The sequence below is a fragment of the Flammeovirga sp. OC4 genome (assembly GCF_000812565.1).
Taxonomy (GTDB): domain Bacteria; phylum Bacteroidota; class Bacteroidia; order Cytophagales; family Flammeovirgaceae; genus Flammeovirga.
This window is the reverse complement of sequence record NZ_JTAM01000016.1, coordinates 1-84,240: the sequence shown is the minus strand read 5'-3', so window position 1 is coordinate 84,240 and position 84,240 is coordinate 1. Positions and strand designations below refer to the sequence as shown.

At 35.1% G+C, this 84,240-nt stretch carries 58 protein-coding genes; 33 read left to right on the top strand and 25 right to left on the bottom strand.

The window, feature by feature from the left end; all coding sequences use genetic code 11:
• Positions 1 to 568: 568 nt before the first annotated feature.
• The gene (locus PL77_RS12610; RefSeq protein ID WP_253273985.1) at positions 569 to 1,018 is read right to left on the bottom strand and encodes a VOC family protein; all 450 of its coding nucleotides are present in this window, start codon (positions 1,016 to 1,018) and stop codon (positions 569 to 571) included.
• Between the two features lie 96 nt (positions 1,019 to 1,114).
• Entirely contained in the window at positions 1,115 to 1,927 is an 813-nt protein-coding gene (locus PL77_RS12605; RefSeq protein WP_044205630.1) for a helix-turn-helix domain-containing protein, read from the bottom strand.
• Positions 1,928 to 2,263: 336 nt separating this feature from the next.
• Between PL77_RS12605 and PL77_RS30520 the strand changes: the two genes are divergently transcribed.
• The 15 genes from PL77_RS30520 to PL77_RS31760 all read left to right on the top strand — a co-directional run bounded on the left by PL77_RS30520 (position 2,264) and on the right by PL77_RS31760 (position 17,303).
• Positions 2,264 to 3,265: a hypothetical protein gene (locus tag PL77_RS30520; RefSeq protein ID WP_156152348.1), complete on the top strand. Its 1,002-nt coding sequence runs from the start codon at positions 2,264 to 2,266 to the stop codon at positions 3,263 to 3,265.
• A 286-nt stretch (positions 3,266 to 3,551) separates the two neighbouring features.
• A complete protein-coding gene (locus PL77_RS12595; protein WP_044205627.1) occupies positions 3,552 to 3,977 on the top strand; it encodes a hypothetical protein in 426 nt (141 codons plus the stop codon).
• Between the two features lie 277 nt (positions 3,978 to 4,254).
• Positions 4,255 to 4,764, top strand: a complete 510-nt coding sequence (locus tag PL77_RS12590; RefSeq protein ID WP_044205625.1) for a hypothetical protein — start codon at positions 4,255 to 4,257, stop codon at positions 4,762 to 4,764.
• Positions 4,765 to 4,786: 22 nt separating this feature from the next.
• Entirely contained in the window at positions 4,787 to 5,383 is a 597-nt protein-coding gene (locus PL77_RS12585) for a hypothetical protein (protein WP_156152347.1), read from the top strand.
• Between the two features lie 125 nt (positions 5,384 to 5,508).
• Complete coding sequence (locus PL77_RS12580) at positions 5,509 to 6,024, top strand: hypothetical protein (protein WP_044205620.1); 516 nt, start codon at positions 5,509 to 5,511, stop codon at positions 6,022 to 6,024.
• Between the two features lie 13 nt (positions 6,025 to 6,037).
• Positions 6,038 to 6,763 (top strand): phytanoyl-CoA dioxygenase family protein, encoded by a 726-nt coding sequence (locus tag PL77_RS12575; protein ID WP_044205617.1) that lies wholly within the window; start codon positions 6,038 to 6,040, stop codon positions 6,761 to 6,763.
• Between the two features lie 95 nt (positions 6,764 to 6,858).
• Positions 6,859 to 7,641 (top strand): DUF2262 domain-containing protein, encoded by a 783-nt coding sequence (locus tag PL77_RS12570; RefSeq protein ID WP_044205615.1) that lies wholly within the window; start codon positions 6,859 to 6,861, stop codon positions 7,639 to 7,641.
• 51 nt (positions 7,642 to 7,692) lie between these two features.
• Positions 7,693 to 8,094, top strand: coding sequence for a hypothetical protein (locus PL77_RS12565; RefSeq protein WP_044205612.1), 402 nt, complete (start codon positions 7,693 to 7,695; stop codon positions 8,092 to 8,094).
• Between the two features lie 105 nt (positions 8,095 to 8,199).
• Positions 8,200 to 8,739, top strand: a complete 540-nt coding sequence (locus tag PL77_RS12560) for a DUF4240 domain-containing protein (protein ID WP_044205610.1) — start codon at positions 8,200 to 8,202, stop codon at positions 8,737 to 8,739.
• A 107-nt stretch (positions 8,740 to 8,846) separates the two neighbouring features.
• Positions 8,847 to 9,656, top strand: a complete 810-nt coding sequence (locus tag PL77_RS12555; RefSeq protein ID WP_044205608.1) for a hypothetical protein — start codon at positions 8,847 to 8,849, stop codon at positions 9,654 to 9,656.
• 847 nt (positions 9,657 to 10,503) lie between these two features.
• Complete coding sequence (locus PL77_RS12550) at positions 10,504 to 11,067, top strand: hypothetical protein (protein ID WP_044205606.1); 564 nt, start codon at positions 10,504 to 10,506, stop codon at positions 11,065 to 11,067.
• 115 nt (positions 11,068 to 11,182) lie between these two features.
• Complete coding sequence (locus PL77_RS12545) at positions 11,183 to 12,142, top strand: ADP-ribosylglycohydrolase family protein (RefSeq protein ID WP_044205603.1); 960 nt, start codon at positions 11,183 to 11,185, stop codon at positions 12,140 to 12,142.
• 372 nt (positions 12,143 to 12,514) lie between these two features.
• Entirely contained in the window at positions 12,515 to 15,877 is a 3,363-nt protein-coding gene (locus PL77_RS12540; RefSeq protein WP_082026517.1) for a two-component regulator propeller domain-containing protein, read from the top strand.
• A 236-nt stretch (positions 15,878 to 16,113) separates the two neighbouring features.
• Entirely contained in the window at positions 16,114 to 16,788 is a 675-nt protein-coding gene (locus PL77_RS12535) for a hypothetical protein (RefSeq protein WP_044205597.1), read from the top strand.
• A gap of 350 nt (positions 16,789 to 17,138) precedes the next feature.
• Positions 17,139 to 17,303 (top strand): hypothetical protein, encoded by a 165-nt coding sequence (locus tag PL77_RS31760; RefSeq protein ID WP_156152346.1) that lies wholly within the window; start codon positions 17,139 to 17,141, stop codon positions 17,301 to 17,303.
• A 163-nt stretch (positions 17,304 to 17,466) separates the two neighbouring features.
• On the opposite strand, the gene PL77_RS12530 is transcribed toward PL77_RS31760, so the two are convergent.
• On the bottom strand, positions 17,467 to 18,027 hold the full coding sequence (locus tag PL77_RS12530) for an exonuclease domain-containing protein (protein ID WP_044205595.1): 561 nt from the start codon (positions 18,025 to 18,027) through the stop codon (positions 17,467 to 17,469).
• 755 nt (positions 18,028 to 18,782) lie between these two features.
• Between PL77_RS12530 and PL77_RS12525 the strand changes: the two genes are divergently transcribed.
• The 3 genes from PL77_RS12525 (at position 18,783) to PL77_RS12515 (ending at position 21,230) form a co-directional block, all read left to right on the top strand.
• Complete coding sequence (locus tag PL77_RS12525; RefSeq protein WP_044205592.1) at positions 18,783 to 19,889, top strand: CHASE2 domain-containing protein; 1,107 nt, start codon at positions 18,783 to 18,785, stop codon at positions 19,887 to 19,889.
• Between the two features lie 16 nt (positions 19,890 to 19,905).
• Complete coding sequence (locus PL77_RS12520) at positions 19,906 to 20,631, top strand: carboxypeptidase-like regulatory domain-containing protein (protein WP_044205589.1); 726 nt, start codon at positions 19,906 to 19,908, stop codon at positions 20,629 to 20,631.
• A 179-nt stretch (positions 20,632 to 20,810) separates the two neighbouring features.
• Positions 20,811 to 21,230, top strand: a complete 420-nt coding sequence (locus PL77_RS12515) for a hypothetical protein (RefSeq protein WP_044205587.1) — start codon at positions 20,811 to 20,813, stop codon at positions 21,228 to 21,230.
• A gap of 248 nt (positions 21,231 to 21,478) precedes the next feature.
• Here the strand turns inward: PL77_RS12515 and PL77_RS12510 are convergent, their stop codons facing one another.
• From PL77_RS12510 to PL77_RS12465, 10 genes are all read right to left on the bottom strand, one after another.
• Positions 21,479 to 23,029, bottom strand: a complete 1,551-nt coding sequence (locus PL77_RS12510) for a sulfatase (RefSeq protein ID WP_052444363.1) — start codon at positions 23,027 to 23,029, stop codon at positions 21,479 to 21,481.
• A gap of 182 nt (positions 23,030 to 23,211) precedes the next feature.
• A complete protein-coding gene (locus PL77_RS30515) occupies positions 23,212 to 25,209 on the bottom strand; it encodes a sulfatase (protein ID WP_082026516.1) in 1,998 nt (665 codons plus the stop codon).
• The gene (locus tag PL77_RS12500) at positions 25,209 to 27,134 is read right to left on the bottom strand and encodes a 7TM diverse intracellular signaling domain-containing protein (protein WP_172665846.1); all 1,926 of its coding nucleotides are present in this window, start codon (positions 27,132 to 27,134) and stop codon (positions 25,209 to 25,211) included. The genes PL77_RS30515 and PL77_RS12500 overlap by 1 nt, the downstream gene beginning before the upstream one ends.
• Before the next feature lie 491 nt (positions 27,135 to 27,625).
• Positions 27,626 to 28,969 carry a hypothetical protein gene (locus PL77_RS12495; RefSeq protein WP_156152345.1) on the bottom strand — a complete coding sequence of 448 codons (1,344 nt, stop codon included), beginning with the start codon at positions 28,967 to 28,969 and terminating at the stop codon, positions 27,626 to 27,628.
• An 11-nt stretch (positions 28,970 to 28,980) separates the two neighbouring features.
• A complete protein-coding gene (locus tag PL77_RS12490; RefSeq protein WP_044205579.1) occupies positions 28,981 to 30,603 on the bottom strand; it encodes a RagB/SusD family nutrient uptake outer membrane protein in 1,623 nt (540 codons plus the stop codon).
• 11 nt (positions 30,604 to 30,614) lie between these two features.
• On the bottom strand, positions 30,615 to 33,737 hold the full coding sequence (locus tag PL77_RS12485) for a TonB-dependent receptor (RefSeq protein WP_172665845.1): 3,123 nt from the start codon (positions 33,735 to 33,737) through the stop codon (positions 30,615 to 30,617).
• 11 nt (positions 33,738 to 33,748) lie between these two features.
• A complete protein-coding gene (locus PL77_RS12480) occupies positions 33,749 to 35,107 on the bottom strand; it encodes a hypothetical protein (protein ID WP_044205575.1) in 1,359 nt (452 codons plus the stop codon).
• 294 nt (positions 35,108 to 35,401) lie between these two features.
• On the bottom strand, positions 35,402 to 37,648 hold the full coding sequence (bglX, locus tag PL77_RS12475) for a beta-glucosidase BglX (RefSeq protein ID WP_052444361.1): 2,247 nt from the start codon (positions 37,646 to 37,648) through the stop codon (positions 35,402 to 35,404).
• A gap of 10 nt (positions 37,649 to 37,658) precedes the next feature.
• The gene (locus PL77_RS12470; RefSeq protein ID WP_044205572.1) at positions 37,659 to 39,275 is read right to left on the bottom strand and encodes a glucoamylase family protein; all 1,617 of its coding nucleotides are present in this window, start codon (positions 39,273 to 39,275) and stop codon (positions 37,659 to 37,661) included.
• Between the two features lie 27 nt (positions 39,276 to 39,302).
• Entirely contained in the window at positions 39,303 to 40,922 is a 1,620-nt protein-coding gene (locus PL77_RS12465) for a sulfatase (protein ID WP_044205569.1), read from the bottom strand.
• A gap of 1,236 nt (positions 40,923 to 42,158) precedes the next feature.
• Here PL77_RS12465 and PL77_RS12460 point away from each other — a divergent pair.
• Positions 42,159 to 42,548 (top strand): LexA family transcriptional regulator, encoded by a 390-nt coding sequence (locus tag PL77_RS12460; protein WP_044205567.1) that lies wholly within the window; start codon positions 42,159 to 42,161, stop codon positions 42,546 to 42,548.
• Between the two features lie 244 nt (positions 42,549 to 42,792).
• On the opposite strand, the gene PL77_RS12455 is transcribed toward PL77_RS12460, so the two are convergent.
• On the bottom strand, positions 42,793 to 43,896 hold the full coding sequence (locus tag PL77_RS12455; RefSeq protein ID WP_044205640.1) for an acyltransferase: 1,104 nt from the start codon (positions 43,894 to 43,896) through the stop codon (positions 42,793 to 42,795).
• Between the two features lie 129 nt (positions 43,897 to 44,025).
• Positions 44,026 to 45,138 carry a GIY-YIG nuclease family protein gene (locus PL77_RS12450; RefSeq protein ID WP_044205565.1) on the bottom strand — a complete coding sequence of 371 codons (1,113 nt, stop codon included), beginning with the start codon at positions 45,136 to 45,138 and terminating at the stop codon, positions 44,026 to 44,028.
• 239 nt (positions 45,139 to 45,377) lie between these two features.
• On the opposite strand from PL77_RS12450, the gene lepB reads away from it, so the two are divergent.
• Positions 45,378 to 46,364, top strand: a complete 987-nt coding sequence (gene lepB / locus PL77_RS12445; protein WP_044205563.1) for a signal peptidase I — start codon at positions 45,378 to 45,380, stop codon at positions 46,362 to 46,364.
• Between the two features lie 219 nt (positions 46,365 to 46,583).
• Here lepB and PL77_RS12440 read toward each other — a convergent pair whose 3' ends face one another.
• The 5 genes from PL77_RS12440 to PL77_RS12425 form a co-directional block, all read right to left on the bottom strand.
• Positions 46,584 to 46,985 (bottom strand): YchJ family protein, encoded by a 402-nt coding sequence (locus PL77_RS12440; RefSeq protein WP_044205561.1) that lies wholly within the window; start codon positions 46,983 to 46,985, stop codon positions 46,584 to 46,586.
• Between the two features lie 597 nt (positions 46,986 to 47,582).
• On the bottom strand, positions 47,583 to 47,714 hold the full coding sequence (locus PL77_RS32470; RefSeq protein ID WP_256380337.1) for a hypothetical protein: 132 nt from the start codon (positions 47,712 to 47,714) through the stop codon (positions 47,583 to 47,585).
• A gap of 90 nt (positions 47,715 to 47,804) precedes the next feature.
• Positions 47,805 to 49,157, bottom strand: a complete 1,353-nt coding sequence (locus PL77_RS12435; protein WP_044205559.1) for a ParB N-terminal domain-containing protein — start codon at positions 49,155 to 49,157, stop codon at positions 47,805 to 47,807.
• Positions 49,158 to 49,202: 45 nt separating this feature from the next.
• Entirely contained in the window at positions 49,203 to 50,033 is an 831-nt protein-coding gene (locus PL77_RS30510) for a helix-turn-helix domain-containing protein (RefSeq protein WP_052444359.1), read from the bottom strand.
• 130 nt (positions 50,034 to 50,163) lie between these two features.
• On the bottom strand, positions 50,164 to 51,717 hold the full coding sequence (locus PL77_RS12425; RefSeq protein ID WP_044205557.1) for a replication initiation protein: 1,554 nt from the start codon (positions 51,715 to 51,717) through the stop codon (positions 50,164 to 50,166).
• Between the two features lie 1,791 nt (positions 51,718 to 53,508).
• Here PL77_RS12425 and PL77_RS12420 point away from each other — a divergent pair.
• The 3 genes from PL77_RS12420 to PL77_RS12410 all read left to right on the top strand — a co-directional run bounded on the left by PL77_RS12420 (position 53,509) and on the right by PL77_RS12410 (position 56,348).
• The gene (locus tag PL77_RS12420) at positions 53,509 to 54,501 is read left to right on the top strand and encodes a ParA family protein (RefSeq protein WP_044205555.1); all 993 of its coding nucleotides are present in this window, start codon (positions 53,509 to 53,511) and stop codon (positions 54,499 to 54,501) included.
• Positions 54,494 to 55,387 (top strand): ParB N-terminal domain-containing protein, encoded by an 894-nt coding sequence (locus PL77_RS12415; RefSeq protein ID WP_044205553.1) that lies wholly within the window; start codon positions 54,494 to 54,496, stop codon positions 55,385 to 55,387. The genes PL77_RS12420 and PL77_RS12415 overlap by 8 nt, the downstream gene beginning before the upstream one ends.
• 214 nt (positions 55,388 to 55,601) lie before the next feature.
• The gene (locus tag PL77_RS12410) at positions 55,602 to 56,348 is read left to right on the top strand and encodes a hypothetical protein (protein ID WP_044205551.1); all 747 of its coding nucleotides are present in this window, start codon (positions 55,602 to 55,604) and stop codon (positions 56,346 to 56,348) included.
• 539 nt (positions 56,349 to 56,887) lie between these two features.
• On the opposite strand, the gene PL77_RS12405 is transcribed toward PL77_RS12410, so the two are convergent.
• Entirely contained in the window at positions 56,888 to 57,289 is a 402-nt protein-coding gene (locus tag PL77_RS12405) for a DUF4493 domain-containing protein (RefSeq protein ID WP_044205549.1), read from the bottom strand.
• A gap of 324 nt (positions 57,290 to 57,613) precedes the next feature.
• Here PL77_RS12405 and PL77_RS12400 point away from each other — a divergent pair, with 324 nt between their 5' ends.
• The 5 genes from PL77_RS12400 (at position 57,614) to PL77_RS12380 (ending at position 67,563) form a co-directional block, all read left to right on the top strand.
• A complete protein-coding gene (locus PL77_RS12400) occupies positions 57,614 to 58,207 on the top strand; it encodes a YtfJ family protein (RefSeq protein WP_044205548.1) in 594 nt (197 codons plus the stop codon).
• Between the two features lie 148 nt (positions 58,208 to 58,355).
• Complete coding sequence (locus PL77_RS12395; RefSeq protein WP_044205546.1) at positions 58,356 to 59,648, top strand: serine dehydratase subunit alpha family protein; 1,293 nt, start codon at positions 58,356 to 58,358, stop codon at positions 59,646 to 59,648.
• An 870-nt stretch (positions 59,649 to 60,518) separates the two neighbouring features.
• Entirely contained in the window at positions 60,519 to 61,094 is a 576-nt protein-coding gene (locus PL77_RS12390; RefSeq protein WP_156152344.1) for a hypothetical protein, read from the top strand.
• 399 nt (positions 61,095 to 61,493) lie between these two features.
• A complete protein-coding gene (locus PL77_RS12385; RefSeq protein ID WP_044205544.1) occupies positions 61,494 to 63,008 on the top strand; it encodes a caspase family protein in 1,515 nt (504 codons plus the stop codon).
• Between the two features lie 484 nt (positions 63,009 to 63,492).
• On the top strand, positions 63,493 to 67,563 hold the full coding sequence (locus PL77_RS12380) for a two-component regulator propeller domain-containing protein (protein ID WP_044205542.1): 4,071 nt from the start codon (positions 63,493 to 63,495) through the stop codon (positions 67,561 to 67,563).
• A 495-nt stretch (positions 67,564 to 68,058) separates the two neighbouring features.
• On the opposite strand, the gene ahpF is transcribed toward PL77_RS12380, so the two are convergent.
• The 4 genes from ahpF to PL77_RS12360 form a co-directional block, all read right to left on the bottom strand.
• On the bottom strand, positions 68,059 to 69,633 hold the full coding sequence (gene ahpF, locus PL77_RS12375) for an alkyl hydroperoxide reductase subunit F (RefSeq protein WP_044205541.1): 1,575 nt from the start codon (positions 69,631 to 69,633) through the stop codon (positions 68,059 to 68,061).
• Between the two features lie 119 nt (positions 69,634 to 69,752).
• Complete coding sequence (locus PL77_RS12370) at positions 69,753 to 73,157, bottom strand: caspase family protein (RefSeq protein WP_082026515.1); 3,405 nt, start codon at positions 73,155 to 73,157, stop codon at positions 69,753 to 69,755.
• A 130-nt stretch (positions 73,158 to 73,287) separates the two neighbouring features.
• A complete protein-coding gene (locus tag PL77_RS12365) occupies positions 73,288 to 74,547 on the bottom strand; it encodes an isoprenylcysteine carboxylmethyltransferase family protein (RefSeq protein ID WP_044205537.1) in 1,260 nt (419 codons plus the stop codon).
• The gene (locus PL77_RS12360; RefSeq protein WP_044205534.1) at positions 74,528 to 75,415 is read right to left on the bottom strand and encodes a hypothetical protein; all 888 of its coding nucleotides are present in this window, start codon (positions 75,413 to 75,415) and stop codon (positions 74,528 to 74,530) included. Before PL77_RS12360 ends, PL77_RS12365 begins: the two co-directional genes overlap by 20 nt.
• A gap of 385 nt (positions 75,416 to 75,800) precedes the next feature.
• Here PL77_RS12360 and PL77_RS12355 point away from each other — a divergent pair, with 385 nt between their 5' ends.
• The 5 genes from PL77_RS12355 to PL77_RS12335 all read left to right on the top strand — a co-directional run bounded on the left by PL77_RS12355 (position 75,801) and on the right by PL77_RS12335 (position 84,057).
• Positions 75,801 to 78,761 carry a TonB-dependent receptor gene (locus tag PL77_RS12355; RefSeq protein WP_052444365.1) on the top strand — a complete coding sequence of 987 codons (2,961 nt, stop codon included), beginning with the start codon at positions 75,801 to 75,803 and terminating at the stop codon, positions 78,759 to 78,761.
• 18 nt (positions 78,762 to 78,779) lie between these two features.
• On the top strand, positions 78,780 to 80,264 hold the full coding sequence (locus tag PL77_RS12350; protein ID WP_044205531.1) for a RagB/SusD family nutrient uptake outer membrane protein: 1,485 nt from the start codon (positions 78,780 to 78,782) through the stop codon (positions 80,262 to 80,264).
• Positions 80,265 to 80,283: 19 nt separating this feature from the next.
• On the top strand, positions 80,284 to 82,059 hold the full coding sequence (locus PL77_RS12345; protein ID WP_044205529.1) for a hypothetical protein: 1,776 nt from the start codon (positions 80,284 to 80,286) through the stop codon (positions 82,057 to 82,059).
• 88 nt (positions 82,060 to 82,147) lie between these two features.
• The gene (locus PL77_RS12340; protein WP_044205632.1) at positions 82,148 to 83,608 is read left to right on the top strand and encodes a glycoside hydrolase family 30 beta sandwich domain-containing protein; all 1,461 of its coding nucleotides are present in this window, start codon (positions 82,148 to 82,150) and stop codon (positions 83,606 to 83,608) included.
• A gap of 233 nt (positions 83,609 to 83,841) precedes the next feature.
• Complete coding sequence (locus PL77_RS12335) at positions 83,842 to 84,057, top strand: hypothetical protein (RefSeq protein WP_044205522.1); 216 nt, start codon at positions 83,842 to 83,844, stop codon at positions 84,055 to 84,057.
• The last annotated feature ends 183 nt before the right edge of the window (positions 84,058 to 84,240 follow it).

The window sequence follows — 84,240 nt, the reverse complement described above, 5'->3', positions numbered from 1 at the left end:
ACTACCAAACTAAAATGGTAGAAAACTCAATGGTGCGAATGTTAAGCGTCAGCGTCATTCGTGTCCTTCAGATCATCAGAAATCTCCTGATTTCTAAATAATATAAACAACGTAAACTTAGTTTACAATGTGCTAATACACTGTAAACTAAATTTTCGTTAACTTTTAATCTATACTTCTACTAGATTTTATAGGGTCTACTTTCAAACTTATTTCTTCTTCGTTTTTGTCTTAACACAAAAAGAAGCAAAAAATCTAGGCTTAGAAGTCAAAAGCTAAATTCCATTCCTCTCGCCTAAATGATTTTAAACTCGCTAAAGCTCAAACAGCAAAATCATTTTTAACGGCTCGCTCCATGAAATTCTTAACGCTTTTCCCTTCAAGGCCGGGGGTGTTACTACTAAATGATTGCCTGATTACATGTCAAACAACTAAGGTTTTATACTCATCTTCTAAAAGCAGTTCTGTAGGGTCGTTGCTTTACAATGTCTTCGCGAACCACAATACACTACCATTTCTCCTTCACAAAAGGAATTACATAATTAACGAAAACTTAGTTTACAATATTCTAGTCTTCAGGTGGAGTATACGTTACAATATCAATCCCTACCCCATTAGGGTCCACAATGGCAAAATGTCGGTCTCCCCACACCTCTTCTCGAAGTTCAATAGCTATAGGCGTCCCTGTTTTTTTTATTTGCTGATAAACTTGGTCTACATCTTCCACCTCAATGGTGAAGTAAACTCCTTTTCCATGGAAAGAGGGTTGGAAAATTGGTTTTTGGCTAGGATGATTGGGTAATAAAAAGCTGACCTCAGACGATTCGTCAGGAGTGTGAAGTAATAAATAGAAGTCATTTTCAAAACGGACTCCAAAACCTAAAACCTCAGTGTAAAACTGTTTGGTTTCTGCTAACTTTTCCGTGATAATTCCCGCATTAAGTTTCATTTTTTCAGGTGTTTGTGCATTTGCTATTCCATAGAATAATACAAATACGGTGATGAATAGTGTTTTCATAAAGGATGCTATTAAGCACTAAAACAAAAGTGCAACTGCTTATGAATACAAATCTAGGTCAGCAGAACTACAGAGTATTGTAAAAATCGGACAATATTAACGAAAAGCTTCAGAAGGCGTTACGCCATAAAAAGTTTTGAAATTTTTGATAAAATGAGCCTGGTCAAAAAAGCCCACATCAAGATAAAGTTTATTTTCCTTCAGACTTTGTGAAGTAGGTTGGGCATTTAAGATATACTGAAAACGCACCACATTACTAAATGACTTAGCAGTCGTCCCGATATAATAGTTAAAGATTCTACGAAGCTGTCGAGGGCTTAAACCTGTATTCAGCTCTTTTTCCGTATCAAGGTGTCCTTTCTTTTTAAGAATTAATTGTAGAGCATTCAAAAAGCGAGAATCATAGTAAAATTCTTGCTTCTCAAGGTAAATACTGATTTTTTCATTCAACATTTCAGTGACCACTTCAAAAGGGTAAGAACTTGAAATACTTGCTTGAATCCAATCTGCAAAATCAGGTAAAATATTCTTTAGTTCTTGGGCTTGGTTAGCTAATATCTTAGCATCAATTTTAAACAACAACGGAAATGCAGCGGGCAAAAATCGAATACCAATATAATTGAACTCCTTTCCGATAGGGAATTCAGTATACTTCCGACAAAAACCCATCACAAAGCTTTCTGCAAGCTGCCTATGATCAAAAAAGATATCAATACAGCCATCAGAGACCACACGGTAGTGGTAATCATATTTTAAAGGTTGAGATGTTTTAAGTTGCCAGAAACAATAAACAAAGTGTTCTATTTCCCTTGTCGGTTGTACCTCAAGGTAAACTATCCCCGTATCTTCCGCTTTTACAGTAGGCTGAATGGGTCTATAATACCTTTTTAAACTTTCAAACTCTTTCATCACATTTTGACCTTACAACAAAGTTTTCATTACTCCCCTACTCTCACTCAAAAAATAGGCAGACAACTTATTAACAAAAAGGAAGTTATAAAATTGAAGACAAATTCCCTCCATACTTACCCTTATTTTCCCCTTTTCATTCCACTGCAACAATAGTTTATTTTATGTTGTTCATAATTTATTTAACTTCGTGCTTAACGCTTACAGCAAACTAAAACAGCAAGTGAACTATTGGTATTGGCTACCAACTTTGGTGTGTTACTGTAAGGTGTTTTTATTAATGGGTAAATGCTGTGGTGTTTATTGGATGTTATGATCAAAGTAAATTATATATATATGAGAAAGGTAATTTTATTGAGTATTTTTATAGCTACATTCATTCAGTCTTTTGCCCAAATCGATGCTAATAGTTTATTGTATTTTAATATTGATAGCGATCTAAGTAAGTCGTTATATATAAGTACAAGTGGTAGTTTTGCAAATGAACCAAGAATGTTTTTTCATCTTCCTTATGTTGGGACAAGTGGGAATGCAATGTTTGAATGGGATGCTGATGATTCTGGAAGTCGGAAAACCATTTATAGATTTAATGCCAGTAGTGATCCAATATTTGTAATAAATGGTTGGAATGATGGCAGTATGAGTGACCTATGGTTTGGGGATGATAATAATGATAAATTTTATATTTCAGACAATGGTAATATTGGTCTTGGTACTAAGCAACCTTCTGCAAAATTAGACATTAAAGGAGGTGACTTATACTTAGGAGAGAAAGTGTATACTAATGGGCAAAGAAGGCAAATGAGGATTTATGGATTCGATAACAGTAGTAAATTCTATGGAGCCTTACATTCAAACTATGATGATTATCGAAGAACATTTGATATTAGCACAAATAATTCGACAAATCAAATTAAAATAGATGCATCCGCTAATGAAAATGGAAGAATAACTATTTTACCTGGAGACAATGTTGGTGTTGGAATAGGAACTTTAGTAACAGGTTCTCATAAATTAGCAGTTGAAGGCTCTATCGGAGCAAGGGAAATTAAAGTTGAAGCTAGTGGGTGGTCTGATTTTGTATTTGAGAATGGCTATGAACTTCGTACTCTTGAAGAAGTAGAACAATATATTTCAGAGAAAGGACACCTCCCAGAGATCCCAAGTAAAGAAGAGGTAACCGTGAATGGGATCAATCTCGGAGAGATGAATGCTAAACTACTTCAGAAGATTGAGGAATTGACGCTTTATCTTATCGAACAAAATAAAGAGAATCAAGAGCAACGTAAACTAATTAAAGAACTACAAAAAGAGGTATCTGCCTTGAAAGGCCAATAAAAGATCATAACAAAATGTATAGTGAATGAGCTTTCGAGCTATTTTCAACAATCTCTGTTATTTTATAGTATCGAGCTATTGGAAAGAGTAGGCGTACTCAATATACATCGACGTTACAAAACATTGATAGAGAAAATTACATAGTATACCTTTCAACATTACAAAGAAATTATTTTTAATATTTTCTCTCAATTGAAAGATCAAAAATGTTAATTATAATGAATGAAATCATTTTAGGACTATCGGATAATATTATAAAATAAGTAGTGTAGATAAACACATTTCAATGTTAAAAAATATATTACATATAGATAGAGTACGCCCTAAGAGAAAAATGTTTATCGTATTTTTTATTCTCTTCTGTCTAATCTATATAAAAGACTACTTTAGGTTCGAAAATTTCAGAAAATATAATGTATTATCATTTGAAAAAGCTTTAAGTTTTAAGATAAAGGAGCTGAATAATGATAAAGGGTATTATACAGTTGTAACATATGAGGAAGATAGTTTTTATATAACTTTCAATTCTTATGGTAGTGTTCCAATTAGCCTAAATGATTCAGTAATAAAAATAAAGAATAGCTATGAAATTATATTAAAAGATAGTTTATATAGTAGAGCTATTGATTTAAGATATGTATCTAGAAATTCTAAAATACATTACATAATTGGGGATGTAGAAGATTTATCAGTAGAAGATATGATAAAATAGTAAATTCAGTAAATCAATATTACATTTTTCTCAATCCTTTTAAAAATGTAGTAACATAATGAATATGAAATTAAGTGGTTATGTAATCTAAAACTAATTAAGTGGATAACAATTATAAAAAGAACTTTTAGTAATAATAACTAACCTCCATCCACGAGGTGAAGCACCCGCTGATCGTAGTTTAGCCATTGTGTTATATTTTACAGTTTTGTCCACATATATCAGATGTATTTGACTGTTAAGGTTGTATTGGAATTATATAGATTTGAAATGCTCTATGGAAGTTCATTTGGAAAAGAAATCTCATTGGAGATGGAGACGAGATAAGTATAATAACTTTGTAAAGTTGAAAGCATTGGAGAATGTGATTGAATTAAAAGATAAGAAGGGTAAAACAACACGATTGTACCTTGATTCAATAATATTTTCAGCTTTGATAGAAAGAGATTATAAACCTATTCATTCTATTGAATTGATGGATAAAAATAGGCGAACTTTATTCACTAGACAGCCTAAAAGTATTGCTATATTTAAATTATCTGATTGGAAAGGGCTAGAAGTGCTATTAAAGTATTTAGTTTGGAATGATGTGAATTTTATAGATTGGAAGTATAAGACAGGTTTGAGTGATATTTTTGAATTAGTTTTTATTTCGTCACTTATTGGAGACTTGATTGGAGTAAAAACAAGCTATAAAAAAAGTAAGTTAAATGACCTTCATAAATTCACTTATAACAAGCTAGAACAATTAAAAAATCAACAGAAGGAGAATGGTTTTATCAATTAGAAGACCTTTAAAAAACTTAGTAATGACTAAGAAAAAAGTGATAATATTTAATGTACTCTTAATTGGATTATTCCATATCCTTCGTGTAACTATTATGAACTGGATTTTTCTTTTTGAGTTGCTACTTCTTGTAGAGGTATTTGTTGTATTCATTTTACTATTAAGGTTAATATCAAAAAAATATAGAGTATACAAAAACATGAAAATGACCGTAGTTCACGTCTTATTGATTGTTTCAATGTTTTTAATAATTGGTGATTATCTTTCAGTTGGATATCTGAATATATACCATAGAAAGACAATTCAAATATTTGAAAAATACAATACAATAATTCCAGTTGCCGAAAGAGTAAGTGGTTCATGGATAATCGAAGATAAATCTTTTAAAGAAGTTTTATCAGAGGATGAATACTTAAATCTTCAAAATAATTTTAAAAAATCCAGCCCTTGTCAATATGAAAATGGATATTGTTATATTGAGTTTGGAGGGTTTCTTAAAAATATTGGTGGCTATTATTTTGATATAGCAAAAAGAGATGTCGAACCTTCAGGGTTTGGCTTCACAAGGATAAAAAAGACAAAAACATTAACAGAAAATTGGGGAATTTACAACAGATAATTGAATACGGGAAACAATAATTAGCAAGCCTTCTATAAAATTTTAAAAGACATGGAGTTATTGAGTAGACTGAACATTGTTTTTTGAAATACTTTTTAGACGGAACGTAAGCAATAATTTCACAAATGGATATTATATTTTTTTACTTAAATAATGAAGTTCACAATTCAACTTTAATAGAGGTAATATCTGACTTATTAGAATTACCTTCTAATAATATTCGAGTCACAAATGACTATAAAATTGCAGATAACTTTTTCTATACAACGCAAGGGCAAAACTTAGAACTCTTAATTGAAAAAATGGAGATGGATGAAGGGGAGTTCAGGTTTTATGTTTGTATATATGGAAATATAAATAAGAACTCTAAGCTTTGGAAATCATTTGACAAAATGACGAATTCTTTAAAGCAAGATTTTGGAATTCGCTTTTTGAAAAAACTATCTGTTAGACTAAATGTAGATGTTTTAACTGAAGGTTTTTCTAACTCCTACTATTATGAATCAAATTCACCTTATGATTGGATACTTATTAAAAATGGAAACGATTTTGAGGTGAAAGTGTATGCGAATCTCATTATTGATTGGGGTGAAAGAACTATCGCACCCAAAATAGAAAGAAAGGAGAAATCTAGAAAGTAAGCATAACTATAAAATGAATTACAGAAAAAATAAAATAGAGCTAGAGAACAATGGTTATTCGATTTTAACTGATTTATACTCCCAAGGTGAAGTAGATCAAATAGTAGATTGTATTGCAAAATCTGATACATCAGGTAGTTCATTTTTGAAAACCAAAGATGTTTTTGCAATTAGACAATTGATGAAAAATATTCCGGAACTAGGTGGGTTACTATTTAATGACAAGTTAATTGACTTGATCTCAACTTTATCTTATTCGGAATACTTTCTTACAAAAGCTATTTATTTTGATAAACCCAGTGAATCGAATTGGTTTGTGGCATATCATCAAGATTTGAGTATATCTGTTGACCAGAAAGTCGATTTGGATAATTACACCAACTGGACTTTTAAGAAAGAGCAATTCGGTGTTCAACCACCAACCAAGGTTCTACAAGATACTATTACTATTCGAATTCATTTAGATGATACAGATGAAGGAAATGGAGCGTTAAAAGTAATACCAAAATCCCACCTAAAAGGAATCATTCGACTAGATTCAAATGATTGGAAAGTAGAAGATGAATATATTTGCTCGGTCAAAAAAGGTGGAGCAATGTTGATGAAACCTTTAACATTACACGCTTCGAATAGAACAGTAAATGGGAAAAGAAGAAGGGTAATACATTTAGAATTCAATAAACATAGATTACCGGAAGCATTGAATTGGTTAGAATATTACGAAATAAAAAAACAATAAATAGTGATAAACTGAGTAAGATACTTGGTTAGAGTACTTTTAGCATAGTCATTGTGATCTACACTATAACAGATTTACACACCAAGAATTAACATATGAGTAATTTTTTTTCAAAACTCAAGTCAATATTTTTTAAGTCGGACAACGATACCTTTATTGGTTTAATAGACGAGAATGGAGTTTCAAACATTCGATTCGGAGACAAATGTATGATGACTTTTAAATTTGTTGCGTATATCAAGAATGATGAAGAACTCATGGAAGAAGAAGTTATAATTCTCAAAGAAATCCCTTCCATTGATCATACAATTAAGGGGCTTGAACCACTTACAATTGTAAAAATTAGTGGTCATCAGGAGTTATTGCATCATCAAATCAACCTCCAATCTGTTCTAAACACTAACCTTAAGCACGAAGAATTAACCGACATTCTCTCCAACCGATTAAACCCTGTAACATATGATAGTTCAGAACTTGGAACTTTCACTTTGAACAGAAATGTTGATTGGTTTGAAAAAAAATTTCGATGGAATGAAAATGAAATTGATCTGTGCTTATCTTGTAAGGTGGACGAGATTCAGGAATTGGAAATCACGGCTATTCAAATATGTAATAATGCTATAGACTGGGAACGAAAATTGAAATCTAAGATATCGGAAGAACTTCTACCGTTAAAAAACGAAAGTTGGATTGACGAAAATGAATTGCCAATTACAGAAAGTGATTTTCTCTCACGAATATCCTTAGAAAATATAACAATAAATAAGGATGGTGAATTTGAAGCTTGGTTCAATGATGGAGACGCTTTTTGGGGACACTCAATTAATGTTAGAGCGAACATCAACGGAACAATTGATTATTGTGAAATTCAAGGCTAAAATATACCATAATGAAATGGCAGTTAAGAACGAACCAAAACTACCGCTTTTATGAATGAAAATCAGAAAAAACAATGGAGAGAAAGATGGTTAGCGTGTATCAACGAACTAACTTCATTCGAGCTTCAGCAGAGGTCTTGGCTTGATAAAACAAATACAAACCCTCATTGGTCATTCGTTGAGTTCATGTGTAGTTATTTTGATGATTTAGCCATTGATAATCGATATGAGCATCAATTACAGCATAAATGGATAACGAAAACAGAGTTTTCAATAATTGAAAAATGGCATGATCAGTTAGACAAATATGATACTCCTAATAATGATGATTACAATGCAGCTGAAATACTTAAAGACACAAAATGGCAAAGTATCGTAGAAAAAGGCTATCATATGAAAATTGAATTGAGTAAAATTATAAGTACTTCTGAAAAGCAAATATTAATGGAATAAGTAAACTATTCTTAATTCTTATCATCTTAAAAATCAATTGATAACACTGTGGCTGTAAAGTACAATTCACTTTAACAAAAAACTTTTATAACATAATCAAACTACATGGATACTATCACAAATGATAAATTTTGGATGTTAATTGAAAATGCCATCCAAGTTTCTAATAATGACGAAATTTTAAAAGAAAGATATATAGTCGAAGAACTAGAAAAACTTTCATTAGAAGAAATCAAAAAATTTGAATTCGATTTTAGAAGATATATCATCCAAGCTGATGACTTTAAAATTATAGCAGCTCAGAAAATTATTGAAGGCTTTGTATCAGATGATAGTTACTTATACTTTAGAAGTTGGCTAATTGGTCTTGGGAAAAATGCATTTTTTAAGATATTAAAGGACCCCGACTATTTAGTTCAATTTGTAGAAGAAAAAGGAATTTATCATTGGGAAGGATTAATGTATGTTTCAACAGAAGCTTACTCTAATAAAACAGGAAAAGAAGAAGATGAAACTTTCCCAAGAGATACTGCGATTGATTTAGGATTGGATTACGATTTTGGTGCACCCCCAACGAAAGGGAAAGATTGGACTATGGATGAGTTACCTTCTATGCTTCCTAAATTATGGGTAAAGTTAAACTAAAAGGTAAACATGATTGAAGTAACTTTCTATATCGCAAAAACTGATAGGTAGATATAACTTATACTGAAGTAAAACAAGTAGCATTCATTAAAGTAATTCAATATTCTATGGATTTTCGAAAACTTACGCCTGCTCAAACATATATGATTTTAAAACCAATAAAATCAAAAAATACTGATCTGATGAAGTATGCTTTATTAGATCTGCTTTACAAAGAAATCCTTGAGTTAGAACAGGAATGGAAATATCCTCATCCAAGAAGAAGAAGAGAAAGTTTGTTCATTTATATCACAAGAGGAAAGAATTTTGATCAATATATTGAAAAGCCTCATCAAGATATTTTTATTCAATCCTTTACATCAAAGAATAGAAGAATTCAGCTCAGAAAATTGATTAAAGAAGCACTACCCTTATGTAGTAATGGGCAAGGTTATAAAGCGTTGCAATTAATTAAAGAATTCAAATCATATGGTATTTTTAATCACGCTATATGTGTTAAAGACTTTAACCTCTTTTTTTTAAATTCAAAAGGCAGAAGTTTAAGAAATACGATCAAAAATACGTTATACCAACATAATGAGGTTTTAGCATCTGAAGATTTGTGCAACACAAAACTATCCAAAATAATAAAGGAACTTGGATCAAATATTTTCTTACTTGAGAACTTCAATAATGAATTAGTAAAAAAAGTTGATGTTAATATGAGATTCGAAGTAAAAAATGTAGTCGATATAGAGCCTGACCTAGAACTCGATACACTGTTTGAAGTATTGTCAACGCCTTTGTTTATGAACATTGACCTCATTGATTCCTTTTCTAGTATTTTTGATGCTAGTTACACTACTGATTTCAATAATTTTGACTCATCATCAGATTTTTCTAGTGATGATTTTTTTGATGCTAATGGGGATTACTAAGCCGTAAAACAATCATTGAGTACACTGTAAACTAAGTTTTCGAATATTTATGATTTTTAGAAATCAGGAGATTTCTGTTGATCTGTAGGACACGAATGCCGCTAACGCTTAACATTCGCGCCAGTGGCATTCTACCCAATTCGTTTGGCAGTACTTTCCTCGGCCTTGAAGGGAAAAGCGTGAAGAATTTCATGGAATGAGCCGTTAAAAATGATTTTCTTGTTTGAGCTTTAGCGAGTTTAAAATCATTTAGGCGAGAGAAATGGAATTTAGCTTTTGACTTCAAAGCCTTGAATTTTTTGCTTCGTTTTTGTTTTAAGACAAAAATGAAGAAGAAGGAAGTTTGAAAGTTGATCCTATAATTACATGTAGAAAGGTCAATCAAAAGTTGACGATAATTTAATTTACAATGTATTGAGTATATTGTAAACTAAATTATCGTTAATAATAGTATTTAGAAATCAGGAGATTTCTGATGATCTGAAGGACACGAATGCCGCTAACGCTTAACATTCGCGCCAGTGGCATTCTACCCAATTCGTTTGGCAGTACTTTCCTCGGCCTTGAAGGGAAAAGCGTGAAGAATTTCATGGAATGAGCCGTTAAAAATGATTTTCTTGTTTGAGCTTTAGCGAGTTTAAAATCATTTAGGCGAGAGAAATGGAATTTAGCTTTTGACTTCAAAGCCTTGAATTTTTTGCTTCGTTTTTGTTTTAAGACAAAAATGAAGAAGAAGAAAGTTTGAAAGTAGATCCTATAATTACATGTAGAAAGGTCAATCAAAAGTTGATGATAATTTAGTTTACAATGTATTGAGTGCAGACTATAAAAATTAACCATTAATCGAATGAAAAATCTTGTCATTTTACTTTTTTCAATATCAATAGTATCCTGTACTAAGGAAAAAAAGGGATTTTCTGATTATCTAGAAAGCCTTGATCAACTAGAGCTACCTCTGACTTTTAACCTTAACTCAAAAATGGATGCTTCCAAAAACTATGACACTGCCCTATTTGAAAAATACAAACATTCTTGGGCTTATGCTCCTTATGGTATTGCTTTTAAAAATGATAGTATAGTTGGCTTAATCGAATATTCAATCGGTGATAATGGATTAGTTCCACTCTTAACAACACTAGATAATAAGGGAAATAAAATTGACTCACTTAACCTTTTAGGGAATGTATGGTTTGGAGAAGAAGGTCAAACACTAGTAAGTACAGTCGTTAAGAACGATTTAAAGATAGTTCTTACTGATTCTTCTAAATCATGGCAGGTTGACGAAGATTATAATATAATTCCTAATACAACAGAGTTAAAAGTATTAATCTTTACATATCAAGTGATCGAAAATGGAAAAATTAAACGTATCAATATTAGCAAACCTATAATTTCAAAAATTCAATCATAATTGATTATGAAACTATTGGATAGTTATAAGTCAATGTTAAGAACAAACTATTTCTGATTATTCTCATAATTATATCACTCATGGCAAAAATTACATTATTTAAGATAAAATAAATATGAAAACAATAGGTCTAAATCTACTATTAGGGGTGGCAGTTGGAGATGCATTGGGTGTGCCGTATGAATTCTCAACGAGAGATAAAATGAAAAAAAGCCCTGCCAAAGATATGATCGGGTACCAAACACATCAACAGCCTCCTGGAACTTGGTCGGATGATAGTTCATTGACATTTTGCTTAGCGGAAACTTTAGTAGAAGGTTATGACCTAAAATCTCTGGCTCTAAAATTTATAAAATGGAAAAATGAATCGTATTGGACTGCCAGAAACAATGTTTTTGATATTGGAATGACGACCTCCATTGCTATTTCACGACTTGAAAAAATACTGGGAAAAGGAAACGATCAAGCACTTTTCGAACAAAAATTTAATGCTGAAGAAAAAGACAATGGTAATGGTTCATTGATGAGGATTTTACCTTTGATTTTGGTATTAAAAGGCAAAAATGATCATGAGAAATTTGAGCTTATTTGGGATAATTCGGCACTTACTCATAGACATATTCGAGCTGCTATGAGCTGCTTTATCTACTTAAAATTTGCAGAAAAAATTGTTGAAGGTTTAGAAAAACAAGAAGCCTATCAAGAGACAAGGCAAGAGGTGCAAAGCTTTTGGAAACAAGTCGACTTTCAAGAAGCTGAGAGAGTACATTTTAGTCGAATTATTCAAAATGATATCAATAATGTAGCGGAAGAAACCATAATGACAGGTGGATACGTGATTGAATCTTTAGAATCAAGTTTTTGGTGTATCCTAAAAACCGATTCATTTGAAAGAGCGGTTTTAAAGGCGGTCAACTTTGGACACGATACTGATACCACTGCTGCTATTACAGGTGGATTAGCAGGACTACTTTATGGAAGCGAAACCATCCCTAATTATTGGATCGCTTCTTTGGCAAGGATGGAAGATATCTATGACCTTGGCGATAAATTGGACTGTAAATTCAATTCCTAAAAACAACCATCATACAAATCTTTCACATTGTAAACTCAGTTTTCAGCGACTTATATATAAATCAGGAGGTTTCTGCTGATCTGTAGAACACAAATAACGCTTTTACTTAATATTTGTGCCATTGGAATCAAATAATGAATACTTATTCATAAAGTATTATTATAAGGCAAATCGGAGATGAAAAAAATAAAACATTGACAGATAACAACTTACAATACATGTCAATTCAGGTGATGTTAACCTTATAATAAGAAATACCAAACACATGTTAATTCTGTACAATAAAAATAAGAATTACGAAAATCGACATCATTATTGTATAGATGAAAATACTTTTAAACTTTCATTTTTTGACCTTCTGTTAGCTACCTTATGAAAAATAGGATCGTAAGTATTTTTCTACTTTTATTCGTTTTATCCACTTCTTTAAAAGCACAACTAAGGAATACATCCCAATTGTCACTTTCTCAATACACCATGAAAGTGTATACGGACAAAGATGGGTTTCCGAACAACGGTGCTTTATTTGTTCAACAGACTAATGATAAATACATCTGGATTGGAACGTACAATGGGCTAATACAATTCGATGGGGTGCAGAAGACATTTTTCACACCTTCCAATACCAAAGAGATACAGGGTAGAGTTTTTCAAGCCATGCTTGAAGATAAAGATACTTTATGGGTCGGTACTCAAGGAGGTTTGAGCAAGGAAACCGATGGAAATTGGAGTTCTTTCCAAACACAAGATGGGCTGCCAAGTAACATCATTGGAGCGATCAGTAAAGATCAAGAGGGTAAAATTTGGGTAGGAACATCTAATGGATTAGCCTTTTATGCTCCTCACGAAAATAAATTTATCACTGAAGGTATAACTCCAGAATTACAGAATACGCATATTTCAACCATTTATTCAAGCAAGGATAATGTACTTTGGGTGGGTACGAATACAAAAGGCTTGTATGGAATAGCGGATAATAAATTAATCCACTTCAATAAGAGCAATTCAAAATTCACCTCAAATCAGATCAATACGGTTTTTAAATCTCCTACAGGTCAGCTTTGGGTGGGTACAAAAGAAGGATTGTTTTTTATAGATAGAAATGAAAAAGTACAGCCTTTCTCGCTTCAAGACCAACTACCAAACAAACATGTTACAGCACTTTACGAAGATCAGTTTGGAGCCTTATGGATTGGTACAGAATCGGGGCTATCTAAGTTTTTTGATGGCAACATGAGTCATATCGTCAAAAATGATAAGATCGATAAGCATATTGTGCTTGATATAACGGAAGATCATGAGGGAAGTATTTGGGTATCCACTTATCATTCGGGTATTTACCTATTAAATCGCGGAAAGTTTATCACTTACCAAGAGGAACAAGGAGTAATTGATGATGTGATCTATTCTATCAGAAAAGGACATCATGAAGGCGAGTTCATTGTGGGTACTGATGAGGGAATTAGTATTTATAAAGATGGAGACTTCTTCACGCACCGTATCACCAAGCACTTGATTACTCCAGTAGTAAAAGATGCATTTGTAGATAGTAAAGGTGTGATGTGGGTTTGTTCTAAAAAGGGATTAATCAAAAGTACTGATGAAGGGCATACTACCAGAGTGCTTACTACGGCAAGTGGTTTATCGAATGATTATGCTCGTCAAGTGTTGGAAGACCATCAAAATAATATTTGGGTTGGTACAGCCAATGGCTTAAATGTGATTCACCCAGATGGTTCCATTGAAAAATTCTTTATGAAAGATGGTCTGATTGACAATTTTATTTTGTCGATGTACGAAGACAGTCAACACCAATTGTGGATATGTACTCGTGAAGGGATAACAACCTATAAAGAAGGGAAGTTTGAAAACTTTATGCAAAAGAATAATTTGAAAAATCAGATTGTATTTAAAGTTTACGAGGATAAAGAAGGAACGATTTGGTACGGAACAAACAATGGTATTTACTGCTATAAAGACGGTAGCGTTTTTGAATTTGGCAACAAAGTAATTGGTAATACCACTACAGTTTTTGATTTAGTAGAAGACAAAAACCAAACGTTTTGGGTGACCTGTAATAATGGTATTTATACCGTTTCAAAGCGTGATTTATTGGCTATTCGTTCTGGAGAAAAAGAAAATACAGCAATTAAATTATACAACCACAATGATGGTTTAGCGTCAAATGATGCCACTGCCAATGGTGTTTCATTAAAAAGAGAAAATGGCGAAATCTGGTTTCCAACGTTAGGAGGTATTGTGGTGGTAAACCCAGAAAACTTATACGTGAACCCCTTCCCTCCAAATGTATTGATCAATGAGGTCTACATTAATAATGAAGAACAAGATTTCAAGAAATCAAATGAGGTGACTATTCCTGCAGGAAATGAACGTCTTGAAATTAAATTTACAGGTTTAAGTTTTATCGCTCCTGATATAGTAGCCTTCAAATACAAGTTGACAGGTTATGATGAGGAGTGGATTGATAACCGTTCGTCTAGAAAAGCATTTTATACCAATATTCCTCCTGGTGAATATCAGTTCGAAGTGATCTCTTGTAACAATGATCAAGTGTGGAGCACAAACTCTGCAAAAGTGACCATTATCAAACTGCCTTTCTGGTATGAGCGTCCAATTGTTCAACTTCTTATTTTACTTGGTTTAATTGCATTGGTGGCATTGGGGTATAGAGTGAGAGTAAAACAACTTCAAGCACAGCAAGTAGAGTTAGAACAGAAAGTAGAAGAAAGAACGCTTGAGATTAAAACACAAGCAGACGAAATTCAACAACAGGCAGAAGAGTTACAGCAACAAGCAGAGGAACTGGAAATTCAAAGAGATCACTTGTCTGAAACAAACTTGATTATCTCTGAAAGAAATCAAGCACTTTACGATAAAAATGAAGAGGTTTCGAAACTGATAGAACAGGTTCAGGCAGCCAACTTAGATATCACCAGAAAGAATAAAAAGGTAACGGATAGTATTCGTTATGCGGAAACAATGCAACAAGCCATCTTACCGGAAAAAGACCTTATTTATTCTAATTTCAGTGACTTCTTCGCAATTTACCAACCCAAAGATATCGTATCAGGCGATTTCTATTGGATCAGTAAAAAAGCAGGAGACACATTATTTGTAGCTTGTGTGGATTGTACAGGACACGGCGTACCAGGGGCATTAATGTCGATGATCGGTACCAATTTGCTTTCAAAAATTGTCAACGAAAACAATATTCACGAACCGGATTTGATTTTAAAAGAGTTGGATTTAGGTATTAAGTCGGCCTTAAAACAAGAAAAATCAAACAACAAAGACGGTATGGATTTATCTGTAATGCGTATTGATCCATTCGTTGATGGAAAGAGCAAATTGCATTTCTCAGGAGCAAAAAGCTTTATTTTCTATTTTAATAGAGAAAAAGGTCAGCTAGAGAAAATCAATGGTAACCGCATTGCGATTGGAGGTATCCGTAAAAAGAAAGTAGAAAAGAGCTTTGATGTTCATACAAGATCCATCGAAAAAGGCGATAGAGTCTTCTTGATGACAGACGGCTACATTGATCAATGTAACAACGAGAGAAAGAAATTTGGTTCTATCCAATTAACTGCTCTTCTTGAACAAACCGTAGGACAGTCATTGACTTATCAGCATAATGCTCTAATCGATAGCATGAAAGAGTATCAAGGTCAAACTGAACAAAGAGATGACATTACCATTTTAGGTATTGAATTCTAAGCAATTCATTTCGTCATAAAAAATGGATATCCTTTTCACTACAGGGTATCCATTTTTTTTACCTGAATCACTTTCATCATTTTCAAAAGTATTTAATTATCTTCATTCATCACTTACAGCAGACTAAAAACAACAAGCAAAATTATTGAAATAGGCGAGTGACTTTGGTGTACCTGTTAGGATTTCTGGACTATTGTGAAACGATTTAATGTAGTGTAATTTAATAAAATAAAAATATGGGCCTATCAACACGAGCGACGAAGTATCTTCAATCTTTAGATAGAAACTTAGAGTGGACCTCAAATGAGGATCAAACAAAAGTATATTTGGAAAAACAGAATATCCGTCATTTTGAAGAGTTTCTAAAATATCAAACGCTTTATTCAGGATATAAACTAACGATTCAAGATCAACCATTAAGCTCGTTTTCTGTATCTCTATTTTCTAGAGATCAAATCATAAATAATGAGTCTCTAGATTTAGAAAAAATTGGGGATAAGTTTATAGAAATTTGCGGCGAACATATGACGGCTCAATTCACCTTTTTTATTACCGAAAGAGGTGAAATCTGTACATTAGATAATAATGGTTTACCAAATATTCTGCATAATTCATTCGAAAAAATGCTTGAAGAATATGCTTTAAAAAATGAAATTTATAATTGGCCTTCAAATCCCTACTATTTTACCATCAAGAATATAGAAGGTTTGATGAAAATAATGAATGATAAATTTCAAACAATACCAGAGTGCTCTGACGAATATTCTACATGGTGGAAAAATGACGAACTAATTGCCGTCAAAGGTAGAACATTAGATGGGCCTGACTCGTTTTTTCACGTCTATGGATTGACGAGAAACCAATGCGATGGTTTAATAGAAAAGTTAAAAGACCAAGGAATATTAAAGTAAAGTTACTTACCATGTTTCAAGTGTTAAGCGTTAGCGTCACTTGGAACTATTTATTGTCTCCCTACTTCGAATATATATATATATCACATTCTCATTCATTTCGAAGTCGGGAGACTTCGCCAATGTATCATCACAAGTGACGCCTACCGGCTTAACACTTGCGATATAAAAATGAGCAGATTACTTGCTCACCTTTTTCAAAAAACCAAAAAGGATGTAACTTCATTTGTGGCAAACAGATCTTTCACAAAACAGAAGTAAACAAATAAAAATGAAGTTTTATTCTTTACCTTTTCCTCTTTTTTTAGTCTCTCAGTGGTCATATGCTCAAAATGATATAAGAGTTGAAAATGTATCTTGACTTGATTGAACCGGAAAGGATTGTTCTACAAAAATCTTATCAGGCTCAGATTGGGGGTATCATGAAAGATCTTATGACCGAAGAAGAGTTAGAACAGGATTATCAAAAATCAATGGAAAGAGAGGCTAAAAAATTAAAAAACGTATTTGAATAAAAAGAACATAAGTCCCCTCATAATTCAAGGTTAGGTTATGAGGGGAACAATGACCTCAATATTGAGTTCAATTCTAGAAACTAAACTTCGGAAAGTATAAAATCATAATACACTACGAGATACTATAATTTCGCCCACTTCCAAACTTCCAGTATCAAGGTATTTATACTTTCAAAACCCCTCTCCTATACAGCTCCATCACAATATCGGCCTCATGAAAAGCATCGTCGGCTCCGCGGTGGATTTCGGTATAATCATTATCAGGAAAGAAAAAATCATAGGCTTCTTCTACTTTGGGCCACTTCCATTTTTTGTAATATTTGTTCCATGAAACCTTACAGATATCAGTAGATAACTGCATAGGGCAATCTAATTTTTTGGGAAAAGAAAAGTTTCTACTCTCTAAGAAATCAAAGTCGAAAGAACGGTTAAATGCCGTTGCTCCCAAAGTATAGGTACTAATGATTGATTGTACTTCTTCTCTTAAGTGTTCCAGGTTTTTACTGTATCGAATTTCATCAACAGTCATATAGCCATTACTCACAATCCAGCTATTTTCAACGCTTTCCAGTGTCATACCTTTCTCATGACACACTTTATCAAAAACGATTTGTTTGTCTCCGTTTCTCAAATCCAGCTCCACCATTCCAATCTCTGCAATATGCCCACCTTGATTGAGGAAACCTGTTGTTTCTATATCTATAATTAGTATTTTGTTATCCATCTTTTCTTTTATTTCAATATCACCCTCTCTTATTATTCTACCCCAATTTTAAAACATCAAGTTAAGGTAAATTTGTGTTTTTTGAAACGACTGTTCTTACCACATACCCCCTTGATTTCACATTAGCAACTAATAATCAGCTTATTCCATTTCTTTAAATAATACAATAAATTGTTTCACGTGAAACGTTTTCAACAACTTTAGACTTCTATTTATACTATTACATCTTAAAGTTTACCTTAAATTTTGGGTATTTTCTAACACAAATCACTCATTTTGAAGGGAAAAAATTATCTTTTCGTATAATTTTCATAAAAACCAATAAATCAGCGATTTAGGGTGATTCTTGGGAATATGATAAGGTGCAGTCCAAAAACTGACTTTGTATTTAACTACAACATCATTTTAATTTAACTCCTCCGTTCCAAAGTAGAAACGTAATTACTTTACGTCTCAAAAACAGTCTTGAAACCAATATTCATTTCCTCATCCCTACCGAAATCAATCCTTGTTTCGTAATACATTAGAATGTAAATTGAAACTGTCTCTCAACGATCTAAAAGCAAACTAAAGAGTGGTTGGGAGTATTTTTTTAGATAAAAAACTCTTTTAAAATATGCAATACCATCTGATTATAAATTTAGTCAAGCAAATTGTGTAACCTCTAATTGTTATTTAATGACGTTAAGCTCTGATAAAGGAGTAATTATTGAATTAAATTGATTTCAATACCAACTAAAATGAACTAAATATTGATGGCAAAAATTATAAAGCGTACTCTTATTCTAATCATTGCAATTTCTTGTTTTACTACAAACATACTTTCTTTCATCACAAAAATTTTCAATCCGGATTTTAAAGTTACTGATATCTATTACCAAATTAGAAATGATAAAGTTATAGATAAGGATATTGTCTTAGTCAATATCGGAAAGGCCTCAAGAGGAGAAATTGGAAAGCTACTTACAAAACTAGATCAGTATCAACCCGCAGTAATAGGTATCAACGCCACTTTTATGGGCAATTCGAGTTACTCAAACTCACATGAAGACAAAATTCTTTATCATGCTCTGAATAATATGCATACTAAAGTTATTCTTCCAAGTAGCGTAGTTAATGATGAAAAAAACAATCTACAACTTGAATTATCTGATAAGCCATTTACCCAAAATACGGATCATGGTTTTACACACTTCCATTATGATAATGATCAAAATGAAGTTGTTCGAAAAATGGTGAAGTATATAGATTTGGATACCAATAGGAAAGAACTTCATTTTGCCATAAAATTGGCAGAATTATATAATCATGATTTAGCATCCCAATTTTTATCTCGTAAAGACAGTATTGAAACTATTTTTTTCAAAGGAAATATTGAAATTTACCCGAAAGTAGAGTATTCTGAAATTTTGAAGGACGAAGACTTCTTATTTAATTTTTTAGAAGGAAAAGTTGTTCTCCTTGGATTTATAGGAGCACCTCATTCCGAAGATCTTGAAGATAAATTTAGGTCGCCATTAAATTATAATTCTCAAATTCCAGATATGTATGGAGTTGTTATTCTTGCAAATATTGTTTCCATGATCTTGGATCAAAACTATATTGATCACTTAGATTGGAGAGCAACCTATCTGATAGGAGGAATATTGTTAATTATTAATATTTTAATCTGCCTTTTACTACTAAATAAAAATTTTAAAAATTGGTATTATGTGATCACTTTTATTATGATTTCAAGTGAGCTTATAGTGATTTTTTATAGCATAATCTACTTATTCAGTATCTATCATATTATTGTAGATTTTCAACCCTTTGTATTTGGTTTAGTATTATCAGCTTATTTGACGAAAAACTATATCTAGAAAGCATAATAGAAATATGAAAACTCTTCTTACACTCATATTGACCTGCGTAAGTCTATGTACCTATGGCCAAAAACATCATTTTGGAACCTATTTTACAACAAAAAAAGATATCAGTTTTGAATCAGGTATTTTTGAATTTCAAGAAGACAATACTTTTAATTATGTATTTTTTAATTGTACTGGTATTGGGTTCGGGAAGGGAAAGTATAAAATTACAGAGGATGATTCACTACAACTTCAGTTTATGAATTGTACATACAATACTCTAAATGATGTTGAAATGATAGAAGGATCAGGAGATAGTTTACAAATTAATTTGATGATCAAAGAATTCGAAAGTGACCACCGATTACCAGGTACTAATGTCTCTTGCAAAAACGAAAAAATTGGTGTTGTTACTAATGAAAGTGGAGAAGCAAAATTTACGATCGGCAACACTAAAAATGATAAAGTTTTACTGATCCAATCGATCGGCTATGAACCTATTCAAATAAAAATTTCTAAAGATATAAGAGAGGTAAACGGTACTATTCATTTATCAAACTTTTGGTTTTATGATAGCACAGATATTAAGACTTATAAAATTACTAAATGGTCTAAATCAAAGTTGAAGCTAGAAAGGTACCCTAATGAAGTGATAACTTACGATAGAGTTCATTATAAAAAAATCGAGAATCTAATTACAAACAGAATAGGTGAAAAAGGAATAAAACTCTACACAAATATGAAAAATAAATAACAAGTTAAAAGCATGTATACGTCACACTTGGTTCAGTACTGGTGGTACGTAAGCCACAAGGCATTGTGGATTTACATTCAATTCGTTGAAATGAAAGAATACCTCTCTGTAGAGACGCAATGCTTTGCATCTCACGAACCACATCACGAAACATTATCATCACCATTTTTAAAAATATCATGACAGAAAACGAAATTATAAACAAAGCAATCCAAGAATTGAAATTAGCACAAAAGCCATACTTAATGTTTAAAGAATTTTCATTTTTAAGTGGACTGGAGTGGGGAGAAGACAAATTTCAAAAAATTAGATACCTCTTAATAAAATCTTCACCATTTGAAAAACATACTGATCACGCAATTAAATTATCTGAAGTAGGATTAGAAATAGCAAATAATCATAAAGATTGGTTCGCCTATAGGAAATCACTAGAACCTAAAACTGACTACGTAAAATGGATAGGGGTTAGTATTGCAGGCTTATCATTAGTTTGGAATGTTTATCAAGGAATCAGTAATAGTAAGTTAAGAGACGATAATCAAACTCTTAGAGAAGAAAACACCAACTTAATAAAAAAGCTTGAAAATTTAAACAAATAAAAGCCCCTCTTCTATTTAATGTAATTAACTAACTTAACTATTTATTTTAACTAAATAGAACAAAAAAATAAAGGTGATGCAGAACATCACCTCTATCACTACACTACGATTGATTTACTAAGATAAATTACTTTACTTAACTACCTTTTCATCTACAGAAGTGTATTTCACTATTGAAACCCCTATCGAATTATTGAAAATTTTTTATTTTTTTGCTCAACCTTGGAAATTGATGCTATTAGAGGCGATTAATGTGCTTGTTTTTTCTTTTTCTTCTTACCTGTTTCACCAGCTTCTGCTCTTGCTTTTCTTTTTTCCGCTCTGCGAATACGGTTCAATTCATTGACGTACTCTTGGTGCTTTTGAGTGGCAGAGATCAAGTATTGCTCATCCTCTTTGTGATTGTACATGTCCAACATAGGATCCTCTGTTTTTTGCATGTATTCCAACATGGCTTTTTCAAACTCTGCTTGTTGCTTTGCGTATTTTGGAGAGTTGATCACATTATTTAAACCGTTCGGATCATTTTTTAAATCATAGAATTCTGAAACAGTTCTGAAAAGGCAGAAATCTACACGCTCTTTCATTTCAGGGTTGGTTTCCGCTTCCGTTTTCATGGCTGTAAACGTTTTTCCGTTGATCGATGACGTTTTGTATTGTCTACCTCCTACGGCCCATGGTGAGAAGATGTACAAGTAATCGTGTGTTTGTACGGCACGCATTGGAAAGGCTTTGCTACCTGATGTTTCGTTGTAATGCGTGTAGATCATATCTCTGTCTTTTTGTTTCTTTCCTTTTAAGATGGGTAAGAAACTTCTTCCATCTAATGTTGCCGGTATCTCAAGGCCTGTCGCTTCTAAAAGTGTGGGCATTAAGTCGACCATAGAAACCATGTCTTTTTCATTCACTTGCCCTGCCGGAATATGGTTCGGCCACTTGACCATAAATGGCGTTCTTGTAGATTGTAAATACACGTTGGACTTGGCAAATGGGAAGGCCATACCGTTATCCGATAAGAAAATAATGATAGTGTTATCCGCTAAACCTGCTTCTGAAAGTGCTTCTAATAATGCCCCTACCGTATCGTCACATCTTTTTACTGAACTGAAATAGTTCGCTAATTCTTGTCTTATTTCTGGCATATCTGTTAAGAAACCTGGCACTTCCACTTCATCAGGAGTGTAGATTCTTGATGGTCTTTGTCTGCCATTTCTTTCATAGTTGGGGCTATCCACGAAAAACGGACGGTGAGGGTCATGAGAGTTGGCCATCATAAAGAAGGGTCTGTTTTCTGATTTTGCCTGTTCTAAGAATGTTTTGAAACGTGATTTATAAAGTTTCGGTGATCTTCCTGACCCTAATTCTTTGGAATCATAGGCATATTCCCACACGTATTTATCTACTTTTTTCGGTGTAGAGTGTTTTACTTTTCCGAGGATACCCGTTTTATAGTTCTTCTGTTTTTTCAATTCCTCTGCTAATGTAGGTACTTCCGGTTTTGAAGGGAAAAAGCCTGTCATACCACTGTTATTCGGGTAACAGCCCGTTCCAATTACTCCTCTTGATGGCATACAAACGGCTACTGTAACGTGGGCATTTGTAAATCGAATGCCTTGTGAGGCGAGTTTGTCAATGTTTGGTGTGATGTCTTCTACTTTACTTCCATTGGCACCGATGGAATTGAAGTCCATGTCATCGGCTGTGATTAATAGGATGTTCGGTGTGGAACTTTGTGCGAATAATGCACTGGAAAAAATGCTTACTAATAGGTAAAAACTAAAATTGATGATGCTTTTCATGATATTATTATTGAATGTCTCTTTATTCTATTTTAATGTCGCAAGTGTTAAGCCGTTACTTGTGATTCTATATTGTCTCCTGACTTCGAAATGTATTGGTTTGTGGTTCGAAGTCGGGAGACTTCGCCAATATTCAGTTCCAAGTGACGCTGTCGCTTAAACACTTGAAACAGAAGAACTTTTCAAAGCTTATGATCAGATCGTGCTGTCACTTTAATCTCTCGTAATGGAATACCTTTATCAATCTTGACATAATTATTAATTGTTGTTAGAATGAGCGTCCCTTTATGTCGTACCAAATAAGCGTCTACATTCGGGATAGGTTTCCATGTCAGTACTTTTTTGTTTTTGTCTTTGATACTGGTGAAAAGTTGGATTTGCTCTACTTTTGAAGCATCATTGACGGTGATAGGTTCGGGGTTTTTATTCCACCAAATATCGTCTACATAGATTTTTGAATTCTTTCCTTTGAAGACAATTTCCAATCCTTTCACTTTTCCTTTGAATTTGGAATAGTCAAAGACTAAATCCTGCCACTCTCCTGTTGTCGTATACGTTTGGACTTGCTGATTGAATTCCATTTCATCCCCTAGTTTCAAATGCACTTCCACTTCCGTTGCTTTTTTAGCATAGATTTTCAGATGGCAGTATCCTAATTCTCTAGGAGACATTGGAGCATGTGAAACACGGATTTTTGATGAAGGTTCCCCATCTTCCAGTACTAACACATGTTCGCTTTGGTTCAACCCCTGTTTTTTGGAGTTTTGAATGACTTCTACTTGCTGGAAGTGCTTACTTTCAAAACGCTCAGGGATGATTTCTTCAAAAGTAAACTGATTATGCACTTTGTATTTGCCCACTGCTGAAGGATTCCAACCCCAAGCAATTTTCGAATTGTTTTGATCCCATTGTGCATAAATTTCTTTAAGGTCTTTTACCTTATCGGGGTATTTTTCATACAAATCTTCCTTTTCATAAGGATCTACACTGATATGATACAGCCTTTCCTTTTTGGCTTTTTTATCATAAAATAGTTTCCAATCTCCATGACGAATGCACCATTTGTTGGCATTCTTCCAAAACAATTGTTGATGGGGTTGTTTTTTATCCGTGGTGACAAATGGAATTAAATTGACACCATCAATATGTTTCGGAAGAGGAATGCCCGCAAATGATAATAATGTGGGGTAGATGTCCATGCTTGATACCATAGGATCATAGGTTTTCCCGCTCGGTAATTGAGCTGGAAAGTGCATCAAGCAAGGGGTTTTGATTCCACCTTCATACAATGTTCCCTTTTCACCATTCAATGGTAAATTCAAAGAATAATTGTCTCCCGGTTTCCCTCCATTATCAGAGATAAAAACAATTACTGTATTGTCATAAATCCCTTTTTCTTTTAGTTTTTTGATGATTTTACCGATGTTCTGATCCATGACATACTGCATGGCCACGAGCTTTTTTCGGTTAGGATCTTTGATGTGATCAAACTTTGTCAATACTTCTGTTGGTGCTTCCAATGGCGTATGAACAGCATTAGGAGCCCAGTACATCAAGAAAGGTTGTTTTTGATCGTGAGCATCAATATAATCTATGGCCTTTTGACCGAATAAATCCGTCAGATAGGTCTTTGGGGTTTTGATAGGCTGATCATCTTCCATAAAAAACTGAGAACATTCGTCCTCAAAATAATAGGAAGAAGCACCACCTAAAAAGCCGTAATAATGATCAAATCCTTTTTGAAACGGTAAGTAGTTTCTATCCTCTTGACCTCCCAAATGCCACTTTCCGATGGCTACAGTCGCATATCCATTCTCCTGTAATTTTTCAGCGATGGTAGGGAATTGATCCGAAATACCCGGCACAACCTCTGGAGAAGGACGGAAAGGACCTGGATTGTCTTTGAAACCAAATCTCTGCTGATAACTTCCCGTCATTAGCGCAGCGCGTGAAGGGCCACAAACGGGAGCGGTGACGTAGCTATTTTTGAACACAACGCCCTTTTCCGCTAGTTTATCAATGTTTTCTGTAGGAATATCCTTGCTTAAATGATGATACCCCACATCTGCATACCCCAAATCATCGGCAACAATGATTAAAAAATTGGGGCGATTTTGTGCTAAGGAAGTACTTCCTGTTAGCATCAAAAACCATAGTATTTTTATAAGTACCTCTTTCATTAGGCTTGCTTTTTATCTTCTATTTCAATCGTGTTATTTTCTTCTATTGTAAAATTCGGAATGAGTAATTTGTTCTCTTTCGCTTCCTTCACTTTGGTTTTGAATTTTGAGATCGTATTTCTCGACATATTCAACATCTCACTCAACTCAATATTGCGGTAGGCGTCAGGTTGATAAAGTGTGATGTAGGAAAGGTAAAAGGCTTTGGTCAGATCAAACTTAACGCCATGAAAAACGGTATTGCTTGTGACTGAATCCACGTAACCGCATTTTGTACAACGCATCGTAAACGTCTGTCCTGTTTTAGAACCTGAACAATTGCCACACTGCTTACATTTAAAACCATTACTCCACTTTTGCTTGGCCAAATAACGCTTACATGCTGTAGCATCGGGGAAAAGATCTTGGAACTCTGTAATCGTTACTACTGAATTGATAAAACGCTTTTCTATGACTTTCTTGATTTCATCTTTCAGGTTGTAATTCGTGACATCGAGCTTATAATTGGTTTTGCCCAGCTTCTCTGCTCTTTGTGAAAGCTGTTGATTCAACTCCTCCAACTGAATTTCTCTTTTCTGCAGTTCCTCCGTTCTTTCCTTCACTTTTTGCTCCAATTCTTCATTGACTTTATTACTCAACTCAATGTTCTTTTTCTGTTCTTCAATCACCTGTTCGTGCATCAACTCCGTTATTCTTTGCTGATTCAATAGCTTACGTTGTGCTTGGTGTTCGCTTTCTTTCAAAAGACGTAACGTGTCATAAAGGGCGAAAGAGAAGGCGAGCATTTCAGCAATAACTGACATTCTGAAGCCATAAAAGGTGAAGAAGTTATGAGGGATGATACCGTACCATTTCAAATACCAAACAATACATCCTATCAAAAGGAAACTGATGCCTATGATATAATAAGGTGACATAGTGGATTTGCGGTAGATACTGGTCAACCCGAAAAGTAAAACGGGCAAGGTAATCACCAACGAGAGTCTTCCTTCTGAGGGAACCTCGCCCATTATAGTCAAAACCAATACCAGAAACTGAATGCCGAAAAGTACATTGATGGCAATATGATAAGACCTTGTCAAGTACTTTTTATCGACGACTTCTCTGATAAAATTGGTCACTGTCAGAGATACTGCAAAACTCAGAAAGGCATTGATAAAGGTATTGATGGCTGGCGTTTTGGGCCATAAAAACTGGAAAGCCACACCGTCATTGGTCATACTATACAAACACACCACCACGATATGACCGATATACGCAATGTATTTGAAATCTCTGATACTCGTCCAAAGCAAAAGAGAATAGATGGCCATGATGATAAACGCTCCATACTGCAAACCGAACCATAAATATTCTTTGGTAGAATACTGCACAAATCTATTGATGCTTCTGAAATTCATATGAAGGTCCACTTTCTTGTTACTATTGACTTTGACGTAAATCGGTTTTGAAAAATCAATATCATGCGTCAAGGGAATCACAAAGTTTTTATGGTCATACATTCTTTTGGCATAAGGATGAGAGGCTCCCATAATTTCCTTTTTCAGTGTACCGTCCAGTAATGGCAAGAAAACGAAGATCTCTTGAATTTTCTGATCGTAGATTTCAATGAGCCAATGCTTTGCGCTGTTGTGATCAATATTGACTTTAAACTTCAACCAATAGTTGGCTTCATTGTCATAATCGGCTTTTGAATAATGATCCGTTACATCGAATTTCGGATTCCTGACCAGTAGTTCCTCATAGGAGATCAAGCGTGTGCTGTCTTTCCAATAGGGAATACTTTCCAAGTTCAACAGTTGTTGTTGAATGGTGTCGTCGAGTCCAATCACTACTTCATTGGGACGTACTTCCGCTGAAAGCATCAGCGGGGTCGCCAAAATAAAAGCGATGATTGTAATGATATTTCGATGTAACTTTTTCATTATTCTTTCATTTCTTCTGTCAATGTTTGAGAATATGGTTCGTGTGAAGCCACTTCTAAAATATCGACAGCTATCCATTAATCTTTTTACAAGCTTTCTACATCCTACTTTCAAACTTCCTTCTTCTTCATTTTTGTCTTGAAACAAAAACGAAGCAAAAAATTCAAGGCTTAGAAGGCAAAAGCTAAATTCCATTCCTCTCGCCTAAATGATTTTAAACTCGCTAAAGCTCAAACAACAAAATCATTTTTAACGGCTCAATACATGAAATTCTTAACGCTTTTTCCTTCAAGGCCGGGGGAGCACTACCAAACAAATTGAGTAGAAAGTCCCCTGGCGCGAATGTTTAGCGAAAGCGTCATTCGTGTCCTACAGATCATCAGAAGTCTCCTGACTTCTAACCAAAAGGCCAAAATTGTCTTTCGAAGTCGGGAGACTTCGCCAATGTACAGTTCCAAGTGACGCTATCGCTTAACACTTGAAACATACCCCTAATCAAAGAGTAAATACCTGCCGGAAACTTTCAATTGATCCAATCCCATATAGCCACTGTTGCTATCACCCATGTGTCTATAAAGGACTACTACTTTCAGTTTTGTGTCATTGATTTGTACGCCTTCATCTGCATTATGATGGACGAAGAACCAGCCTTTTTCTGTTCTTTCATGCTGAGCTGTCGTGTAAACCAATGGCCAATTATCTATTCTTGAAGCCACATCATTATTAATGATGGCTTCATTGTATTCTGTTTCACCTACTACTCTGATTTCAATTCTTTGCTCACCTGTAATATCAACGCCCGCATTAAAGATGACACCTGTTTCGGTCATGATAGCTTGTAGGTTTTCTGCATCAAAAGAAGCCAGAGGTACCATGATGTGTTCTGCTTGAGAGTTGGATTCAACCGTTCTTGCATAGCACCTTGTGATAAAGTTTTCATTTCTACTTTGATCCGGATGGTTTTTCTTTTCTCGGTTGATATTCCACCAAGTGGTAGGAGCTGTAATTTCTGGTCCTGAAATCTGTTTGAAGAACATGTTTTCAAACTCAAACTCACTTAATCCTTCTGGCTTATAATTGGAAGTAATTGCCATTTCAAACAATGGTCGCTCTACCGATGAAACTACTTTAGTATGTAAATACAATATAGGGTTTTCTTGAGAAGCTCCATATTCATTTTCTGCCGATAGCACCACTTTATAGCTTGTATTTTCAACTACTCCTGTAAAATACAAATACCCCGAAGCATGTAATAATAGTTGCGTTCCCTCTGGAAGGGCTGGCGTAATATCGATCTTCACCTCTGACATTTCTGTTTTTTCCACCTCAACAGTTGCTCCCAAAACAACAGAAGAAAGTGGTTGACCTGTATTATCAATTAGTAATTCGATATTGCTGTCTTCTGTATCAATACTCACAACGGGCCTCCAGTCTTCTAAAAGCGTTCTGTAAGCTTGCGTAAATTCTGTAGCCCCCACTTCATTATTAAGGATCACATCGATCAAATAAGCCCCCAACTTTGTGGAGTCATGAGGAGTGTATTGGATCACACCCGTTTCTGTATTGATGGTAAAAGGGTTGATACTGTCTTCCACCACCGTAGTATCTGATGCTTGAATCCATGCCACTTTGGAGATATCATAGTTCAATGCTCCTTCCGCCATAGTTTCTGGTACTACACCTTCAAAAGAGACAGTGAACGGTTTTACCACATCATTTTCATGATATAATAAAGTTTGAGGAGCTTCTGCCGGTAACGTGAAGTCTACATTATGCTCTGTCAAACATGCCGTACAACTCAACATTGCCATTATATTTAATAGTAATTTTTTCATGTCAGTTCCGTTTACCAAAGGTTGTGTTGTTTAATATTCACATTGATCTGCAATTCATCCGAAGGAATCGGAAACACCACATGCTTCTCTTCCACTCTTTCTCCTGGTGCTACCAATTGGATTTCATGTGCTTCTCTGAAACTTGGATTCGCTCTGATGTTTTCACTCAAATCTTTCATGGTTTCCAATAGGATTCCCCAACGTACCAAGTCAAATCTTCGGTGACCTTCGTAGCAAAGTTCTCTTCGGCGTTCTTCTTGGATCAGCTTCATATAGTTGCCGTCCACTTGCATTAGCCCTTCTTCCAAGGTTCCTGCATTCGCTCTATTTCTTACCAATTCAATGTCCTGATTGGACTGTTCGTTTTCTCCTTGTAAAAGATACAATGCTTCTGCTCTCATCAATAAAACATCGCTGTAACGCAACAATGGGAAATTAATTGAAGTTCTATCTTTGTTGATGACGCCCATTTCTAAGCTTTCGGCAGTGTCATCTAATTCTCCGTTGGAATCTCTTCCCAAATCCAATCTTCTCCATTTCCCAGGGTACCATCTTAATTCATTTTTAGTGAAAACAGGAAAGTAAAAATCTCCGTCATTGTTGAAGCTAAAATTGGCACAATTCCATGCTTTTCTAGTATCTGTATTGCTATACAAAGCATTGTGCATGGTTGGGGCAATGTAACTGTTGGCCGTTGCGAAAGGTTGATTACCTGAAGTGAAGCTGATTTGTACTCCATTGAAATTACCGATTCTTCCGCCTAAATTTCTACTGTCAGAAACTGTAAAATCTACTTCCCACATCACTTCCACATCATTTCTGATGCCTTTGATTTCATTCAAGAAAACCTCTTCATATTCTGGTAAGAGCGTATGATAACCATAGTTTACCACGGCATTGGTGTGCTCTACTACTTTATTCAAACAGTAATTCTTTCCAAAATCACCTCCTTGCACTCTCGCCCCTGCCATGTTTAAGAATACTCTTGCCAAAATACCGTGAGCAATTTGCTTTGAAACTCTTCCGTATTGCTTTGGACGCTCATTCATCAATTCCAATGAGGCTTCCAAGTCTGCTACAATCTGATTATAAATTTTATTGGCTGGTACATTGGGCATATTCAAACCGTCTAAGTTGCCGTTGAGGTCGGTGAAATGATCCAAACGTAATGGAATATGCTCCCACATTCTTACCATATTGAAATAGAACATGGCTCTTAGCGTCAAAGCCTCTCCCAACATTAAGTCGTGGTCTGTTCTCTTTAAATTGGGGATGGTATCCAATGCAGACAACGACCCAATAAAGTCATTGGCAATATTGATAGCCGTGTAGCTATTTTTCCAGATTCTCGCCAAATCTATATCAGATTCATTGTATGACATTCGGCTTAATTCTTTTCCAAATGTGGCTCTTCTGTAAAGCATCTCGTCCGTTCCCACATTTAACCAAACCGAAAAATCTTCAGCATATAGGGTACGCAACTGTGCATAGACTCCCGACAAAGCTAAGGTTACTTCTCTGTCGTTTTTGTAAAAATTATCTCTAGTCAGTTCATCTTTGGGTTCTAAATCCAAAAACGAACATGCACTTAGTGTAGCGATAATGATGAATAATATGTAATTAAATCTTTTCATTTCTCTGTCAGTTAGAAGGATACTTGAAGACCAAGGACGGCTGATTGGGAAGCTGGATAAGAAGAATAATCAATGCCTCTATACATGGCTTGACTTCTTACAGAAACCTCTGGATCATAACCTGAGTAGTTTGTAAATACCCAAAGGTTGTCCACTGATCCATATACTCTGAAGGATTTGATTTTCAGTTTCTTCAAAAACTGCTTATTGACTTTATAGCCTAGCGTAATATTTTTAATTCTTAAGAAAGAGGCGTCTTCTATGAAGTAATCGCTCATTTGATGTCCTCCGTAAACTTGGTGGTAAGAGTATTCCAATCCAGGACCTGGTACTGCCCAAACGCCCTCTGAAGTTGGGTTGTCATACGACCACCTATTGGACACTTGCTCCAAGTAATTACGACCTCTTTGGCTTCCTACTACACCAAAATCAGCATTGTTGCCATTGAAAACGTCTTGACCTACTGACCATGTCAATAAGATGCTTAAATCCCAATTTTTGAAAGTGAAAGTGTTGGTAAAACCACCGTAATACTCTGGGTTCGGGTCACCGATGATTTCTTTGTCGTTTTCATCTATGCGTCCGTCTCCATTCAAATCACGGTATTTTGGATGCCCAGGTCTTACTTCTCCCGTTTGAGAAATGAATTCCGGTACACCTTCTTTCAGGGTCAAACTTCCGTCAGCACTTTTTATAAAATCATCTACCTGATACATTCCATCGTATCTGTAACCGTACATCTGCGTCATTGGCTGACCTACAAAAAGACCGTAATACAACTCTCCAGAGAACATTCCTCCTACATTGGGATCATACAATCTGAAATCTTCTCCATAGGATAACTTTTTGACTTCACTTCTATTAAATGAAATGTTGAAGTTGGTAGACCATTGGAAATGTTTTGTTCTTACATTGACGGTATTTAAGGAGAATTCTAATCCTTGATTGGCCACCGCACCGATGTTTTGCTTCACATTATTATAACCTGTGGAAGGAGCAATTCTACCGTTGAATAATAGGTTGTCGGTGAGGTTGTAGTAATATTCTACATCCAATAAAACTCTATTGTTGAAAAAGCCCATATCAGTACCCACATTAAACTGTTGGGTTGTTTCCCATTTGAGATCCGTATTGGCCAATTGTTTTTGATAGAAAGCAGAAGAATACGCACCGTTGAAATAGTAGCCTGAAGAGACGCCTACGGTGGGTAAGAAATCGAAATCGCTTACTCTGTTATTTCCTGTTGTACCAAAACCTACTTTGAATTTTAATTCATCAAAAACACCCCAATTCTTTACAAACTCTTCCTCTCCTGCTCTCCAAGCGGCTGAAGCTGATGGGAAAATTCCGAAACGGTTACCTTCTTTAAATCTTGATGAACCATCTGCTCTAAGTGAGGCCGTTACAATGTATTTGTTTTTGTAAGTATAAGAGACCCTGCCAAAACCTGACATTAAATTTTGTTGAGTGGCCGATGAACTAGGCATTTGAGCTACATTGGCAATCCCCATATTGTTCCACCCTAAATCATCCAATGGAAATTGATTGGCGGAAGAGGACTGATTGAAGCGTTCTGTGATTTGGAAGGATAAACCAGTGATGGCCTCCAAATGATGCCCGTTCTTCTTTAAGCTGTACGACAATACATTTTCATTCAAGAAGTTCTCTGTCTTCGATGCACTTAATGTACCGTTGATTCCTGCACCACTTCTGTCGGCTTGATTGGTGCCTGTATTGAAAAATGTTCTACCGTTATTGACATTGATCTGATACCCTACTTGTGTTCTAAACTTTAGTCCTTCTGCCAATTTCACTGTAAAGTTGACGTTGGTTTGCAAGGCGTCCACTTCGCTTTCACGGTCTGTATTATTGAGCGTTTTTGTGGGTGGATAGAAGCCTGCACTCAGTTCATCTTCGTCTTCCAAATCGCCATTTTTAGGGGTCATGGGCTTGAACATAATGGCTGATTTGATCGCTGAAACTTGTGCTGTAGATGTTTTCATTCCTACATGCTTAGAGTTGGCATAATTCAAATTCACACTCATATCTACCCATTTTCCTATGCTTTGATCCAACTTCAAACGTCCATTTAAACGCTCAAAACTTGAGTTCAACAATGTTCCCTGCTGATTGACATATCCTAGTGATGTAAATACTTTGGTTTGTTCTGAACCTCCTTTCAATGACAAGGTGTAATTCTGGAAAGGAGCCTGACGGAAAATTTCTTTCTGCCAGTTTGTATAATCTTCCTCTGTATAGTTAGATGATTCACCCCATGGGTCTCCTCCACCTATGGCGTGCTGTACCTCCACATAATCTTGAGGGCTTAATGTCTTAATTATTCTTTCCTCTGGAATTTGTGACATGCCCACTTTTGTATTAAAAGTGATGGTGGGTTTTCCTGCTGTCCCTTGTTTGGTGGTGATCAGAATTACCCCATTAGAAGCTCTCGACCCATAAATTGCTGTTGCGGAAGCATCTTTCAATACATCTACACGCTCTATATCTGATGGGTCCAAGCTAAACAATGTTGGGTCTTCTAATGGAAATCCATCAATCACATACAATGGGCTTGATGTTCCCGTGATGGTATTTGTACCTCTGATTTCAAAGTTCATCGCTTGTCCCGGTCCGCCTTCGCCAGAGTAAACCTGCACACCTGCCATACGTCCTTGTAGTAGCTGATCAAAAGAAGCGGCCGGCATGGAAGCGATTTCATCATCAATCACCACTGATTTGATGGAACCTGATACCTCCTTGGCGTCTTGTTTACCATAACCAATCACTACCAATTCATCCAACACCTCTACATCAGACTCCAAATGAATCACGATTTGTTTTTTTCCTTCTACGGCTACACTCTTCGTTTGATAACCGATAAAAGAAACTGATAGTGTGGCATTTTCTCTTACTCTGATAGAATATTTTCCATTAAAGTCAGAAGCTGTACCATGCTTTGTACCTTCCACCAAAATACTGGCTCCAGGAATAGGCAGATCGTCTTCTTGATCCAATACCATACCTGTCACTCTCACAAACTTTGGTTTTTCTTCCGTTTCATCTTGTGCCTGAACAGAGAGAGAACATGCAAAAGCCAATAAGATGAATATATATTTGTAAGTAATTTGTTTCATAATCCTCATTATTATTTTGCTCTTACTTGAAGTTCGTGTACATAAAGTCTTCTTGTTAATGCTCCGATTTCTGGATTTAAGAAATCAGCAATGAGTGCCACTTGAATCTGTTTACCCAAGTATTTTTCTGGAATTTGTATCTCCAAAGCGCCTTCTAGTTTTAGATCCATTTCCTTGATTAATCCATCCGAAGGGTATTCAATAAAACGGTCGGATATATCGTTTTCTAAAATTTCCCATTCTGATTCTGCTGGAAACGCTTCATCTAGTTCTGTTGCATCAATAATAGCTACACTTAAATGTTGATTAGCATTTTCAGCTCCGCCAGTGTATCTCCAAAGTCCTGATGTTTCTATATAAGCATCTGTAGTATAATTGGTTAAATCCACCGTTTCTGTGGCTAAAAAACTTCTCGACTCTTCGCCATCTGACCAATATGCTACTAACACACGGTCGGTAATGACTCCATCTTCCTGCTGATAAGGGAAAGTCTGTCCTGTCCAAGCTCTTCTCCATGTTGTTCCTGCAAACCTTGGATTGTTCGTTGAGTCGTTCAATACTGTAGTATATTCTTCTCCTAAGAGTTCTTTAGTAACTGTCCCATAATAATTATTGGAAGTCAGGTTTTGTAATCCATAACTTTCGCTGTTGCCTTCAATGGCAATTCCATGAAATATCAGTTGACCAATGTTCGCTCCCAATACTTCAATGTCCATAATGCTTTCCTGCACTTGCTCTCCTTGTGCATTTTCTACGGCTACATCTAGTTTAAATTCCTTGAATTCATCATCACCAATAGTGTATTCTTTGGCTAGATGAATGCTTCCTGTAGCGGCATCAATTGTGAAAACATCCGTGTGATTATTCAATTTGTAAGTATATGGACCTCCACCTTTTACATTGGGCAATGCCGTTGAAAATTCCATATTAGTACCGTAAGTGGAGTATAAATTCGGAAGGTAATACAATCCGCTAGGCGCCACTTGATGTGCTTCAAATGATAATACATTTTGAAAATTCACTTCCGCAATAGCATTGGAGACCGCAATATCAAATGTGTATTCGTCAGGCAGTAAGCTATTGTATTCCAAAAATGAGATTACACCATTTTCTGGATCAATAGAGAAGTTATTGATCACTTCTACTTCTTCTCCTGAAGCATTGATCACGTTGGCAATTTTAAATTCAGCTTCACCTCCTCCTATAAATACCGAAGGCTGATAGGTGGTGAAAAAGTCTCCACATTTGTAGTCCGCCACCCCTGCGTACCTTAGGTCTTTTGGTTGACCTACGTACTTTTCTACTTTCTCTTGGGTACAAGAGGAAAGGATACAGAAGGATAGAAAAGTTAAAAAGTAGTTTTTCTTCATTTCAGTAAATAGATTGTATGATGTTTTGATTAGAAGTTTTTGCTTGATGTTTTTGGTTGTATCAAACAGGTTTTATGTAGTTGTGTAATTTTGTGTTGTAAATGTGTTTTGTGAGCTTTCGTAGCCCCATATAATACAGTCTGTGTTTTGTGCACCATAGTTAAAACTATGGGCAGGTGATACCTCAACCTAATCAAGACTGAAGTCTTGAAGGTTAGAAATGGAAACAACACTTCAGTGTTGTTGGAATTAATATCACCTGCCCATAACTTCAGTTATGGTGCCCGCAATACTTTATTTTGATTTGACCGGATTATCTTTTCTTACTTCAAATCCTTCTGTCAAAGTAAATGAAGCCCTTTTCACATTATCAGAACTTGTGCCGATATAGACATTGAAATCTCCAGCTTCCACTCCTTCGCTCATATCCCAACGGAAGTAGGTCAAGTCTTCTTTTTTGATGTTGAAAGTGACTGTTTTTGTCTCTCCTTGCTTCAAGAAAATCTTCTCAAAACCCTTCAGTTCTTTTAATGGTCTTGTCGATCTTCCTACCACATCTTGCACATATAACTGTACCACTTCCTCTCCGTCATAGTCTCCAACATTTTTCACTTCAACAGAAGCAGTGATTTCATTATCTGTTGATTTTGAAGACATTTTAATTTCAGAATACTCGAATTTTGTGTAACTCAAACCGTATCCAAAAGCATAAAGTGGAGTGTTAGGTACGTCCAAGTAAGTAGATTTATAACCTGAAGGTTTTTCTGGATTGAAAGGTCTACCAGTGTTTTTTACATTATAGAAAATTGGAATTTGCCCTACATTTCTTGGGAAAGTCATTGGCAGTTTTCCAGAAGGATTGTAAGCACCGAAAATCACATCTGCAATAGCCGGTCCTGCCATTGTACCCAAGTGCCACGTTTCTAGTAATGCATCCGCTAGTTCGTCTTCTCTTTCTAAAGTCAGCGGTCTACCGTTCATCAAGACTACTACGATAGGTTTTCCGGCTTGCTTTAAATGTGCTAACAAGTCCGTCTGTACACCTGGCACTGAAATATCAGATCTGCTTTTCGCTTCACCAGAAATCACTCTAGACTCCCCAATTGCCAATACAATTACATCCGCTTTTTTTGCGACTTCCAATGCTTCTTCAAACCCTGATTTATCTTCACCGCTTAACTTACAACCTTTCGCATAAAGCAACTCTGCCTTACCGGCTGTAGCGTGTTTCATTCCTTCAAAAAGCGATTTTGCATTCTTTGGAGAACCTTTTGCTTTCCATCCTCCCAAAACATCTTTTCTACTTTTGGCCAATGGACCAATCAAAGCGATTTTTTTCGTATTACTTAATGTTATCGGAAGGGTCTGATTTTCATTCTTCAATAAAACGATAGAACGTTGTGCTGCTAACCTTGCTTTACGCTTGAAATCTGCTGACAGCGTGACCTTCTCCTCTCTTTCTGCATTACAGTATTTGTAAGGATCATCAAATAAGCCCAATTTGAACTTCACTGTTAAGATTCTTCTTACCGCTTCATCAATCGTTTCTTCTGATACTTTATTCTCCTTGACTGCTTTCACCAAAGTATTTAAGAAAACAGCACCTTCCATATCCATATCAATACCTGCATTGACTGCCAATTCTCCTGCCGATTGTAAATTATCAGCGATGCCATGAGGAATTAATTCATTGATTGCCGTGTAGTCGGTCACTACCATTCCTTTAAAGTCCCATTGATTTCTCAATATTTCTTTGAATAAATAAGGATTGGCTGTACTTGGTATTCCATTGATTTCATTGAATGACGTCATAAATGTTTCTACGCCTGCATCTACACACGCTTTGAAAGGCGGTAAGTAAACGTCATGTAACGTCTGCATCGACATATCAACCGTATGATAATCTCGACCACCTTGTGCCGCTCCGTAAGCTAAAAAGTGCTTTGCACAAGCCAAAACCGTATTGGTAGCCGATAAATCATCTCCTTGAAAACCTTCTACTCTTGCTTTAGCCACCACACTGTTGTAATACGTGTCTTCGCCGGCACCTTCCATCACTCTACCCCAACGTGGATCTCTACTCACGTCCACCATAGGAGCGAATGTCCAATGAATACCTGCCGCTGATGCTTCTTCTGCCGCTACTCTCGCCGCTCCTTTGATCATCTCCAAGTCAAACGAACTTGCTTCTGCCAACGGAATCGGGAAGATCGTTTTAAAGCCATGAATCACATCATAACCAAACAATAATGGAATCCCCAAACGTGTTTCTTCCACGGCCATCTGCTGTAATTCCCTTGTATACTCCGCAGAAACGGCATTAAACAAAGAACCTACATGTCCGGCCTTTACATCTTTCTCCACATTGTCTCTCAATGTCGGACCCGTTACATCGCTGGAAGAAGTAAACTGCGTCATTTGCCCCACTTTCTCTTCGAGGGTCATTTTCTTCAGCAATTTCTCCACTTGTTTCGAATAGTCTTGTGCACACATCACCTGACTAATCAATAAGCCTACTACTGTAATTAATAATTTTCTCATGCTGTTACCATTAATAAAGTTGTACTGCTAGTTCGTTTGTTGGTTTACCGTCAATTTTCATAATAATTTTTCCCTTAGTGCCTGAAAGGAATTGTCCTTTATTGAAGACCAATTGATGCATTCCTTTTGATTTAGATTTAGAGGGAAATAAAGTAGTCACTACACCATTTATAGTTTCAAATTCAAAGCTCACTTTTCCTTTATTTTCTAAGAAATAATCCAGATGATAAGCTTTCAATTCAGGATGTCGAATTAATTGTACTCTTTGTGATATATTCTCTTTTACTGCTAGTGGAAATCCTGTTTTGTGGTCTGGAGAATGAATCTCCATCTTTTCTTTTGCGACTTGTAATTCAGGAATCTTCTTTGATAATTCCCAAAACAAACCACTACGGTAGTTTTCCATCATAATGACCGTTCTACCTTGATCCAAACCTAAGTAACGATCTGAATACCAATTATCTTTGATAGAATACGCATCTTTGAACCCATACTTGTCCCAAAGTCCTTCTTTATGATTTTCATAGAAGTTTCTCAATGCCATCATGGACTGATACGGCACGTATGGAAATACCCCTAAAGCACCCGATGGAGCAATCACACCTTTGTCTTTGGAAGGCCCCGCTCTGTTATTATAGCCTCCTGGAATTTGCGAAGCTGTCAATCCCCAATCTTCTTGAGAGTAACCGTATTCCTCTGGAGCAAACTTGAAGCAATACGTCCAATTGATCAATGAATGAGCGATGCTTCTTGTCCAATAAAATGTGTATTGGTCTTGCATATCTCTTGGATCCATGGTCACAAAAGGCGTCTGTGCCAAGTACAACGGTCCACCTTTTGGTTTTCCTAAATCCAATGTATAACCGAAGTATTTTCTACCATTGACAAAGTTCTTTCCATTGACATACGCTTGGTACGAAGACTTTTTGATGGCATGTTTAGGGTGACCTAAAGCAAGTACATAACTCGTCATTGCCTCATTGTAGCCTTTCATCAAGAGCTTCAAACCGTTATTTTCTTCCTGATTATCAGAATGATTCCACCATAAACCGTCTTGGTATTCATGTACGGTATAGTCTACCGCTTCCCAAAGCTTCGTAATATTTTCTCTTAACTGCTTCTCCTTTGGTGTATTTTTATCAAAATAAGCTCTTGCTACCAAAAGGCCCATCATCATGTTGGAAGTCTCCTGAATATCAGCACCATCCTGACCAGCAAATTTGATCAGCTGTCCTGTTTCCCCATGAATCAAATGAGGAAATACTCCATGATACCTAACGGCTTTATTTTCTAAGAAATCCGTCACTTTCAAAAGGTGATCCACCACTTCTTCTCTTGTCACCCAACCTCTGTGAGCACCCACAATAATCGCTTGAATACCAAAGCCCGAAGCTCCAATACCAATATCGTAACGTTTGTTTTTCAATGACCTTCTCGGTGTCAAGCCTGATACAGGGTGCGCCCATTCCCAAAAATAGCGGAAGGTCGCTTCATGTGTTTCATTGAAGATTCTTACGTCTTCTTCAAAACGTGTTTCTTCATCTGCCAGCTTCTTTTTCTTATCAGTGACAGGCTCACCAAAAGAAGTAAACAGTGTTATTAGTATAGTAAAATAGGATAAAAACATATAGATAGTGAATGTGATGTTATTGAATTATTTTGTTTTTGATTGTGCCTTCATCTTCTTCTCTTTCAACCTTCTCATACGGGCCTCCTTGCGATAGTTAGTGTTTTTCCACGACTCATAAGGCGGTTCCTCAGCTTCTTCCATCAAGCGTGCTAATTCTACTCTTAGTGAAGCTATTTCGTCTTGATACTCAGGAGCATCAATCAGGTTATTCATTTCAGAAGGATCTTTCTTTAGATCATAAAATTCGTAAGTGTCAATATTGTTATAGAAGTGGATCAATTTATATCTTTCTGTTCTTACACCATACTGTCTTTTCACCATATGGAAACCAGGGTATTCGTAATAGTGATAGTACACTGATTTTCTCCAATCCTTCGGTGTTTTTCCCTTCTCAGCCACTGCTTTCAACGATTTTCCTTGCATATCTTCAGGAATAGCAACCCCTGCATAGTCAAGGAAGGTTGGTCCGTAATCAATGTTCTGTACCATTGCCTGAGCCGTATTTCCCGCCTTAATTGCTTTTGGATAACGCATCACTAATGGCGTTTTAAACGACTCCTCATACATAAATCGCTTATCGAACCAACCGTGTTCACCTAAGTAAAACCCTTGATCTGAAGTATACACTACGATGGTATTCTCCGTCAAACCTTGTTCATCTAAGTAGTCTAACACACGACCGACATTCTCGTCGACCGCCTTTACAGTCGCACAATAATCTTGTAAATATCTTTGGTATTTCCACAATGCCATCTCTTTTTCCGTCATTTGAGAAGCATTCATTTTATCATTTTTAGCACGATACGCCTTAAACCAAGCCTCTTTCTGAACATCGGTTAACCTATCGAATAGATGAGGCCAGATGTCTTTTCTCCACTCATCTGATCCCACTGCCACTGACATTTTCAAGTCATGTCCTTCCTGAGCGTCTTTATAAATCACCATTTCCTGTTCTGCTGCTGCCTGACGCCCTTCATAATCATCAAAATAATTGTCCGGCACTGGAAACTCCACATTATCAAACTCATTCGCATAACGAATCGGTGGCATCCAGTTTCTGTGCGGTGCTTTATGGTGAATCAATAAAGCAAACGGCTTATCTGAATCTTTCTGTTCCTTGATCCAATCTAAAGAATAATCTGTCACCAAATCCGTTGTATACCCTTCTACGCGTGTTGTATCACCATTTGAAATAAAATCAGGATTGTAATACTCTCCTTGATCATTTAAGATATTCCAATAATCAAATCCTTTTGGTGTACTTTTCAAATGCCATTTACCAACTACACCTGTAGTGTATCCTGCCTCATGTAATAAGCTGATCCATGTCTGCTGAGAAGAATCAAACTTATCAGTATTGGCTCTGAAACCATTCTTATGACTGTACTTTCCTGTCAACATTGTTGCTCTTGAAGGACCACATAAAGAATTGGTCACAAAGCTTTGATCAAATTGAATACCTTCATTGGCAATGCGATCAATGTTAGGAGTAGGTGCAATTTTAGAAACCTCATGTCCGTATGCACTCACCGCTTGTAATGCGTGGTCATCAGACATGATAAAAATAATATTAGGTCTGTCAGCATTCTGTGCGAATAAACTCACAGATAGGCTTGTTAATAGTAGGTATAATATGTACTTCATTTCAATTACGTCAGGTTAAAAAAGTGCTCTAAAAAACTAAATTAAATTAGCTTTCTTTTAAAGCGTCTCTGTGACAATTCAAATGTATAGGGTTAAAAAATAAATTTTAAAAAAAATTATGAAAAATGTGTAAATAACATGCATTTAAGGACACTGAAAAACACACTTTTGCATAGATTGATAACATTAATAACAACTGTTTTACAACCTTTTAACCGAATGTAATATAATTCACGACAACTTCAATAACAATGAAGTGTGAAAAGCAAAATTTCATTAAAAAGCACCCACTTTTTAACATATGCAACCTTGTAACATTATTTACATTTAACTACATCTTTCTCTTTTTTATAATTTTAATTAATAGAGTTTTACAGCATGATGTAGCTTTCCTATCAAAGAAATGAATTAGAATCTGGAATGTAAAATGTTTTATAGTGTAATTCTGGTTCGTGTTATGGTGCGTAAGGTGTAAAACATTGCTTCTCTACAGTAGGTCACTTTCAATTGCAATGAGTTGATATAGGAGCTGTAGCAAAACCTATTTATTGAGATGTGAAATCAGGAGATTTCTGATGCTCTGTAGGACACAAATGAAGCTATCGCTTAACATTAGCTCCAGTGGTCTTTCTTACCTTATTCGTTTGGTAGTGCTTTCCTTGGCCTTGAAGGGAAAAGCGTTAGTAATTTCATGGATTGAGCCGTAAAAATGATTTTGCTGTCTGAGCATCTCAAAACGGTGAAGTTTTGATCGAGTTATCCTTTCAATAGGCGAGAGAAGTGGAATTTAGCTTTTGACTTCTAAGCCTTGAATTTTTTGCTTCTTTTTGTTCCAAGACAAAACCGAAGAAGAAAGAAGCTTGAAAGTTGACGATAATTTAGTGTACTTAAGGTGATAGAATAAATAAATATAATTCACTATCATTCTACCTAAACCATAGATACAAAACACCTTTTTAAAGCCTCTGTAAAGTACACTAATCACTTTAATCTCATTAAACTATACATTTATCATCTAATGCATAAAAACCGCTTATATCGCATTCTATAAGGTCAATTATTGACCTATTTCAAAAAATACCTAACAAATCAATAAGTTTATTTTTTAAACATTAATTTGTTTATTTTTTTATCATTACTTATCTTTGAGATGTAAACACGTATCTCCCTTATTGACTTACTTAAAAAATACTTACCCACAGTCATTGCACTGTCAAATTGAAAATTGTTAAAGAGATGGGAGAAATTGAAGAATTGCAATTCGATAGAGAAGGAGAAAAATTTAAAGAAGAATATTTGGAAGCTACAGGCTTCCCTAGTCCAGCGAAAGATTTTGCTGAAAGCGATATTTCAGCAGATGACATTATAGAGAGAGGATACAATACTTTCTTCTGTAAAATGAGTAGAGACATTCCCGAGTGGAGATTAGCCACCGGAGATTATCTAGTTGTTGCCAAAGGAGAAGACTTAAAATCAGGAGATTTATTTATTGCTTACATCAATAATGATTTTAGAATTTTCAGGATGGCAAGTGAAGGTTATTGGTCTACGCCTTATTCTATTTCTAAAAAAGAAATTAAAGTGTGGGGTAAAGTGACACACAGTATTGTAAAATTGAAAAGATAAAATTTTGAGTTAAGAATTAAGAGGGAAGAAGTTAAGATTTCTTGTGGTTCGTTGTAAGGATATTGCACTTCAACGTCCACACGGAATACTAAACAATAATAGCTATTAAAATAAAGTTGGAGAAGTTTCTCGGTTTCGAAATTAAAACGGCGCTAATATCACATTTCGAATTCCGGGAGACTTCTCCAATTATTTTGAATAAGGTAAAAATAACTCTTCATTCTTACCTCTTACCTCATGATCTCTATCCTACAAAGTATTTGCTCTTTGGAAGGTAAGACAATAACTTCACTAATATATAACTTGCTATCCAAGTCAAAGCCGTTACTAATAAGATAGAAACAGGTGTAGATAAATTCATCGGCTGTACTACATAAGTCCATGAAAGCCCAATAAAGAATAAATGGGATAGATAAACTCCGTAACTTAATCTTGAAAGTTCTTTCACCACCTTGTATACTTTTTCATTTTGATAATCGATGGTACGGATCATTAAGAATAAACCGATCGTCATTAAAATCACATTTGGTGTGCAAAAACGGAAAGGTAATTCTACAAAGTAGATTTCATTGGTATATGCCAACATCTCTCTGAATACTGTAAAAGTAATCGCATAGCCTACAAGGAAAATAACCAATCCTAAAATTCTACTTTTCGTTTTATCCAAGTTCACAAACTTTCTGAAATAAAAGGCTAGAACAATAAAACCTAAGTGACCTGAAAAGTAAAAGAGTGAATGAAACTCATTCCAGAATACTTCTCCAAATACTCCTGTAGGAAAAGCTAACTTTGCGAAATGATGGAAACTTGTGATAAACCACAACACAAGGTAAAACTCTATAAACCGTTTAGAGGCTGTTTTTAACCAAGGAGATATAATAGGTAAGAATAAGTAAACACCCACCAACATATACACGAACCAAAGGTGTCCTGATTCTAAGTTAAAGTTGTGGAGTAAAGTGGTCATTTTTCTTTGCATCACTTCGAAGTTATCGGCTCCAAAAAGATAAGGAACGATAGCGTAAAGCACAGACCAAACTATAAAGGGATAGAGGATTCTTGTAAACCTTCTCTTATAAAAAACACTTGGGGTATCTTTTACGGGAACCAGTAAATAGCCAGAGGCCATTACAAAAAGGGGAACGCAAGCCCTAATAGGACTACTCATCAGAGCGACCCAAAAATCATCTCCGGGTTTCATGGACACATGATCTACGGCAAGGTAAAAGAGTTCTATGGCATGTACCATTAAGACCATCGTAATAGAAATCACACGCAGATAATCCAGGAAAACAATTCGACCCGATGACGGGTTGTTTGTCTTCGTAGTTGTAGTAGTTACATCCATTTTCATTTAAGTATAAGTAATTATTTATCTAAGATTACTTATACCTACGGATTAAAAAATAAAGAGTATAACAACGTGTAGCCTAAAAGGAAATATTAACGACTCAAACAGTAAATATAGATGCTAAAACTACCCTTCAGTATTTTGCTGTTGTCGTTTCACTTGAAGTAGATACTCCAGGTCTTCTACTGAAGTCTCCATTGACTGAAAATATTCTAAAGCCTCAGGTTCTTTTTCATAAGCAAACTTTCCTTCAAACTCCTCTCCTACTTCTACTATTTTTGAAAGAGGAACCGCAAAGAAATCTTTTTCTAAGTTTACTTTATTGACCGAATACTTTTGTAGTCTTTCTTTTAACGTTTGATATAATTGCTCTGCATTAGTAGCATTGATCAATGCATGTACATCAAACGGAAAAGGTAAAGTTTCGCTTAAAGCATTGATTTCTGCTTGTGGATTGTCTGACTGAGTATAACCAATTTTGAAGACTTCTTCTCCAAAAGATCCATAGTTTGAAAGAATATAAACAAAGCCTGAAGTGGTCGAAGTTGACGATTGATCTGCTGCTCTTTGAATGTGCTCTTCCACTCTATCTAATTTGAATTGCAATTGCTGTACTTGCTTTTCGTTTGCCGCATGAAGTGCATTATGTAATTCTCTCTCTAAGGATAATTTTTCTTGTTCCAAACGCTCCAACTCTCCTTTTACTTTTTCTTGGAAAGTGCGCTCTTCTCTCATTTTATCCTTCAGTTCATTTTGTGATTGCTGTTCTAGATCCTTTCTTACTAGATCTTCAAACTTACGTTGCAAAGATTTCTGAGCTTGCTTTAAAGCTTCTTTATTTTCATAATCATGAGCTAAACAGAAATCAAAAACCTCTTCTAGTTTATTTTTGGTCTCCACATAATTACTAGCCGTCACTTGAGTGGCTAAGAAATCTGTATGATCTTTTAGTAACCTTTCCGCTGTCTGTACCAAGTTTTGGTGCTTTAGGTCACGATCACTTTCTACTTTCTTATATTGCTCCTCAAGAGTAAAATATTTTTCCTGAGCTTCTTTCTTTACTTGCTCTAATGTTTTTTCAAGTGCTTGATAACGCTCTTCTGAATCATCTCTTTTATTCAATAAAATGGTTTGAGCCTTTATCTTTTTTCCTCTATTAATACTTAAGAATAATAGTATTAGGGTGAGACAAAAAAGTGTAAAAAATGCTGACGCGATATAAATAAATTCGTTCTCCATTACAAGTAAAGACAAGGTTGAAAAAGTATTATTACCTCTACAAAAATAGAAAAAGTAAATAGTATTTCAAGTAAACTTTCTGAGTTGAGTTAAGGAAAATTATCCTCTCCTTCCAACTTAGTTTTTGAGTAATCGTATAAATAATTGGTAAGAATAATTTCTAAATCTATATTCGTAACTGATAGTTTCACTAGACTTAAAACAAACGTTCTATAAAGTGTCAAATCAAAATCAACAAAATGAAAATTAACGCAGAGAAAATTCAAAAAGAAGGAAAGAGTACCATAAAAGATTTCTTTCAAGTACTGATTATGGTCTCCCTTTTTTCGTGGCTGATTGGCTGGCGAAGTGTAGTTCCAACAAGTTCACTAGAACCTACTATACAAGCCGGTGATCACATTATTATTTCAAAATTAAATTACGGAGCTATTACTCCTGCTACTCCATTACAATTACCATTGATTCATGGTTATGGTTTAGATTGGATTTCACTTCCTACATATCGTTTACCTGGTTTTTCAGAAGTAGAAAAAGGAGACATTGTAGGTTTCTTTTACCCTCCTGAGGATAAGCCTGTCGATTTAAAAACAATCTATTTAAAACGTTGTGTTGCTACACCCGGCGATACCATCCGAATAAAAAATGCTGATATTTATATCAATGGTCAATTGATGTTTGATGATGTAGAAACACAACATCAGTTTGAAGTCATTACAGAAAATGGTTTATCGAAAAAGAAATTAGAAAAATTAGATCTGTATCATTATGATCATAACAACGATAAAGTCTATCCTTCAGGACAAAGAAAATTCATAGTACATATCTCTGAACAGAAAGCGGAAGCCATTAGAAAAGATCCACACATCAAAGCAGTGAAAAGCATAGTAAGCAGAGAAGCTGATTTTTATCCTACTACAAGAGTTCCTAAAAAAGGTGATATTGTTAAGCTGACATCAAAGAATCGTCAGCTGTATTTACCTATCATTTTGAAGTATGAAAACAATAATGCAAAATTTGTAGAAGGAAAAGTTTTCATTGATGGAAAGGAAGTAAAAGAATACGAGGTACAACAAGATTACTATTTTATGATGGGTGATAACCGACACAATTCTTTAGATTCTAGATTTTGGGGGTTCGTACCAGAAGATCATATTTATGGAAAAGGGACCATTGTACTGTTCAACTTGAAAGAGTTTGATAATAGCAGAATGTTTAAATCACTTTAAAACATTTTTCCTTTTCATGAAAAAAGCACTGAAGTTTATTATAACTTCAGTGCTTTTTTAAAGCTTTTGAAAATTTAAAATTGAGACAAGTGGGATAATTATTTTTTAGTCTAATCAAGGCCAGCATTGAAGAGCATAGCTTAACTACGTAATGAATATTCAAACGTAGAGCAGCTAAAAAAGAAAATCCAAAACTTCCAATTTTAATTGAACAAATGCTTACAGTGCATCTTTATAAACCCAATGCCCATTTTCCTTTTCAAAAGTAGACTTTTCATGAATCACCGAAGGTCTTCCGCTCTCCACAAAGTAAGCTTTAAACTCTACTACACCGAAATCTTCTCCTTCTAACCCTTGCTGTTTATTGATAATTTCAAGTCCTTTCCATTCTACAGACTTCGTCCATTTTACAGTTTCTCTTCTCTCCCCTCTTGACTTTGGTCTTGTTTTAGAGTGATGGCTTTTATGCAAATATTCCCCATCCGCAAGTACATAAGCAGAGTAACGAGATCGCATTAATTGCTCTGCTGTCATTACATTATTGATATCATCATGTGCTATTTTACAGCAGTCTTTATATTGTTTTCCTGATCCACAAGGGCAGTTCTTTTCTTTTTCCATAAAGGGTAAATTAGAATAATTTCGTTTTTGGCAAATTTACCAAAATCGTTTTCTATTAGCTTTATTATTATCCTTAAACTTACACAATAATAACAATTACTCTCTTACTTAATACGCTGTAAACTAAATTTCCGAATATTTATGGCATTTAGAAATCAGGAGATTTCTGATGATCTGAAAGATACGAATGACGCTATCGCTTAACATTCGCGCCAGTGGTCTTTCTACTCAATTCGTTAGGTAGTACTTTCCTCGGCCTTGAAGGGAAAAGCGTTAAGAATTTCATGAATTGAGCCGTTAAGAATGATTTTCTTGTTTGAGCACAGCGAGTTTAAAATCATTTAGGCGAGAGGAATGGAATTTAGCTTTTGACTTCTAAGCCTAGATTTTTTGCTTCGTTTTTCATCAATGGAAAAATGAAGGAGAAAGAAGCTTGAAAGTAGAGCCTATAAATGTTTGTAGAAATGTTGATTAAAAGTTAACGAAAACTTAGTTTACAATGTGCTTGATCTCCAATTGGCATTGATGGAAAAAGTAATTTACCGTTTTTGGCAAAATTGCCAAAAACGAAAAAAGTGGTCTTTCAACCACTTCTTATTAATATATTTTTTTAAAGCCTAACCGCTTTTTGATCTCTTCTTGAGTAACTCCCATGCGAATTAAATCTCCTAAAGTTACTCCTTTTTTGAATTTTGTATTTACATTTTTATTCTGTGATGTCGATAACATAATGATGTAATTTTAAATTCAACATACTTTTTATACGCGATGTATAGTATTGTTGTTTTAAAACCTCACCTAATAAAATATAATACAACGTTATAATGATCTAAAAAACGACTCTCTTAGAATCTGTAATTCTTGGTGTTCATTGAGTTCAATATAATGACTTTCCAAGGCTACATTTACTTTTGGAGATGGATTAGTGGTGATAATACCTACTTTCAGGTTCTGCTTTTCTACTTGAATTTTTGCTTCTTCTAATAAAGATTCATCTACAACAATATAAAATTTATGACAAGAAGAAGATAAATCTACCAAGCTGTTTAAGTTCTGAAGATCATCAAAAGTAGAAAAAATTTGATAACCGATAACCAAAGGAGACAATTCTGAATCATTTAGTTTGACAACTTGAACTACATCTACAAACTTACTTTGTTTTATTTCTGTGTTGTTCTCCACAAAACGGATTGTAAAATCATTGTAATGCTGATGAGAAGGATTGACATTTTGAGCATCAAAAGAAGTATCGGGATACCTAAAAGCTAAAGCTACTCTACTTACTTTTTCTATTAAAGAAGCATCATTGATTAATGCTTGTACTTGCTTTGGTGTAAGGTCTTTCTCAACTTTTTTAGTTTTTCTAGCTCTCTTTTTCTTTTCTTCAAGTTCTACTGCTCTTAGTTCAGTCCAAGCTTTATGAATTGAAAGGTAACCATCCATCACGGCATTCAACATATCAGCAGGGCCTTTTTCAATAACCTTTTTCATTTTGGTTACATTCTTTGTAGACACACCTGCAATCTTAGCCGCTTCCTCTGCTCTATTGATTCTTCCTTTTGGATCAATGTTCAATGACTTTTTCAAATCATCCAACTCATTTTGCTCTTCAGAAACTTCTACTGGAGTAACATCCACCTTTTTATCAGCAGCAGCATTGAAACCTTGAACTTGACGTTTTTTTCTTTCTTTTGCCTCAATTCCTAAAAATTCGGTCAACTGAAGTGCAATACGAATTTTTTCAGCATCACCAATATTACGTCTCCCTAATTGGTTTCTCAACATCCAGATACGGACATCATTGTGCGTACTGAATTTTAATTCCTTACAAGGGATGTATTCTAAACCTAACTTTATGGCTGCTTCACAACGGTGGTGACCATCCACAACCGTATGAACTATTCTTGCACCTGTATTATCTCTTAGCGTATGGGTCCAGTATAAAATAGGTTCACGAACACCTTCAGCTTTAATGGATTCCTCAAAGTTGCGAGCTTCATCCTCAGTTTGTTTACGAATCAGTTCTCTGTATTCAGGTTCAATATGAAATGCACCTGGAGATTTATAATCTACATTTGTCAACTTTTCCTGAGACTCTTTCTCTCTAAGAGAAGTTTTACCTTCTTTTAATTTTTCTTCTTCTTTCTTCTTAAATTTATCTAGGTTCAGCATAGTTCATATTTGTTCTAATACAGTGTGCGTAAAACAGGGATTTTTTTAATCTAAAACAGGCAGTAATTCATGTATTAATGAACGTACCTCTTTTGTAATATTAGTATTACTGAAATTAGTATCTCTTTGGTATTGGATCGAATCAGGGATAAAAGTATCCAACAATTTTAATCCCATATAGCCATCCAACTCAAAAGGCATTCTTGATTCTTTCACTGTTCTGTTGACTCTATTTCTGATACCAATAATTTTGGTTGGTAAATCTAAAGAGTCTCTTACATCAGCAATATTACTGATACTTGAGATTGTTGGCCCTAATGCTGTTTCATTTAAAGTAATAGGAACAATCACATCAGAATTAGCGATTATACTTGTCAATAGATCTGTTACTGCTACGTAACCTGCCGTATCCACTAAGATATAATCATAAGTATATTGACTGTCTTCAATCAGTTTTCTATACTTTTCAGATACGGCAATTGAATTGGAATCAAAGCTAATGACATCGATATTCTCATGTCTGCCATTTTCAGCATACATTGCAAGAGTCTGTTGTGGATCGGTATCAATACACAATACTTTCAAATCAGGGCATTCAATAACAATCCCCATGGAAATTTGTCTTAATAAAGAAGACTTTGTATTACCGCCTTTAGAATTGATCAAAGAAACTACTTTTGCAGGAGGTCCTTTTACAATATAGTCTAAAGGTACTTTAAAGATGTCGGCAATCTTAGATAGGCCAGAGTAAGGAATTTCCACTTTTCCTTTCTCCCATTTAATTAAGCCTTGAACAGAAATATCAATCAGCTGTGCCAATTCTTTCTGTTGCATATTATTTTTTTTTCGAAGTTTAACTATATTTTCTCCGATCATGTCTATGAAGTTATATTATTGTATAATTACAAACCTAATATAATTCTGATAAAGGTCAAAATAACACCATAAATTACACCTTAGATTAACTTAAAAGCATTGATTCTCTAAATAAATCAGTGTGATGCTCTTACCAGTCGTTGATCATCTTCGCGAAAGTGCCTTTGTTAGGGAAAATTTCATTTCTCTGTACAGCATTTCTTAAATCTCTGATCTCTTTCTTTAAGGGTTTCATTACCTGATATTCCTCTAAATCATTGACAAACACCTCAATAGCTTTTCGAATGATTGAATTACCAAGCCCTAACGACTTCATATCCTTATAAAATACAAAAAGTTGGTTATTGAGTTCATCCAAATACAACTGATGCCATTCTCCAAACTTCTTTGTTGAGAAGTCATACGTTCCAAAATGATTAAGTTTCTTTGCCAATTTGGTAGAAAGCTCCTTGAATAAAGCCTGATCAGTACCGTACTCAGGACAAGGAATATTTACAGGTTCGAACTTATAAGCTGTTGAAGGTTTTGCAGGCTGTTTTACTTCTTCCTCATTGATAATAATCTCGATATTACCAAAAGCACCCTCAGCTGGAGTTTCTTTCATTGAAGAAGCTGTAGAAGCAGGGGTTGCATCAATATTTAAAGATGTTTTTCCATTCATGATGTAAGACAACATATTGTTCTGTACACCAATAATAAATTTCTCTCTTGATCCACCTGCATGTTCAGTGATGATTTCACTCAACCATTTACCTAATATTTTTTCATTCATTACCGGATCAACAATCCTAGCTTCAACATCATTATAACAATTGTTATTTAAGCGGTAAAGGTGAATGAAATTATCAAAAGTATTTTTTAATGTTGTATCCTGACTGAACTCTGTATTCAATAGTTCCATCGAAGAAGCAAAATCATTTTCTCTTTGCTGATGATCAACTTTCCCAGAGAAAAAGAATTCCAAAACTTTAATTGTTCTGCCCTGCTTGTATTCTTTTAGTGAAACCTCTATGTCGGCGTTCTTATTGATGTCTTTGATAGAAGGTGTGATCACCGACTGCTTCAATCGACCATAAGATTGATACGTTTTATGCTTTTCTAAACCAAAAACAGACCTAAAGTCATCCACTGTAATTTTTCTACTTTCGTAAAAACCAATTCCCCTCGACAGTAAATCATAAAGTTTTGGCCCATACTTCGAGCGCATCTGACGAATATTGCCATATATGTATGTCGTGTAGTTACTCTTTGCATTGAGGTAAGGAAGCAAGTTATCAGAGTATTCAAAAGTCACTTTTGTCTTATCCAGTACGATTCTATCAAAAATAGAAACATACTCCTTTCGATAACCCTTGCTCAGAAGGCTCACATCACCATCTTTTCCAATAATGACCGGTAGACCAGAATCCTTATCGATAGGCGTGTAGAACATGATCATAGACGATTTTAGAAGCTGACAAGCTTTATCTACATCTTTCAAGTTCTGCCCTCCTACATAACGTCCATAAAAACTCGAAAGCTTGAAAGTAATTGGCTTCGAGTAGTCTTCGTTATGAAAGGTATTGGTATAAATAAATAACTTTTGTGCTAAACCAGGAATAGGAAGCTGTGTATTTGCTTCTATAATCTGATTGGGTCGCTTTACCAATTCAGCACGGGTAGTGATGTTATTTATTAAATCCATGATAGATAAAATTATTCCAAAAAATGAAGTCCACCTTAAAAATTGCGGTGCACTTAGTATATTTAAAAGTCTAATTTATAGCAAAAATTGTAAAAACAAACATTTTTTACGGTGTAAATAGTATTTTTAACTTTCGATTGCGGTTAAGATAGTATTTAAAGATGAAAAGTGCGGTTAAGATGATATTTTTAAAAATCGAATTTCAAAAAATTATCCACATTTTGAGCGGAAGAAGATTTGTAGAAAATATACATTAATCGTAAGCCTCTCATTCTATATATACTAAATAAGACGTAAAATGAGTAATCGTTTCCCTAAAAACACGAAAAAAACGTAAACCATAACCAAAATTACGGTTAAGATGGTATTTATAAGAAAACAGTTACGGTTAAAACAGTATATATAAGTAGAATTACGGTTGAAATGGTATAGATAATAGAGGAAAATACTGGTTTTAGAGCATTATTATGGTTGAATTGATATTTTAAACTAAAAATTACGGTTAAGATGGTATAATTCAAAAGTAACTATGGTGGTAAATACTATAAAGTACGGTTGAAATGGTATTTATAATATGGTGCAATATCAATCAAATTACGGTTAAGATGGTATTTAATTAAGTATAAATCACTAATTTTCAATTAATTACACGCACTATAAAGAATAAGAAAAGATAAATAATAGAATAATACGTATTTTCCAGTATTCTAATAATTAAGGTTAAATGGTGGTTATACATCAAATTTTAATGATGAAACAGTATGATATACGAATACTCCGCAATGATTTATGGTTAAGTGAATATTTAAGTAGTCAAAATTGTGGTTCTAGGAGTGTTTTTAGGCCATTTTTACGGTTAAATGAGGGTATTCAAATTTGTCATACGGTTAAGTAGATATATTACTATGGTTAAGGAAATATCCAAACTGCGGTTGATTTGGTATCTAATTACGGTTAGTTTAGTATTTATAGGTACTCCTACTTTCTGATAATCAATTAGTTATGCTACACTATAAATAATAAGTATATAAAATAATTAAATAAATAGATCTTATTATATCCTTTTAAAGATGGAATTTATATTAAAAGTTAACATTAAAAAATGCAATTAGAGTTCATCGTAACTCTAATTGAAAATTTACTGATTAACGGTTAAAACAGTATTTATAATAAAAAATAAGGATTAAACAGTTTTTTTCGTAAAAATTGCGGTTAAGATGGTATATACATCTATTTTTTTACGGTTAAAACAGTATATGTAATATAAAATTGCGGTTAAGTTAGTATAGATGATGATTCAACCGCTTTCATGAATAGTTTCCTTTTTAAGGTTCAATCCTATAAAATCCAAGATTAATATACTAAAACTCCACTCTAGCGTATTTATCTTAATATTATTGCGGTTAAGATGGTATTTAAAGCCTAGAATTATGGTTGAGGAATGATATATAAACAGAAAAAAGGAAATATTTACGGTTAAGGTAGTATATAAGAAGGAGTATTATGGTTTAAATGGTATTTAATCAAGAGAAATGACTCTAAATATACTGAAAGAACCGTAATCTAAAGTCAATTCAGTATTTCTCCTTTAGAATCAGGGTTATACGTACTTTAAACACCTTTATAGTTAGATATATTTTGTACTAAATCTTCTACATATTTTTAATGTTAGTGAAAAAAATACCTTTATCAATGATATTTTATATACCAAAGTGAAAAAAATATCTTTTTTTGTTTTTTACCTCATTTTTTTTGTGTTGATTTGTTGAGAAATTATGAAAATATCACATCATGACGCAAAAAGACATACTAGATTTTATCAAAGACAATGATATGCTTAAGGTTTCAGTGGTCGAAAAGAAAGCTGGAATCCCTACAAGGTCTCTTCACAAAGCATTGAATGGAGAGCAGAACTTAAAAGCAGAGTATATCGAAAAACTAACACAAGTTTTAACTCCTCTTGGTTTAAAATTGAAAGACAAGTTTAAAGTCATCTCAATTATAAATAACAAAGGAGGAGTTGCAAAGACAACAACTGCTTGTAACCTTGGTGCAGCACTATCAAGATTGGGTAAAAAAGTATTGTTGATTGATGCTGATCCGCAAGGAAACTTAACTCAACATTTGGGTTATAAAGATCCTCAGTTTTATGAAGGAAAGGAATTGTCTGATATTATTGAAGGAAAGTGTGATGTCAATAAAGCCATCATTCAGTATCAAGAAAACCTTCATATTATCCCTTCTACTACAAACCTGGATTTTACAAATAAAACACTAAACAGAAACTCTGGCCCTTCTTCATACAAACTTGTAAAGCGACATGTCATTGAGAAAATTGAAGGAGAATATGATTATATTTTCTTCGATTTATCTCCTTCATTTGCTTTAATAACAAATGATTCTTGCTTGATTGCCTCAAATAGAGCATTGATTCCAGTGGATGCTTCTGAGTTTGCATTTAGAGGAATCAACAACGTATTAAGTCACATTAATGACTATAAGGAGGAAAATCCTAACTTAGAAGTATTGGGTTTCTTGTTTACTAAGACGGGTAGAACTAAAGATATGCACAAGTACAAAGAGGCATTGAGGTCTACACATTACAGAGTTTTTGAAACAGAAATTGCCGTAAGAGATATGGCTTATAACAAAGGTCCATTGATCGGAAAAGATATTTTCTCATTGTTTGAAGATGAATCCTTGAAGAAACAAGAGAAAGAAGGGATCAAAAAAGCAATGGATGAACACACTTATTTAGCACAAGAAATTATTACGCATGCCTAACGAAATTAATATTGGAGATTTTTTACCAGGGAACGATCAGAAGTCATCAAAACTGATTGATTCGAAAAAGGAAGAAATGTCGTCTGGTAAAATTCATATCATAGATGAACTGAAAAAGTGGATCAGACCACTGACAGATTCAGAAAGAAATACTCTTGAAGAGAGTATTAAGAATGAGGGTGTAAGAGATCCTTTGACATTTTTCTATTTAGATAATGGCCAGAAAGTACTGTTGGACGGTCACAACAGATATGAAATTTGTCAGTCTTTGGGTGGAGAAGAGAATGGTTATGAGTTTGAAGAAGTCATTGTAGACATTAATAATATTGATGATGCAAAGCTTTGGATGATAAAAAACCAGGTCGGTAAACGTAACTTATCGAAGCGAGAAATGTCGTATTACAGAGGGCATCACTACCTCACTCACAAAGGTAAACAAGGAGAAAAAACGGGAGATGGTAAATTGTATAACCTTTTGGCAGAGGAATACAACGTAGGGAAGAACACTATTTTGCGAGATGCAAAAACAGCAGAAGTATTAGATCAAGTTTCAGATACATTTAAGCATTCTTATTTTGATGGTGAAGTTAATGTCTCTCAAGCGAAGTTTGAAGAGGCCTTAAAAGCGATCAAAGAAGGTTTGATTGAAACAGAAGAACTAGAAGATTTTCTTCAAAATAAGCTGGCAAAACCTGTAGAAGCTCCACAGAATATGACTTCTAGAGCTGCGGCCAATACTCCAAAACCTTTTACTTTTAATAAAATCAATAAAACGATTCGAACGCTTATTGATGCTCCAGTAGATAAGGAATTAGGGAAAGTAGAAAAGTTAGCCATGGAAGAGTCGGTAAAAGAATTGATTCAAAAGTTTGGCTTAGATCTATAAGACATTGATAATTTTTGAGAGTTAGTAGATGTTTTATCTTGTACTTCTACGCTCTGAGATCATCACTAAAAGTATTGGTAGACTCTCAATCTATCAAAAAAAAAATCAGGGTATGTATTGGCGTACATACCCTGGGAAAACATTTTTAATATCGTAGTTGGAGTATCTCACCTCTGCCAACTATGAAATGTTCAATCCAAAGATAATTAAAATAATGAAACCGTTAAAACTGATAGATTACTCTTTAGTAGTAGTATCTATGATGTACAGTTCGTACGTAACCTTTTGGTTCGTGAAGGAATACTTCCAAAACACTCCTATTGCTTTATCCATTTCGATTTTTATCGTCTTTTTATCGCATCATTATACTCTTCAGACCATCTCTTTTTATCAGCATTTTAAGTCCATCAATCAATATGCAATCCTAGCCACATTATTGACTTCAATGATTTTTTATGCAGAATGGAACGGACAATTGTTACATGCAAAAGATCAAATTGTTTCTACAAATACCTCTAGTATTGATGATCAAATCAATCAAGTACAGCATATGATTTTAGAGAATGCTAAGCATACGGTTAATGGAAAAACAAATTGGGCCAAGTATCAAACCTTTTTGGACGCACAAAAAAATCTAAAACTTTTAGAAGATCGAAGACTACTTTTATTGGAAGAAATTGCTGATCAAAAAATCGAAGCGGAGACAACAGCCAATTCGTTTAGAGCGTTTTCAGTTTTACTTTTCGTCTTAGCATTCCTGGCTTCTTCAGTTCAAATGAAAGGAAATGATGTACCAAAAATCCAAAAGGTGATTGATCAGAAGACGCAAAAGATCATCGGTTTGATCAAAAATGGAGAAATAAAAAGTACTGAAGTTTTGGTCAATTATTTTTATCTGACAAAAGAAGAAGCATCTTTTTTATTGAGGAAACATAGCCCATCGCAACAGATAGGGTTTTGATAGATCATTTATATTCATATTACATTAAGGTCCCACTTTGGGACCTTTTTTTATAAAGCGATAGCACATTATTAATATAAATATGATACTTATATTCAAAGTTTAATTCAACAGATTATAAGCTATTACCCTAATATCTATTGTGTTTAGAAATCAGAAAATTTCTGATGATATGTAGGATACGAATGATATTACCACTTAACAAGTACATTAGTGGAATTACTACTCTTTTCGTTTAGTAGTTCTAACACCGGCCTTGAAGGTAAAATCATTGAGGCGATAGGAATGGAATTTAGCTTTTGACTTCTAAGCCTTGACTTTTTGCTTCGTTTTTGTGTTAAGACAAAAATGAAGAAGAAGGATGTTTGAAAGTAGATCTTATGAATGCTTGCGGTAAGGTCGATTGAAAGTAAAAGAAAAGTATTAAATGTAAAGTTTATAGAATAGAGAATAAAAAAACAAAGGTCCCAATTTAGGACCTTTGTAGCTTAAAGAATGGAATGTAAATATATGGAATGAGTTTTTGACATATGTAGTGCTTACTTTCTAAGACGATTTTGAGAGTATTGAATGTTTAATCGAGTAGCATTACCTTCAATTACCGTAAATCGTTGTTTTCCTTTTAGGGTTAAATCACTGTTTTTCTCAGGTCCAGTAGAATAGGCGTAAATATCATATTGTCCTTGTTTCAACTTTAAAGTTGAGGGAATGTCACGGAGATGAGAGAAAGTAACCACTTCTCTCCTATCATTTGCATTTTCAATTCTTATTGCAAACAGATCAGTATTTGAGATACTTAAATCTGTAGAAGAAATGTGAGATGGTGAAACTTCAACACTAAAAGAGACATCTCCAAAATGTTGTGAACGTCGATAGTTATTTTCACACCCAATAAGTAATAGTAGTAATGAAACTAGTAGAGTTTTTAAGCCAAAATTCATCTTCCTGAGATAATTGATTCTAGGGCAATTTACAAAATCACATCAACTATCGTGAACCATCAAATAATACAATATGTAACCAATACAGAAAGTTTTACCTAATAAGTTGAAAAAGAATTGTAACAAGAGAAACCTTACATTTACTTTGGGAGTTGGAAGAAGGGTAAACAATCATTCTTGAAAAATTAGAGATTTAGAATGATGATTTTAAAGAACAAATATTACATAATCTAACAAATAGAGAAATGTAATTCTTTCTGAAAACTAGAACTAGGTGCAATTCACTTTTGTCCTAATAGTTATAATTACATAGACCATAATTTTATGTTGAATATTGTAATCGTATTCATTTTATCTTTTATCACGCTGACAGGTTTTGCTCAAAATAATATAGAGAGTGATTCCATTTTAAAACGAGGAGATTTTCTTGAGCCGATAATGGTGAGGGATTTAAAAAATAATGACCATGTTACCCCATTGATTGGAGAGAAAGTAGTCATGATTTTTTATGCTGATCCAGACACACCGGACGCAAATGAAAACTTTGTTAAGCAAGTAAAGCAATGGAAGTTCAATTTAGACGAGTTTAAGGCGTATGGAATTGTTAACCTAAAAGATTCAAAATATCCTAATGGAATTGTTAGATTTATGATAAGAATGATCAGGAAAAGATCTAAAAGAGAAGCCAATGCTTTGATACTAACAGATCCAAAAGGAACTGTAACAAAAAAATGGAATACTGGTGATTGTAATAATAGCATAGGTATTTTATTAGTAGATAAGACCGGTGAAGTTCTCTTCTGGAAAGCGGGAGAATTGACAGAAGAGGAAACGGCTTTTGTCATTCAGCAAATATGTGATCATACAACCAATTACAAGAAACTGACATCGGAGGAATTAAAAGAGTTTGATCTTTAATTCGTTATTAACGATAAAAAATAAAGAAGAGGATAACTATTTCGGAATGTAAATGAATTTGACTAAAAACATTCAGAATAGGGATCCTCTTTTTATTTTACCCTTTTGATGAAAAACTCCTTAAAACGCTCCATATATAAACAAGATAATGAACATATCAGAGAAAGAACAACAACAGATTTATACTATTCTTCAAGAAGAAATTGTACCCGCAGAGGGTTGTACTGAACCAATTGCAATTGCATTTGCGGCAGCGAAAGCCGTAGAGATATTAAAGCATAAGCCTGAAACAATTAGAGTTTATGTTTCTGGAAACATATTGAAAAACGCGAAAAGTGTGATCGTACCGAATAGTGGCGGTATGGCAGGTATAGAAGTAGCGGCTGCCATGGGAGCATTGGCTGGAGATGCTTCAAAGGATTTGTTAGTGATCAGTAATGTGTCAGCCCAAGATATGTTGGGAGTTCGTGAACTGATAGCAACAGGTAATGTGACATTGGAGGTAGTTCCAAATAATATCACCTTGTATGTGATGATTGAAGTACAAGCAGGAAATGAAACGGCAAGTGTAGAAATCAAACATACGCATACTAACATTACCAAAGTAACAAAGAACAAGGAAGTTCTGATTGATCAGCCTTGTAACGATACAGATTTTAATTCTTCTTTGACAGATCGAAGTGTTTTGACCATTCAGAAAATTGTTGAAATGGCAAATCAAATTGACATAGAATTAGTCGCTCCCCTATTCGAAAAAGTATATCAGTTTAATTCGAGAATTGCAGAAGAAGGATTGACTCAAAAATACGGTGTCAATATAGGAGCATGTATACAAGAAAATATCAAAAATGGTATTTACGGAGATGACCAAAGAAATAGATCTGCAAGTTATGCAGCAGCAGGAAGTGATGCCAGAATGGGAGGATGTGCTCTGCCAGTCATGACAACTAGTGGTAGTGGAAATCAAGGAATGACAGCTTCTCTTCCAATTATCCGTTATTGTATTGATCAGAATAAAACCAAAGAAGAAATGTACAGGGCGTTGATGGTCTCACATCTTTCAACAGTACATATTAAAACCAATGTGGGTAGATTATCGGCTTATTGTGGAGTGATGACCGCTTCGGCTGCCGTAAGCGGAGCTTTGGTATATTTAGATGGAGGAAGTGTAGAACAGATTCAAAATGGGATAATAAATACACTTGGAAATGTTTCGGGCGTAATTTGTGATGGGGCCAATGCTTCATGTGCTTCTAAAATAGCTTCAGGAATTTATGCCGCTTTCGATGGAGCAATGCTTTCCCAAATTGGAAATGTATTTACGAGCAATGATGGTATTGTGGATACGTGTTGTGAAGAGACAATCCAAAATGTAGGAACATTAGCCCAACAAGGAATGAAAGGAACGGATAAAACGATTTTGGATATCATGACCAAATAAGAAAATGTTGTGTATTGTAAACGTAGTATTCCTCAACTTCCTACTAGCATTTATAGGATCGACTTTCAAGCAGCTTTCTTCTTCATTTTTGTCTTAACACAAAAACGAAGCAAAAAAGTCAAGGCTTTGAAGTTAAAAGCTAAATTCCATTCCTTGAGCCTAAATGATTTTAAACTCGCTGCGCTCAAACAGCAAAATCATTTTTAACGACTCAATCCATGAAATTCTTAACGCTTTTCCCTTCAAGGCCGAAGGAGTTACTACTAAATGATTGTCTGATTATAGACTAATAGCATAGTGTTTTGTAATCATCTTCTAAGATGTAATGCTGTTTTACTAAAACGTTCTCACGAACAATAATACAAAAACATGTACACTCTACACATCATTGCAAAATGAGATATGAATAGAATGAAATGGCAGTACGGTAGAAATTATCTGTACTGCTTTTTTCTTGAAAAAGAGTAGAACTGATGTGAAATTTATAAAATACGGTTAAGTTGGTATATTTCATTTTGCTGTAATTCTTGATACATCTTCTGCTAAAATAAAAACAACGATTTACTCTTTTACGGTTAAGTAGGTATTTAAAAAAAATGATATAAAGTTAAACTCTATTCCTATCCTTTATTGACGATCTCTAAGTGCAAGAAATACATTCAAGAGTTTTTTTAAGTGAAATCAATTGTATTGGAGCTGTTGGTTTACACTGTATTACTTTAAATACCAACTTAACCGCAAATTATGAAATATACCAAAACTCCGTAAATGGAAAATATATTGCCTATTTCGTTAACAAACTAGAATAGACTGAGACAAGAATAGAGTTACAACGTTAACAAAACTGACATTACCTTTAGTCCTGAGAAAATGAAAATGATATTTAGCCTACTCTTCCTACTATTCATTTATCAAGCTATGGTTTCAACTCCATTTGATACATCGACTGAGATCACAAGTTTTATCTTGGAGAAAGAGATCATACAATGGACCACTTCTAGGGAAGTTGATAACAAAGCGTTCATGATTGAGTCATCTATTGATGGAAAGAATTGGATCATGGTAAATTATCAGGAAGGTGAACGCTATTCAGATATAGAAAGACAATACAGTTTTGCGTTAGAACAACCTAAAGTCACTACTTATTTCAGACTAAAACGGGAAGATATGGAAGGTACTAAGCAGACGTATGAAAAAGTATTAATTTATAAAGTCAAGAAAGTTCCTCCGTTTTTGAAGTATACGGTGGATGGAACAAAGGTATCTTTCAAGACGAATGATGGAAAAATCAATGTAAGTATACTCGATGCTTTAGGAAATGAAGAACATCAAGTATATACAAAAGATGGAGATACAATTGAGTTGAATGAAGGTGTACATTTTATAAAAATGACCTCAGCTCATCAAAATCTATTTGAACAAGTGAAGATTGAACAAATAGATTAGAAAAAGCATTAAACCGCTATTATCAATCAGCTACAACGATTCTACTATGATAATACCACACTTTGGTTAGTGTGGTATTTTTTTTGTCGGGATAAAAAAGAACTGGTGCGAGTACTATAGACAAAAGCAAGGTGATAAGGTAAATGCTGTTTTCATACTACTTAGAGGTCATGATGTGATTATGATCCCTTTATTTACTGATTTAAAAATTATCCACTTACTTTTTTCTAGTACTTAATATATTTTTATTTTTGCATCAGCGACTGTTACGTTTCTAGTAAATTGAAAATTACCTCAATGTTCGTTGACAACGAATTGTAACTATTAACTTGACACTTTTAGACCAAACTTTTTTATCGGTTCTTCACTTAATAATTAAATCTGTAAAACTCAGTTTTTATGAATACTTTAAAACGGACTTTATTCATCGGTTTCATTAGCTTGCTTTCTATAACAACAACAACCTTTGCACAAGGACAATACAGAGGTGGATTGAAAACAAGTGCGAGTACACAAAAAAAACTTCCTGTACAGTCAGAAGCTTACGCATTGATTGTGGCTACGGATGAATACGATAACTTCGAGGATCTTAATAACCCTATTTTTGACGGTAAAGGGGTAGCAGAGGTGCTTAAAAACGATTATGACTTTCATGTAGAACTATTACTCTCTCCTACGAAAGAAGAGCTACTAGACGCAGTGAGAGGCTATCATAGTAAACTACGTAAGAATGACCGCTTCTTGTTATACTTGGCAGGTCATGGTGATTACGAAGACAAATATTATGAAGAGGGTTTCTTGATTCTAAAGAATACGAAATCAAGAGGAATGGACCCAAGTCTTATTTCATACCTTCCATTTCATAGATTAAAGTCGTTGACAGAAAACTTACCTTCACAACAAGCATTAGTAGTAGTCGATGTTTGTTTTGGTGGTTCTTTTAATGATAAAATCAACAAAGGAAGAGGAGCTTACAATAATCAATACAGCATTACAGCAGAGGACTTTTTACGTTTTCAATTAGAAGAAAAAAATAGATATGTATTGAGTTCTGGACGATTGACAGCGGTAGCAGATGGTAGAAAAGGAGAACACTCTCCATTTGCCGGGGCTTTGATTCATTCTTTAAAAGAACATAAAGCAGACAGTATTGTCACTGCAGAGACGTTGAAGTATGATTTGAAAACACTTCCTTCTCATCCTATTTTAGGTTCATTTTCTGAATCTGTAGGTAATACCGAATTTGTATTTAAATCAAAGTCAGAAGGTACTTCAACTTCAACTCTGATGGAAAGAGCTATTGACCAATACATGACTTATCAAATGAACTTGTCGAAGTACAAGTTAGAAGAGCCATTTGTTAGAAAGTCGAAAGAGTTAGCAACAATTGCAGGAATTTTTGATGACGCGGCAGTAATCGATGAAAATATAGAGGGGATGTTTTGGAAGCTGTTAATGGAAAATCAGCACGACCAAATTGAAATGACAGACTCAGAGAGAGATTACTATGCTAAACAAGTGGTTACAGCCTTCCAAAAAGAACAACAAGAAGGTATTAATACTCACTTATGGCAACTTGCTACAATTCAAGCTTTGGGTATTAGAAATTTTGCAGACGACGAAGAAATTTATACTTTATTCCGCAGAGCAATGGGACAACATAGCTTAAAAAGCTTCTATTTTGGAGGTAAATATGCTTTGAGAAAAGGTGATAAAAACAAAGCTTACACTTTCTTTAAACAAGGGGCCAAAGAAAATGACCCATTCTGCTTGTATGAGTTAGGGAAATTGAAATATGAAAACTTGGATACATACGAGTTAGATAGATCTTTAGAAGGCTATAGAACTGATTTAGAAAAGGCTAGTGATTCAGGTCTTCAAAGAGCAACAGATTTGTTATTAACTATTGATTAATCAGTAAGGTTTTAAATACCAAATCTCCATATATACCAAAACTCCTTAATTTGACACTTAAGTCTAAATTAAGGAGTTTTGGTATTTAAAGGGTAATATAGGAATGAAAACGAAAGAATAACGGTTAAGTGAGGTACTTTGATTTAGAGATTGCCTTTATGATTCATTGCTGTTATACCAAAACTCCATCATTTGGACCTTTATATTACAACTATACCAAAACTCCGTAATATGTAAGGAGTTTTAGTATAGTTAAGAGTTGAAGATTGAAATACCAACTTAACCGTAATTATCGATAAAATAGAAAAGGTTCCACGTGGAATCATTAGGATAGTGAGTAACTTCTAGTAATAAATTGATGTTTATCATTGTCGAATCTTAATCTTTCATACTCGACAATTAATAAATTCCATTCGCCTTTTTTTTGTATTTTGCATTTTTAGATTGAAGAAATCTACGACCTGCTGAAATGAATTAAATCTTTATGACCTATTTTTTTAATAAAATATCTGTTGTCCTCTTATTATTATTCTTTTGTATTACTACCCTTGTAGGTGCTAACCCTATTAAGTTGCCTAATTTTTCAGGTGCAGTAACGGGTATTATACAAGATAAAGAAGGATATATATGGTTTGCCTCTTGGGATGGATTATATAAATACGACGGGTATGAAATCACAGTATTTGGAGAAAGGGATTATCAACCGTTATTAGATAAAAAGATATCGGCGATCATGGAACATTCCAATGGTCAGATCTGGATTGGTACAGACAATAATGGCATTTTTATTTTTGATAAAAAGACAGACTCTTTTGAGCATCTTACTCAAAAATCTGAATCAGCAAGAACCTTGAATATTCAAAGAATTACTTCTTTTTCTGAAGATGAAAACGGTAATGTATGGATAGGTACGCAGGGCAATGGACTTGCTTTTTATAATTGGAATGAAAAAATATTTAAGTCTTATACACAAAGAGAACTAGGAGACCTTTTTGACCGTCAATTGTTTCAAGATTTAGTGATCTCAGTACACTTTGATCCGAATGGATATGTTTGGTTTGGGACCATGCAAGGGTTAGGCTGTTTTAATGTGAAGACAGAAGAGGTTGCTCTATTGACCGGAGATGCCTTTCATGGGGTGTATAGTATCTATCAGACTGATCAAAATGAAATTTGGTGTTCCAATACACAAGGGGTTTTTACAGTAGCATTTGAGCAGAAGCAATTAAAAGGAAAAGTGGTCAAAGCGTTGATCAATAATAATAAGTCTTACCTCCAACCCTCTCCTTCCAAAGATGGAAAACTTTGGTTTATGACGGCCAATAATGTGTATGCTATTGACCTGAAAACAAAGGAAATTGAATTAAATCAGGAGTATACAGGAAAGAGTGGTTTCTCTGCCATTTTTGAAGATCGAGCGGGTGTACTTTGGGTAGGAACTCACTTTGGGGCTTACACATTGGACCTTTATAAGAAACCAATTCGTCACCTTTTACCGAAGGCAATTGATCCAGTTGTGGCGGTTGAAGAGTATAAAGGTAAAGTATGGTTAGGTACAATCAACGGTAAATTATATTACGAAGGTTCCCATAATAGTGATGGTTCTGGAAATTATGTACAACACGAATATCGTTTTGAACAAATTACAGGAATAGTCAGTGAAGCCAATAATACGTGGGTTAGTACAGCAGGAAAAGGTGTTTATCGATTAAATGCTGCAACGGCGGCTATTGAAGAAATATATAAAGTCAGAGACAAAATTACGAACCCTTATGTGATGTCGGTGACTAAAAGTGAATATGATGGTAGCCTTTGGGCAGGCTTTTGGGATGCAGGTTTGGCGTATTATAATCCATCCTCAGACCGGTTTGTGTCTATGACCAAGGGGAAAGGTCGTGTGTTGTTAAATGTGCCAATTATTAAAATCTATCCAGTCAGTAAAACTGAAATCTGGTTAGGAAGTAGAGGACAAGGTTTGTGGAAAGTGGTTTATGACAAGAATTTTACGATCACTAAGATTGAACAATTCAATGTCCAAACCCCAACGATGAATACTTCATTGGTCTCAGATATTGTGGAAAAGGACAATCAGACATTATTGGTGGCGACTGAAAATGGTCTTTTTGAATTTATAAAAGATAGAAAACATTTTTCTCAGAAGGGAATTCCCCATAAGTTATTGAAAGCGACAATCAGTAGTATTTTAAAGACTCCTGATAATAAAATATGGGGTACAACCATCAATAATACTTTTGAGTGGAAAGCTGATAAATATTTTACCTATACTACAGAAGATGGTTTATTAAATGAACGATTTTATAATAAATCGAGGAAACTGACTTCTAAAGGAAATGTGTTGTTTGGTGGAGAAAAAGGGGTTGATCTGCTTCAAATACCTGCTTTCAAAGATAACCCATATCAAGTGAAACCTGTCATTGCAAAGTTTTATCTGAATGGAAAAGAAGTGCATCCCAATGAAAAGGTAGATTCTAAAGTTGTATTGAAAGATGTGATTCAAAATATCGATGAGATCAATTTGAACCACGATCAGAATACATTTTCCTTTTATCTATCCACTTTGAATTATACTAAGGGAGATAAAAAAGTATTCCGTTATAAGATGGAAAACTTGGATAAGGATTGGATTGAGACTACTGGAGATAAGCATATCATCTCTTACAACGGTATAATGCCTGGAAGTTATACATTGAAGGTAAAAGCAGCCAACGTTGATGGAGAGTGGGGAGAAGAAGTGAAAACATTAGAGATCAATATTATTCCGATATGGTACAGGTCATTAGCCGCCTATATCATCTATGCTTTGGCACTTGTAGGAATTATGGCTTATGTAATGGTTTGGTGGAGAAGAAAAGTACATTTGGCCAATGAGGAGAAATATGAGCACCTCAAAATGCGTGATGAAAAAATTGAGTACGAGAGAAAAGTGAATTTCTTTACCAATCTATCGCACGAATTAAGAACTCCTTTAACTTTGGTATTAGGCCCCATTGAGCAAATTGCAAAAAACAGTACCGTATCCACTGAAATGCAAGAACCTTTGGGCATTGCTTATCGAAATGCGCAGAGACTTTTGAGGCTTACAGATCAATTAATGTTCTTGACTAAAAGCCAACACGGTCAGATGCGTTTAAATGTCAAAAAGGAAACCACAGATGCTATCATCAAAGATGCAACGGATGCATTTAAACATGTGGCAAAGAAGAAAAAAGTCAACTATACAATCAATTTCCTTCCTGAACTCCAAGAAGCTGTTTACATAGATAAAGTGATGTTGGAAGCGGTGTTGTACAATATTCTATCGAATGCATTCAAATACAACGTTGCCAATGGAGGTGTTTGGGTTACTGTTTCTACCGTTGAGTTTGGAGAAATACAACCAAAGTTTGTGAATTATAAAGGGAATTTACCTCAAAAGTATTCACGAAATTATTTATCCATTGAAGTAAAAGATTCTGGTATAGGGATCAACAAGGAGGATTTGGAGATTATTTTTGACCGATTCTATCAGGTGAAAACCAATAATGATGTAGGGTCAGGCATTGGTTTGGCGTTTGCAAAGTCGATCATTGAGGCGATGAAGGGGATGATTTATGTAGAAAGTGAGCCTTCATTAGGTTCAAAATTTACTTTAATTATACCTTCAGATGATGATTTCTTTTCGATGGAAGATAAAGAAAATGAGTCTTCAGAACTTGTTCCAAAATTGTTGTATTCGAATACAGAAAAGCTTCAGTTTGATAGTAAACCTTCTGTAGAGGATACGAAAGCAAAGGTAGAGAAAGAGGAGCTGATTTTGATCGTTGAGAAGTCAGAAGAGGTCAGAGAGTACATAGCGAGCATCTTAGAAAAAGACTACAAGATTATGTATGCTGAAAATGGTTTGGATGCTTATGAGAAAGTATTGAAATACTACCCTTCATTGGTGATTGCTGAGATTTATTTGGAAGGGATGAGTGGTCTTCATTTAGCCGAAAAGATTAAATCTGGAGAAAAAACGAAACATACACCACTGATTCTTCTTTCTTCCAATCCTGATACCCAAGAACGTATTAAGGCGTTGGAAGCAGGGTCAGATTCCTTTATTGCGAAACCTTTCTCTCCAAAACACATGGAAGTAAGGGTAAATCAGCTGTTAAAAATGAGATCCAATATTTTGGATATTGACAAAGGAGAGCAAAAAACGAAGAAAAAGAAAAAACAGGTTACAGAAGTTTCCTTTGAGGATCAAGCAAGAAAAATCATAGAGCGTAATATTTCCGAGGCGGAATTTTCAGTGCCCGAATTAGCGAAAGAAATGGATATGAGTAATATTCAATTCTATAGAAAAATGAAAGCAGAAACGGGAATGCCACCTGTTGAATTTGTCCGAAATATTCGTCTTCAAAAGGCATTGGAGCTACTCAAAACAAGTGAGCTTAATATTTCTGAAATTGCGTACGAGGTAGGATTTAACGACCCTCAGTATTTTAGAAAATCATTTAAGAAACAATTCGGTCAGACACCAACACAGTATAGAAAACCCATAAAGAGTTAAGGACTTGATGATATTTAGAAATCAGAAGGTTTCTGTTGATCTATAGGATGCGAATGTCGCTATCATTTAATATTCGAGCCAGTGTACTTTCTACCCAATTCATTTGGTTCTTCTTTCCTCGGCCTTGAAGGGAAAAGCGTTAAGAATTTCATGTATTGAGCCGTTAAAAATGATTTTGCTGTTTGAGCTTTAGCGAGTTTAAAATCATTTAGGCTCAAGGAATGGAATTTAGCTTTTGACTTCAAAGCCTAGATTTTTTGCTTCGTTTTTCATCAATGGAAAAATGAAGAAGAAGGAAGGTTGAAAGTATATCCTATAAATGCTTGTAGAGAAGTTCTATTGAAAGTTGACGATGATTTAGTTTGCAATGTATTTTTAGTTTTTTAATGACAAAAGGCCAGCCTGAATTCACAGACTAGCCTTGTTAAGTTTGTCAAAACACTGTATGTGTTTACAGCATTTTGGAAAGTAGAGAGAGTTAGCGACTATATATTTTTAAACTTCAGCAGGAGCCTCCGTTAATTTATTCTTGATTTTGTCTTCGAATGCAGAAAGTGCAGCTTTTGAACCTTCGCCCATTGCAATGACAATTTGCTTGTAAGGAACGATAGAAACATCACCCGCAGCGTAAATACCTGCAACAGAAGTACGGTTATGAGCATCAATCTCGATTTCACCCATACGGTTCGTTTTTACAATATCCTTGAATGCATCACTGTTGGCTTTTAGACCAATTTGTACGAATACACCATCAGTAGTGATCGATTGTACATTGCCCGTTTCTCTATCGCTGTATTGGATAGCTGTTACTTTGCTTCCGTCACCATCTACGCTTAGTGTTTCTGCATTAGTTACAACTGATACATTAGGAAGATTGTTTACTTTATCCTGTAATACTTGATCTCCTTTTAGTGTGTCCGTGTATTCTAAGACAGTCACTTCAGAAGCGATTGCAGACAAGTCAACAGCAGCCTCCAAGCCAGAGTTACCACCACCAACAACAACTACTTTTTTACCTTTGAAGTAAGGAGCATCACAGTGTGTACAGAAAGCCACACCAGAACCGATGTATTCTGTTTCACCAGGAACACCTAATTTTCTCCAGCTTGCACCTGTTGCCACGATTAAAGCAGGAGCTACGAATTTCTCACCCATAGAAGTAGTGATTTTCTTGTAACCGTCTACTACTTCCACCTCTTCTACCATACGGTTTTCCAAGATATCGATAGGGTAATCTTTCAAATGACTGTACAAGTTGGCTGTCAACTCAGCACCTGTTGTTTTTGTAATAGAGATCATGTTCTCAATCCCTACAGTTTCTTTCACCTGACCACCGATCACACCAGCAATCACTGCTACTTTAAACCCTTTACGAGCAGAGTAAACCGCTGAAGAAACACCTGCAGGACCACCACCGACTACAATAACATCATATTCTTTTTCTACTGCAGCAGAAGCATCAAAGCTAGTGCCCGCAATACCTTCGATTTTACCTAATAGCTCACCCAATGAAGCTCTACCTACATGTAATTGCTCACCGTTGGCCAATACCGTTGGAACCGCTTGAATACCTAGGCTTTCCACTTCTTCTTTATTGATACCACCATCAACAATATGGTGCTCAATATTAGGATTGTAAATGGCCATTACGTTTAAGGCTTGCACTACCTCAGGGCAGTTGGTACAAGTCAATGAAATGTAGCTTTTCACTACTACTTTTTCGTTGATGCCTTTGATTTTTGCAGTAATTGCTTCGTCCGGTAAGTTTTTACCAATACCTTCCATATTCAAAACAGCCATTAATAATGTAGTGAACTCATGCCCTGTAGGTACAGCTCTAAAAATGATATTATTTGCTGTTTCACCATTTTTACTGATTGTAAAAGAAAGTCCTTCACCTTCTTTTACGTCTAAGGAAACTTTATCTGAACAAGAAGCTACATCTTCCAATAAATCTAAAAGTGATTGTTTGCTAGAGTGATCTGCTGCCACTTCTACATTGAAAGTATATTTGTTGTTTAGATTATTGAAAAGTCCTACTACTTGGTTTTTTAATGCTTGTTCTAACATGGATTATTCGGTTTTTATATTTTTATGTCCTTTTTATCATTGTTGATGGAACAAATTTAAGACGACTTTTAGGATAAGTAAAATTGATTGTTCCTATGATGGTATAAATAAATCTTATCTTACCAAACCTTCCAGTTATTCTCTAGTGTTTCATTGCGACTCGTAGGCTGTTGTAAGCCATTCGTAATGTCTTTGACTTGCTGACTGACCGCTTCTCTTAATTCAGAAACGGTGATGCTTTCCTTTTCCATCATTTGCTGAAGAATACAATAGGTAAACACACCATTTCTAAGGTCTCCCCTCTCTTGAGCAAACTGAGTACCCGCTGCCGCTGAAATGACTGTGGTTCCTGTCGAACGGTCGATACTATTGAAAAGTTCTTTCATCAATTCGAAGCTGTTTTTGAGTCCGATTTTCGTTGTTTTATTTTCCACAAGGATCAACCCTTTGAGCCCTTCTTTCTCATTTTGGATACGACTGATCGATGCCACTTCCTCTTTGTCCACTTCACCACTATGACAGGCATCAATTAATAAAAGTTTTTTGCGGGAAGGAATACCATCCAACAAGTACTCCAAGTCTTCGTAGGGTAAACCATTTTCTTGGGGCTGATCAAAATTCACATTATAAGTGGCCAAATAATAATCCAGATCTTCAGAGAGTAAACCATGCCCTGAAAAGCTGATGACTACTTTATCATCTACAGATGTGTTTTGTAAACGGGCTTTGAGCTGACGTATATTTTTGGTAGTTACATTTTCATCAAATAGAGTATCAATGACAATACGATCTCCATATTTCACTTTCAATTGATGGGTGAGATCTCTGATATCTTTCACCGAATATTGGAGATCATGCCCTTCTTGAAGATATTGATCAACGCCAATTCCCACAAAAAACAATTTCTCTTCTTTGAGCTTGGAAGGCGTATAGTTGACTTTTAGCGGAAAACGGTAACTTTCGATTCCATTATTATTAAAAACAGAGACTTCTATTTTATTAATGCCTTTTGAAAGGGAAATATTGATTTTTTTCTCTAAAGTATTCGTTTGTTTCTTTTTGATGGAAATACCTTTTTCACCAAAAACAGGCACTTCATTGACCCAAATATTATAACGATCCAAGAGGTAGAGGCTATCTAAAGCCTTAATATGTAATTTTAATTTACCTTGCGTTTGTTCGTAAGCAATAGCATTTCGGTTTTCAATAGCACACTCAGGAATGGAAAAACCAGTATCAAAACTGCTGGTATCAATCTCTAGTTTTTTGATCCGTTTTTCCCATGCTTTTTGATAAGCCTTAATCATAGTGGTGTCTACACTACCCGAAATCTGATTTAGCACTGCCAATACTTTATCCGGTCGGTTGTACTTCACATCCAACTGTTCAAAACCCACTGTCTGTAACCCTTTCTTATAATAGAGTTTTTGGGCAGAGGCTTTTGTGGCTAAATAATAGCCATTGGGAAGCAGCCATATCGGGTACTTTTGGTTGAAAGTAAATTGTTTGATCAAAGGTAGGCCAGTTTTGAGATCCCAAAAAATAGTACTTCCATCAAAAGAAGAAGAAACCATATAATGGGTGTCTGGAATAAACTGAATAGAAGAAATATAGTCTTTATGTTCAGTTAGCTGATAAAGTAATTGATTGGTAGATACGTCATAAACGTTCAATATATCCTTATCGAGATCATTGACTACTTTGTAATGAGCATTGATGATTTCTCCCTTTTTTTCTGGTAATGCGGGCCATTTCAGCGAGAGCACTTCCTTCTGTTTCGAAATATCCCATAACAGCTGTTGTTCATTGTCAAACACAAAAAGGAGTTGGGTATTTTCTTTCAAAAACTGAGCATGTTTTACTTCAGAAACAACGTCTGAAATACTCCCCATTGTTGCTCCCGTTTTTGCATCCCATACTCTTATGGTTTGATCCTTTGAGGCCGTAAGTACCACTTTTTGATCTTCACTTAATGCCTTAAAATAGACTGTATCAGTATGCCCAATAAGGTCCATATAAGAAGTCATCCAACCATTTTCATCTTCTTGATTGAGGTGGACTATTTTTCGGTCTTTATAGTCTACTTCTACCAAATCAAATGCCGTTTGATGATAATTGCGCTTATACTGCCTTTCTTGAATGTACATCAATTTTCCTGTTTCAGTATCCCATATCCATTGAGAATCTTGATTCAATATTTCGGAGCCTAAATCACTTCCTGTATCAATGGCTCTTTGGTCGGAATACGTAGACAGGTATTTCCCATCCGAAGAAAACTGAGAACCGAAAGCATATTCTGTCCCTAAGACCTGCTTTAGTAGTCCATTACTTAAGTCAAAAAGGGTAGAGGAGTAGGAGTGTGTAATATTGGAGAGGTATTTTTTATTGGGGCTGACAGAACAAGACATCAATCTATCTACACTCGAAAAAAAGGCATTGATATACTGACCGTTTTGAGCATTAAATAAGAGAAAACCATTGTTAGAGCCAATTTCAGCCACATAATCATTAGTGGAGGCACAATCTACAATGCACAAAAAGCGATAATCAGGACTGATTTGGTAGCCACATACACCATGATAAAACCCACCTACCTGATACAATTCTTTTTGATCACTTAAGCGGAACGCAACTACAGTATCATTATTTAAATGTAGGGAGGTGGTTTCCCCTTTTTCATCTTGACTAAAGCTGAGGATGTCAGACTGGAAAAAAGAGATGGGCTCACTTATTTTCTTTTTCTGATTAAAAATTTTAGAACTATCATTTTCAAAGTTTACACCCCAATAGGTGTCGTTTTCATCAAAGACTAGGTCTTCAATTTCAGCAGAAAAGGAATAGTGCTGTAGCAGTGCCCCATCCGATTTCTGATGGAAAGCGACATTAAACTTTCCTGTTTTTACAACAAAATAATCCGAACCTTCTAAGAGTAGAAAAGATTGACGTTCTGTAGCAGCTTCAATCTGATATTTTACTTCTAAAGAATTGATATCGTTGACTTGGTATTGAGAGGTTTGAATCATGATCGATTCGTTATCTACAAAACCTACAAAATACCCTTTCAATTCACCTTTTTTAGATAAGGTGGCAGTGTCCCAGATTTGAGTAACCCCATAGTAATAGGAATAAGTGACAATCCATTTTCCATTAGGAGAAAACTGTGCTTTCTTTCCTTTTAACTCTTTCAGTAATTTCCCTTTTTCAAGATCCCATAAATGTATCTTGTAATTTTTTTGATTGATGGTCATTACAAAAGTACCCAAAGAAGAAGAGTGGTAATCTTGAAAACGATATTGTTGCTCATCAATTTTTTTGACAAAACGCCCTGTATACGTTTCCCAAAGTAGCGTACCATCATAGGCCGTAGAGATAATGTATTGACTATCGTCCGTAAAGGTCGTGTAGGTAATCGGCGATTTATGCCCCATTGGCAGACCCAATTCTAATTGTTGAGCAAACAATGGGAGTATAGTGATGTAGCAAAAAGTGAAAGTAAAAAAATGAAAGAGTCGTTGTTTTATCATTGGATAGTAAAATGTAATAAGAGGATCTATTGATATTCTTTCATAAATCCGATAAGGGACTTATGTGTAACTTTTCTAAGGAAGAGAACAAAGATCTAAATTATTTAGTTTAATCGAGTTGAAGAATACTTTAATCCTTCTTTTTTATTTCGCATTCTTCATCTCTATCAAAAACCATGGTATCAATAATGGCTTGTAAAAGATAACTCACCGGGAAAAAACGCATAAACCACCCTAGAGAGGCATATCCCAAATGAATATGTTCTAGTGCTTGCCCTATTGCATTTACGCCATTTTCAATATTACCATTGCTGTCAGCATAGGTCACTTTTGTAAGCGGTTGTCCGGGATAAGTACTAGCAGACTTTATCTCTAAGTTAATACAGTTTTTATTTTGAAACCATAATTCTACCTGAGAACATTGGTGACAATTTCTGTCAAAATAAATCACTCCTTTTGGAATAGATTTAGGAATCCAAAGAAAATACCATTTGGGGACTTCTTTTAAATAGTTGGACCAAGTGGAGCCAAATCGCTGTTCCATGTCATCGTATTCTTGAAATTCTGAAACACCCACTACGTAAGCGATAGAGACGACACATCCTATCAGAAAAATGGGACTTTGATGATAATACGCTAATGATAAAAATATCAATGTCATTGACCACTGAATGGGATTTCTGCAATAAGCATAGACGCCATTTCTAACGAGTTGCTTCGTGGGATCATACGGAAATGGAGTACCATGACCTTTGGTGACTAAATCTTGTACCGCCATAAAGGCTGGAAAAGCAATAATGAATAGAATTTGAAATTGTATAGATGACCAATGATAAGAGGGATAAGGCAAGAGTTGGTATAGGTAAAGTAAGAAAGGGAGAATAATAAAGATCTTGAGGATGATGATCAAAACTTGAAATACTGCTCTTATTCCGTTCCATTTTTGATGGTAATAGATGTACGACCAAAAATAGGCAGGGAAGAAAACCAAAACCATCATTATGATTTCTCCCCAAATCCAATGCTTTTGTAGTTTTAATATTCCATACTTTTCTAACTCTGGCATAAGCAATAAATCCATCCAAAGAATAATGAGGGCGATGAATTTAAAATCATTTTTCTTTAGAAACAATGGAGGAATAATACCCCACAATACTGTCCAGATAAAGTAGAGGTCATAAGGCATCTTGATTTCATTTTCTTCAACAAAATTCCAGAAGCCATGTTCTACTAAAAGATAATTTACCAATGGCAGGGTCGTCCCCACATAGATCAAGCTATTAAAAATAGCCCAATTACGTTTCACTTCCTGTTTCTTTTTCAATGCGAGCCAACCCAAGAAAAGAAACGTGATGACAATTGAGATGGATCTAATGATTGCTATTTCCATTAAAATAAGAATGGATTAAATGTTCATTCATCACATTGACCACTAATTCCTCCATAGGTCCAAAATACCATTGAGGCCCTAAATCACAAGTATAACTAGAAGTCCATGTTACAATGCTTTGATCATCTTGATGTTCAATTTCTACTTTTACTTTTTGCCAAGTCAACCAATGATTGATATGCGTATCATCCGCAATGATGTCGAATACAACTGAATGTTGAGAGATACTATCAATAGCCAAACTTAAAGTTCCTACCCCTTTTGTTTTTGAGAGAAATTGAATATGCCTTTGATCACCAACACCTAAACCGTAACCTGTAATTTTTTGTGGTGTGGGAAAACCCAATTTAAAAATGGAAGGGTAATCTCTTAAAAAATCAGGTTGCTGTTGAAGTTGTGAAAGTGAGACTTGATGAGGAATTACTTCTGACGTACTCACTGAATACACTTTGGATGTAGATAGGTACTGATTCGGTTGAAAAAGAATAATTATGACAGGAATTACCGCTAAGGTATATACCTTATTTTTTTTGCGTTTATTGATTTGAGCAATGATAAAAATGACTAGAAATGATACCCCATAAAAAATAGGAGCCGACATAATAATACAAACAGTTCCTTCGCCAAATAATATAGAAGCCATCAAAAGAAATAAAGTGATGACTTGAAAGGCAACCCCATAGGCAGTCTTGGGAGTTTTGGAATATTGAATAACCATCAAAGTGATCAGTGTTGGTATACCAATAAATAAAAGCGAAGTCTGCTCAATATGATTGTGATTGATAAATTTGAGTACAACGCTTGCTATCACTAAAATTCCAGTGATAATGAAGAGTCTTTTTTTTGCTTTTTGAGAGGTATCGTTCATAAGTAATGTAGTCGAGAAGTTGATTCTAATCTAAAGTAAATACAAATAAAAGCAAGAACAAGAATTAGAGGAATTAATGCCATTGAAGATCTTTTTCCATTAGGCCTAAAACACTAGAATGACCTCAAAATTGTAAATAAACACAAAAAAGTAGTGATATATTTTTATAAATGATCTACTCATTTTACTTTCTGTATTTATGTTAAGTTTCATAAAATCAGGTTTTTAGTGTTAAATAGAATCTACTATTTTACTACTAGGTGTATGAGGTACGTTTTAAAAATATCAACTTTGTATTGTTCGATAAGCATCAGCTGACTATGTAATATATTACTGCTTATCTGATCATGAAATGAAATTTTTATCTGTTTATTTTGACTTAGAAATGACAAAATTTTTAACTGCTTATTTTTTTGAGAAAAGTAGTATGCTCTTACTGCTATTATCTCTACTACTCTTCGGGATGCCCGAGGCGTCAGCACAAAATACGATTAGTGGAACAGTCACCGATCAAAATGGTGATGGAATACCGGGAGTAACGATCCTCATCAAGAATACATCTACCGGAACAACAACAGATTTTGGAGGTGAATTTAGAATTTCAAAAGCGAAGCCTGAAGACATTTTAGTCTTTAGCTATATTGGTATGATCACCGAAGAAGTGATAGTAGGGAGCCAAAGTGTAATCAATATCTCACTAAAAGAAGATATGGTCCGTTTAGATGAGTTAGTAGTCATCGGTTACGGTACACAAAACAAGAAAGATGTTACAGGTTCTGTAAGTGTGGTGGGAAGTGAAGAAATGGAATCACGCCCAAACACACAAGTAGGTTCTCTGATTCAGGGTAAAGTAGCAGGTGTGCAAGTACAAGCTTCCTCTGGAAAGCCTTCACAAGGTATTTCAATGCGTATTCGTGGTACAAACTCTATCAATGCAGGTTCTGAACCCTTATATGTAGTGGATGGAGTACCGACCACTGATACAAGATCTTTAAGCCCGTCAGATATTGAAAGTGTTTCTGTATTGAAGGATGCGTCTGCTGCGGCTATTTACGGTGCACAAGGTGCCAATGGTGTTGTTTTGATCACGACCAAAAAAGGTACTTCCACTAAGCCAACCGTATCACTAGATGTTTATGGTGGTATCAATGAAGTTTGGAGAACGCAAGAAGTATTGAATGGGGAGCAATACCGTGATCTGATGACCGAAATGGGATACAATACAGATTGGGAGTTGTATCAAGAAAATACAGACTGGCAAAATGAGGTGTTTCAAACAGGTTATACTCAAAACTATCAACTTGCTGTTTCTGGAAAAGCGGACAGAACAAATTATTATATCTCTGGGGGGTATACTTCTTCTCAAGGAGCTGTAAGAAGCGCAGAGATGAACAGAGCCAACTTCAAAATCAATTTGGATCAAGAAGTGAATGATTGGTTAAAAATAGGTACTAGAGTTTCGTATGTAGACTATAATGATGTAGATGTGAACGACAACAATGCCATTAACCAAGGAGGTGTGATCTTGGGTGTGTTAACTACTCCCGCAGTCATTGGGATTTATAATGAAGATGGAACATTCACTTCTAATCCTTTCCAAGATTGGGAAAACCCAATTTCTAGTACAGATGCTTCAAAAAGAGGGTACAACAACAAAAGACTTTTAGGTAATCTCTATGCAGAAGTGACTTTCCTAAAGGATTTCAAATTCAAGACTAATTTTGGTATTGATAACAATACTGATAAGTTCAAATCGTTCCTAGATCCTTTCCAAACGTCTTATGGTAGAGCATTAAACGGACAGTCTATTGTTTCACAAAACAACAATACGTACTTCATTTTAGACAATACTTTACAGTTTGACAAGCAGATCAACAAGCACAAAATTCAGGCTTTAGCGGGTGCCATCATTCAGAAATACCACTGGCAGAATAGTCATATTGAAAGAAGAAATTTTGCATCAGATGTGATCCATACACCAAATGCAGGGTCAGAAATTGCTTCAGCAACGGCTACAGAATCACAAAAGACTAACGCTTCTTTTATTGGTCGTGTTAATTATGCTTTCAATAACAAATACCTACTGACGGCTAATATTCGTGTGGATGGCTCAAGTAAGTTTGGACCGAACAACTTATGGGGTGTTTTCCCTTCGTTCTCTGCTGGTTGGAGAATTTCTGAAGAGGAATTTTTGAAAAGCGTAGATGTAATCTCTGATTTAAAATTGAGAGCAGGTTACGGTATTGTTGGTAACGATCAAATCGGTAGCTCATTTAGAGGAACAGTAGGAAGTGGAGGAAATTATCCAATCGGAGGAATAGCGATGCCGGGTACTTACCCTGGTTCATTGGAAAATAAAAGTTTGAAATGGGAAGAGTCGGCACAAACCAACATCGGTTTTGATTTAGGGTTGTTACAAGACCGAATTGAGTTGACAGTAGATGCTTATATCAAGAAGACTTATGATCTTCTTTTGGATGCACCTTTACCTAGAACAACGGGCTTCACATCAGCAATTCAAAATGTAGGTGGTATAGAAAATAAAGGTATTGAATTTAATTTGAATACTGTAAATGTAGACAAAGCCATTCGTTGGTCTTCTAATTTCAACATTTCATTCAACAGAAATAATGTAACCGACATCGTAGGGCAAGAAATGTATTTAGGTTCAATTGCCGGCAGGGGAGAAGCGATTCAAGTCAAAGAAGGACAACCGCTTGGAATGCTTTATGGTTATGAGTTTTTAGGAGTAGATCCAGCCACTGGTAATGCTTATTATTTAGGAGGAGACGGTAATTCTACTTTCAACCCAACAGCAGATGATCGTAAAATTATTGGTAATGCAAACCCTGATTTCATTTATGGTTTTACGAATACCTTAAGTTGGAAAGGCCTGACATTGAATATTTTCTTCCAAGGATCCCAAGGTAATGATATGTTGAATGCAACAAGAATCAATACAGAAGGAATGATTGATTCCAAATCACAATCTTCGGCTGTATTAAGAAGATGGAAGCGTCCAGGTGACCAAACAGATATTCCTAGATCTAGCCCAGGAAATACAGACAATTCTAGAATTTCAACACGATTTGTGGAAGATGCATCTTACCTAAGATTGAAAGCACTGACGTTAGGGTATCACCTTCCAGAAAATGTAATCAAGAAATTGAGCATGAGTGCTTTTAAAGTTTATGTGACGGGTGAAAACTTATGGACATTGACCAATTACACTGGTTTTGATCCTGAAGTAAACCAAGGTGGTGGTTCAAATACAGTCATTGGTATTGATTACGGAACTTACCCACAGACGAGAAGTATCATTTTTGGTGCTAACATCACATTCTAATCCAAAGTCAAAGAAATCATGAAATTGAAAAAATATATCGTAGCGGCAGGAATTGCATTGGGTACTATGTCATGTAATGCATTCTTAGATGTCCAACCTATTTCAGAAGAAACAACAGACAATGCTTATACTAAAGCTTCACAAATTGAGAGTGCGTTAGTAGGTGTTTACGAAACGTTTCAGTCTGCAGAGTACTATGTATGGGACCATGTTATTTTTAGTGATATTCGTTCCGATAACGCCTACGCAGGAGGGGACAATCCAGAAGTATTTGAGGCGGACTTATTGACCATCACGCCTATTAATTCCCGTTTGTTCAAAAATTGGTCTCAAATCTACAATGGTATCTTAAAGGCCAATACTGTGATTGAAAAAGCAGAATTGGTGGATGACCCAAAGATGACAGAAGAACGTAAAGCGGAAATCAAAGGCGAAGCATTATTCCTTAGAGCTTATCATTATTTTACTTTAGTCAAATTACACGGTGGTGTGCCATTGATTCTTGAACCTACAAAATCAACGCAGCCTGAAGATGTAAGAGTACCAAGAAATTCGGTAGACGAAGTGTATCAACAAATCATTACGGATTTAACTGAAGCAGCAAATCTTCTACCCGATTTTTATACCGATGAAAATGGTAACGACTTAGGTGGTTCTACCAATAAAGCCAGAGCGACAGCAGGTGCAGCCAATGCATTATTAGCAAAGGTTTATGCTCAACATCACGAGTGGGACAATGCGTTAGTGGCAATTGATAAAGTAGAGAAATCAGCGGCGGCTTATACTTTACTGTCCAACTATGCTCACCTTTTTGATGGAGATCATTATAATAATGCGGAATCCATTATTGAAGTACAATACTTAGGAACAGATGAAGGAAACTTTGCTCCACAACTTTTGCTTCCTCCATCAATATCAGGTGATTCTTGGAGAAAATTTGTCACACCATCACAAGACCTCATCGCAGCGTATGACGCAGAGGGTGATGCAACAAGAAAAGGAGCATCGGTTCTTTTTGAAGAAGTAAATTGGGTAGATGAATATTGGGGAAATTCGACAGGTTCAAGCATTCCGTTTTCTTATAAATGGAAAAAAGCAATGGGTTGGGCCTCAACTGATAGACCTTACTTGATTCGTTTCGGTGATATTGTTTTACTAAAAGCGGAAGCCTTGAATGAAACTGGTCAGAGCGGTGCGGCAGTGATTGAGTTAAATAAAATCAGATCAAGAGCCAACTTAGAAGCAGTAAGCGGAGGTTTATCAAAAGAGGAGTTAAGAACTAAAATCCTTTTGGAGAGACGTTTGGAATTGGCACAAGAAGGACACCGTTGGGATGACTTAGTAAGACACAATATTGCGGTGAGTACAATGAACAACCTCGTGGAGATTGATCTTAGAACAGGTCAAGCAGTGGATTACAATATGACGGAAGCGAAAATGTTATTACCAATTCCTCAACAAGAGTTGGATCTTAATCCTGAATTAGAACAAAATCCATTATAGACGCTAAACTTTCAAGAAAATGAGTAAAAATACAATAGCAGTAGTACTTTCATTTCTGTTGGCTTTGGCTTTCGGATGTACTACAAAATCGAATATGCAACCTGAAGGAAATTGGGACCTATCAGCTCCCACTTCCATCCTTCCTCAAGCAAATGCAACGATTGAATTAGATGAAATTTTTCCATCAGAGACCGTTGATTTTGAATGGGAAGCCGCTGTTAATACGGCAGATTATATTATTACTTACTCGGTGGTATTGGTCAGTGATACTTCTTCTTCTTATGATCATCCATTGTTGGAAGTAGAAGCAGACGAAAATGGGAGAGGCCTTACAGCAAGCGTTTCGTATCAAGAAATAGATGAAGCTTTAGCAAAAGGATGTTATGAGAAAGGAGTTGCTTCAACATTAAAATGGGGCATAAAAGCGAATTCTCTATCAAGAATATCTTATTCATCTTCACCGATTCAATTCAAACGTTTTTCTACTGATCCAATTCCTAACGAAATGTATTTGTTTGGGGCAGCCACTGAAGTAGGAAATGTAATGGCTGACGCCATCCCAATGAAGGCTTTTAAAGATGCGGACGGAAATACGACATTCTTTGAGACCATTACGTCACTGACAAAAGATGAAACTTTTGAGTTTGTAAGTGCACAAGAGGAACCAGCGTTGCATTATGGCATGGAAGACAACAAAGTAAAGCTTTGTGGAAGTGTGGTAACTGCTATAGAAAGTGGTGTTTTCAGAGTAGCATTAGACCTTAAAAATGAAACTCTTTCATTAGAAAAAATTGATCATATCGGAATCGTAGGTACACCAATTGAAGGTGAATGGGGCGGTGATGTAGCCTTAGCTTATCAAGGAAATGGTTTATTCCAAGATACCGTTTCTTTATTGAAAGAAGGTGGTTTTGTATTAAGAATTGATGGAGATTGGGGACGTATGTATAAGCAATCACCTGGTACAACTAATTTACTTTATGAACCTTATGCAGATGCAGCAGGGCTTGCAAAAGAAGACCTTCAGAATGCAAACGTAGGCGATTACATTGTTTCATTTGACTTCTTAGGATCAGCCTATACTTACACTTTTGAAGAGGTAGAATTAGACATTCCAACACCAGGACCAATCGAAGCACCTGAAGCGTTATTCTTAATACCAGGTGATGGATCAGAAGTAGTCGAACTCATTAAAGATGGAAATGTGTTTACTGCACCACATTATTTAGCGTTGCAAGCTTCTGTCAACTACACACTAAACTCAGCTTCAGATGGAACCGGTACTTCATATTCATTATTAGGCCAAATTGGAGAGACGGAAACTCCAGATGCTAATAATGTAAAAGGGGCTCCTTATTTTATGGAAGGAGAAGGTGAAATTACTGTAGCGAGAGACCAAGCTTACCAATTAAAAGTGGACTTTGATGCACCGAAAGTAGAATGGCAGTATTACAACATTTTATTATTCCACTGGATGGATGGTACAGGTTGGGATGACCGTGAAGAAATACCTATGACTTACGAACATCCATATACTTTTAAAATTACAGACCAAAATCTTACAGGAGGACATGATTCAAAATTCAATTCTCCATGGGATGTAGAGTTTGGCGTTTCAGATGCGGCAGGGTCAACGGATGATGCAACGGCAATGTCTGGTAGTGCTACAAATAAAGCTTCAGTAGAAGAGGGTGTGAATGTGGCAAACTTCAAGTTTATAACTTCAGATGGGACGTATTCCATCACATTGGAAGTTGCTAAAGATTACAAAATAGCAGCTTACACAATTAACTAAACTATAGAGAGCACTCTTTGTTGATGAACTTGCGTGTGGAAAAGGAGTGCTCTCTTTAATATTCTAAATAATGATGAAAAAGGGAAATATGAATACATTACTAGGGATCGTTTTAATGATGATGACATCATTTGGGAATACATCATGTACGGAGAAGGCAGATAGTATAGCTATTCCTCCTCCATCAACAGGCGACGTATCCAATCTTCAACTTTATATCACATCACAAGATGATGTTAGAGGTCAAAAAAATCAAGGACTTCGTTTAATCGAAGGTGCATTTTCAATAGGAAATGATAATACATTTTCGACATTAAGAGTCGATAAATCACATACCTACCAAGAAATTGACGGTTTTGGCTTCACTTTGACAGGAGGTAGTGCATTGCACCTAAATAATATGTCTTCAGCGGCTAGAGCCCAACTTCTTCAAGAACTGTTTGGTAATGATGAAGGAGAAATTGGCGTTAATTATCTAAGAGTGAGTGTTGGAGCTTCTGATTTAGATGCTTATCCTTTCTCTTATTCTGAAACAGAAGATGAAAGTTTAAATAACTTTTCGATCCAAAAGGACAAAGAAAACCTAATTCCAGTATTGAAAGAAATATTGGCCATTAATCCATCAATAAAAATATTAGGATCTCCTTGGTCACCACCTACGTGGATGAAAACAAACAAAGATTACAAAGGAGGATCGTTAATGACTTCTCACTATGGTGTATATGCAGATTACTTTGTAAAATATATTCAAGCCTACGCCGCGGAGGGAATTACTATTGATGCTATTACAATTCAAAATGAACCACTTCACCCTGGTAACGTACCGAGTTTATTGATGCAGGCAGATGAAATGTCAGCGTTTATTGCAGGGCATTTAGGACCAAAATTCCAAGCAGCAGGGATTGCCACTAAGATCATCACGTACGACCACAATTGTGATCGCCCGGATTATCCAATTAGTATTATCAATTCAGAGGCTAACCAATACATCAATGGTTCTGCATTCCACCTATATGCGGGTGATATCTCAGCGTTATCCACTGTAAAGGCAGCGGACCCATCAAAAGAAGTTTATTTTACAGAACAATGGGTTGGGTCTAACGACAGTGACTTTGGAGGAACATTGATGTGGCACTTTGAAAATATGTTTATTGGTGCAACAAGAAACTGGAGTAGAACGGTATTGGAGTGGAATTTGGCTGCTGATTCAAACCAAGAACCTCATACGGATGGAGGTTGTACTTTGTGTTTAGGTGGATTGACTATTGATGGAAATACTGTACAAAGAAATGTGGCTTACTATACAGTCGGTCAAGCTTCTAAATTTATTCCCACAGGTTCACATAGAATTAAGTCCAACGAAATGGGCGATTTACCAAACGTATCTTTCTTAACGCCAGAAGGTAAGATAGTGACACTTCTGATGAATTATTCAGAAGCACAAAAGAAGATCAACTTTAAAATGACAGGTGTTGATAAGTCCTATATTGTTACAATTCCAGCAAATTGTGTAGGAACAATGATTTATGATGCAAATGCAACGCTTTAAATAGTGCAATACGGTTATAGATGATAGAATAAGGTCCATTTGCTAAAATGGGCCTTATTGCGTTATATGGAAAAAATGAAGAAGAAGGAAGCTTAAAGGTAGTTTCTATAAAAGCAGGCAGAAAAATCTATTGAAGGTTGACGAAAATTTACTTTTCAATTAGTAATAAGTTTAAATGCTCAAGACTAATCTTCTTTTCTTACGTACAATAACATTATAAAGAAGATATAGAAATGGAAAGTAAAATTCAAAAATCGTTTCAAAATGGTCCCTTTGCTGATGCTGTAACTTATAAATCAGACAAAGGTGAGATATCGTTAGTATACCCCTGTTATGTCCAACATGGAAAGTATGAAATATATGATTTAAAAGGAAATCTATTCGGAAAGACAGAAACTTATTCTTCAGTGGAACAAGCAGAGAAAAGAATTCAAGATCTGCTCAGTTAACTGGTCTTTAACAATAAATGACAAACAACGGAATCCTACATTTTTATGTGGGATTTTTTTATGCAAAAATTGAAAAGGAGGGGCATCATTTCTTTTCATTATTTTGTCGGTCAATTCCAAGAATCTCTATTTAATACATTGTAAACTAAATTATCGTCAACTTTCAGTCAATCTTTCTACATG

Coding starts and splice junctions, on each gene's coding strand:
- PL77_RS12610 (WP_253273985.1), bottom strand. CDS start 1,018: ATGAAAACACTATTCATCACCGTATTTGTATTATTCTATGGAATAGCA.
- PL77_RS12605 (WP_044205630.1), bottom strand. CDS start 1,927: ATGAAAGAGTTTGAAAGTTTAAAAAGGTATTATAGACCCATTCAGCCT.
- PL77_RS30520 (WP_156152348.1), top strand. CDS start 2,264: ATGAGAAAGGTAATTTTATTGAGTATTTTTATAGCTACATTCATTCAG.
- PL77_RS12595 (WP_044205627.1), top strand. CDS start 3,552: ATGTTAAAAAATATATTACATATAGATAGAGTACGCCCTAAGAGAAAA.
- PL77_RS12590 (WP_044205625.1), top strand. CDS start 4,255: ATGGAAGTTCATTTGGAAAAGAAATCTCATTGGAGATGGAGACGAGAT.
- PL77_RS12585 (WP_156152347.1), top strand. CDS start 4,787: ATGACTAAGAAAAAAGTGATAATATTTAATGTACTCTTAATTGGATTA.
- PL77_RS12580 (WP_044205620.1), top strand. CDS start 5,509: ATGGATATTATATTTTTTTACTTAAATAATGAAGTTCACAATTCAACT.
- PL77_RS12575 (WP_044205617.1), top strand. CDS start 6,038: ATGAATTACAGAAAAAATAAAATAGAGCTAGAGAACAATGGTTATTCG.
- PL77_RS12570 (WP_044205615.1), top strand. CDS start 6,859: ATGAGTAATTTTTTTTCAAAACTCAAGTCAATATTTTTTAAGTCGGAC.
- PL77_RS12565 (WP_044205612.1), top strand. CDS start 7,693: ATGAATGAAAATCAGAAAAAACAATGGAGAGAAAGATGGTTAGCGTGT.
- PL77_RS12560 (WP_044205610.1), top strand. CDS start 8,200: ATGGATACTATCACAAATGATAAATTTTGGATGTTAATTGAAAATGCC.
- PL77_RS12555 (WP_044205608.1), top strand. CDS start 8,847: ATGGATTTTCGAAAACTTACGCCTGCTCAAACATATATGATTTTAAAA.
- PL77_RS12550 (WP_044205606.1), top strand. CDS start 10,504: ATGAAAAATCTTGTCATTTTACTTTTTTCAATATCAATAGTATCCTGT.
- PL77_RS12545 (WP_044205603.1), top strand. CDS start 11,183: ATGAAAACAATAGGTCTAAATCTACTATTAGGGGTGGCAGTTGGAGAT.
- PL77_RS12540 (WP_082026517.1), top strand. CDS start 12,515: ATGAAAAATAGGATCGTAAGTATTTTTCTACTTTTATTCGTTTTATCC.
- PL77_RS12535 (WP_044205597.1), top strand. CDS start 16,114: ATGGGCCTATCAACACGAGCGACGAAGTATCTTCAATCTTTAGATAGA.
- PL77_RS31760 (WP_156152346.1), top strand. CDS start 17,139: ATGTATCTTGACTTGATTGAACCGGAAAGGATTGTTCTACAAAAATCT.
- PL77_RS12530 (WP_044205595.1), bottom strand. CDS start 18,027: ATGGATAACAAAATACTAATTATAGATATAGAAACAACAGGTTTCCTC.
- PL77_RS12525 (WP_044205592.1), top strand. CDS start 18,783: ATGGCAAAAATTATAAAGCGTACTCTTATTCTAATCATTGCAATTTCT.
- PL77_RS12520 (WP_044205589.1), top strand. CDS start 19,906: ATGAAAACTCTTCTTACACTCATATTGACCTGCGTAAGTCTATGTACC.
- PL77_RS12515 (WP_044205587.1), top strand. CDS start 20,811: ATGACAGAAAACGAAATTATAAACAAAGCAATCCAAGAATTGAAATTA.
- PL77_RS12510 (WP_052444363.1), bottom strand. CDS start 23,029: ATGAAAAGCATCATCAATTTTAGTTTTTACCTATTAGTAAGCATTTTT.
- PL77_RS30515 (WP_082026516.1), bottom strand. CDS start 25,209: ATGAAAGAGGTACTTATAAAAATACTATGGTTTTTGATGCTAACAGGA.
- PL77_RS12500 (WP_172665846.1), bottom strand. CDS start 27,134: ATGAAAAAGTTACATCGAAATATCATTACAATCATCGCTTTTATTTTG.
- PL77_RS12495 (WP_156152345.1), bottom strand. CDS start 28,969: ATGAAAAAATTACTATTAAATATAATGGCAATGTTGAGTTGTACGGCA.
- PL77_RS12490 (WP_044205579.1), bottom strand. CDS start 30,603: ATGAAAAGATTTAATTACATATTATTCATCATTATCGCTACACTAAGT.
- PL77_RS12485 (WP_172665845.1), bottom strand. CDS start 33,737: ATGAAACAAATTACTTACAAATATATATTCATCTTATTGGCTTTTGCA.
- PL77_RS12480 (WP_044205575.1), bottom strand. CDS start 35,107: ATGAAGAAAAACTACTTTTTAACTTTTCTATCCTTCTGTATCCTTTCC.
- bglX (WP_052444361.1), bottom strand. CDS start 37,648: ATGAGAAAATTATTAATTACAGTAGTAGGCTTATTGATTAGTCAGGTG.
- PL77_RS12470 (WP_044205572.1), bottom strand. CDS start 39,275: ATGTTTTTATCCTATTTTACTATACTAATAACACTGTTTACTTCTTTT.
- PL77_RS12465 (WP_044205569.1), bottom strand. CDS start 40,922: ATGAAGTACATATTATACCTACTATTAACAAGCCTATCTGTGAGTTTA.
- PL77_RS12460 (WP_044205567.1), top strand. CDS start 42,159: ATGGGAGAAATTGAAGAATTGCAATTCGATAGAGAAGGAGAAAAATTT.
- PL77_RS12455 (WP_044205640.1), bottom strand. CDS start 43,896: ATGGATGTAACTACTACAACTACGAAGACAAACAACCCGTCATCGGGT.
- PL77_RS12450 (WP_044205565.1), bottom strand. CDS start 45,138: ATGGAGAACGAATTTATTTATATCGCGTCAGCATTTTTTACACTTTTT.
- lepB (WP_044205563.1), top strand. CDS start 45,378: ATGAAAATTAACGCAGAGAAAATTCAAAAAGAAGGAAAGAGTACCATA.
- PL77_RS12440 (WP_044205561.1), bottom strand. CDS start 46,985: ATGGAAAAAGAAAAGAACTGCCCTTGTGGATCAGGAAAACAATATAAA.
- PL77_RS32470 (WP_256380337.1), bottom strand. CDS start 47,714: ATGTTATCGACATCACAGAATAAAAATGTAAATACAAAATTCAAAAAA.
- PL77_RS12435 (WP_044205559.1), bottom strand. CDS start 49,157: ATGCTGAACCTAGATAAATTTAAGAAGAAAGAAGAAGAAAAATTAAAA.
- PL77_RS30510 (WP_052444359.1), bottom strand. CDS start 50,033: ATGATCGGAGAAAATATAGTTAAACTTCGAAAAAAAAATAATATGCAA.
- PL77_RS12425 (WP_044205557.1), bottom strand. CDS start 51,717: ATGGATTTAATAAATAACATCACTACCCGTGCTGAATTGGTAAAGCGA.
- PL77_RS12420 (WP_044205555.1), top strand. CDS start 53,509: ATGACGCAAAAAGACATACTAGATTTTATCAAAGACAATGATATGCTT.
- PL77_RS12415 (WP_044205553.1), top strand. CDS start 54,494: ATGCCTAACGAAATTAATATTGGAGATTTTTTACCAGGGAACGATCAG.
- PL77_RS12410 (WP_044205551.1), top strand. CDS start 55,602: ATGAAACCGTTAAAACTGATAGATTACTCTTTAGTAGTAGTATCTATG.
- PL77_RS12405 (WP_044205549.1), bottom strand. CDS start 57,289: ATGAATTTTGGCTTAAAAACTCTACTAGTTTCATTACTACTATTACTT.
- PL77_RS12400 (WP_044205548.1), top strand. CDS start 57,614: ATGTTGAATATTGTAATCGTATTCATTTTATCTTTTATCACGCTGACA.
- PL77_RS12395 (WP_044205546.1), top strand. CDS start 58,356: ATGAACATATCAGAGAAAGAACAACAACAGATTTATACTATTCTTCAA.
- PL77_RS12390 (WP_156152344.1), top strand. CDS start 60,519: ATGAAAATGATATTTAGCCTACTCTTCCTACTATTCATTTATCAAGCT.
- PL77_RS12385 (WP_044205544.1), top strand. CDS start 61,494: ATGAATACTTTAAAACGGACTTTATTCATCGGTTTCATTAGCTTGCTT.
- PL77_RS12380 (WP_044205542.1), top strand. CDS start 63,493: ATGACCTATTTTTTTAATAAAATATCTGTTGTCCTCTTATTATTATTC.
- ahpF (WP_044205541.1), bottom strand. CDS start 69,633: ATGTTAGAACAAGCATTAAAAAACCAAGTAGTAGGACTTTTCAATAAT.
- PL77_RS12370 (WP_082026515.1), bottom strand. CDS start 73,157: ATGATAAAACAACGACTCTTTCATTTTTTTACTTTCACTTTTTGCTAC.
- PL77_RS12365 (WP_044205537.1), bottom strand. CDS start 74,547: ATGGAAATAGCAATCATTAGATCCATCTCAATTGTCATCACGTTTCTT.
- PL77_RS12360 (WP_044205534.1), bottom strand. CDS start 75,415: ATGAACGATACCTCTCAAAAAGCAAAAAAAAGACTCTTCATTATCACT.
- PL77_RS12355 (WP_052444365.1), top strand. CDS start 75,801: ATGACAAAATTTTTAACTGCTTATTTTTTTGAGAAAAGTAGTATGCTC.
- PL77_RS12350 (WP_044205531.1), top strand. CDS start 78,780: ATGAAATTGAAAAAATATATCGTAGCGGCAGGAATTGCATTGGGTACT.
- PL77_RS12345 (WP_044205529.1), top strand. CDS start 80,284: ATGAGTAAAAATACAATAGCAGTAGTACTTTCATTTCTGTTGGCTTTG.
- PL77_RS12340 (WP_044205632.1), top strand. CDS start 82,148: ATGAATACATTACTAGGGATCGTTTTAATGATGATGACATCATTTGGG.
- PL77_RS12335 (WP_044205522.1), top strand. CDS start 83,842: ATGGAAAGTAAAATTCAAAAATCGTTTCAAAATGGTCCCTTTGCTGAT.